At 66.6% G+C, this 91,118-nt stretch carries 88 protein-coding genes, 2 tRNA genes and 1 other RNA gene; 52 read left to right on the forward strand and 39 right to left on the reverse strand.

The genetic code is table 11. The features are described 5' to 3' along the window. Positions 1 to 107: 107 nt before the first annotated feature. Complete coding sequence (locus J4H85_RS05095) at positions 108 to 944, reverse strand: transporter substrate-binding domain-containing protein (protein WP_208237537.1); 837 nt, start codon at positions 942 to 944, stop codon at positions 108 to 110. Positions 945 to 1,238: 294 nt separating this feature from the next. Between J4H85_RS05095 and J4H85_RS05100 the strand changes: the two genes are divergently transcribed. The 4 genes from J4H85_RS05100 to J4H85_RS05115 all read left to right on the forward strand — a co-directional run bounded on the left by J4H85_RS05100 (position 1,239) and on the right by J4H85_RS05115 (position 5,716). Then, positions 1,239 to 1,796, forward strand: coding sequence for a LemA family protein (locus tag J4H85_RS05100; RefSeq protein WP_208237704.1), 558 nt, complete (start codon positions 1,239 to 1,241; stop codon positions 1,794 to 1,796). Positions 1,797 to 1,817: 21 nt separating this feature from the next. Further along, positions 1,818 to 2,687 (forward strand): M48 family metalloprotease, encoded by an 870-nt coding sequence (locus J4H85_RS05105; RefSeq protein ID WP_208237540.1) that lies wholly within the window; start codon positions 1,818 to 1,820, stop codon positions 2,685 to 2,687. Positions 2,688 to 2,690: 3 nt separating this feature from the next. After that, positions 2,691 to 4,184, forward strand: coding sequence for an MFS transporter (locus J4H85_RS05110; protein WP_208237542.1), 1,494 nt, complete (start codon positions 2,691 to 2,693; stop codon positions 4,182 to 4,184). A gap of 65 nt (positions 4,185 to 4,249) precedes the next feature. Beyond that, a complete protein-coding gene (locus J4H85_RS05115; RefSeq protein WP_208237544.1) occupies positions 4,250 to 5,716 on the forward strand; it encodes an aspartate ammonia-lyase in 1,467 nt (488 codons plus the stop codon). Between the two features lie 48 nt (positions 5,717 to 5,764). Here the strand turns inward: J4H85_RS05115 and J4H85_RS05120 are convergent, their stop codons facing one another. Further along, on the reverse strand, positions 5,765 to 6,631 hold the full coding sequence (locus J4H85_RS05120) for a fumarylacetoacetate hydrolase family protein (protein ID WP_208237547.1): 867 nt from the start codon (positions 6,629 to 6,631) through the stop codon (positions 5,765 to 5,767). 115 nt (positions 6,632 to 6,746) lie between these two features. On the opposite strand from J4H85_RS05120, the gene J4H85_RS05125 reads away from it, so the two are divergent. Then, the gene (locus J4H85_RS05125; protein ID WP_279592026.1) at positions 6,747 to 7,118 is read left to right on the forward strand and encodes an FKBP-type peptidyl-prolyl cis-trans isomerase; all 372 of its coding nucleotides are present in this window, start codon (positions 6,747 to 6,749) and stop codon (positions 7,116 to 7,118) included. A 162-nt stretch (positions 7,119 to 7,280) separates the two neighbouring features. Then, positions 7,281 to 8,750, forward strand: coding sequence for an NCS2 family permease (locus tag J4H85_RS05130; protein ID WP_208237549.1), 1,470 nt, complete (start codon positions 7,281 to 7,283; stop codon positions 8,748 to 8,750). A gap of 48 nt (positions 8,751 to 8,798) precedes the next feature. Here the strand turns inward: J4H85_RS05130 and J4H85_RS05135 are convergent, their stop codons facing one another. Together J4H85_RS05135 and J4H85_RS05140 are read right to left on the reverse strand one after the other, a co-directional pair. After that, positions 8,799 to 9,638 (reverse strand): inositol monophosphatase family protein, encoded by an 840-nt coding sequence (locus J4H85_RS05135; RefSeq protein ID WP_208237551.1) that lies wholly within the window; start codon positions 9,636 to 9,638, stop codon positions 8,799 to 8,801. Positions 9,639 to 9,659: 21 nt separating this feature from the next. After that, entirely contained in the window at positions 9,660 to 10,910 is a 1,251-nt protein-coding gene (locus J4H85_RS05140) for an ammonium transporter (protein WP_208237553.1), read from the reverse strand. A gap of 291 nt (positions 10,911 to 11,201) precedes the next feature. Between J4H85_RS05140 and rpsO the strand changes: the two genes are divergently transcribed. Next, positions 11,202 to 11,471: a 30S ribosomal protein S15 gene (gene rpsO / locus J4H85_RS05145; RefSeq protein WP_208237555.1), complete on the forward strand. Its 270-nt coding sequence runs from the start codon at positions 11,202 to 11,204 to the stop codon at positions 11,469 to 11,471. A gap of 141 nt (positions 11,472 to 11,612) precedes the next feature. Further along, positions 11,613 to 12,482 (forward strand): ABC transporter substrate-binding protein, encoded by an 870-nt coding sequence (locus tag J4H85_RS05150; RefSeq protein ID WP_208237557.1) that lies wholly within the window; start codon positions 11,613 to 11,615, stop codon positions 12,480 to 12,482. Here J4H85_RS05150 and mmuM read toward each other — a convergent pair. The 3 genes from mmuM to J4H85_RS05165 all read right to left on the reverse strand — a co-directional run bounded on the left by mmuM (position 12,463) and on the right by J4H85_RS05165 (position 15,326). Beyond that, positions 12,463 to 13,389: a homocysteine S-methyltransferase gene (gene mmuM / locus J4H85_RS05155; RefSeq protein ID WP_208237559.1), complete on the reverse strand. Its 927-nt coding sequence runs from the start codon at positions 13,387 to 13,389 to the stop codon at positions 12,463 to 12,465. The two genes, J4H85_RS05150 and mmuM, sit on opposite strands and share 20 nt — an antisense overlap. Positions 13,390 to 13,464: 75 nt before the next feature. After that, complete coding sequence (locus tag J4H85_RS05160) at positions 13,465 to 14,856, reverse strand: aspartate aminotransferase family protein (protein WP_208237561.1); 1,392 nt, start codon at positions 14,854 to 14,856, stop codon at positions 13,465 to 13,467. A 2-nt stretch (positions 14,857 to 14,858) separates the two neighbouring features. Beyond that, on the reverse strand, positions 14,859 to 15,326 hold the full coding sequence (locus J4H85_RS05165; protein WP_307863430.1) for an Lrp/AsnC family transcriptional regulator: 468 nt from the start codon (positions 15,324 to 15,326) through the stop codon (positions 14,859 to 14,861). A 329-nt stretch (positions 15,327 to 15,655) separates the two neighbouring features. On the opposite strand from J4H85_RS05165, the gene J4H85_RS05170 reads away from it, so the two are divergent. The 9 genes from J4H85_RS05170 to ssrA all read left to right on the forward strand — a co-directional run bounded on the left by J4H85_RS05170 (position 15,656) and on the right by ssrA (position 24,100). Beyond that, positions 15,656 to 16,864: an ABC transporter substrate-binding protein gene (locus tag J4H85_RS05170; RefSeq protein ID WP_208237565.1), complete on the forward strand. Its 1,209-nt coding sequence runs from the start codon at positions 15,656 to 15,658 to the stop codon at positions 16,862 to 16,864. A gap of 3 nt (positions 16,865 to 16,867) precedes the next feature. Next, entirely contained in the window at positions 16,868 to 18,049 is a 1,182-nt protein-coding gene (locus J4H85_RS05175; protein WP_208237567.1) for an ABC transporter ATP-binding protein, read from the forward strand. A gap of 4 nt (positions 18,050 to 18,053) precedes the next feature. Beyond that, a complete protein-coding gene (locus J4H85_RS05180; RefSeq protein WP_208237569.1) occupies positions 18,054 to 18,914 on the forward strand; it encodes an ABC transporter permease in 861 nt (286 codons plus the stop codon). Then, complete coding sequence (locus J4H85_RS05185) at positions 18,911 to 19,711, forward strand: ABC transporter permease (protein ID WP_208237571.1); 801 nt, start codon at positions 18,911 to 18,913, stop codon at positions 19,709 to 19,711. Before J4H85_RS05180 ends, J4H85_RS05185 begins: the two co-directional genes overlap by 4 nt. Positions 19,712 to 19,730: 19 nt before the next feature. Beyond that, entirely contained in the window at positions 19,731 to 20,849 is a 1,119-nt protein-coding gene (prfB, locus tag J4H85_RS05190; protein ID WP_208237573.1) for a peptide chain release factor 2, read from the forward strand. 66 nt (positions 20,850 to 20,915) lie between these two features. Continuing rightward, on the forward strand, positions 20,916 to 22,136 hold the full coding sequence (gene ftsE / locus J4H85_RS05195; protein ID WP_208237575.1) for a cell division ATP-binding protein FtsE: 1,221 nt from the start codon (positions 20,916 to 20,918) through the stop codon (positions 22,134 to 22,136). Next, entirely contained in the window at positions 22,133 to 23,047 is a 915-nt protein-coding gene (gene ftsX / locus J4H85_RS05200; RefSeq protein ID WP_208237577.1) for a permease-like cell division protein FtsX, read from the forward strand. Before ftsE ends, ftsX begins: the two co-directional genes overlap by 4 nt. 80 nt (positions 23,048 to 23,127) lie before the next feature. After that, entirely contained in the window at positions 23,128 to 23,604 is a 477-nt protein-coding gene (smpB, locus tag J4H85_RS05205) for an SsrA-binding protein SmpB (protein WP_208237579.1), read from the forward strand. 125 nt (positions 23,605 to 23,729) lie between these two features. Beyond that, positions 23,730 to 24,100: a transfer-messenger RNA gene (gene ssrA, locus J4H85_RS05210) on the forward strand. 53 nt (positions 24,101 to 24,153) lie between these two features. On the opposite strand, the gene J4H85_RS05215 is transcribed toward ssrA, so the two are convergent. Further along, entirely contained in the window at positions 24,154 to 24,558 is a 405-nt protein-coding gene (locus J4H85_RS05215; RefSeq protein WP_208237581.1) for a DUF3054 domain-containing protein, read from the reverse strand. A 103-nt stretch (positions 24,559 to 24,661) separates the two neighbouring features. Between J4H85_RS05215 and J4H85_RS05220 the strand changes: the two genes are divergently transcribed. Further along, complete coding sequence (locus J4H85_RS05220; protein WP_208237583.1) at positions 24,662 to 25,141, forward strand: MarR family winged helix-turn-helix transcriptional regulator; 480 nt, start codon at positions 24,662 to 24,664, stop codon at positions 25,139 to 25,141. 9 nt (positions 25,142 to 25,150) lie between these two features. Here the strand turns inward: J4H85_RS05220 and J4H85_RS05225 are convergent, their stop codons facing one another. The 5 genes from J4H85_RS05225 to J4H85_RS05245 all read right to left on the reverse strand — a co-directional run bounded on the left by J4H85_RS05225 (position 25,151) and on the right by J4H85_RS05245 (position 28,329). Then, positions 25,151 to 25,948 carry an inositol monophosphatase family protein gene (locus tag J4H85_RS05225; RefSeq protein ID WP_208237585.1) on the reverse strand — a complete coding sequence of 266 codons (798 nt, stop codon included), beginning with the start codon at positions 25,946 to 25,948 and terminating at the stop codon, positions 25,151 to 25,153. Between the two features lie 116 nt (positions 25,949 to 26,064). After that, positions 26,065 to 26,502 carry an Hsp20/alpha crystallin family protein gene (locus tag J4H85_RS05230; protein WP_208237587.1) on the reverse strand — a complete coding sequence of 146 codons (438 nt, stop codon included), beginning with the start codon at positions 26,500 to 26,502 and terminating at the stop codon, positions 26,065 to 26,067. 185 nt (positions 26,503 to 26,687) lie between these two features. After that, positions 26,688 to 26,760: transfer RNA gene (locus J4H85_RS05235), tRNA-Lys, on the reverse strand. A 74-nt stretch (positions 26,761 to 26,834) separates the two neighbouring features. Beyond that, positions 26,835 to 28,118 (reverse strand): Na+/H+ antiporter NhaA, encoded by a 1,284-nt coding sequence (gene nhaA / locus J4H85_RS05240; RefSeq protein ID WP_208237589.1) that lies wholly within the window; start codon positions 28,116 to 28,118, stop codon positions 26,835 to 26,837. A gap of 7 nt (positions 28,119 to 28,125) precedes the next feature. Then, positions 28,126 to 28,329: a hypothetical protein gene (locus J4H85_RS05245; protein WP_208237590.1), complete on the reverse strand. Its 204-nt coding sequence runs from the start codon at positions 28,327 to 28,329 to the stop codon at positions 28,126 to 28,128. A 143-nt stretch (positions 28,330 to 28,472) separates the two neighbouring features. Here J4H85_RS05245 and J4H85_RS05250 point away from each other — a divergent pair, with 143 nt between their 5' ends. From J4H85_RS05250 to J4H85_RS05280, 7 genes are all read left to right on the forward strand, one after another. After that, positions 28,473 to 28,706, forward strand: coding sequence for a hypothetical protein (locus J4H85_RS05250; protein WP_208237592.1), 234 nt, complete (start codon positions 28,473 to 28,475; stop codon positions 28,704 to 28,706). A 62-nt stretch (positions 28,707 to 28,768) separates the two neighbouring features. Continuing rightward, positions 28,769 to 30,460 carry a dihydroxy-acid dehydratase gene (gene ilvD / locus J4H85_RS05255; RefSeq protein WP_208237594.1) on the forward strand — a complete coding sequence of 564 codons (1,692 nt, stop codon included), beginning with the start codon at positions 28,769 to 28,771 and terminating at the stop codon, positions 30,458 to 30,460. Between the two features lie 38 nt (positions 30,461 to 30,498). After that, the gene (locus J4H85_RS05260; protein ID WP_208237596.1) at positions 30,499 to 32,304 is read left to right on the forward strand and encodes an acetolactate synthase large subunit; all 1,806 of its coding nucleotides are present in this window, start codon (positions 30,499 to 30,501) and stop codon (positions 32,302 to 32,304) included. Then, positions 32,301 to 32,810, forward strand: a complete 510-nt coding sequence (ilvN, locus tag J4H85_RS05265) for an acetolactate synthase small subunit (protein ID WP_208237598.1) — start codon at positions 32,301 to 32,303, stop codon at positions 32,808 to 32,810. The genes J4H85_RS05260 and ilvN overlap by 4 nt, the downstream gene beginning before the upstream one ends. An 80-nt stretch (positions 32,811 to 32,890) precedes the next feature. Next, positions 32,891 to 33,916, forward strand: a complete 1,026-nt coding sequence (gene ilvC, locus J4H85_RS05270) for a ketol-acid reductoisomerase (protein WP_208237600.1) — start codon at positions 32,891 to 32,893, stop codon at positions 33,914 to 33,916. A 145-nt stretch (positions 33,917 to 34,061) separates the two neighbouring features. After that, positions 34,062 to 34,400, forward strand: a complete 339-nt coding sequence (locus tag J4H85_RS05275) for a lycopene cyclase domain-containing protein (protein ID WP_208237601.1) — start codon at positions 34,062 to 34,064, stop codon at positions 34,398 to 34,400. Continuing rightward, positions 34,393 to 34,731: a lycopene cyclase domain-containing protein gene (locus tag J4H85_RS05280; protein ID WP_307863431.1), complete on the forward strand. Its 339-nt coding sequence runs from the start codon at positions 34,393 to 34,395 to the stop codon at positions 34,729 to 34,731. Before J4H85_RS05275 ends, J4H85_RS05280 begins: the two co-directional genes overlap by 8 nt. 27 nt (positions 34,732 to 34,758) lie before the next feature. Here J4H85_RS05280 and J4H85_RS05285 read toward each other — a convergent pair whose 3' ends face one another. Further along, positions 34,759 to 35,829: an LCP family protein gene (locus J4H85_RS05285; RefSeq protein ID WP_208237605.1), complete on the reverse strand. Its 1,071-nt coding sequence runs from the start codon at positions 35,827 to 35,829 to the stop codon at positions 34,759 to 34,761. A 159-nt stretch (positions 35,830 to 35,988) separates the two neighbouring features. Here J4H85_RS05285 and J4H85_RS05290 point away from each other — a divergent pair, with 159 nt between their 5' ends. Further along, on the forward strand, positions 35,989 to 37,527 hold the full coding sequence (locus J4H85_RS05290) for a protein adenylyltransferase SelO (protein WP_243893480.1): 1,539 nt from the start codon (positions 35,989 to 35,991) through the stop codon (positions 37,525 to 37,527). 36 nt (positions 37,528 to 37,563) lie between these two features. Here J4H85_RS05290 and J4H85_RS05295 read toward each other — a convergent pair whose 3' ends face one another. Further along, on the reverse strand, positions 37,564 to 38,577 hold the full coding sequence (locus J4H85_RS05295) for an aldo/keto reductase family protein (RefSeq protein WP_208237607.1): 1,014 nt from the start codon (positions 38,575 to 38,577) through the stop codon (positions 37,564 to 37,566). Positions 38,578 to 38,611: 34 nt separating this feature from the next. Further along, positions 38,612 to 39,250: an alpha-ketoglutarate-dependent dioxygenase AlkB family protein gene (locus J4H85_RS05300; protein ID WP_208237608.1), complete on the reverse strand. Its 639-nt coding sequence runs from the start codon at positions 39,248 to 39,250 to the stop codon at positions 38,612 to 38,614. A 111-nt stretch (positions 39,251 to 39,361) separates the two neighbouring features. Between J4H85_RS05300 and J4H85_RS05305 the strand changes: the two genes are divergently transcribed. Beyond that, positions 39,362 to 40,249, forward strand: a complete 888-nt coding sequence (locus J4H85_RS05305; RefSeq protein ID WP_208237610.1) for a hypothetical protein — start codon at positions 39,362 to 39,364, stop codon at positions 40,247 to 40,249. On the opposite strand, the gene J4H85_RS05310 is transcribed toward J4H85_RS05305, so the two are convergent. Beyond that, positions 40,246 to 41,505 carry a phospholipase D-like domain-containing protein gene (locus J4H85_RS05310; protein WP_208237612.1) on the reverse strand — a complete coding sequence of 420 codons (1,260 nt, stop codon included), beginning with the start codon at positions 41,503 to 41,505 and terminating at the stop codon, positions 40,246 to 40,248. The genes J4H85_RS05305 and J4H85_RS05310 overlap by 4 nt on opposite strands. A gap of 165 nt (positions 41,506 to 41,670) precedes the next feature. Between J4H85_RS05310 and hemA the strand changes: the two genes are divergently transcribed. Then, positions 41,671 to 42,960: a 5-aminolevulinate synthase gene (gene hemA, locus J4H85_RS05315; protein WP_208237614.1), complete on the forward strand. Its 1,290-nt coding sequence runs from the start codon at positions 41,671 to 41,673 to the stop codon at positions 42,958 to 42,960. A gap of 21 nt (positions 42,961 to 42,981) precedes the next feature. On the opposite strand, the gene J4H85_RS05320 is transcribed toward hemA, so the two are convergent. Beyond that, positions 42,982 to 43,707 (reverse strand): LmeA family phospholipid-binding protein, encoded by a 726-nt coding sequence (locus tag J4H85_RS05320; RefSeq protein WP_208237616.1) that lies wholly within the window; start codon positions 43,705 to 43,707, stop codon positions 42,982 to 42,984. Between the two features lie 93 nt (positions 43,708 to 43,800). Between J4H85_RS05320 and J4H85_RS05325 the strand changes: the two genes are divergently transcribed. The 3 genes from J4H85_RS05325 (at position 43,801) to J4H85_RS05335 (ending at position 46,061) form a co-directional block, all read left to right on the forward strand. After that, positions 43,801 to 45,228, forward strand: coding sequence for a sugar porter family MFS transporter (locus J4H85_RS05325; RefSeq protein WP_208237618.1), 1,428 nt, complete (start codon positions 43,801 to 43,803; stop codon positions 45,226 to 45,228). Between the two features lie 77 nt (positions 45,229 to 45,305). Next, the gene (locus J4H85_RS05330) at positions 45,306 to 45,626 is read left to right on the forward strand and encodes a DUF7882 family protein (protein ID WP_208237620.1); all 321 of its coding nucleotides are present in this window, start codon (positions 45,306 to 45,308) and stop codon (positions 45,624 to 45,626) included. 114 nt (positions 45,627 to 45,740) lie between these two features. Then, on the forward strand, positions 45,741 to 46,061 hold the full coding sequence (locus J4H85_RS05335) for a DUF7882 family protein (protein WP_208237622.1): 321 nt from the start codon (positions 45,741 to 45,743) through the stop codon (positions 46,059 to 46,061). On the opposite strand, the gene J4H85_RS05340 is transcribed toward J4H85_RS05335, so the two are convergent. After that, the gene (locus J4H85_RS05340; protein ID WP_208237624.1) at positions 46,055 to 46,609 is read right to left on the reverse strand and encodes an SRPBCC family protein; all 555 of its coding nucleotides are present in this window, start codon (positions 46,607 to 46,609) and stop codon (positions 46,055 to 46,057) included. The genes J4H85_RS05335 and J4H85_RS05340 overlap by 7 nt on opposite strands. A 142-nt stretch (positions 46,610 to 46,751) precedes the next feature. Next, positions 46,752 to 46,824, reverse strand: a tRNA-Lys gene (locus tag J4H85_RS05345). 157 nt (positions 46,825 to 46,981) lie between these two features. Here J4H85_RS05345 and J4H85_RS05350 point away from each other — a divergent pair. Both J4H85_RS05350 and J4H85_RS05355 read left to right on the forward strand, forming a co-directional pair. After that, on the forward strand, positions 46,982 to 47,611 hold the full coding sequence (locus J4H85_RS05350; protein WP_208237626.1) for a hypothetical protein: 630 nt from the start codon (positions 46,982 to 46,984) through the stop codon (positions 47,609 to 47,611). Positions 47,612 to 47,725: 114 nt separating this feature from the next. Continuing rightward, positions 47,726 to 49,066, forward strand: a complete 1,341-nt coding sequence (locus tag J4H85_RS05355) for an APC family permease (RefSeq protein ID WP_208237628.1) — start codon at positions 47,726 to 47,728, stop codon at positions 49,064 to 49,066. Between the two features lie 144 nt (positions 49,067 to 49,210). Here J4H85_RS05355 and pstB read toward each other — a convergent pair whose 3' ends face one another. From pstB to J4H85_RS05395, 8 genes are all read right to left on the reverse strand, one after another. Further along, a complete protein-coding gene (pstB, locus tag J4H85_RS05360; protein ID WP_208237629.1) occupies positions 49,211 to 49,990 on the reverse strand; it encodes a phosphate ABC transporter ATP-binding protein PstB in 780 nt (259 codons plus the stop codon). Between the two features lie 67 nt (positions 49,991 to 50,057). Next, positions 50,058 to 51,137: a phosphate ABC transporter permease PstA gene (gene pstA / locus J4H85_RS05365; protein WP_208237630.1), complete on the reverse strand. Its 1,080-nt coding sequence runs from the start codon at positions 51,135 to 51,137 to the stop codon at positions 50,058 to 50,060. A 29-nt stretch (positions 51,138 to 51,166) separates the two neighbouring features. After that, positions 51,167 to 52,120, reverse strand: a complete 954-nt coding sequence (gene pstC / locus J4H85_RS05370) for a phosphate ABC transporter permease subunit PstC (RefSeq protein WP_208237631.1) — start codon at positions 52,118 to 52,120, stop codon at positions 51,167 to 51,169. 41 nt (positions 52,121 to 52,161) lie between these two features. Further along, positions 52,162 to 53,253, reverse strand: a complete 1,092-nt coding sequence (gene pstS, locus J4H85_RS05375; protein WP_208237632.1) for a phosphate ABC transporter substrate-binding protein PstS — start codon at positions 53,251 to 53,253, stop codon at positions 52,162 to 52,164. Between the two features lie 141 nt (positions 53,254 to 53,394). Further along, a complete protein-coding gene (locus J4H85_RS05380) occupies positions 53,395 to 54,351 on the reverse strand; it encodes an NUDIX hydrolase (RefSeq protein ID WP_208237633.1) in 957 nt (318 codons plus the stop codon). Further along, a complete protein-coding gene (locus J4H85_RS05385) occupies positions 54,348 to 56,462 on the reverse strand; it encodes an RNA degradosome polyphosphate kinase (protein WP_208237634.1) in 2,115 nt (704 codons plus the stop codon). Before J4H85_RS05385 ends, J4H85_RS05380 begins: the two co-directional genes overlap by 4 nt. Next, positions 56,455 to 57,414, reverse strand: a complete 960-nt coding sequence (gene mshD, locus J4H85_RS05390) for a mycothiol synthase (RefSeq protein WP_208237636.1) — start codon at positions 57,412 to 57,414, stop codon at positions 56,455 to 56,457. The genes J4H85_RS05385 and mshD overlap by 8 nt, the downstream gene beginning before the upstream one ends. Then, complete coding sequence (locus tag J4H85_RS05395) at positions 57,414 to 58,148, reverse strand: winged helix-turn-helix transcriptional regulator (protein WP_307863433.1); 735 nt, start codon at positions 58,146 to 58,148, stop codon at positions 57,414 to 57,416. Before J4H85_RS05395 ends, mshD begins: the two co-directional genes overlap by 1 nt. 35 nt (positions 58,149 to 58,183) lie before the next feature. Between J4H85_RS05395 and J4H85_RS05400 the strand changes: the two genes are divergently transcribed. The 3 genes from J4H85_RS05400 (at position 58,184) to J4H85_RS05410 (ending at position 60,536) form a co-directional block, all read left to right on the forward strand. Continuing rightward, on the forward strand, positions 58,184 to 58,486 hold the full coding sequence (locus J4H85_RS05400; protein WP_307863434.1) for a hypothetical protein: 303 nt from the start codon (positions 58,184 to 58,186) through the stop codon (positions 58,484 to 58,486). 134 nt (positions 58,487 to 58,620) lie between these two features. Then, the gene (gene ygfZ / locus J4H85_RS05405; protein ID WP_208237638.1) at positions 58,621 to 59,757 is read left to right on the forward strand and encodes a CAF17-like 4Fe-4S cluster assembly/insertion protein YgfZ; all 1,137 of its coding nucleotides are present in this window, start codon (positions 58,621 to 58,623) and stop codon (positions 59,755 to 59,757) included. A 38-nt stretch (positions 59,758 to 59,795) separates the two neighbouring features. Beyond that, positions 59,796 to 60,536, forward strand: coding sequence for a phosphoglyceromutase (locus J4H85_RS05410; protein ID WP_208237640.1), 741 nt, complete (start codon positions 59,796 to 59,798; stop codon positions 60,534 to 60,536). Between the two features lie 53 nt (positions 60,537 to 60,589). Here J4H85_RS05410 and ispF read toward each other — a convergent pair whose 3' ends face one another. Genes ispF through J4H85_RS05420 form a run of 3 tightly spaced genes read right to left on the reverse strand, consistent with a single transcriptional unit; the run spans position 60,590 to position 62,322 of the window. Beyond that, entirely contained in the window at positions 60,590 to 61,057 is a 468-nt protein-coding gene (ispF, locus tag J4H85_RS14330; RefSeq protein ID WP_243893481.1) for a 2-C-methyl-D-erythritol 2,4-cyclodiphosphate synthase, read from the reverse strand. After that, a complete protein-coding gene (ispD, locus tag J4H85_RS14335) occupies positions 61,054 to 61,794 on the reverse strand; it encodes a 2-C-methyl-D-erythritol 4-phosphate cytidylyltransferase (protein WP_243893482.1) in 741 nt (246 codons plus the stop codon). The genes ispF and ispD overlap by 4 nt, the downstream gene beginning before the upstream one ends. Positions 61,795 to 61,836: 42 nt before the next feature. Further along, on the reverse strand, positions 61,837 to 62,322 hold the full coding sequence (locus J4H85_RS05420; protein ID WP_208237642.1) for a CarD family transcriptional regulator: 486 nt from the start codon (positions 62,320 to 62,322) through the stop codon (positions 61,837 to 61,839). Between the two features lie 160 nt (positions 62,323 to 62,482). On the opposite strand from J4H85_RS05420, the gene J4H85_RS05425 reads away from it, so the two are divergent. Beyond that, positions 62,483 to 63,106 carry a DNA modification methylase gene (locus J4H85_RS05425; protein ID WP_208237659.1) on the forward strand — a complete coding sequence of 208 codons (624 nt, stop codon included), beginning with the start codon at positions 62,483 to 62,485 and terminating at the stop codon, positions 63,104 to 63,106. Positions 63,107 to 63,135: 29 nt separating this feature from the next. Here J4H85_RS05425 and J4H85_RS05430 read toward each other — a convergent pair whose 3' ends face one another. Both J4H85_RS05430 and J4H85_RS05435 read right to left on the reverse strand, forming a co-directional pair. Further along, entirely contained in the window at positions 63,136 to 63,834 is a 699-nt protein-coding gene (locus tag J4H85_RS05430; RefSeq protein ID WP_208237661.1) for a response regulator, read from the reverse strand. Next, complete coding sequence (locus tag J4H85_RS05435; RefSeq protein WP_208237663.1) at positions 63,831 to 65,033, reverse strand: sensor histidine kinase; 1,203 nt, start codon at positions 65,031 to 65,033, stop codon at positions 63,831 to 63,833. The genes J4H85_RS05430 and J4H85_RS05435 overlap by 4 nt, the downstream gene beginning before the upstream one ends. A 152-nt stretch (positions 65,034 to 65,185) precedes the next feature. Between J4H85_RS05435 and phoU the strand changes: the two genes are divergently transcribed. The 3 genes from phoU to rlmB all read left to right on the forward strand — a co-directional run bounded on the left by phoU (position 65,186) and on the right by rlmB (position 68,349). Then, positions 65,186 to 65,827 (forward strand): phosphate signaling complex protein PhoU, encoded by a 642-nt coding sequence (gene phoU, locus J4H85_RS05440; protein ID WP_208237665.1) that lies wholly within the window; start codon positions 65,186 to 65,188, stop codon positions 65,825 to 65,827. Positions 65,828 to 65,896: 69 nt separating this feature from the next. Then, positions 65,897 to 67,351, forward strand: coding sequence for a cysteine--tRNA ligase (gene cysS / locus J4H85_RS05445; protein ID WP_208237667.1), 1,455 nt, complete (start codon positions 65,897 to 65,899; stop codon positions 67,349 to 67,351). Then, the gene (gene rlmB / locus J4H85_RS05450) at positions 67,348 to 68,349 is read left to right on the forward strand and encodes a 23S rRNA (guanosine(2251)-2'-O)-methyltransferase RlmB (protein WP_208237669.1); all 1,002 of its coding nucleotides are present in this window, start codon (positions 67,348 to 67,350) and stop codon (positions 68,347 to 68,349) included. Before cysS ends, rlmB begins: the two co-directional genes overlap by 4 nt. Before the next feature lie 8 nt (positions 68,350 to 68,357). Here the strand turns inward: rlmB and J4H85_RS13920 are convergent, their stop codons facing one another. Then, entirely contained in the window at positions 68,358 to 68,816 is a 459-nt protein-coding gene (locus J4H85_RS13920; protein WP_307863436.1) for an Rv3235 family protein, read from the reverse strand. A gap of 119 nt (positions 68,817 to 68,935) precedes the next feature. Here J4H85_RS13920 and J4H85_RS05460 point away from each other — a divergent pair, with 119 nt between their 5' ends. Beyond that, positions 68,936 to 70,462: a sensor histidine kinase gene (locus tag J4H85_RS05460; RefSeq protein WP_208237673.1), complete on the forward strand. Its 1,527-nt coding sequence runs from the start codon at positions 68,936 to 68,938 to the stop codon at positions 70,460 to 70,462. Positions 70,463 to 70,466: 4 nt separating this feature from the next. Here the strand turns inward: J4H85_RS05460 and J4H85_RS05465 are convergent, their stop codons facing one another. Continuing rightward, positions 70,467 to 70,796, reverse strand: coding sequence for a hypothetical protein (locus J4H85_RS05465; protein WP_208237675.1), 330 nt, complete (start codon positions 70,794 to 70,796; stop codon positions 70,467 to 70,469). Then, positions 70,793 to 72,244 carry a PspC domain-containing protein gene (locus J4H85_RS05470; protein WP_208237677.1) on the reverse strand — a complete coding sequence of 484 codons (1,452 nt, stop codon included), beginning with the start codon at positions 72,242 to 72,244 and terminating at the stop codon, positions 70,793 to 70,795. The genes J4H85_RS05465 and J4H85_RS05470 overlap by 4 nt, the downstream gene beginning before the upstream one ends. 114 nt (positions 72,245 to 72,358) lie before the next feature. Between J4H85_RS05470 and J4H85_RS05475 the strand changes: the two genes are divergently transcribed. Both J4H85_RS05475 and J4H85_RS05480 read left to right on the forward strand, forming a co-directional pair. Next, positions 72,359 to 73,642, forward strand: coding sequence for an ATP-binding protein (locus J4H85_RS05475; protein WP_208237679.1), 1,284 nt, complete (start codon positions 72,359 to 72,361; stop codon positions 73,640 to 73,642). Beyond that, on the forward strand, positions 73,639 to 74,310 hold the full coding sequence (locus J4H85_RS05480) for a LuxR C-terminal-related transcriptional regulator (RefSeq protein ID WP_208237681.1): 672 nt from the start codon (positions 73,639 to 73,641) through the stop codon (positions 74,308 to 74,310). Before J4H85_RS05475 ends, J4H85_RS05480 begins: the two co-directional genes overlap by 4 nt. Positions 74,311 to 74,334: 24 nt before the next feature. On the opposite strand, the gene J4H85_RS05485 is transcribed toward J4H85_RS05480, so the two are convergent. Next, positions 74,335 to 75,840: a dolichyl-phosphate-mannose--protein mannosyltransferase gene (locus tag J4H85_RS05485; RefSeq protein ID WP_307863438.1), complete on the reverse strand. Its 1,506-nt coding sequence runs from the start codon at positions 75,838 to 75,840 to the stop codon at positions 74,335 to 74,337. A 67-nt stretch (positions 75,841 to 75,907) separates the two neighbouring features. On the opposite strand from J4H85_RS05485, the gene J4H85_RS05490 reads away from it, so the two are divergent. The 4 genes from J4H85_RS05490 (at position 75,908) to J4H85_RS05505 (ending at position 82,980) form a co-directional block, all read left to right on the forward strand. Next, the gene (locus J4H85_RS05490) at positions 75,908 to 77,689 is read left to right on the forward strand and encodes a proline--tRNA ligase (protein WP_208237683.1); all 1,782 of its coding nucleotides are present in this window, start codon (positions 75,908 to 75,910) and stop codon (positions 77,687 to 77,689) included. Between the two features lie 202 nt (positions 77,690 to 77,891). Beyond that, the gene (locus tag J4H85_RS05495; protein WP_307863439.1) at positions 77,892 to 78,170 is read left to right on the forward strand and encodes a WXG100 family type VII secretion target; all 279 of its coding nucleotides are present in this window, start codon (positions 77,892 to 77,894) and stop codon (positions 78,168 to 78,170) included. Between the two features lie 9 nt (positions 78,171 to 78,179). Further along, positions 78,180 to 82,685 carry a type VII secretion EssC family protein gene (locus J4H85_RS05500; protein WP_208237687.1) on the forward strand — a complete coding sequence of 1,502 codons (4,506 nt, stop codon included), beginning with the start codon at positions 78,180 to 78,182 and terminating at the stop codon, positions 82,683 to 82,685. Continuing rightward, positions 82,660 to 82,980 (forward strand): hypothetical protein, encoded by a 321-nt coding sequence (locus J4H85_RS05505; RefSeq protein WP_208237689.1) that lies wholly within the window; start codon positions 82,660 to 82,662, stop codon positions 82,978 to 82,980. Before J4H85_RS05500 ends, J4H85_RS05505 begins: the two co-directional genes overlap by 26 nt. A 140-nt stretch (positions 82,981 to 83,120) precedes the next feature. Here the strand turns inward: J4H85_RS05505 and J4H85_RS05510 are convergent, their stop codons facing one another. Beyond that, complete coding sequence (locus tag J4H85_RS05510) at positions 83,121 to 83,288, reverse strand: hypothetical protein (RefSeq protein WP_208237691.1); 168 nt, start codon at positions 83,286 to 83,288, stop codon at positions 83,121 to 83,123. A gap of 141 nt (positions 83,289 to 83,429) precedes the next feature. Between J4H85_RS05510 and J4H85_RS14245 the strand changes: the two genes are divergently transcribed. Together J4H85_RS14245 and J4H85_RS05520 are read left to right on the forward strand one after the other, a co-directional pair. Further along, on the forward strand, positions 83,430 to 84,833 hold the full coding sequence (locus J4H85_RS14245; protein WP_208237693.1) for an alpha/beta hydrolase: 1,404 nt from the start codon (positions 83,430 to 83,432) through the stop codon (positions 84,831 to 84,833). 2 nt (positions 84,834 to 84,835) lie between these two features. Further along, complete coding sequence (locus tag J4H85_RS05520; protein ID WP_208237695.1) at positions 84,836 to 85,519, forward strand: hypothetical protein; 684 nt, start codon at positions 84,836 to 84,838, stop codon at positions 85,517 to 85,519. A 45-nt stretch (positions 85,520 to 85,564) separates the two neighbouring features. Here the strand turns inward: J4H85_RS05520 and J4H85_RS05525 are convergent, their stop codons facing one another. After that, the gene (locus tag J4H85_RS05525; protein ID WP_208237697.1) at positions 85,565 to 86,860 is read right to left on the reverse strand and encodes a GNAT family N-acetyltransferase; all 1,296 of its coding nucleotides are present in this window, start codon (positions 86,858 to 86,860) and stop codon (positions 85,565 to 85,567) included. Positions 86,861 to 86,955: 95 nt separating this feature from the next. Between J4H85_RS05525 and nusA the strand changes: the two genes are divergently transcribed. The 3 genes from nusA (at position 86,956) to infB (ending at position 91,042) form a co-directional block, all read left to right on the forward strand. Continuing rightward, complete coding sequence (nusA, locus tag J4H85_RS05530) at positions 86,956 to 87,954, forward strand: transcription termination factor NusA (protein ID WP_208237699.1); 999 nt, start codon at positions 86,956 to 86,958, stop codon at positions 87,952 to 87,954. 14 nt (positions 87,955 to 87,968) lie between these two features. Continuing rightward, complete coding sequence (locus tag J4H85_RS14340; RefSeq protein WP_208237701.1) at positions 87,969 to 88,220, forward strand: YlxR family protein; 252 nt, start codon at positions 87,969 to 87,971, stop codon at positions 88,218 to 88,220. A 74-nt stretch (positions 88,221 to 88,294) separates the two neighbouring features. Next, complete coding sequence (gene infB, locus J4H85_RS05540; RefSeq protein WP_208237703.1) at positions 88,295 to 91,042, forward strand: translation initiation factor IF-2; 2,748 nt, start codon at positions 88,295 to 88,297, stop codon at positions 91,040 to 91,042. The last annotated feature ends 76 nt before the right edge of the window (positions 91,043 to 91,118 follow it).

A 91,118-nucleotide genomic window follows, 5' to 3' on the forward strand; every position in this document is an offset into this window, starting at 1 on the left:
AGTCCGCCGCCCCCCCCGGGGGTGGGGGGGGGGGGGGGGGGGGGGGGGGGGGCGGGGGGGGGGGGGGGGGGGGGGGGGCCCCCCCCCCCCCCGACTGTGGAGTGCGGTTAGTTCTCGTCTGCCGATGCGGCGAGCTCGTCGAGCCACGGGGGCTGCTCGCCGAACCATTCCTCGTAGATCTCGGCGTAGGTGCCGTTCTCGATGAGGGTGGCGAGTGCGTCGTTCATCGCGGTCACGAGGTCTTCGTTCCCCTGCGAGACGGCGATGCCGTAGTCCTGAGCCTCGTAGAGGTCGCCGACGACCTTGAGGTCGGTGTCGGTGGTCTGAATGTAGTACTCGACGTTCGGCGCGTCGTACAGCAGTGCATCGGCGGATCCGCCTTCGACCGCGAGATACATCTGGTCGAGCTGCTCGAACGGGAGCGCCTCGGCGTCCGGCACGTTCTCGGCCAGGTAGTCGAGCGGCGCCGATCCGAGGCGCGAGGCCACGGTGAGTCCGCCGAGATCCTCAATGGCCTCCACCGAGTCGTTCGACTCGGGGACGGCGATGCGCGTGCCCGACTTGTAGTACGGATCGGTGAAGTCCACGGCGTTCTTGCGCTCGTCGGTGATGGTGATGCCGGCGATCGCGATGTCGAACGATCCGGTCTGCAGGCCGGGGATGATGCCGTCGAAGTTGGTGACCTCGAGGTTGACATCGAACCCGACCTCGTCGGCGATCGCGTTGACGATGTCCATGTCGAACCCGACGTGTTCACCGTCCTGCTCGAACTCGAAGGGGACGAACGAGCTGTCGGTGGCGACGGTGTAGCTGTCCTCGAGGTTGCCCGAGCCGCCGCCCTCGTCACCACCTCCGTCTCCGCCGGCGCAGCCGACGAGGCCGACGGCGAGAGTTGCTGTGGCGAGTGCGGCCACAGTGGTGGATCGGCGGGTGCGTGAGATCACAGGAAGAGCCTCTCTTCATTGGGGGGTCGTTGATCCCCAAGCTAGGGAGCGTGCGCAACGCCTGTCAAAGGCGGAGCCACTGAATTGCCGGTTCGATGGGCCCCCGAGGTGCGCGGTCGGCGAACCACTCCCGCGGTTTCACCGCGTTCGATCACTCACGGGGCGCGGAAAGTCACATTCCGATACCGATGGCTCGGGCATCCTCCCGAGTTCCGCCGAAATCATCAACCGGAGAACGGTCCCGCACAGCGAATTCGCCGGGCACGAGGCTAGGATCATCGCATGACTGGTTCCATGATCGCGCTTCTCATTGCGCTCGGCATCGTCGTCATTCTCGTCATCTACGTGTGGGCGACGTACAACTCGCTCGTGACGCTTCGCGTGCGCGTCGATGAGGCGTGGAGCGACATCACGGTGCAGCTGAAACGTCGAGCGGACTTGATTCCGACCCTCGTCGACACCGTGAAAGGATACGCCGCTCACGAGCGGGGAGTCTTCGAGTCGGTGACGTCCGCTCGAGCCGAGACCCTCTCCGCTCAAGGACCTGCCGAGGCGTCGGTGGCCGAGAACCACATGCAGGAGGCGCTGAAGAGCATCTTCGCCGTCGCCGAAGCGTACCCTCAGCTGCAGGCGAGCCAGAACTTCCTGCAGCTGCAGGGGGAGCTCGTGGACACCGAGAACAAGATCCAGGCATCGCGTCGCTTCTACAACGGTGGCGTCCGCGAGTTCAACACGAAGATTCAGGTGTTTCCGAACACGATCTTCGTGCGCGGTCTGGGGTTCAGAGAGCGAGACTTCTTCGAGGTCGAAGACGTGGCGTCCATCTCCGAGCCGCCCCGCATCCAATTCTGATCCCGCTGATAAGGAGGAGCGTTGTACCGGGCCATTCGGCGCAATAAGGTCAACAGTGTCCTGATCATCCTGTTCTTCCTGCTCATCGTCGGAGGGCTCGGATGGCTGGCGTCGGTGATCTACCAGTCTCCCGGCATCGTCATCGCGGTGGTCGCGATCTCGCTCGGGTACGCTCTCTTCCAGTACTTCGCGGCGGGCAAGCAAGCGATCTCGATGAGCGGCGCGCGGCGCATCGGCTCCGAGGATCACCCCCGCCTGTACCGCATCGTCGAAAACCTCTCGATCACCACGGGATCGCCGATGCCCGAGGTATACATCGTGGATGACCCCGCCCCGAACGCGTTCGCCACGGGTCGCGACCCCGAGCACGCGATGGTCGCGGCGACGACGGGATTGCTCGACATCATGACCGATGCCGAGCTCGAAGGAGTGATGGCCCACGAGCTCGGGCACGTCCGCAACTACGACATCCGCGTGAACATGATCGTCTACGGTCTGGTCGTCGCGGTCGGCATGATCGCCGACATGATGATGCGACTGGCGTTCTTCGGCCGCAACAACAACGGCAACCCCGTCATGCTCATCTTCGGGCTCGTGGCGATGATCGTGGCGCCCCTGCTCGCCACGATGGTCCAGCTCGCGGTTTCACGCCAGCGCGAGTACCTCGCAGATGCGACCGGCGCGCTCACCACCCGCCACCCGGAGGCCCTCGCGAGTGCACTGCACAAGCTCTCCGAGTACGGCAAGCCGATGCAGCGGCAGAACTCGAGCATGGCGCACCTCTGGATCGCCGACCCCCTGAAGCCGGGCCTCGTCCAGCGCCTCTTCGCGACGCACCCTCCGATCCCCGACCGCATTCGTCGACTGCTGGACAACGCAGACCGTTTCTGACCCATGTTCCGCTCCCTGAAGATCCGCAACTACCGCATCTGGTTCATGGGGGCCCTGCTCTCGAACATCGGTGCGTGGATGCAGGCGACCACGCAGAACTGGGTCGTGCTGACCGAGCTCACGTCGAACGATGCGGTCGCCGTCGGCACCACGATGGCGCTCCAGTTCGCACCGCAACTGCTTCTCGTGCCATTCAGCGGTGCGGTCGCCGACCGTTTCGATCGCAGACGCGTCCTGATGATCACGCAGACGCTGCTCATGCTGCTCGCGCTCGGGCTCGGCCTCCTGCTCATCTCGGGGCGCGCCGAGCTCTGGCACGTGTTCGGCTTCGCGCTCGCTCTCGGAGTCGTCAACGCGTTCGACACTCCGGCTCGCCAGGCCTTCGTGTCCGACCTCGTGGGACCGACGCAGCTGTCGAACGCCGTCGCCCTGAACTCCGCTTCCTTCAACTCGGCTCGGTTACTCGGCCCCGCCGTCGCCGGCGTGCTCATCGCCGTGGTCGGGTCGGGGTGGGTGTTCCTCATCAACGCGTTCTCGTTCCTCGCGGTCCTCACCGCGCTGGCGGCGATCCGGATCCCGCGCCGCACGATCGACGCCGCTGCCGCGGCGGAATCGCAGCTCACCCGGCTCGCCGCGGGATTCCGCTACGTGCGTCGCCGACACGACCTCGTCGTGATCTTCATCATGGTCTTCGTACTGGGGGCGTTCGGCATGAACTTCCCGGTCATGTCCTCCACCATGGCGGTCGAGTTCGGTCGAGGCGCTGGGGAGTACGGAGTGCTGTCATCCATCCTCGCGATCGGCTCGCTCACCGGTGCGCTGCTCTCCGCACGCAGACCGGCCGCGCGCATGCGCGTCGTCATCCTCTCCGCCGGAGGCTTCGGGTTGTCCTGCGCGATCGCCGCGGCGATGCCCACGTTCTGGACGTTCGCGGCGTCGCTCATGCTGCTGGGGTACTGCACCTCCACGCTGCTCACGACCGCGAACGGGTTCGTGCAGACCACCACCGACCCGCTCGTCCGGGGCCGCGTGCTCGCACTGTACTTCGCGGTGCTCATGGGAGGGACACCGCTCGGTGCTCCGATCGTCGGGGCGGCGGCGGATGCGCTCGGGGCGCGCTCGACGCTCTTCGTCGCAGCCGCGGCGGGACTGTTCGCCTGCGGCGTCGGGGTGGTGTGGTTGCTCACCGAACGCTCCTTGCGCCTGCGTATCGGACCGCGCGCCCGTGTCACCGTGACGCACGCAGGGCGGCCCCACGCTGGGCTCGATCCGGCGGAGCAGAGCGAAACGCTCACCGCGCCGCTCTCCGTCCTGCGACGCGGCCCCGAGCTCGTGATCCCCGCCGATTCCGCGCCGCAGGAGAGCCCCGCGGCGGCGGCGCTCACGGGAACCGTATCGCTCCCGGTCGAGGACGTTCCCGACGATCGCGGCGACGCTCCGCGGCGCCGCACCCGGGGCCCGGCGAAGGATCCCGAATCGCACGGGGGCGACGAGTAGGCTGGTCTGGTGCCTGCACGGCGGGAGGGCCGCTGTGCGCACTGAACCAGGAGTAACCGATATCCGTGAGTGATGCCCTGTCCGCCCAAACCCGCACCGAGACCGATTCGCTCGGGAGCCTCGAGATCCCGGCGAGTGCCTACTGGGGGGTGCACACCGCACGGGCGAACGAGAACTTCCCGATCGCTCGACGTCCGGTCTCCGTGTACCCCGACTTCGTGCGCGCGTTCGCGTGCGTGAAACAAGCCGCAGCCCGTGCCAACCATGAGATCGGGGCGCTCGATGAGCAGCGCGCGACCCTCATCGACCGCGCCTGCGAGGAGGTGCGCACCGGCATGCTCCACGACCAGTTCGTGGTCGGGGTGGTGCAGGGCGGCGCCGGTACCTCGACGAACATGAACGCGAACGAGGTCATCACGAACCGTGCGCTCGAGCTCGCGGGTCACCCGAAGGGTGATTACGGGTTCATCAACCCGAACGATCACACCAACATGAGTCAGTCGACGAACGACACCTACCCGACGGCGATCAAGATCGCGCTGGCGTTCTCGCTGCGCAGTCTGCTCGACGAACTGCAGCTGCTCTCGGACGCGTTCGCCGCGAAGGGTCGGGAGTTCGACCACATCATCAAGGTGGGCCGCACCCAGCTGCAGGATGCCGTGCCGATGACGCTCGGGCAGGAGTTCACCGCGTTTGCGGTGACACTGCGCGAAGACATCGAGCGGCTCGATGAAGCGGTCGCTCTCCTCGCCGAGGTGAACATGGGGGCCACGGCGATCGGCACGGGCATCAACGTGCCGCACGGCTACCGCGAGGCCGTTGTTCGCCAACTGCGCGAGAACACGGGCCTGCCGCTCGTCTCGGCCGGCAATCTCGTCGAGTCCACGAGCGATACCGGAGTCTTCATCACCTTCTCGGGTGCCCTGAAGCGGAGCGCGCTCAAGCTGTCGAAGATCTCGAACGATCTGCGTCTGCTCTCGTCGGGTCCGCAGGCGGGACTCGGTGAGATCAATCTGCCCGCCGTGCAGGCCGGTTCATCGATCATGCCGGGCAAGGTGAACCCGGTGATCCCCGAAGCCGTCTCACAGGTCGCCTATTCTGTCGCGGGGGCCGACGTGACGGTGTCGATGGCGGTTGAGGGCGGGCAGCTGCAGCTGAACGCATTCGAGCCGATCATCGCCCACTCGCTCTTCCAGTCGATCACCTGGCTCGAGCGCGCCTGCCGCACCCTGCGCGAGAACTGCGTCGACGGCATCACGGCGAACGAGGAGCGACTCGCCGACACGGTCGCGCGATCGGTCACCGTGATCACGGCGCTCGCGCCCGTTCTCGGCTACGCCGAAGCCGCAGCGCTGGCGAAGGAGGCGCTCCGCACCAATGAGCCGGTCGCCGACCTGGTGGTGGAACGCGGACTTCTGGGGGCCGCCGAGCTCGCGGAGCTGCTGCAGCCCGCGCGTCTCGCCGGGCTCACCCCGGAAGCGGGCGAGGTCGAGACGCTGGAGAAGCCGGTCGAGCGCCCCGAACAGTCCTGAATGCACCAGTGGGTCTCACCGGAACACCGGTGAGACCCACTGAGCGGTTCACGCCTCGACGCAGTGCGACGTGAGCGCGCCGATCTTCTCGATCGTCACCGTGACCTCGGTCCCCGGGGCGAGGAACAGCGGAGGAGTGCGCGACTTGCCGGCGCCGCCCGGGCTGCCCGTCGAGATGAGCGTGCCCGGCAGCAAAGTGAGCGACTGCGACAGCGATGCGATGAGCTGCGCGACCGAGCGGATCATGTACTCGGTCGTCGAGTCCTGCACGCGGAGATCGTCGACGTCCGTGGTGATCCGAAGTGCTTGCGGATCCGGGATCTCATCCGCGGTGACGACCACCGGCCCGACGGGGGTGAAACCGTCGAACGACTTGCAGCGCGACCACTGCGGCTCGGCGAACTGGATGTTGCGGGCGGTGATGTCGTTGATCGCGGTGTAGCCGAAAACATAGTCGAGCGCCTCGTCGACGGACACGTTCTTCGCCGGCTTGCCGATGATGACACCGAGCTCGCCCTCGTAGTCGACCTCTTCGCTCAGGTGGGTCGGCAGCGGCACCTCGGCACCGTGCGCGTTCAGCGAGTTCGGGAAGAGCGAGAACAGCACGGGACCCGAATCGTTGTCGAGACTCAGCTCACTGGCGTGCTCGTCGTAGTTGAGCCCGACCGCGAGCACGATCGGCGGGTCGACGACGGCCGGGGCCGCAGTGGTCTCTGTCATCGCGACTGCGTGGGCCCCGTCCGAGTCGGCAACGGCGGACCGCACCCGTTCGAGCTCCTCGGGACCCGCGGCGATGAGCTCCTGCAACGTCGCGGCCGCGCAGCCCAGACGGCTCACGGGCGTCGCGAATTCACCGTCGACGACGACGAGCTCGGGGTCGGTGGCGGGGGAGAGGCTCAGATGCGCGAATTTCACGTGTCCAGGGTATCCGATATCCCTCGGTGCCTTCCGCCCGCCTCTTCCCGGTGCGCGGGTTCCTCTGAGAGCGAAAGCCCGAGACTTCGCGGCACGACCGCGAGAGAATGCCCGTATGACTGACGCAGCACTGACCAAGCCCGAAATCGACTTCCCCGACGGCCCCCCGCCCGCCGAGATCGAGGTCATCGACCTCGTCGAGGGCGACGGCGATGCGGCAGAGCGCGGTTCGACCGTCGAGGTGCACTACCTCGGTGTCGACTACGAATCCGGTGAAGAGTTCGATTCGTCGTGGAGCCGCGGCGAGACGATTCGATTCCCCCTGCGGTCGCTCATCGAGGGGTGGCAGATCGGTATTCCGGGGATGCGGACGGGCGGGCGACGCAAGCTCATCGTTCCGCCGGCGCAGGCGTACGGCAACGCGGCGGGGCATCCGCTCGCCGGGAAGACGCTGATCTTCATCATCGACCTCGTGTCGGTCGGCTGACCGACATCTTCTGCACCAGCGGCGCCCGGCGGATCCTCGGATCTGCCGGGCGCCGCTCGTGCGAGTGGTAGCGTTTCTCTTCGGGCGTGCGCGTCGACGCGCGCCCGCGTGCGCGCCGGAGAGGCGGTGCTCGTTCGTGCAGGGAATGAGGTCGGGGAGAACGTGACAGCCACAGAGACGACGCAGCCGGGCGGGGCCGAGGCACCGAAGCACTCCGGGTTCCGCGGCGGTATCGACCGCTACTTCGGGATCACCCAGCGCGGTTCGACGTTCGGGCGCGAGGTGCGCGGCGGGCTGGTCACGTTCGTGACCATGGCCTACATCGTGGTGCTGAACCCCATCATTCTGACGAGCGGCGTCGACGTCGACGGCAACCAGCTCGCGTTCCCCGCGGTGAGCGCCGTGACCGCGTTGACCGCGGGCGTCATGACGATCTTGTTCGGCGTGGTCACCCGATTGCCGTTCGCCTTCGCGGCCGGACTCGGCATCAACGCCTTCCTGGCGTTCTCGGTCGTGGGTCAGGTCACCTGGCCCGAAGCGATGGCGCTCGTCGTCATCAACGGTTTGCTCATCGTGCTGCTTGCGGTGACCGGGTTGCGTCGCATGATCTTCGACGCGGTCCCCGTCGAGTTGAAGCTCGCGATCACCGTGGGCATCGGCCTGTTCATCGCCTTCATCGGCTTCGTCAATGCGGGCTTCGTGACGTCGACGGGTGAGGCGTCGCCACCCGTGGGTCTCGGCGTCGGGGGATCGGTCGGCAGCGTGCCCACCCTGATCTTCGTCGGCACGCTCGTCATCACGGGGGTGCTCGTGGCGAAGCAGATCCGCGGCGGACTGCTCATCGGGCTCGGCACCGGCACCGTGGTCGCGGTGATCGTGGAGGCCGTCTGGCACCTCGGTGCCGTGGCGGACGGCAATGCCGGCGGATGGAGTCTCACGGTTCCCACCCTGTCGGGTGCTCCGTTCGCCCTGCCCGACCTGAGTCTCATCGGCGCCGTCGACTTCGACTTCGGACGTGTCGGCATGGTCACCGTCGTCATGCTCGTCTTCACGCTGCTCTTCACCAACTTCTTCGACGCCATGGGCACGTTCACCGGCCTGTCGCGCGAGGCCGGGCTCGCCGACGAGCGCGGCAACTTCCCGCGCCTGAAGTCGGCGCTGGTCGTCGAGGGCGTCGGGGCCGTCGCCGGAGGCATGACGTCGGCGTCTTCGAACACGGTGTTCGTGGAGTCGGGTGCCGGTATCGGGGAGGGGGCCCGGACCGGGCTCGCGAACGTCGTCACCGGCCTCGTCTTCATCGCCGCGATGTTCCTCACCCCGCTCACGCAGGTCGTGCCGACGGAGGTGGCCGCTGCCGCCCTCGTCGTGGTGGGCGCGATGATGATGGCGCAGGTGAAGTACATCGACTTCTCGCAGTTCAATGTGCTGCTGCCCGTCTTCTTGACGGTGACGGTGATGCCGATGACCTATTCGATCGCGAACGGCATCGGTGCCGGCTTCGTCGCCTGGGTGCTCATCCACGCGCTCGGAGGGAAGGCCAAGCAGGTGCACTGGCTGCTGTGGGTCGTCGCGCTGGGCTTCGTCGTCTTCTTCGCGCGCGGCCCGATCGAGGCGGCGCTCGGCGTCGCGTAGATCGCGCGAGCGCGACGCCGGCCGCGCCGGCCGGTCGTGACGCCGCGTCTACGCGTCGGCGCCCGACAACCCGAGCGCCGCGTGGAGGCGCGACGCGAGATCCCCGTTCGCCGCGACCAGGTACGGTTCGCCAGGCGGCGTGGTCGCGTCCGCGCCGAGCAGTTCGGCACCGGCTTCGCGCGCGATGAGCGCTCCCGCGGCGTAGTCCCACGGCTGGAGCCCGCGCTCGTAGTACGCGTCGAGACGGCCGGCGGCGAGCAGGCACAGGTCGTACGAGGCAGCCCCGATGCGCCTGATGTCGCGGACCCTGGGGATCAGCTCCGAGACGATCCGCGCCTGTTCGGTACGCCGTTCGACGGTGTAGCCGAATCCGGTGGCCACGAGCGCCTGGGCGAGTTCGGTCTGCGCGGACACCCGGATCGGCGCGCCGTTCAGGCGAGCACCCCCTCCGGCGTGTGCCGAGAAGAGTTCATCGGTGCGCGGATTGCAGACCGCGCCGGCGATGGCGCGCCTGCCGTCCGCGAAGGCGTCGGGATCGGCGACCGTCGCCGCGACGCTCACGGCGTAGGCGGGAATGTTGTAGAGGTAGTTCACGGTGCCATCGATCGGATCGAGCACCCAGGTGATACCGCTCGCGCTCTCTCGCCCGGCGCCTTCCTCACCGAGAATTCCGTCTGCGGGCCGCTCGGCGATCAGCGCCTCGGTGAGCATGCGCTCCGCCGCCTGATCGGCGGCCGTCACGACGTCGACGTCGCTGGACTTCGTGGCAGCGACGTCGACCCCGCGCTCCCGCATCTCCAGGATCTCGGTCGCCACGTGCTGGGCGAGTCGGGATGCGAGTGATGCGAGTGCGGCGGGGTCGACGTCGGGGCGAGCGGCTGCGGTCATACTCCGAGCCTAGTCCCGTGATTACGGGGCGCTGACGAGGCGTCCCTCTTCTTCGCGCTGTTCGCGGAGCTCCTCGGCGGTCAGCGCGTACGCCTCTTCGCCGTGTGCGACCGGATCGATGCCGGCGTCCTCGACCGCTGCGGGGACGCGGAGACCCGTGATCGCCTTGACCGCGAACGCGATGAGCAGCGAGACCACGAAGGAGTAGATCATCACTCCGACTACCGAGATCGTCTGGACGAGGAGCAGGCCGGCGTCTCCGCCCATGAAGAGGCCGTCGTCGAAGGCGAAGAAGCCGAGGTAGACGGTACCGATGATGCCCGCGACCAGGTGCAGGCCGACGACGTCGAGCGAGTCGTCGTAACCGAGTCGGTACTTCCAGTCGATGGCGAACGCGCAAGCGCCGCCGGCGATGATGCCGAGCAGCAGCGCCCAGACCGGCGACAGGTTGGCCGCCGAGGGGGTGATCGCCACGAGACCGCCGATGGCGCCAGAGGCGGCGCCGACCACGCTGGGCTTGCGTCCCCGAATCGCATCGACGAGCAACCAGCCCACGATGCCGGCTGCGGGAGCGCCGATCGTGTTCACGAGGATCAGGCCCGCTTCACCCGCTTCGGTCGCTGCACCGGCGTTGAAGCCGATCCACCCGAACCAGAGCAGTGCGGCGCCGATCGTCACGAGGGGCAGGCTGTGGGGGCGGTGCGAACCCGGTGCGAAGCCGCGACGCTTCCCCGCGACGATCGCGAGAGCGAGAGCTGCGGCGCCCGCGTTGATGTGGATCGCGGTGCCTCCGGCGAGGTCGATGACTTCGGGAGTCCCGAGCATGTCGCCGAGCTGCATGACCCAGCCGCCACCCCAGACCCAGGAGACCACCGGGAAGTAGACGAGCGCCGCCCAGACGCCGGAGAAGAGGATCCAGGAGCCCAGTCCGACGCGATCGGCGATGGCGCCGGAGATCAGCGCCGTCGCGATCATCGCGAAGGTCACGCCGAACCCGATACCGATGAAGTCGGCCTGATCGGTGGCGACCAGTCCGAGATCCTTCATGGGGCTGCCGGCGAACCAGCCGGTCTCGCCCTCGGCGAAGTAGCTCATGCCGTATCCGAAGAGGATCCAGAGCATGCCGACCACGCCCATGGCGCTGATGCTGAAGAGCATCATGTTGACGACGGACCGCACGCGAACGAGTCCGCCGTAGAACAGCGCGAGGCCCGGGGTCATGATGAGGACGAGCGCGGTGCTCGCGAGCATCCAAACGTCTGTGGCTTCCATATGAGGCACCTTTCTCTCGGAGCACCGAGTGTGAACGTGGCATCAGTCTCCGATGGGTCTGTTTCGCGGGCGTGTCATCATCGTTTCCCTGCCGTAACCGTGCCGTAACCGTTTCGCGACGGGGTCGGGCGAGCGGACGCGGGGAGTCTGCACGACCCGTTCGGCATCGGATCCGCGCTGCGCAGACGAAAGGTGCTAAGATACTGAGGTTGCCGTCAGAACGGCCGCGGAGAAAGAGAGCACCAGCATCGGGCTGGTCGCGCCGCGCAACGACAGAAAGGGGACCGCCATATGGGACTGAATGCAGAGGTCAAGAAGGCGATCATCGATGAGTACGCGACCACCCCAGGTGACACCGGTTCCCCCGAGGTCCAGGTGGCGATGCTCACCCGCCGCATCACCGACCTGAACGAGCACCTGAAGGACCACAAGCACGATCACCACTCGCGCCGCGGTCTCCTGCTGCTCGTCGGCCAGCGTCGGCGTCTGCTCGGGTACCTGCAGAAGGTCGACATCGAGCGCTACCGCGCCCTCATCGGGCGTCTCGGACTGCGCCGCTAAGTCTGCTGCAGGGATCGGCGATACTCGCCTGAGACACTGCGAAGCGCCTCGCTCCTCCGGGAGCGGGGCGCTTCTGCGTTCAGTGCGTCACCGCGTGTCACACACGGGCTGCGAAGCTCCAGCGAACGCCAGAATGGACGAGTGAAGCGCCGACACCTTGCTCCTGCTGTCCTCGCTGCAGCGACCCTCGTGCTCACCGGTTGCGTCAACACCGACGTCGCTGGGGGAGACGCAGCGACGCCGGACGCGGCTCACGAGGCGCGCACCTGGAGTGAGATCGAAGCGTCCGGTGTGCTCAAGGTCGGCACGATCGTCGACTACCCGCCGAACGAGTTCAAGACCGATGACGGCGAACCGACAGGGTGGGCGGTCGACCTCGTCGCGGCGATTGCGAGTGAGCTCGGGCTCGAGGTGGAGTGGGAGGTCCTGCAGTTCGACAGCATTCTCCCGCGCATCGAGGGCGGAACCATCGATGTCGGGGTTGGCTCCTTCGGGGACACCCTGGAGCGGCAGGAGGCCGTCGACTTCGTGAATTACTCCGAGGCCGGCACGCTCTGGGCGGCGCAGCCGGGCAGCGACGTCGATCCCGACGCCGCCTGCGGCCTCACGATCGCGGTGATGGCGACAGGCACGCAGCACCTCATCGAACTGCCGGAGCGGGACGCCGCCTGCCGGGAGGCCGGCGAGCCCCCCATCGTGATCGAGCCCTACACCGGACAGCCCGAAGTGACGAACGCGGTGGTGCTCGGCAAGGCGGACGCGTTCTCCGCCGACTCGCCGGTGACGATCGACGCGGCGAGCCAGCTGGACGGGGAACTCGAGGTCGTTGGCGACCTCTTCGACACCGTTCCCTACGGCTTCCCCGTGGCGAAGGGCAGCGATCTCTCCCCGCGGCTCGCCGACGCGCTGCAGCGCCTTATCGACGACGGAACCTACCTCGAGATCCTCGAGCGCGGCAAGTCCGAGGGCGGCGCCATCGAGGCGGCGACGATCAACGCGGGGACGGAGTAGCCCAGCGCTCTACGCGGTCCGCGATTCGCTCGATGTCCTCGGTCGTGACCCGGCAGCATCCGCCGATGAGACGGACGCCGCGGTCGAGCCAGCCCTCGACGTAGGAGTCGATGGGGGCGGGATCGCCGAACCAGGAGCGGGTATCCGGATCCCATGTCTCTCCGGTGTTCGGGTAGGCGATCAGCGGCTTCGCGGTGCGCTCGCTGAGCGTTCGGATCGCCGCGTCGGCGTCGCGGAGCGACGCGCAGTTCACACCGACCGCGCGGATCTCCTTGGTGCGGTTCGCCCAGTCGGCGACGTCGGCGAGCGACGCGCCTGTGCGCAGGGCGCCGCCGGTGCCCACGGTCACGCTGAGCAGGGCGGTCGCACCCGAACCGGCGAGCTCGCGGCAGATCGCCTCGACCTCGACGAGTGCAGGGACCGTTTCGAAGAGCAGGGCGTCGGGGCCGGCCGCGGCGAGGACCTCGAGGCGGGGACGGTGCCATCGGCGAAGATCATCGACGTCGAGGTCGTAGTCGCCCGTGTACTCGGTGCCCTGACCGGGTGAGGCGCCGTAGGGGCCTATGGATGCCGCGACCCACGCCTGCTCGGGCGTCAAGCCGGCATCGCTGCGGGCCCGGCGAGCGATCTCCACGCTGGATCGGAGCAGCGCGTCGACCTCGTCGCGCTCGGCCCGCTCCGACGCGAAGCCCTCGTACGTGACCTGGTACGAGCAGGTCGTCGCGATGCGGGCGCCGGCGGCGAAGAAGTCCCGGTGCGCTGCCAGCACCTCATCGGGCCGATCGCGCAGCAGTTTCGCTGACCAGAGCGCGGAGACGACCGAGTTGCCGCGGGTTTCCAGGTGGGTGCCGAGGCCTCCGTCGAGGACGACGGGGCCTGCGGCGATGGCGTCGAGGATCGCTGGCATGCGCACCAGTCTAGAGAAAGCGGACGGCCCGCCCCACCGCAGTGGGACGGGCCGTCCGGGTGCTCGAGAATCCGCTCAGATCTTCGAGGACGCGTCCTTGAGGACGCTGCGGAGGATGCCGCCGATCTCCGCGAACTCCGACTCTCCGATCGTCAGCGGAGGAGCGAGCTGGATCACCGGGTCCCCACGGTCGTCGGCGCGGCAGTAGAGGCCGGCTTCCCACAACGCGGGCGAGAGGTAGTCGCGGAGCAGACGGTTCGACTCTTCGTCGTTGAACGTCTCCTTCGTCGCCTTGTCCTTCACGAGCTCGATGCCGAAGAAGTAGCCCTCACCGCGCACGTCGCCGACGATGTCGATGTCGAGCAGCTTCTCGAGCTCGGCCCGGAAGAGCGGGCTCTTCTCGCGTACGCGCTCGTTGAGGCCCTCCTCCTCGAAGATGTCGAGGTTCTCGAGCGCCGCGGCGGCGGCAGCGGGGTGACCGGCGAACGTGAAGCCGTGGTAGAAGGTGTTGTCCTCCGACTGGAACGGCTCCGACACGCGGTCGGCGACGATCATCGCGCCGAGCGGCACGTAACCCGACGTGATGCCCTTCGCCGAGGTGATGATATCGGGCTCGTAGCCGAGTGCCTTCGAAGCGAAGAAGTCGCCGACGCGACCGTAGGCGCAGATGACCTCGTCGCTGACGAGCAGCACGTCGTACTGGTCGCAGATCTCACGGACGCGCTTGAAGTAGCCGGGGGGAGGCGGGAAGCAGCCGCCGGAGTTCTGCACGGGCTCGAGGAACACGGCCGCGACCGTGTCGGGCCCTTCGAAGAGGATCGCCTCTTCGATGCGGTTCGCAGCCCACTGTCCGAAAGACTCGAGCTCGGTCGGAGCGCCCATTTCTTCGGCGCGGTAGAAGTTCGTGTTCGGCACGCGGTGACCACCGGGGGTGAGCGGCTCGTAGAACTTCTTCATGTCGGGGATGCCGGTGATCGCGAGGGCGCCCTGCGGGGTGCCGTGGTACGCGACCGAGCGGGAGATCACCTTGTGCTTCATGGGCTGGCCCTTGAGCTTCCAGAAGTGCTTGGCGAGTTTGAACGCCGACTCCACCGCTTCACCGCCGCCGGTGGTGAAGAAGACCTTGTTCATCTCGCCGGGAGCGTAGCTCGCGAGGCGCTCGGAGAGTTCGACGGCTGCAGGGTGCGCGTACGACCACAGCGGCATGAAGTCGAGCTGCTGCATCTGCTTCGCAGCGGCCTGAACGATGCGTTCGCGGCCGTGACCGGCGTTCACGACGAACAGGCCCGCGAGACCGTCGATGTACTCCTTGCCGGCGGCGTCGTAGATCTTGTGGCCCTCGGCGCGGGTGATGACGGGGATGCCGTCGTTCAGCACCTTGCGCGAGGTGAAGTGGGGCCAGAGGTGGCTCGACGCCTTCGCCTGCAGGGCGGCGGTGTCGAATGCCGCAGTCGGATCGTAGGACATGGTTATCGTGTTCCCCAGTCGTATCGTTGTTTTTTGAGTTGGAGGTAGACGAACGTCTCGGTGGAGGCGACGCCCTCGATGGCGCGGATCTTGCGGTTGAGCAGTTCGATGAGATCATCGTCGTCCTCGCACACCACTTCCGCCATGATGTCGAACGAACCGGCGCTGAGCACCACGTAGTCCACTTCGGGCATCTCGGCGAGTTGATCCGCGACGGCGCGGGTGTCCCCGCTGGCGCGAATGCCGAGCATCGCCTGGCGACTGAACCCGAGTCTCATCGGGTCCGTCACCGCGACGATCTGCATGACGCCACCGTCCGTGAGCTTCTGCACGCGCTGGCGCACGGCAGCTTCACTGAGACCCACCGCCTTGCCGATCTCGGCGTACGAACGACGGCCATCGGTTTGCAACTGCTCGATGATGGCCTTCGACGTCGAGTCGAGGTTGGGTTGAGTCCGTTTCGCGCTCACGCTGATGATTCTGTCATTCGGAACGAGAAAAAGCAAAGGATTTCGTCGTCGAAGCGTTCTTTCGGTGCGCATATTCTCAGCTGTGGGATCGTCGAGAGATGTCTTGCGGCATGTGCCGCGCCTCGGCGGATCGATCCTGGACGAGAGCGGGGAGCACCCCGGAATCCGTTGTATCGTCTCATCGCGACCGATGAAATCGTCACTTTCGGCCGAAGAAGCGACTTCTTTGATGAAGTTTCTGTTTCAAGCGCGCGTTCGATGTGGCGCTGGGGGTGACGATATGTCATTCTCTGAACGTCCACATGTGGAGATCACGAGGGAGTGTGCTCATGGCCAGACGTATGCCCGAAGACCCGATGGTGCGCAAGCTCATCGGCATGATGAACGGTGCGCAGTTCAATCGCAGGTCGCTGCTGCGCGGTGCGCTGCTCACCGGGGCAGGGGTGGGTGCCGCGACGCTCTCCGCCTGCGCGAGCGGCGGCGGCACGGGCGGAGATGGGTCCGCGGGCAGCATCGTCTGGGGCAACTGGACCTACTACCTCGATTACGATGCGGATACGGGCAGTTGGGCCTCGCTGGACGCGTTCATGGCGGACACCAATATCGACGTGAACTACATCGAGGACATCGACGACAACAACACCTTCTTCGGCAAGATCAAGGATCAGCTCGCGCTCGGCCAGTTCACCGGGTACGACACGATCACGTTGACGGACTGGATGAACGCGCGCCTCCTCGAGGCCGAGGAGATCCAGGAGTTCGATCACGCCAACATCCCGAACCTCTCGAACCTCCTGACTTCGCTCGTTGACAGTCTCGACGTCGATCCCGGCCGGAAGTTCACCATCCCGTGGCAGGCCCCTGCTTCGGGCTTCGTCTGGAACACCGAGGCTGTCCCCGACGGCATCAAGACGCTCGACGACTTCCTGAAACCCGAACTCAAGGGCAAGGTGGGCGTGCTCTCCGAGATGCGCGACACCATGGGCATCATCATGTCGGCGCAGGGCGTCGATATCGCGGGCGAGTGGGGCGACGCGGAGTTCGACGCCGCACTGGCCTGGCTCGACGACGGCATCAAGAGCGGCCAGATCTCGCAGGTGAAAGGCAACTCCTACACGCAGGATCTTGAGACCGACACCACGCTTGCCGCCATCGCCTGGACCGGCGACATCGCGGCACTGAACTTCGAGCAGGGTGATCGCTGGACGCTCGAGGTGCCCGAGTCCGGCGGCGTGATCGCTGCGGACTCCTTCACGGTGCCGAACGGCACGAGCGCAGAGAACAAGGCCCTCGTGGAAGAAATGATCAACTACTACTACCAGCCCGAGGTCGCGGCGCAGGTCGCCGACTACGTGCAGTTCATCACGCCGGTCCAGGGCGCGCGCGAAGCCATGGAAAGCGTCAATCCCGATCAGGTGGACAACCCGCTCATCTTCCCTGATGACGAGATGAACTCCCGCCTGCACGGCTTCCGTACGCTGACCCCGCAGGAGGACAACCAGTTCACCTCGGCGTTCCAGTCCGTCCTGGGGCTGTAGGCCATGGTCGACGCGCAGAAGTTCGCGGAGGCGGGTGCTGATCTGAGGCTCGCCGGCATTCGCAAGGAATACCCGGGGTTCACGGCGATCGATGGCGTGGATCTCACCATTCCCGCCGGATCCTTCTTCGCCCTGCTCGGTCCGTCAGGGTGCGGCAAGACGACGACGCTCCGCCTGGTCGCCGGTCTCGAGGAGGCTTCGGCCGGTCAGATCCTGATCGGCGGCAACGATGTCACGCACCTGAAGCCGCATCGTCGGCCCGTCAACACCGTGTTCCAGTCGTACGCGCTCTTCCCGCATATGACGGTGCTCGAGAACGTCGCCTTCGGTCTGCGTCGGCGTCGAGTCGGGGATCCGCTGGCGAAGGCGCATGAGGCGCTGAAATTGGTCGAGCTCGATCACGTGTCCGATCGCAAGCCCGCGCAGCTCTCCGGTGGACAGCAGCAGCGCGTAGCCCTGGCCCGGGCGGTCGTCAACCGGCCGGCGCTCCTGCTGCTCGATGAGCCGCTGGGCGCTCTCGACTTGAAGCTGCGTCGCCAGATGCAGCATGAACTCAAGGACATTCAGCAGTCCGTCGGGCTGACGTTCCTGCACGTCACGCACGATCAGGAGGAGGCGATGACGATGGCCGACACGGTCGCCGTCATGAATCGGGGACGCATCGAACAGATGGGCGCGCCGGAGGCGCTGTACGAGCTGCCGCGCACGGTCTTCGTCGCGAGCTTCCTGGGCCAGTCCAACCTGTTCCGAGTGTCCGTCACCGGTGAGAACGAGAATGCGATCCACACCGACCTGGGCGGCCAGCGCATCACCGTGGCGAAGTCGCGCACCGAACGGACGAGCGGAGAGATCACGGTCGGCGTGCGGCCGGAGAAGCTGCGGCTGCACCACTCCGAGCCCCAGCCTCAGGCCGGCGTGAACGTGCTGGGCCCCGGACGCATCACCGATGCCGCCTTCATCGGTGTGAGCACGCAGTACACCGTCGAATCGCCGGTGCTCGGATCGGTGCAGGTCTTCGCGCAGAACGTGGAGGCCGGGCCGACAGCGTCCGCAGGTCAGGACGTGTGGGTGAGCTGGCTCGCCGAGCACACGTTCGGTCTCGCAGACGACCAGCTCGATCCCGGTGCGCTGACGACCGAATTCTCGACGCAGGTGATCGCCGCTCAGGGCGAGACGGTGGCATAGCGCCATGGCGTTCGCAGCATTCGCCTCGACCGACACCGAGGTCAGTCAGGCGCCGCGCAAGCGGCCCTGGATCGCGCTCGCGCTGCTCGCTCCGGGCATCGCCTACATGCTCCTGTTCTTTCTCGCCCCGTTCATCCAATTGGTCATCACATCGGTGCAGACCGCAGCCGACACCGGCGGCATCGGGGAGTACGTGCAGGCGTTCCAGATCGCGAACTACGCGACGGCGGTATCCGAGTACTGGCCCCAGATTCTGCGGTCCTTCGCGTACGCCCTCATCGCCACCTTCGTGGGTCTGCTCATCAGCTATCCGCTCGCGTACCTCATCGGCGTCACCATGCGGCCGTTCCCCATCGCGCAGGGGGTGCTGCTGATCCTCGTCATCGCGCCGTTCTTCATCAGCTTCCTGCTGCGTGCGCTGGCCTGGAAGCAGATTCTGCCCGCGCAGATGATCGGCACGGATGCGGCGGTCATCTTCGGCCTGATCTACAACTTCATCCCCTTCATGGTGCTGCCGATGTTCTCGTCCTTGCAGTCGCTCGATCTGAAGCTCGTCGAAGCGGGTTCAGACCTGTACGCGTCGCCGGTGGCCACGTTCTTCAGGGTGACGCTGCCGCTGTCGATGCCAGGCGTCGTATCGGGGACTCTCCTGAGCTTCATCCCGATGTCGGGCGACTACATCAATGCCTCTCGCGAGTTCTTCGGGTCGACGAGCACGACCATGATCGGCAACGTCATCGAGGCGAGTTTCCTGCAGACCCAGAACTATCCGATGGCGGCCTCGCTGTCGGTGATCCTGATGGCCACCATTCTCATCCTCGTCGCCACCTACGTGCGCCGCAGCGGAGCGAAGGATCTCCTGTGAATCGATTCAGTCTCGGCAAGCTCTTCGTTCCCGTGGTCGCCGCGATCACGCTCATCTACCTGCTCCTGCCGATCGGGCACGTCATCCTCTTCTCCTTCAACGACGCGGGCCGCAACAACATCACCTGGCGCGGGTTCACCCTGGACAACTGGTCGAACCCCTGCGGGGCGCCGGCCGTCTGCGAGGCGTTCGGCAACAGCATTCTCATCGGCACGGTCGCCACGATCGCCGCCACCGTGATGGGCACCGCGATCGCGATCGCTCTGGTTCGATACCGGTTCAAGTTCAGGTCCACGATCAGCCTGCTCCTCTTCACCCCGATGGCGACCCCCGAGGTCGTGCTGGGTGCAGGACTCGCCGCGCAGTTCCTGCTCGCCGGCGTGGAGAAGGGCCTCGGCACGATCATCATCGCGCACACGATGTTCTGCATCTCGTACGTCGTGGTCGCGGTGAAGGCGCGCGTGGCGAGCCTCAGTCCCGCGATCGAGGAGGCCGGGCGGGATCTCTACGCTTCACCGGCGCAAGTGTTCTGGCGCATCACCCTGCCGATGCTCACCCCGGGCATCATCGGTGCCGCGCTCTTGAGCTTTGCGCTGTCGTTCGACGACTTCATCATCACGAACTTCAACGCGGGCACTGAGAACACGTTCCCGAAGTTCATCTACACGTCAGCGTTGCGCGGGGTCCCAGCGCAGGCGAACGTGCTCGCGGCCATGGTGTTCATCGGTGCGCTCGTGCTCGTGATCGTCGTGCAGATGACCCGGATCTCGCGGCAGAAGCGTCTCGCCCAAGCGTAGCGAGTAAGCTGGGCCCATCATGCTCGATCTCGATTTCAGCGCCCGTATCCGCGCCCTCCGCACCACGTTCGACGACATCGCGGCCGTTCTCGACCTCCCGCGTCTGGAGTCCGAGATCGCCGACCTGGAGACCCAGGCCTCCGCGCCCGATCTCTGGGACGACCCCGATGCCGCTCAGCGCGTCACCAGTGGCCTGAGCCATCGGCAGGCGCGCTTGCGGCGCGTACGCGGCGTCGAGCAGCGCCTCGACGACCTCGAGGTGCTCGTCGAGCTCGCGACCGAGGCTGAGGACGCGGACGCGGCAGCCGAGGCGGCGACCGAACTCGCAGACCTCGAGAAGACCGTGCAGGACCTTGAGGTGCAGACGATGCTCTCGGGGGAGTACGACGAACGCGCCGCAGTGGTGACGATCCGCTCGGGCGCGGGCGGCGACGACGCGACAGACTTCGCCGAGATGCTGCTCCGCATGTATCTCCGGTGGGCCGAGAAGCAGGGCTACACCTCCAAGGTGCTCGACACGTCGTACGCCGAAGGTGCGGGCATCAAGTCGGCGACGTTCGAGATCGACGCGCCGTACGCGTTTGGCACGCTCTCGGTCGAGGCCGGCACGCACCGACTCGCTCGCATCAGTCCGTTCGGGTCGGCCGACAAGCGCCAGACAAGCTTCGCCGGTGTCGAGGTGATCCCGCTGCTCGAGGAGGCGACCGAGGTCGACGTGCCCGAAACGGATCTGCGCATCGACGTGTACCGCTCCTCGGGGCCCGGCGGCCAGTCGGTGAACACGACCGACTCGGCCGTGCGCATCACCCACTTGCCGACCGGCCTCGTCGTCTCCATGCAGAACGAGAAGAGCCAGATCCAGAACCGTGCCGCCGCCATGCGGGTGCTGCAGACGCGCCTGTTGCTGCTGCAACGCGAAGAAGAAGCGGCCAAGAAGAAGGAGCTCGCCGGCAGCATCACGGCGAGCTGGGGCGATCAGATCCGCTCGTACTTCCTCTACGGTCAGCAGCTCGTGAAAGATCTGCGCACGGGGCACGAGTCCACGCAGCCCGACTCGGTCTTCGACGGCGAGATCGACGGGTTCATCGCCGCAGGCATCAAATGGCGTTCGCTGGAGCAGGCGTCCGCAGAAAGCTGAGAGCCTGACGAGTGCCTGCGCGTCGCGGGTGCTCCCGGAATCGTCGAGCGTAAGGTTGGGTTCGTCATGATCCTCTTCGAGAACGTCACCAAGCAGTACCGAGGTACGCAGCGCCCTGCGCTCGACTCGATCGACCTTAAGATCGACCGCGGCGAGTTCGTCTTCATCGTCGGTGCCTCGGGGTCGGGCAAGTCGAGCTGCCTGCAGCTGATTCTGCGGCAGGAGCAGCCGTCGTCCGGCAACATTCACGTTCTCGGGCAAGATCTTGGTCGGATCTCCTCGCGCAAAGTGCCGTACTTCCGCCGCAACCTCGGCATGGTCTTCCAAGACTTCCGGCTCCTCACCGACAAGACGGTCTACGAGAACGTCGCGTTCTCGCTGCAGGTCATCGGCAAGTCGCGCGGGTTCATCCAGGAGGCGGTGCCCGACACTCTCGAGATGGTCGGTCTCGGCAACAAGTCCAAGCGGTACCCGCACGAGCTCTCCGGCGGCGAGCAGCAGCGCGTCGCCATCGCACGTGCGATCGTGAATAAGCCGGCGATCCTGATGGCCGACGAACCGACCGGTAACCTCGACCCGGCGACCAGCCTCGGCATCATGCAGCTGCTCCGGGCGATCAACGCCTCCGGCACGACCGTCGTCATGGCGACCCACGAGGCGACCTTCGTCGACATCATGCAGCAGCGCGTCGTCGAGCTCTCGCAGGGCATCGTCGTTCGCGACGAGATCGGCGGAGGTTACGGCGAGACGGCGTCGATCCCGGTCACCGAGCTGCCTGCTGTGAGTGCACAGGTGCTCCGGACGAGCGAGGAAGTCGTGCGCGCCGCGCTCGCTCCCGAGTTCGGCGGAGAAGCGACCGCCGCGAGCGGTCGAATCGGACGCAGCGACGCGGGCGCCTCCGGTGTCGCTCCGCCCGGCGCCGTGCCGGTTGAGATCCCAGGATCCTCGGACGCCGTCGTGGAGACGGTCGATGACGCATCTGAGGTTTCCGATGCCGGCGGCATCGGAGAGGACCCCGCAACCGTGGCTGACGATGCCAGGTACCGGGCACCCCACGCGACGCCGCCTGAGACCGAGGCCGGTTGGACACCGGCGGAGGCCCCGGCGGAAGATGACGACGACCTCACTGTCGTCGCGGGGCAGCGGCGGGATGACCGCATCCCTGCGTTCCTCGAGCCCGGCGAAGACATCGACCCCGTCAAACTCGCGTCCGAGGGTGGGGTTGCCTCGAGGCTGGGGCTCTCGAGAGACGAAGACGACGATACGGATGTGGGGCCGGTTCGATGAGGGTAGGGCTCGTACTCGGAGAAGTCTGGAACGGACTCCGCCGCAACCTCTCGGTGGTGATCTCCGTCATCCTCGTCACGTTCGTCTCGTTGACGTTCGTGGGAACTGCGATTCTCATGCAGCTGCAGGTGCAGCAGATGAAGACCTTCTGGTATGACCGTGCTCAAGTCGCCGTCTACCTCTGCACGGAGTTCGACCAGAGTGCGACGTGCTCGGGCGAAGACGTCTCGGAGGAGCAGATCGCGGCGGTCGAGGATGCGCTCAACTCCGATGTGCTCGCGCCCTACATCGACGACTACTTCTTCGTCGATCACGAACAGGCCTACGAAGAGTTCACCGAGCAGTTCGCGGGCAACCCGATCGTCGATATCACCCGGGCCGAGCAGCTCAATCAGACGTACTGGCTGAAGCTCGACGATCCGTCCGAGTCGGCGATTATTCAAGAGACCTTCGCGGGTATTCCGGGCGTGCAGAGCGTCTCCGATCAGCGCAGCCTGCTCGATCGCATCTTCCTCTTCCTCGGCGTCGCGAGTTACACTGCGGTCACCATCGCCGGGCTGATGCTCGTCGCCGCCATGCTGCTCATCTCCACGACGATCCGGCTCTCGGCTTTCTCCCGCCGTCGCGAGATCGGCATCATGCGCCTCGTCGGCGCGTCGAACCGGTTCATCCAGACGCCGTTCGTGCTGGAGGGGGTGATCGCCGCCCTCGTGGGTGCGGTCCTTGCCGGCGCGGCCTCGGTGGGCATCGTGAAGTTCTTCGTGCAAGACTTCCTCGTCGCGGAAGTGCCCTTCACGAGTTACATCACGGTCGAGCAATCGCTTGTGGTACCGCCGATACTCGTGCTCGTGGGTGTGGTGCTCTCGGGGATCGCCGCGAAGATCGCCATCACCCGCTACCTCCGCGTGTAGCGCCCAACGCCCATCAGGGGCGCTGACCGACTCGAACCGGTAAGCTGGTGCTTTGGCGAACCCGCGAGAGGATGTGAGCGATGCCCAAGGAGAGCGGCGAGAAGCTGGTCGCCTCGAACAAGAAGGCGAGGCACGACTACCTCATTCTCGACACCTACGAGGCCGGCATGGTCCTCACGGGCAGCGAGGTGAAGTCGTTGCGCATGGGGCGCGCGTCGCTCGTCGACGGCTACGTCTTCTTCGAACGCGGTGAGGCCTGGCTGGATGCCGCGTACATCCCCGAGTATCTGAACGGGTCGTGGACGAACCACGCGCCCAGGCGCAAGCGCAAGCTTCTGCTCCACCGCCAGCAGATCGACAAGCTCTATCAGAAGACACGCGAGGGCGGTCTGACGGTGGTGCCGTTGCGCCTCTACTTCCTCGACGGGCGTGCCAAGGTCGAGATCGCGCTGGCTCGGGGCAAGAAGGAATACGACAAGCGGCAGACGCTTCGCGAGCGTCAGGACACCCGCGAGGCCGAGCGCGCTATGCGTCAGCGCAACCGGCTCGGGGAGTAGCCGTGGAGGGTGCCCGAGCCGTGCCGCGGTGATCGACACGGCCAGAACCGGCGTGGTATCCTGAAAGGCCGGCTCAGCCGGTGTCACATTGACAACTCCACAGTGCGTGATGTCACTCCTCTCTCGGGGCCGATCGGTTTCGACACGTCGATTTGAGACCGTGAGAAGCGGGTCGAGGACGCGAAGTTATCTCGTTAACGCCCTTCGCAAACCATAGGTGCCAACGCAAAGCGCACCGACTTCGCTCTCGCTGCCTAAGCACGAGACCGAGTCCGTCAGGCCGGGTTCGCCTCCACCCCGGTTCCTGGCGTCATTCAGGAGGCTTGCTGATGTGTCGCGCCTCAGGGCACATCGGGACTCTGCGTGAGGCTGGGCCCGTCGTCCGAGGTGTTCGTGACAACGGACGGGGCCGAGTAGAACGCCTGCACGAACTACACCCGTAGAAGGCACGGAATCATCGAAGTGGACCGGGGTTCGATTCCCCGCGGCTCCACCGAGACGCATCGGTCAGATGCGTCGGAGCGACGTCACGCACTGTGCGAGTGCCCCTCAGTCCGCGCGCGGCTCGCGATCCAGGCGACGCGTGAGAGCCGCAATTCCGCGCCAGCCGGCGAGTCCGATCAGCAGCGAGACGGTTGCGACGATGACGAAAGGCAGCGCGATGCCGCTGCCCGTGAGGGCGCGCAGGCCCATGCCGACGACGAGCGATGTCGCCCACACCGGCAGGCCCGTGCGCACCAAAGCCCAGGGGCGCTTCCATGCGCGTACCAGCGTCCATCCCACCGCTGCACCCACCAGAAACGGCCAGGCCGTCTGGAGCGTGCCGAGCACCGTCAGTTCTTCCGCGTGCGCACTGCGACCGATCCATGCGAAGAGCAGGATCACGACGATGTCGAGCGTCGCGGCGACGACGGTCGCGCGTCGCGAGAGCGGGAGAGAGGAGTGAGTCTGCATGAACCCATTGTATGAATCCTCCACACTCGGAGGTGACTCGAAGCGTTCACATAGACTATCTTCGCGATAGTGAGGACCGTCCGTGTCTTTGGGGAAGGAAACGATGGCGGAACCGGAATGGCTCAATGATGAGGAGCGACGCGCATGGCTTCGCCTGGTGAGTCTCAATGTGCTCCTGCCGAGCGCTCTTGAGGCGCAGCTCAAGCGCGACGCCGGAGTCACGCTGTTCGACTACCACGTGCTGGCGATGCTCTCCGACGCCGCGGATCACACACGGCTCATGAGCGACCTCGCGCTCTTCACCAATGCGTCGCTCTCCCGACTCTCCCACGTCGTCACGCGACTGGTGCGTCAAGGCTGGGTGCGGCGCGAGGCCCACCCGGGAGATGGGCGGGCGACGAATGTCGTGCTGACGGAGGCGGGGCAGCGGCACCTCGACCGACACGCGCCTGAGCACGTTGCGGAGGTCCGCAGACTCGTCTTCGACGCACTCGATCCCGGCGAGGTCGGTGCGTTCGCGGATCAGGTCGGACGGATCCTCGACGCGATCGATCCCGACGGACGTCACCAGCGAGAAGCGTAGCCCCTCGATTCAGTCCGCGCGGCGGCGCTCGCGAAGTTGGGCGATCACGGCGTCGTGCAGTCGCCCGTTCGTCGCGAGCGAGCTTCCGTTCCACGCGGTCTCCGCGCCGTCGACGTCGGTGAAGCGGCCACCGGCTTCGCGGACGATCGGGGCGATTGCGGCGAGATCGTAGGGCTTCACATCGAACTCGGCGACGATATCGACGAGCCCTTCCGCGAGCAGCATGTACGACCACATGTCGCCGTAGGCGCGATCCCGCCACACTGCTCGCGACAGTCCGATCAGCGGCTCGAGATACCCGGCCTGATCCCACTGCTCGATGCTCTGAAAGCTGAGCGAGGCGTGCTCGAGGTCGCGCACATGTGAGACCCGCAGGCGTCGGGGCTCCGCGGACGACGCCTGGGCCCACGCGCCATTGCCAGCAGACGCCCACCATCGGGCGCCGAACGCCGGAGCGGACACCACCCCGACCGTGGCGGACCCATCGACCTCGAGAGCGATGAGCGTCGCCCAGTTGGGGACCCCGCGGAGAAAGTTCGCCGTGCCGTCGATCGGGTCGATGATCCAACGGCGGGACCCCCGTTCGGATCGTCCGGATTCTTCGCCGAAGAAGCTGTCCCCTGGCAGTTCCTGCTCGATGACCTCGCGAAGCGCGCGCTCCACCGCGGTATCCGCGTCGGTGACATACGAACGGTCGGGTTTGGTGTCGACGTGCAGGTCAGCCGCCTGGAAGCGGGGGAGTGAGATCGAATCCGCGAGGTCCGCGAGGCGTCGGGCGAACTCGAGGTCGGTGGATGACTGGGTCATAGTTCCACCCTATCCGTGCCGCGCAGGCTACTGCCGCGCACGGAACGGGTCGCTTCTCGCGGTCCTCTCGGAAGAGGCGCGAGAAGCGACCCGTGTTCGCGGGGTCCGGCGGGCTCTTACGCGGTGATCGTGCGCGATTCCGCCGGGGCGCTATCGCTCGGAGTCTCCACCTCGATCTTCCGGGGCTTCGCCCGTTCGCTGATCGGGATGATGACGCTCAGCACGCCGTTCTCGTACGACGCCGAGATTTGGGCCGTGTCGACGCCCTCGCCGATGCTGAACTGGCGAAGGTAGCTGCCCTCCGCACGCTCGCGGGTGAGCCACTTGACACCATCGGCCGAGGCCGCCGAGCGCTGCGCGCGAATGGTGAGGAGCTGACCGTCGACATCGACATCGACGGACCCCGGGTCGACGCCAGGCAGGTCGGCCGACAGCACGTATCGCTGCTGGTCACGGTACAGGTCGACCGGCATGACGCGCGGGGCCGAGCGGGACTGGAGCAGTCCGCCCGTGAGGCGATCCAGCTCGCTGAAAGGATCAAAAGACATCGCCATAATGAATCAATCTCCCTCCGATTTCGTCAACTTGAGTCCCTTTCGCTCAAGTTGCAAACAGATTACCTGCGGTCACCCGGAAATTCGCTCGGAGGTGTCCGGGAGCGTGCTTGAAAGGCGCCGAAAAATCTCTGAGCGCGCGGGCAATGCAAAAGGCCCCCACTCGTGAGAGTGAGGGCCTGCGGTACACCCCCCGGGACTTGAACCCGGAACCCGCTGATTAAGAGTCAGCTGCTCTGCCAATTGAGCTAGAGGTGCTCGCTGCGACCGGCGCAACAGAACTAATTTAGCATGGCCCGCGACACTGCTCAAATCGTGGTGTTCCGAGCGTGTCAGTGGGTTCGCGGGAGTCGTTTGGCGGCGCGCGCCTCGCTGGGCCTGACCAGGAAACAGGCGGACACTGCGATGGCGATGAGCGATCCGACCATGACGGCCAGTCGCGCCATATCCGCGTGCTCAGGGTCGGTGAAACTGAGGTCGGTGACGAGGAGCGACACGGTGAAGCCGACGCCCGCGAGTGCGCCGACCCCGACCAGTTTCTTCCACTGCACCGACGCGTCGAGCTCGGCTCGCGTGAACTTCGTGACCAGCCAGGTGGTCACGGTGATTCCGATGGGCTTGCCGAGGACCAGTCCGGCCATGACACCGAGCGCGACCGGATCGAACGGGAAGCCCGAGGTGGATCCGACTGCCACTCCCGCGGCGAAGAACGCGAACAGCGGAACGGCGACTCCGGTCGAGAGCGGACGGAAACGACGCTCGAAGATCTCCGCGAGATCGGTGTCGCGCTTGCCGCGCACGGGGATGAGGAACGCCAGAACGACTCCGGCGATCGTCGCGTGGATGCCCGACGCGTGGAACAGGCCCCACGCGACGACGCCCAGCGGGAGCATGATCGCCCAGGGGGCGATCCCCGAGCGCGCGAGCCGATGCGGGAAACGGTGTCCGATGATCGCGAACGCAGCGATGGGGATCGCGGACAGCCCCAAGGCCGCGAGATTGAGTCCGTCGGTGTAGAAGATGGCGATGATCGTGATCGCGATGAGGTCGTCCACCACGGCGAGCGTCAGGAGGAACATGCGCAGCGCCATGGGGATGCCCGGCGCGAGCAGGCCGAGAACGGCGACGGCGAAGGCGATATCGGTCGCCGTGGGGATCGCCCATCCGTGCGCTGTCTCCGTGCCGGCGTTCACAGCGGTGTAGATCAGTGCCGGAACCGCGACGCCGCCGAACGCCGCCGCGACGGGCACGACGGCGGTGGAGAAGCGACTCAGGGCGCCACCGACGAACTCGCGTTTGAGCTCGAGTCCGACCATGAAGAAGAAGATCGCGAGCAGCCCATCAGCCGTCCACTCTCCGATGGAGAGGTGCAGATGCAGTGCCTCGGGCCCGACCGTGAACTCCTTGATCGAGAAGTAGGCGTCGGAGAGGGGACTGTTCGCGGCGATGAAGCCGAGCGCGGCCGCGGCCATGATAATCACGCCGCCGACGAGCTCGGCGCGGAGCACGCGGCTCACGCGCGCGACCTCGCGCCGATTGACGTATGAAATCACCCTGATCGGGTGACTGCGCGTGCTCGGAGCGCCCGGCTCATGCAGGGGAGATGTTTCGGTCATGCGTGGATTACTGGTTCAGCTCCTCGAAGACCCGATCCTCTTCCTCTTTCGCTACACCCGCGACTGAGAGCGCGAACCCGCCGATCCAGATGCCCCAGACGATCAATCGCCGCCAGTCCGCGGGCATGTTCTTCGTACGTTTGATGACGCCGAGCACACTGATGGCCGACCCGATCACGCCGGGGTTGGTCACGTACCTGCCTATGGACATGTGTCCTCCCAAAAACGTCGCTGGTCCTCGCGGTCGCGAGCGATACGGAACCAGCCTACTCGGTGCGGTACGCTGGGAAGCGATTCGCGCGCTGACCTTGCGCGCAGGCGTGCAGGTCGAACCGCGTGGGAGGAAGAGTCGGAATGGCGAAGCAGAACGAGGCACTGTTCGAAGAGAGCTCGCAGGGAGCGGTCGGTGTGTCGACGGCGATCGGGTTCATCGTCTCGATGGTGTTGATGCTCGGCGGGTTCGTTCTGATGAGCTACGCCTTCACCGCTGACCCGGCGGCCGGGCTCTGGGAGTTCGTCGGCGGATTGGCCGCGGTGTTCGTTGGCTTCATGATCCCCTTCAGCTACCGGATCAAGCCGGGCAAGTAGCCCGCGGTTTCGCGGGTGGATCGATGCCCGTCTGGTTGACCAGGCGGGTCTAGACTGGTCGCATGTCTGAGATCGATATCAAGCCGCGCAGTCGCGACGTCACCGACGGAATCGAGAAAGCCGCGGCCCGAGGCATGCTTCGGGCCGTCGGCATGGGCGACGAGGATTGGGATAAGCCCCAGATCGGCATCGCGAGCTCGTGGAACGAGATCACGCCGTGCAACCTGAGTCTCGATCGACTCGCGCAGGGCGCCAAGGAAGGCGTGCACGCGGGCGGCGGGTACCCCCTCCAGTTCGGTACCATCTCCGTCTCGGACGGCATCTCGATGGGCCACGAGGGCATGCACTTCTCGCTCGTGTCGCGCGAGGTCATCGCCGACTCGGTGGAGACCGTGATGATGGCTGAGCGCCTCGACGGTTCGATCCTGCTCGCGGGCTGCGACAAGTCGCTCCCCGGCATGCTGATGGCAGCCGCTCGGCTCGACCTCGCCTCGGTGTTCCTGTACGCCGGATCGATCGCTCCGGGTTGGGTGAAGCTCGAGGACGGTACCGAGAAGCAGGTGACCATTATCGACGCGTTCGAAGCGGTCGGTGCCTGCAAGGCCGGAACGATGAGCGAGGAAGACCTGAAGCGCGTGGAGTGCGCGATCGCACCGGGCGAGGGCGCTTGCGGCGGCATGTTCACCGCCAACACGATGGCCTGCGTCGCCGAGGCGCTCGGCATGAGTCTGCCGGGTTCGGCTGCACCCCCGAGCGCCGACCGTCGTCGCGATTACTTCGCTCACCGCTCGGGCGAGGCGGTCGTTCGTATGCTCGAACGCGGCATTTCGTCCCGCGACATCTTGACGAAGAAAGCGTTCGAGAACGCCATCGCCGTGGCGATGGTGCTCGGCGGTTCGACGAATGCGGTGCTCCACCTGCTCGCCATCGCACGCGAAGCCGAAGTCGAGCTCACGCTCGACGACTTCACCCGGATCGGGCAGCAGGTGCCTCACCTCGCCGACATGAAGCCGTTCGGTCAGTACGTCGCGCAGGATTTCGATCGTGTCGGCGGCATGCCGGTGATCATGAAGGCCCTGCTCGATGCCGGTCTCCTGCACGGCGACGTGCTCACCGTCACCGGCAAGACGATGGCCGAGAACCTCGCCGACGTGACGACACCGCTCGACGGCAAAGTGATCCGCACGCTCGATGACCCGCTGCACGAGAACGGCGGGCTCACGATCCTGTCCGGTTCGCTCGCTCCGGAGGGCGCGGTCGTGAAGACGGCGGGCTTCGACGCCGAGGTGTTCGAGGGCCCCGCGCGCGTGTTCGAGCGGGAGCGCGCGGCCATGGATGCGCTGTCCGAGGGCAAGATCGGCAAGGGTGACGTCGTCGTGATCCGGTATGAGGGACCGAAGGGCGGGCCAGGCATGCGCGAGATGCTCGCGATCACCGGCGCGATCAAGGGCGCGGGGCTCGGTAAAGATGTACTACTATTGACGGACGGACGATTCTCAGGCGGCACAACCGGCCTGTGCATCGGCCATATTGCGCCGGAGGCGTCGGACGGTGGTCCGATCGCACTCCTCCGCGACGGGGACCTGATTCGGGTCGACATCGCCGCACGAACGCTCGACCTCCAGGTGGATCCCGCCGAGCTCGAGGCCCGCAGAGCAGACTGGGCTCCGCTTCCCCCGCGTTACACGCGCGGCGTTCTGGCCAAGTACACGCAGCTCGTTCACTCCGCATCCGAGGGTGCGATCACGGGTTGAACGCGCGCTCGCGCACACCGTCACACAGAAAGCATGAGATGAACTCGGATACGAGTACGACCGCAGCAGATCCCCGTGCCGCTGCTCCCCGCGGCGAGCAGATGAGCGGTGCGCAGGCCGTCTTGCGCAGCCTGGAGCTGCTCGGGGTCACCGATGTCTTCGGCTTGCCCGGAGGTGCGGTCCTGCCGCTCTACGACACCATCATGAACGCACCCATGCCGCGGCACATCCTCGTGCGCCATGAGCAGGGAGCGGGGCACGCGGCCGAGGGTTACGCCGCGGCTTCGGGACGCGTCGGTGTGTGCATCGCGACCTCGGGCCCCGGTGCGACGAACCTCGTCACGGCGATCGCCGACGCCTACATGGATTCCGTGCCGCTGCTCGCGATCACCGGGCAGGTGTTCTCGCACCTGATGGGTACGGACGCGTTCCAGGAAGCGGACATCGTCGGCATCACGATGCCGATCACGAAGCACTCGTTCCTGGTGAAGCGCGCGGAGGACATCCCGAGCACGCTCGCGGCCGCGTATCATCTCGCGGCGAGCGGTCGGCCGGGGCCCGTCCTCGTCGACATCACGAAGGACGCCCAGGAGGGTCTCTTCGACTTCGAGTGGGATCCGCGCGTGGACCTGCCCGGGTACCGCCCCATCACGAAGGCGAACAGCAAGCAGATCCAGGCGGCGGCCGAGCTCATCGCTCAAGCGGACCGGCCGGTCTTCTACGTGGGGGGCGGCGTCGTTCGCGCGGAAGCGTCCACCGAGCTCCTGCGGCTCGCCGAACAGGTGGGCGCACCGGTCGTCACGACGCTCATGGCGCGCGGCGTCTTCCCCGATGCCCACGAGCAGAACCTCGGCATGCCTGGCATGCACGGCACCGTTCCCGCGGTCCTCGCCCTCCAGGAGGCCGACCTCCTCATCACGCTGGGCGCACGGTTCGATGATCGGGTCACCGGGAAGGCCGCGCAGTTCGCTCCGGACGCGAAGGTGATCCACGCCGACATCGATCCCGCGGAGATCGGCAAGATCCGCGCCGCGGACGTGCCGATCGTGGGCGACGCGCGCGAGGTGATCGCCGATCTCGTCGCCGCGATCAGCACGCTGCAGCGCGACCGTGAGTTCGCCGACCTCACGGTGTGGTGGAATCGTCTGAACGGTCTGCGCGCCAAGTTCCCGCTCGGGTACGAACCGACGAGCGATGGTCTGCTCTCGCCGCAGCACGTGATCCAGCGCATCGGCGAGCTGACGGGCCCCGAGGGGGTCTTCGCCTCCGGCGTCGGACAGCACCAGATGTGGGCGGCGCAGTTCATCGCGTATCAGCGCCCGAACGCCTGGCTGAACTCCGGCGGTGCCGGCACCATGGGGTACTCGGTCCCCGCCGCGATGGGTGCGAAGGTCGCCGAGCCCGAGCGCGCCGTCTGGGCGATCGACGGCGACGGGTGCTTCCAGATGACGAATCAGGAGCTCGCAACCTGCGTCGTGAACAACATCCCGATCAAGGTCGCGATCATCAACAACTCGTCGCTCGGCATGGTACGCCAGTGGCAGACGCTGATCTACGAGGGCCGCTACTCGAACACGGACCTGAACACGGGTCACGGTTCCTCGCGGGTTCCCGACTTCGTGAAGCTCGGCGAAGCGTACGGCTGCCTCTCGATTCGCGTCGAGCACGAGGACCAGGTCGACGACGCCATCAGGCTCGCGCTTGAGACGAACGATCGCCCGGTGGTCATCGACTTCGTCGTGAGCGCCGACGCGATGGTGTGGCCGATGGTACGCCAGGGCACGTCGAACAGCGACGTGCAGTACGCCCGAGAACACAGCCCCGAATGGGAGGAGGAAGCATGAGCCGCCACGTTCTGAGCCTCCTCGTCGAGGACAAGCCCGGTCTGCTGACCCGAGTCGCCGGCCTCTTCGCGCGGCGCGGCTTCAATATCGATTCCCTCGCGGTGGGGCCGACCGAGATCCCGGGCCTGTCGCGCATCACGGTGGTCGTCGATCAGGATCAGGTGCTTCTCGAACAGGTGACGAAGCAGCTCAACAAGCTGGTCAACGTCATCAAGATCGTGGAGCTCGAGCCGCAGTCCTCGGTGCAGCGCGAGCACATGCTGATCAAGGTGCGGGTCGACAACCACACCCGCTCGCAAGTGCTCGAAGCGGTCAACCTGTTCCGGGCGCGTGTGGTCGACGTCGTCACCGACGCCCTCGTCATCGAGGTCACCGGCGACACGGGCAAGGTCGACGCATTCCTGAAGGTGCTCGAACCGTTCGGGATCAAGGAGATCGCGCAGTCCGGCCTCATCGCCGTCGGACGCGGCCCGAAGTCGATCACCGAACGCGTCTTCAAGAACTAGTCTCACGGCCAGATCGGGCCCCGCACACCTGCGCCCTTCGTGGCGCGCCTCACTACTCACGACAATAGAAGGAGAATCCCATGGCAGAGATCTACTACGACAGCGACGCCGACCTGTCGGTCATCCAGAGCAAGAAGGTCGCGGTCGTCGGGTACGGCTCGCAGGGACACGCGCACGCCGGCAACCTCCGGGATTCGGGCGTCGATGTCGTCGTCGCCCTGCGCGAGGGGTCGAAGTCGACCGCGAAGGCCGAGGAGGCCGGCTTCACCGTGAAGTCGGTCGCCGACGCGACACAGTGGGCCGACCTCATCATGATTCTCGCTCCGGATCAGAGCCAGCGGTCGATCTTCCAGGACGAAATCAAGCCGAACCTGACCGAGGGCAAGACCATCGCCTTCGCGCACGGATTCAACATCCGCTTCGGTCTCATCGAGGCTCCCGAAGGCGTCGACGTGATCCTCGTCGCACCGAAAGCCCCGGGCCACACCGTGCGCCGCGAGTTCGTCGCCGGTCGCGGTATCCCCGACATCATCGCCGTCGAGGTCGACGCCTCCGGCACCGCCTGGAACACCGCGAAGGCCTACGCCAAGGCCATCGGCGGCACTCGTGCGGGCGTCATCAAGACCACCTTCACCGAGGAGACCGAGTCCGACCTCTTCGGCGAGCAGGCTGTGCTCTGCGGTGGAACGTCGCAGCTCGTGCAGTACGGGTTCGAGGTGCTCACCGAGGCCGGGTACCAGCCGGAGATCGCCTACTTCGAGGTGCTGCACGAGCTGAAGCTCATCGTCGACCTCATGTGGGAGGGCGGCATCGCCAAGCAGCGCTGGTCCGTATCGGACACCGCCGAGTACGGCGACTACGTCTCGGGACCCCGGGTCATCGACGCCTCGGTCAAGGAGAACATGAAGGCGGTACTCGCCGACATTCAGTCGGGCGCGTTCGCCAAGCGCTTCATCGACGACCAGGACAACGGCGCTCAGGAGTTCCAGGAGCTGCGGGCCAAGGCCGAGTCGCACCCCATCGAGAAGACCGGTGCCGAGCTGCGCAAGCTCTTCGCATGGCAGCAGCAGGACGACGACTACGTCGACGGCAGCGCCGCGCGCTGATCGTCGCGCTGACGGGTTTCGTCGAGAACGCCCCCGAGCTCAGGCTCGGGGGCGTTCTGCGTGCCGGGGGGTTCGGTCGGGACGGCCGTGGGATAGTGAAGAGCCCGGGTGGTCCGGGGGCGGGGAAGCGGACGGAGACTGTGCGGTGCATCTGATCTATCTCGGGGCGCTGCTGGTGGCGTTCGCCGGCATGGCGACCATCGATGTGCGTCACCGCCTCTTCCTCACGCGGGACCCGAAGCGGGCGATCGTCACCGTACTCGTCGGCTTCGTCGTTCTGCTCATCGTCGATGTCGTCGCGATTCTCTGCGGTCTCTTCATCATCGGCGCGTCGCCGTTCATGACCGGCATCACCATCGCCCCGCACATGCCCATCGAGGAGCCGCTCTTCCTGCTCTTCCTGAGCTACCTCACGATGGTGCTGGTCGCGCTCGTGGAGCGCGTGCAAGATGTGTTGCAGGATCGGAGCCGCGCGCGTGCCTGATGGATCTGCGACCTACTTCTGGATCGCCTGCGCGATGCTCGGGGCGAGTCTTGCCTTCCGCGTCTGGATCGACGCGCGCGCGCATCGACGCGGCGAACGCGTTCGGGTGCTTCCCACCGTGGTCGCCGCGACGGTGCTCGTGGTGCTCACGGTGGTGTTCGACAACGTCATGATTCTCGCCGATTTGTTCCAGTTCGACCACGACCAGCTGATCGGCATCTACCTCGGCGTCGCGCCGATCGAGGACCTCAGCTACCCCCTGTGCACGGCGATCCTGCTTCCCGCCGTGTGGAGGGTGCAGCGCAAGGGCCGCGTCCCCTCATCGGTGTGAAGAGACGCGGCCACTGAGGCGACGCGATTACTCCTGCGCCGCGGCGTACTCGTCGAGAGTTCCGTCTGCGAATGCCGTACGGACATTCTCGAGTTCCGTTTCATCGGGGATCACGATCGACTGCCCGTCCGCCGAGGTGCCCGTTCCATTGGTCGGGCTCGTGAAGAACGAGATGTCGTTCGACCGGATGCTGCGCATATCGATGCCGAGCATGACGGTGCGGTTCAGATTCAGACCTTCATCGAGGATGAGGTAGGGCTTGAGCGATTCGAAGACCGAGGTCACTCGGTCCACGCTGCCGAGCGTTTCCGAGCTGAGCAACTGGCCGAACAGCGCTTGCAAGTAGACCTGCTGGTTCCGTACGCGCTGGTAGTCGCCGTCTGAGAACGCGTACCGTTCGCGAACGTACGACAGCGCCTGATCGCCGTCGAGGGTGATCTCGCCCTCGGCGAAGGTGAAGTCGCCACCACCGTTCTGCGCGGTGTACTCGATCGGGTTGTCGATGGTCACGCCGCCGACCGCGTCGGTGAGTCCCTTGAACGAGTCGAAATCGATGAGCGCCACATGATCGATACGGGCGCCGATGAAGTTCTCGACGGAGTTGACGGCGAGCGGCAAGCCTCCATAGGCGACCGCCGCGTTGATCTTGGCCTCGCCATGGCCCTCGATGTTCACCCAGTTGTCGCGCATGATCGACATCACCGTGATCGAATCGTCCTCTGGCGAGATCTGCGCGACCATGATCGCATCGCTCCGGAAGTCGCCGAGGTCCTCGATCGTGGCGCCCGGGTCGGTCGTCTCGCGCGAGTCGGAGCCCAGCAGCAGAATGTTGATCGGTGCGTCGTCGCCGGTGGCCTCAGCCGGCCGCTGCCACTCGGGATCCTGCTCGATCGAGACCCGGTCGACTTCGTTGTAGGTACTCGCGAGCAGTGCATATCCGATGCCGACGACGAGACCGAGGAGCACCAGGAGCACGGTGATGAGGATGAGGACGCGCTTCAGACCGCGACGGCGCTTCGAGCGCCGGGGGGCCGGCTCGGGGTCAGGGGTTCCATCGTCCGCGAAAAGGCGATTGAGCGCGCTGTTGGACTGGTTCACGTGTCTGCTCCCGGGATTCGAACGTGCTGGTGCTGCGAGTCGGTGCGAGGGCGGACGCGCATCGTATTCCGTCCAGGATACCCGGCAGTCGCTGCGTAAAGGTTCGTGCGTCGCCCCAGGCTGAGGACGCACGGAGCCTGGAGCCGTATCCTCGTGTCCATGCAGGGAGAGCGAGCGATGGATCAGCAGGAGACGGTCGGCGGAATCGAGTGCTCGAGCGTGTTCGCCGACGCCTTTCCGGAGCTCGCCGTGCCCTGGCAGTCCGCGCGGCCGGAGCTTCCGGCTCCCCTCGTCGTGAACGACGCCGTCGCTCGTGACCTCGCGCTCGACCCGCGGTGGCTCCGCTCGGAGACCGGCGTGCGCGCGCTGCTCGCCAACGAGGTGGACGCGTCGGCGCGGCCGGTCGCGCAGGCGTACGCCGGTCACCAGTTCGGCAACTACTCGTCTCGGCTCGGCGACGGCCGTGCGCTGCTGCTCGGCGAGCGGCGCAACCAGGCGGGGGAGCTTCGCGACATCCACCTCAAGGGATCGGGGCCGACCCCGTTCGCGCGCAGCGACGGATTCGCCGCGACCGGTCCGATGCTGCGCGAGTACGTGCTCGGCGAAGCCATGGCCGCACTCGGGATCCCGACGACGCGCGCACTCGCGGTCATCGACACCGGGCGGCGCGTTCGCCGCGACGCGGAGTTGCTCCCGGGTGCCGTGCTCGTCCGGGTCGCCAGCAGCCATATGCGCGTCGGAACGTTCCAGTACGCGCGATCCCTCCGGAATGACGAGCTGCTCGCACGCCTCGTGCAGGTCGCCCTCGAACGGCACTACCCCGATCGAGCGAGCGCCGAATCGCCGGCACTCGCCCTGCTGGACGGGGTCATCGAGGCGCAAGCCGAGCTCGTGGCGCAGTGGATGCTGGTCGGGTTCATCCACGGCGTCATGAACACCGACAACGTCTCGATCGCGGGGGAGACCATCGACTACGGCCCCTGCGCGTTCATGGACGCGTTCGAACCGACGACCGTGTACAGCTCGATCGACCATCAGGGCCGATACGCCTACGGGAACCAGCCGGGGATCACCCAGTGGAATCTCGCGCGATTCGCGGAGGCGCTGCTGCCGTTGCTGGACGACGACGAGGCGCGGGCCATCGAGCTCGCCGAGGACCGTATCGGTCGGTTCGCCGCCCAGTACGAATCCGCGTGGCTCGCGGGCATGCGAAAGAAGCTCGGCATCACCGGCGCAAGCACCGACGCGGATACGACGGCGCGGGATGTCGAGCTCGCGCAGACGATGCTGCAGGACCTGCGCGACCACCGGGTGGACTACACGAGTTTCTTCCGCGCACTGGCCGATGCAGCCCGCGGCGACGCTGATCCGATCAGCGAGCTCTTCGCTCGATCCTCAGACCAGGGGACCGCACCGCGTGTCGATCCCGCGTCGTCGTCGTGGCCGCGGCCGTGGACTGAGGCGTGGCTCGCGCTCGGGCCCGAAGCGGAGCGCATGGATCGCGTGAATCCCGTCTACGTGCCGCGCAACCACATCGTCGAAGCCGCACTCGACGCGGCGACCGCCGGCGACCTCGCGCCGCTCACGCACCTCGTCGACGTGCTCCGCGCGCCATTCGACGTGCGGCCGGAGCACGAGTCGTTCGCGCACCAGGCTCCGAAGGGATCCTGGATCGGCGCCACATTCTGCGGCACCTGAGATGCACCGGAGTCGGACGTCGCGGAGTGACCGGCGTCAGACCAGCCGACGCTCCGGCGAAGACGATTCGGTCTGCTCAGGGTCGCGCTCGACGACACCCGTGAGCGCATCATCGATCGCCTGCAGCAGGTCGGCTTCCAGTGTGATGCCCGACGCCTTGACGGTGTCGCCGAGCTGCTCCGGGCGCGACGCCCCGACGAGCGCGGCCGAGACGTTCGGGTTCTGCAGCACCCAGGCGATGCCCATCTGCGGCATCGTGAGACCGGCCTGCTCGGCGAGGGGCTGCAACCGCTGCACGGCCGTCAGCACCTCGTCGCGCATGAACCGCTGATCCACGTTGTCCCGGCTCTTCTCGTTCGCCGCTCGCGACCCTTCCGGAAGCGCCTCGCCCGCGCGGTACTTGCCGGTGAGCACGCCCTGCGCGAGCGGCGACCAGACGACCTGCGAGATCCCGAGCTCCTGCGACGTGGGGACGACACGGTCTTCGATGACGCGCCACAGCGCGGAGTACTGCGGCTGGTTCGACACGAGCTGGATGCCGAGGTCCTGTGCCAACCCGTGCCCGGCACGCAGCTGGTCGGCGGTCCACTCGGAGACGCCGATGTAGAGCACCTTGCCCAGTCGCACGAGGTCGGCGAACGCCTGGAACGTCTCCTCGAGGGGCGTCTCATGATCGAAACGGTGCGCCTGATAGACATCGATGTACTCGGTGCCGAGGCGACGCAGCGACCCATCGACGGAGTCGCGGATGTGCTTCCGGCTGAGACCCGTGTTGTTCGGGCCTTTGGCCCCGGTCGGGAAGTAGACCTTGGTCATGAGTTCGAGCGTGTCCCTGCGCTGCCCCTTCAACGCCTCACCGAGTACCGCCTCGGCTCGCGTGTTGGCGTACACGTCTGCGGTGTCGAACGTGGTGATCCCGTGCTCGAGCGCCGCGTGGACGGTCGCGATCGCCGCGTCGTCCTCCACCTGCGAGCCGTGCGTCACCCAGTTGCCGTAGGTGATCTCAGAGACCTTGAATCCGCTGTTGCCGAGGTACCGATACGCGACCATGACGCCCACCCTACTCCGGGGTGCCGGGGGTGGATCAAGAGAGACCGGTGACACGCATCGTAATGTTCACCCGCCCGTGCTCGAGTCCGCACCCCGTCGGAGCGGTCCCGGCGTGCGTCCGCTGCACCCCGTGAAACGCGAACCGCGACGGTCCGCCGAAGACGAAGAGGTCTCCGGAGGCGAGCTCGACGTCGGAGTACGGCCGGTTGCGATGCTCCGTGTTGCCGAACCGGAATGTGCAGGTATCACCGATCGACAGGGAGACGACGGGGGCGTCGGAGCGCTCGTCCTTATCCTGATGCATGCCCATGCGCGCCTGCTCGTCGTAGTAGTTCACGAGCGCCGTGTCGGGAGTGTACGCGTCGCCGGCACGCGGATCGTCCGTCGCCTCGACGAGGGCCTGCCTGCCGAGCTCACCGAGCCAGTCCGGAAAGTCGAGCACGCGACGGCCGTTCACGTCGACGGCCTCGCGCGTGTACTGATAGGGACGCCAGTGCCACCCCAGACACACCGTCTTGACCGACATCTCGTGTCCGCGCACGCGAGCGGCGCGGATCGGCACCGGACCGTCCGCCCAGGCGGCGAACTGGCCGATGATCCAGCGCTGCTGCTCGAGCGACAGCCAGCCGGGCACATGGTGAGCGCCGTCCGGGAGTTCAGGCGGGAGCAGCATGCCACCACACTAACCCGCGCGGCGACCGACGCCGTCGGAACGCCCCGGGCCCGGCTGAAGGGACAGCACTGGACTCAGGAGCAGACAGGTTCGTGCCCCTATCGTTGAGACATGCGGCACGGAGCTCGAAAGCGTCTCGACTTCCGGCGACTGCTCGCCCGCGTCGACTGGAAGCGCGTGCTCTGGGGGGCCGGCGGAGGATGCGTCGCGCTGCTGCTCGCGGCATCGGGTCTCGCGCTCGTCGCGTCCCCGGCTCAGACGCCGAACGTGCCGGATCGCTTCGATCCGGGCATCATCATCGCCGACGAACTCTTCTACGACGGCGACGCCATGACGGCAGAGGAGGTCGAGGGGTTCCTCGACGAGCGCGTACCCGATGCTGCGCGGCAGAGCTTGCGGAACTTCACCGAGGACACCGAGTCGAGACCCGCGGACGACTACTGCGACGGGTACGCGGGTGCCGATGACGAATCGGCCGCGGACATCATCGCCCGAGTGGGGGAGTCGTGCGACATCAGTCAGCGGGCCCTCCTCGTGATCCTGCAGAAGGAGACGGCACTCGTCGGCCTGCGGACTCCGGAGGACTGGCGATACGACCGCGCCATGGGATACGCCTGCCCCGATAGCGGACCGAACCGCTCGGCGAACTGCGACGAGGACTTCTACGGGTTCGCGAATCAGCTGTACTGGGGTGCACGCCAGTACCAGGTCTACCGCGCGCACCCCGAAGACTTCAACTACCGTCCGTTCGAGATGAACACGATCCAGTTCCACCCCGACCGCGACCGGTGCGGAACGTCAGACGTGTACGTCATGAACTGGGCCACCGCGGGCCTCTACAATTACACGCCGTATCAGCCGAACCGCTCCGCGCTCGCCGCCGGGCAGGGTGAGGGCGATGCGTGTGCGACGTACGGCAACCGCAACTTCTACGATCTGTACAAGGCGTGGTTCGGCGATCCGCACGTCGCGCGCGAGGCGGATCCGGCGCAGCGCTAGAAGAGCGGACGGAAGGGGAGCAGCGCCGCCTCAGCGACTTTCGTCGCGGTGCTCCGACCTTCCCAGTGCGGCGGCTCGAGCACTTCGCAGTGCTCGGAGTCCGCAGCGTAGATGCGCTCCATCTCACGTGCGAAATCCTGATCCACGATCTCGACGTTCGTCTCGTAGTTGAATGTGAGCGAGAGGCGGTCGATGTTCGCGGTGCCGACTGTCGACCATTCCCCATCGATGGTCGCCGTCTTCGCGTGGATCATGCTCGCCGCATAGAGGAGGAGCGTGATCTTCGAGGAGAGGAGCTGGCCGTAGAACCCCCGGGTCACCCAGTCGGCGAGAATGTGGTTCGACTCCTTCGGAACCATGAGGCGCACGTCGACGCCCCGCTCCGCAGCGAGACTGAGGGCGCGGACGATCTGCTGATCCGGCACGAAGTACGGGGTCGTGATCCAGACGCGGTGCTGGGCGCGCTCGATGGCGTCGAGGTACATCTGCCGGATGGGGTACACCAATTGCACGGGCAGGTTCGCCGCGACGTGCACGGGAGAGGCCCACGTGTCCGGAGCGATCCACGGGATGGCTTCGTCCGTGTTGCAGCGCTCGTTCCACACCCGGGCAACCGAGTTGCGGAGCCCCCAGACCGCCGGCCCGATCTCGCGAATGTGCGTGTCGCGCCACTCACGCGCGTAGAGGGCGCCGATGTTGTAACCGCCGACGAAACCGATCCGATCGTCAACGATGAGCACCTTGGAGTGGTTCAACCCGGTGTAGCGCAGCGGTGCTTTCCAGATCTTACGGCGGAATACCGGAAGCCGGTGCACGAAGACTCGATCGGAGAGCTGACGGTAGAACGACTGAGGAACGACGAGATTCGCGAAGCCGTCGTACATGAGGTGGACCCGGACCCCGCGCTCAGCTGCGTGGTTGAACGCATCGATGAAGCGCTGGCCGACCGCATCGTTCTTCCAGATGTAGGTCTCCATGATGACCGAGTGCTCGGCGGCGTCGATCGCCGCGATCATGTCGTCGTAGAGTGCTCCGCCGTCGGTGTAGATCCGGATCGACGACTCGGCGACGTCCGCTTCGAACGTTCCGGGCTGCGGCGCATCGCGCTTCACGCGCCCCCGCCGTTCGAGATGGTCGACCGTGATGGCGGGCGCCGCAGCCAGTGCTGAGCCGACGGCTCCGACCGCGGAGGCGATGACGCCGTACTTCAGGATCGTTCGCAGTGGTCGCCGTCGGTATTCCTGTCGCGCACGCATCCCCCAACTGTAGCGCGCGTCAGTGTCGCGAAAATGTGCGGTTGCGCCGTGCGACACGAGCCAACCTGGGTATGGACGCATTGCAGCTCTCAGGAAGGCGAACTACCGTAGATCAGATGAATGCCCGCGACCGCGCGGGCATGCACCCGACCTCACGGAAGCAGGATGTACCAGAGCATCTTCGAAGACGCCATCGCTGACCTGAAGAGCACGGGTCAGTACCGCACCTTCACCCATATCAACCGTCTCGCCGACCAGCACCCTCAGGCGCTCATGTTCGGGCCGGGTGCAGACGGTGGCTCGTCCGCCGCGAGCGATGACGCATCCGCGACGACATCGTCGTCTGACGCTCACGAGATCACGGTGTGGTGCAGCAACGACTACCTGGGCATGTCGACGCACCCGGATGTGATCGGAGCAATGGTCGCCACGGCTCAGCGGTACGGAGCCGGCGCTGGCGGTTCGCGGAACATCGGCGGCACCTCCGACCTGCACCGCGATCTCGAGCAGTTGCTCGCCGATTGGCACGGCAAGGAAGCGGGACTGAGCTTCCCGTCCGGCTACAGTGCCAACGACGCGACGCTCCAGTGCCTCGTGCGCCTGATCCCCGACCTCGTCATCTTCAGCGACGAGCTGAATCATGCCTCGATCATCAGCGGTATCCGCGCCTCGCGCGCCGAGAAGCGCATCTTCCGTCACAACGACGCCGGGCATCTGGAAGAGCTCCTGTCCGAGTACCCGGCGGAGCGCCCGAAGATCGTCGTGTTCGAGTCCGTCTACTCGATGGACGGTGATGTCGCGCCGATCGCGGAGATCGTCGAGATCTCCGAGCGCTTCGGCGCGCTCACCTACATCGACGAGGTCCACGCCGTCGGCATGTACGGGCCGGGAGGGTCCGGCGTCGCCGCCGAGGTCGGGATGCATGATCGGATCGATATCATCCAGGGCACGCTCGCGAAGGGCGTCGGGGTATCGGGCGGGTACATCACGGGTCGTCGTGCGCTCGTCGATGCGGTCCGCTCATTCGCCCCCGGGTTCATCTTCACGACCGCGCAGGCCCCCGGCGTGGTCGCTGCGGCGATGGCGAGCATCGCGCACCTCCGGAACTCCGACGCGGAGCGGCACGCTCAGCGCGAGGCCGTCGCGCGCATGCGCCTCGAGCTCGAGCGCGTCGGTATCGCGGTGAACCCCGATACCACGACGCACATCCTGCCGATTCACGTGGGCGACTCGGCGCTCTGCCGCCAGGCGGCCGATCGGTTGCTCACCGTTCACGGTCACTACCTCCAGCCCATCAATGCCCCGTCGGTGCCGCGCGGGACCGAGCGATTCCGGATCAACCCGACGCCGAACCACTCCGTCGAACAGATGGAGCGGCTTGCCGGCGCGCTCCGGGAGGTCTTCGACCACTTCGGGCTGCCGCACGGCGCAGCACCCGTGCTGCGCGCCGCGTAGACCCGGGCATCGTCCGGCCGGTTACGCGCAGCTGCCGCGGAACCGGTCCTGAGGGTTCGAGATGAGTCCCTCCGAGAGCGCGCCCTCGAGGGTGATCCCGCCGTCGGGCGAGACCCCCATCCCGGTGAGCGTGATCCCGCGAGGCAGCCGATCCGCAATGCAGACGGTCCTCGGCGCCGAGAGCTCGGTCAGCACGGATTCGGGGATCAGACCGCCGCCTTCGACGACGAGGTCGGACGGTGCGACGACGATCCGACCCGCGTCCACCGCGAAGTCGAAGGTGCCCTCGAACGGCAGCGCGATTTCCGGGGTGTCGAGGGTGCCGCCCGCGAACACGCGACCCTCGCGCATCTCCGCCCACTCGATGGTCCCGGCCGTCATGAGGCGCATGGCGGGTTCGAGTTGCTCGGGGGCGATGGTGAACGTCGCGGTGCCGTTGCGCAGTGGACCGATCAGCGGGAAGAGCGGCACCGAGTCCATGTGCATCTCGGTGCGTGCCGTCACGTCACCGTCGAGCGGCACGTCCTCCGCCTCGATGGAGACGTCCCCGATGCGCCATCGCAGGGCGTTGAGTGCGGCGGAGCCGCCCATCGCGACATCGACGCGGCTCTCCTGCGCCACGCGAAGCGGCACCCGGACACCGCCCTCGATGACGGAGGGCATGAAGGCACGGAGAGCGAACTCGGCGAGTGCGCCGAGTATGGCGATCACGATGAGTGTGATGGCGAGGCGCTTGAGAAACGTCATCCCGATCGACCTTATCCGCGGCGGGTGCAACGGTTCCAGCGGTGATCGCAGTCGTCGCCGCTTCGTGATCAACCTGTGAGATAGGGTGCAGGCATGGCATCAGAACAGCGCGGTTCGGCGCCCGGTACCGTGCCCACCCCGCCGATCACCCGAGTCGTGCTGATCGCTGCAGCCGCGGCGATGGGCGGGTTCCTGTTCGGATTCGACACGGCAGTGATCAACGGTGCGGTCGGTGCGGTCGGCGAGTGGAGCGGTGCCGGTTCGGTGCTGCTCGGTTTCTCGGTGGCGAGTGCACTCATCGGCTGCGCGGTCGGCGCGTGGTTCGCCGGGGGTGTTGCGGCGAAGCTCGGGCGGATCCGGGTGATGCAGATCGCCGCGATCCTCTTCTTCGTGACGTCGCTCGCGTGCGGGCTCGCATGGGACATCTGGTCGCTGACGTTCTTCCGATTCGCCGGCGGCCTGGCGGTGGGGGCTGCGAGCGTGATCGCCCCCGCCTACATCGCCGAAGTCTCCCCGGCACCGGTGCGCGGCCGGCTCGGGTCGCTCCAGCAGTTGGCGATCGTGCTCGGCATCTTTGTCTCCTTGCTGAGCAACTACGCGCTCGCCCAGGCCGCGGGTGGCGCGGCGAACGAGCTGTGGTTCGGGCTGGATGCCTGGCGCTGGATGTTCATCGCCGAGTGCGTGCCGGCGGTCATCTACGGGCTGCTGGCCTCGATGATTCCGGAATCACCGCGCTTCCTGGTCGGCAAAGGTCGCGACGACGAAGCCGAGCGCGTGCTCGAGCACTACGTCGGCGGGACGCCGACGGAGAAGATCACCGAAATCCGATCCACGCTCTCCGATGAGCGGACGCAGTCCATCGCGGTGCTCCGCGGGGTTCGTTTCGGGCTGATCCCGATCGTCTGGGTGGGGATCCTGCTGTCGCTCTTCCAGCAGTTGGTCGGCATCAACGTCATCTTTTACTACTCGACCATGCTCTGGGAGGCCGTCGGGTTCGACGAGTCGGATGCCCTGCTCACGAGCGTCATCACTTCGATCGTGAACATCACGACGACGATCGTTGCGATTCTGCTCGTCGACAAGGTGGGTCGGAAGCCGCTGCTCCTCATCGGATCGGCGGGCATGCTGGTCACGCTCGGCACGATGGCGGGGATCTTCGGAACGGCGCCGACCGAGATGGTCGGCGGTGAGGTCCAGCCGGTGCTCTCGGACACGGCCGGGATCGTCGCCGTGCTCGCGGCGAACCTCTACGTCGTCTTCTTCGGCGTGAGCTGGGGGCCGGTGGTCTGGGTGCTGCTCGGCGAGATGTTCTCGAACCGCGTGCGCGCCTACGCGATCTCTGTCGCCGCCGCGGCCCAGTGGATCGCCAATTTCACGGTGTCCCTCACGTTCCCGGCGCTGGCAGACGCGGGACTCGGGCTCGCCTACGGGCTCTATGCGACGATGGCGGCGGTGTCCCTGTTCTTCGTCTGGAAGTTCGTGCGCGAGACGAAGGGACGCGAGCTCGAATCGATGGAGTAGGCGAGAAGCGCCCTCCGCGACGCGCCCGAGGACCCGTCGAATAGGAGAATGTGCGGCCGCCTCGATAGACCTATGAGGTGGGTTTTCTCATCTATGGTCATCATGAGCACGAATTCGAAGACCGGTTGCTCGCGCACATCAAGACGGCTTCAGGGGTGAAGCTGCGCAAGCATGAGCCGTTCTTCCTGAATTGGACGAAGTCCGCCAAGGACGGCTCGGGACGTATGGCGATTTGGATCACGCCGTACATTCCCCTCTCGTTCCGCTTCGCAGGCGGCCGGCAGCCCGCGCTGAACTCCACCTGGGTGCGGGTGCTCGAGGAACTCGCGGACACGCCGTTCGGCATGCGCGTGCTGAGCGAGGATGATGCCGAGAAGTACGCCCGGGAGCACTTCTGATCTCCTCGCTCGGCTCCCCTCGGACGACCCGGAGCCTCGCTCGGTGCCTCTGCGCGTCGTCACCGATTCGTGACCACCTGTAGCCAAATGGGACCTCTCGTGGGACCGTGAGGTATGGGACATCTCATCTACGGCGATCACGATCACGATTTCGAGGATCGACTGCTCGCGCACCTGAAGACCGCCATCGGTCAGAAGCTGCGTCGCCAGGAGCCGTTCTTCTTGAACTGGAACAAGTCGCTGAAAGAGGGTGACGGACGCATGGCGATCTGGGTGTCGCCCTATGTTCCGTTGACCGTGCGCTACTCAGGCAGCAGGCAACCCGAGATCAACCCGGTGTGGGTGCGCGTGCTCGAAGACACCGCCAGTCAGCCATACGGCATGCGCGTCATGTCAGAGGAGCAGGCGGAGCGCTACGCGCACGAGCACTACTGAACCGGTGACGTCGCACCCCCGGTGAGCGCCGTCCCGGCGACATCGGGGGCGTCGTCGACGTGCGGCCTCGCCGCGGGAGCCGTGTAGTCCGTCGATAGCCCGATCAAACGGGGCGCGGGCTGGCCTAGCGACCCGTTCTGCATCATCTGGGCGAAGATGTCGAGATCGGCACCGACGCGGGCGTCGCACGTGAGCGACCGCGGCGCGACCGGAGACGCGAGAAGGCGGTGGTCCCACTCCATGGAGAGGGTCACGCGCGTCCGACTCTCCCCGAGCGTTGCGAAGGCCACGGAACCGACGTGCACGCGCGGCCCGAGACTGCGCCAGGTGAGCAGGCGCTGCGGCACCCGCTCGACGATGACGGCGTCGAAGTCCCGCTCCTGGCCCGCGAACGCGACTCGCCAGTGCAGCACCGTGCTGCTCAACTGCGCGACCTCCACGGCCGCATCGATGAACAACGGATACGTCTCGAAGCGCGTCCACTGCTGGAAGACGTCGTATATGGGCAGGTCGATGTCCACATCTGCGGACCCTGTGTCTTTCGGCATCGTCTCAGTCCTTTGATGTCGGTGATAGTCCCGAGGCTACGTGCGTCGAGACCAGGAGTCACTATGGTTGACACCGACGGGAAGCGTCTGATCGTCGGGAAGCACGCCGAATGGCGCCTGCATCCGACACGATGCGAGAGAGTGGGCCCGGCGGGGCTCGAACCCGCGACCCGCGGATTAAAAGTCCGATGCTCTGCCAACTGAGCTACAGGCCCGTAGAAGATCCTATCGGACGGAAGCTCGCGGTGCGCGCATCGCGAGTTCCGGTGCTCATTCTATCCGTCTTCCCTGATTCTCCGGGCGGTGTGCCCGCTGTCGACGGGGCGTAGACTCGCCGGGTCAGCGCAGGTGTCACGCCCGGAGAGGAGTCGCATGTCCCGAGAGCATGCCAGACCGATTCTGCAGCCCACCGAAGATTTCGACTGGATCATCGGGTCCGACGAGCCGGGCGCCGCTCATCGTCTCGCGCACGAGACCTCGTGGGCGCTGCTCGATCGGGTGCGGAGCGTCGCGGACCCCGAGGTCGTCGACCGGGTGGTCGGCATCGCGACGCAGGAGGGGATCGATGACATCGCCGAGCTCTGGTCCCACGCCGATGCGCGCTCCCTGGCCGGGGTGCTCTGGCGTCTGTACCTGCTGCGCCAGGTGGCCGCGGTGAATCCGGCGGCGATCGCCGATCTCTTCTCTCGAGGCCTCGAGGCGGCCGTCACGATCGACCCGGTGGTGGCGGGGGCGGCCGAACCGGTCACCCCGGACTCGATGGTGGACCTCTGCACCACGATCCTGCGGGGGGTGTACGCCGGCGACCTCACGGCGGCACTCAATCGAGCCGCGAGTTACTGCCGGCTCATGTCGCTCGGCGCCGCCGCCCTCGCGGACGACCGCGACGCTCACGATGACGCGCACGCAGCCGAACTCACGCAGCGTTCACTCCGTTACTCGGCGTTCGCCGAAGAACTGCACGCGGCGGCCGTCCGCTGGCGCGACGGTACCCTCGACTGAACCCGGCTCCACCACGATCGGGGTGTTCAGGGCACAACCTGCCGGATCATATGGGGCCGGACGCCTCGAGTCCAGGGGATCGGGCATCCGTTCGACATCGGCCACGATAGTGGGATGTCTGATGATCCACCGAAACTGCGCCGTGCGATTACGGGAGGCATGCTCTTCGCCTTCATCCTCGGCGATGTGCTGGGAGCCGGCGTCTACGCGCTCATGGGGGTGCTCGCCGGAGAGGTCGGCGGGCTCCTCTGGGCACCGCTCCTCCTCGCGATGCTGCTCGCCCTGCTGACCGCCGGGTCGTATGCCGAGCTCGTGACGAAGTATCCGAAGGCCGGGGGAGCGGCCGTGTTCGCGGAGCGCGCGTTCCGCAGCCGCATCGTCTCGTTCCTCGTGGGCTTCAGCATGCTCGCCGCAGGGGTGGTGAGTGCGGCCGGCCTCGCCATCGCGTTCGCGGGCGACTACCTGCGCGCGTTCCTCCCGGTGCCGCCGCTCACCGCAGCCCTCGTCTTCCTGCTCGTCGTGGCGGCGCTCAACGCGCGCGGCATTCGCGAATCCATGGGCGCGAACATCGTGATGACGATCATCGAGGTCAGCGGCCTCGTGCTCGTGGTGGCGGTCGTGGGCATCTTCCTCACGGGGGGCGGAGGCGAGCCTGCACGGGTGCTCGAGTCTCCGGAGGGATCGGGAGTGCCGTTCGCGGTCCTCGGCGGCGCCATCATCGCCTATTACTCCTTCGTCGGCTTCGAGACCTCTGCCAACGTCATCGAAGAGGTCAAGGACCCGACCCGGACGTACCCGCGCGCCCTCTTCGGCTCGCTCATCGCAGCCGGCGTCGTCTACGTTCTGGTCGGCCTCGCGAGCGCAGTCGCGCTGCCTGCCGCCGACCTGCAGGAGTCGAGCGGACCGCTCCTTGCGGTCGTCGAGGCCACCGGGGTCGGGATCCCCTCCTGGCTGTTCAGCCTCATCGCTCTGATCGCGGTCGCGAACGGCGCGCTGCTCACCATGATCATGGCGAGCCGGCTCACCTACGGCATGTCCGAGCAGGGGCTCCTGCCCTCGGTGCTCGGCAAGGTGCTGCCGGGTCGGCGGACGCCGTGGGTCGCGATCCTGGCAACGACGCTCGTCGCGATGCTGCTCACCCTGGTGGGCGACCTGGCCACGCTCGCCGAGACGGTCGTCCTGCTGCTGCTCTTCGTCTTCTTGAGCGCCAACGTCTCGGTGCTCGTGCTGCGACGCGACCGTGTGGAGCACCGGCATTTCCGGGTGTGGACATTCGTTCCGGTCCTCGGGATCGGCTCGTGCATCCTGCTCCTGACGCAGCAGAGCGGCACCGTCTGGCTCTTCGGCGCGGTGCTGCTCGTGATCGGCCTGGCCCTGTTCGGGTTGGCGCAGTGGGCGCGCTCACGAGCCGCGAAGCGGGAGCTGCGGCCGGCCGCGCCCGGGCGCGCGGAGTGACTGGCGGACCCCCGGGGGTGCTGCGTTACACTGTTGCGTGCCGGGCCGCAGTAACCCCGGGCTCCAATTTTTGCCGCTTCGAGCGGCCTTCCGCCGAGAGGCGTTTCTGCGGCTCGGTCTCTTCCGACGCCGGGTGTTTCGGGCCTACCCGAAGCGGCCCGAGACGTAGTCCTCGGTCGCCTTCACGGAGGGTGCGGAGAAGATCTTGCGGGTGTCCCCGTACTCGATGAGCTTGCCCGGCTTTCCGGTGCCAGCGATGTTGAAGAATGCGGTGCGATCGGAGACGCGTGAGGCCTGCTGCATGTTGTGGGTGACGATCACGATCGTGTACTGCTGCTTCAGCTCGTCGATGAGATCCTCGATCGCGAGCGTCGAGATGGGGTCGAGCGCCGAGCACGGCTCGTCCATGAGGAGGACGTCGGGGGAGACCGCGATGGCGCGCGCGATGCACAGACGCTGCTGCTGACCGCCCGACAGGCCCGATCCGGGCTTGTCGAGGCGGTCCTTGACCTCGTTCCACAGGTTCGCACCCGACAGCGATCGTTCGACGAGGTCATCGGCGTCGGACTTGGAGATCGAACGGTTGTTGAGGCGCACTCCGGCGAGCACGTTCTCTCGGATCGACATGGTCGGGAACGGGTTCGGGCGCTGGAACACCATGCCGATCTGACGGCGTACGAGCACCGGATCGACACCCGGGCCGTAGAGGTTCTCACCGTCGAGCAGCACGGACCCCTCGACGCGTGCGCCGGGGATCACTTCGTGCATCCGGTTCAGTGTTCGGAGGAACGTCGACTTGCCGCAGCCGGACGGACCGATGAAGGCCGTGACACTGCGCGGCTCGACATCGATGGTCACGTCTTCGACGGCGAGGAACTTCGAGTAGTAGACGTTGAGGTCTGAGACTTCGATGCGCTTCGACATGTGGCTGGGGTTCCTTCGGAGTTCGGTGTCGGTGTACGTGGGTGGTGCAGGCTCGCCTCCCGCGAATCTACCTGCGCGAGGTAGGGGAGAACCAGCGGGCGATGAGTCGGGCCAGCAGGTTCAGCAGCATGACGATCAGGATGAGTGCGAGCGCGGCGGCCCACGCGCGCTCGAGGAACGCCCACCCCGGATTGCCCTGGTTCGCGAACTGGGTGTAGACGTACACGGGGAGCGACTGCATGCGATCGTTGAAGAGGTTGTAGTTCATCGAGGCGGTGAAGCCCGCAGTGATGAGGAGTGGCGCGGTCTCGCCGATGACGCGGGCGATTGCAAGCATGACACCGGTGGTGATGCCGGCGATCGATGTGGGCAGGACCACCTTCACGATGGTGCGCCACTTGGGCACACCCAGGGCGTACGAAGCCTCGCGCAACTCGTTCGGCACGAGACGCAGCATTTCCTCGCTCGAGCGCACGACCACGGGGATCATCAGCACGGAGAGGGCGACCGCTCCGATGATGCCCATGCGCACCCCCGGTCCGAGGATGAGTGCGAAGGCGGCGTACGCGAAGAGGCCTGCGACGATCGAGGGGATCCCCGTCATGACGTCGACGAAGAATGTGATGGCGCGCGCGAGTCGGCCGCGGCCGTACTCGACGAGGTAGATTGATGTCAGCAGCCCGAGCGGCACGGAGATGACGGTGGCCGCGAGCGTGATCATCAGGGTGCCGACCATGGCGTGCAGGGCGCCGCCGCCCTCGCCGGTGACGTTCCGCATCGAGTAGGCGAAGAACTCGGGATCGAAACGAGCGAGACCGTTGCCGACGACGGTGATCGCGACGGAGACGAGCGGCACCATCGCGAGCAGGAATGCTCCGGTGACGAGGCCCGTGATGAAACGGTCGACGGCCTGGCGGCGGCCCTCGACGGAGGCAGAGATGCCGGTGATCACCGCGAGCGACAGGATCGCCGCGACGACGGCGGTGCCGACGATGCTGAACGCGGATCCCGATGCCGCAGCGAGCAACGCGAACAGTGCGATCGACGCCGCGATGCTGGCGACGAGCACGACCCACGGGACCGGGCGCGGGAGGCGGTTGCCGGCGAGCGTGGACCCGGCTGAGACCGGACGGGTGATGATGGCCATGTGGGGGTTCCCTCGTGGTCGGCGGTGCGTCAGTCGGCGGCGTTGAACTCGGCGCGGCGGCTGATGATCCAGCGGGCGAGCGCGTTCACGAGCAGGGTGACGACGAACAGAATCAGACCGGTCGCGATGAGTACGTTGACGTTCTCCCCGTAGGCTTCGGGGAAGGAGAGCGCGATGTTCGCGGCGATGGTGGACGGGTTCTGCGAGGTGAGCAGGTTGAGCGTCACCACGCCCGTCGCGGAGAGGACCATGGCGACCGCCATCGTCTCACCGAGCGCGCGGCCGAGGCCGAGCATGGCCGCAGAGACGATCCCCGCACGGCCGAAGGGAAGCACGGCGAGCCGGATCATCTCCCACCGGGTGGCACCCAGCGCCAGCGCGGCTTCCTCGTGGAGCCCCGGAGCCTGCAGGAAGACCTCGCGGCAGATCGCGGTCATGATCGGCAGGATCATGACCGCGAGCACGATCGCGGCGGTGAGGATCGTGCGGCCGGTGCCCGATGCCGTGCCGCCGAAGAGCGGGAACCAGCCCGCGTTCGCGTTCAGCCACTCGTAGATCGGTTGCACCGCGGGCGCGAGCACACCGATGCCCCAGAGGCCGTACACCACGCTCGGCACTGCCGCGAGCAGGTCCACGATGTAGCCGAGCAGCTGGGACAGCTTGCGGGGGGCGTAGTGCGAGATGAAGAGTGCGATACCGATCGAGATCGGCAGCGCGATGATCAGCGCGAGGGTGGCCGCCCATACCGTGCCGAACACGAGCGGTCCGACATAGGCCCAGAAGTTCGACGTGAGGAGTGAGGCGCTCTCATTCGTGGCGAAGAATGCTGGCACGCTCTGCACGATCAAGAAGATCGCGACGGCGGCGAGCGTGACGAGAATCATACTGCCCGCGAACACCGCCGACCGCGAGAAGACGCGGTCCCCGATGCTGAGGACCGGCTTCCCGGCGGTGGCGGTGGTCGCGGCGGTGGCGGTGGTCACGTGGGCGGCTCCTGCGTGGTTGATGCTCGAGAGAGCGGGGTTCAGCTGATCGCGTCGATCGCGGGCTGGATGCTCTCGCGGAGCGTGTCCGAGATCGGTGCGCTGCCGGCGGCCTCGGCGGCGTCCTGCTGGCCCTGATCGCTGACGATGTAATCGAAGTAGGCCTGCGTCAGCTCGGCGTTGGCCGGATCCTCGTACTGCTCGCAGCCGATGAGGTAGCTCACGAGCACGATCGGGTAGACGCCGTCCTCGGTACTCGTGCGGTCGAGCTCGATCGCGAGATCGTGCTCGGTGCGTCCCTCGGCGAACTCCGAAGCGTCGACCACCGCAGCCGCAGCCTCGGGGGTGTACGCGACGTACTCGTCGCCGACCTTGATCTCCACGGTGCTGAGGTCGCCGGCGCGCGACGCGTCGGCGTAGCCGATCGTACCGACGCCGTTGCTGACTGCCTCGACGACGCCCGAGGTGCCCTGCGCACCTTCGCCGCCGAATGCGCTCGGCCAGCTCTCGATCGATCCCTCGGTCCAGTCATCGGGTGCCGCTTCGGCGAGGTAGTCGGTGAAGTTGCCGGTGGTGCCCGACTCGTCCGAGCGGTGGACGGCCGAAATGGTCTGATCGGGGAGCGTCGCATCGGCGTTCTGGTCGGCGATGGCCGGATCGTTCCAGTTGGTGATTTCGCCCGAGAAGATCTTGGCCACCGTCGGGGCGTCGAGCTGGAGCGAGTCCACACCCTCGACGTTGAAGATCAGTGCGATCGGCGAGATGTACGCGGGGAACTCCACGAGACCGGAGTCGGCGGCGCAGGCGTCGAACGGCCCGGCCTCGATCTCCTCGAGCTCGAACGCCCGATCCGAACCGGCGAAGGCGTTCGCGCCCTGCTGGAACGTCTCGCGCCCTGCGCCCGAACCGGTCGGGTCGTAGTTGACGGTGACATCGGGGTTCGCGGTCTGGAAGGCAGCGCCCCACGCCTCCTGCGCGGAACCCTGCGACGATGCGCCGGAGCCGGTCAGTGCGCCGGAGAGCTGTGAATCGGATGCTTCACCGGATCCGCCCTCGTTCGCGGCGCACGACGTCAGTGCGAGAGCGGCGATGCCGCCGACGAGCAGGGTCTTGACCAGGGGGGAAACCTTCACGGGTACCTATCCTTTAAATGCTGGTGACTCAGACTGTGGCGGTTCGCCACAGGCACCAGGTTAGGGAGCGGAGGTGACGCGCGGGGCAGCAGCAAGTGAACAGCGGGTGAACACCCGACACCGCGACGGTGCCGGTCGACGTCAGTGCTTGAGCGGATAGGTTTCGACGCTCAGGATCCCAGCCCCGGGCCGTCGTCGCGAGAGATGGAACACGGAGAAGCCGGCGGGCGGCAACGAGGTGGCCTCGTCGAGATAGGCGCCTGGCACGCTCCCGGTGGCGAGGACGAGCTCGCGCGCGATGTCGGGCAGTACGGGTCGATGGCTGCACACGAGCGCAGATTTTCCGCGCTTCACGATCTTCGCGATGAGCTTCCGCATCCCCTCGAGTTCACCGGTGTCCCACGTGTCCTGGCTCAGAGCGTCCGTGCCGCGCACGCGCCGGTCGAGGTGCGCCGCGAGTGGTGACACGGTACTCACACAGCGTGTCGCCGTGGACGTGTGGATGCGCTTCGGCGCGAATGCGGCCAGCATGGGCACGAGCGTTTCCGCCTGCGCTGATCCGGTTGTCGTCAACGGACGCAGACGGTCTTCGGGATACTCGGGACTTCGGCCGATCGCTTTCGCATGGCGGAGCAGCGTCACCGAGAAGGTGTCGAGAAGATCATGGTCGACGAGTCGCCCGAATACGGCGTAGAGGTCGCGATCCGCAGCGTAGCTGAGGCGCTTCGGCACCTCGTTCCACGGTACCCATTCGAGGGCCTGCACTTCGCTATTGGGTGCGAACGTCGAGGCCAATGCGATCTGGGGTGTGACCTCCGCCGCCCAGTACTGCACGGTCTTGGTGGCGCCCCCGCGAACGGTGTAACTGATGGTTCCGAGGCTCATGCCGAGTGAGACGGAGAGTCCGGTCTCCTCACGGGTTTCACGGATTGCCGCCGCCTGCATGCTCTCGCCCGGGTCGAGTTTTCCCTTCGGAAAGGAGATGTCGCGCTGCTTGGTGCGGTGGATGAGGAGCACCATCAGACGATCCTGACCTCCGTCGTCGGCGGGCACGCGTCGCCAGCACACGGTCCCGGCCGCGAAGATGGCAGCGCTCATCGACTGCCACGCGGACGAGCCTCAGCACGATCCGCGAAGACGAGATCCTGCAACGCGGGGAGGATACGTCCCTCGTCATCGCGTTCGCGCCGCTGCCAGGTGCCGTCCTCGAGCAGATGCCAGGCCGATACGTCGTCGCTGAACGCGAGATCCCACAATCGCTCGATGCGCGAGAGGTGGTCGCGTTCGGCGAGCCGCACGAGCACCTCGATGCGACGATTCAAGTTGCGATGCATGAGATCGGCCGAGCCGATGTACACCTCGGGATCGCCGTCGTTCTCGAACGAGTAGATGCGCGAGTGCTCCAGGTATCGTCCGAGGATCGATCGCGCGCGGATGTTCTCGGACAATCCGGGCACTCCCGCGCGTATCGCGCAGATACCGCGCACCCAGACATCCACCGGCACGCCCACCTGACTCGCGCGGTAGAGCGCGTCGATGATGCCCTCGTCGACCATCGAGTTGGCTTTGAACTTAATACCGCTCGGACGTCCGGCTTTCGCGTGTTCGGCTTCGCGCTCGATGCGTTCGAGCAGACCCTCGCGCAGTCGCTGGGGCGCAACGAGCAGACGGTCGTACTGCGTCTCGATCGCGTATCCCGAGAGCACGTTGAAGAGCTTGGTGACATCTCGTCCCACCTCGGCGGAGGTCGTGAAGAGCCCCATGTCCTCGTAGATCCTGCTCGTCTTCGGGTTGTAGTTGCCGGTGCCGATGTGGCAGTAGTGGGTCAGGCGCCCGCCTTCGTCGCGGATCACCTGCACGAGCTTGCAGTGCGTCTTGAGCCCGACGAGACCGTACACGACGTGGACGCCGGCCTGCTCGAGCTTGCGCGCCCACGTGATGTTCGCCTCTTCGTCGAAGCGGGCCTTGATCTCCACGAGCGCGAGCACCTGTTTGCCGGCTTCCGCCGCTTTGATGAGCGCCGCGACGATCGGACTGTCGCCCGAGGTGCGATAGAGCGTCTGCTTGATGGCGAGGACGTCGGGGTCCGTCGCCGCTTGCTCGACGAAGGCCTGCACACTCGTCGAGAAGGACTCGTACGGATGGTGCACCAGCACCTCGCGGCGGGCGATCGCGCGGAACGTGTCCGGCCGTTCGCTCGGAGAGTTCGGGCGGAACGGGGGAGCCGTCACCGGGACGTGCGGCTGGAACCTGAGATCGCTGCGATCGAGTCGCGTCAGCGCGAAGAGCCCGTTGAGATCGAGCGGTGCCGGAAGCGTGTAGACCTGCTGCTCATCGATGTCGAACTCGCGCACCAGCAACTCGAGCGTCGTCTCATCCATATCGTCGGAGATCTCGAGTCGGATCGGCGGACCGAAGCGCCGACGGAGCAGCTCTTTCTCGAGCGCCTGGATCAGGTTCTCGGTCTCGTCCTCCTCGATCTCGACATCTTCATTGCGCGTCACGCGGAAGACGTGGTGGTCGATGACTTCCATGCCGGGGAAGAGGCCGTCGAGCTGATTCGCGATAAGATCCTCGAGCGCGATGAACCGCACATCGTCGACGGACTCCCGGCGATCGACGCGGATGTACCGCGGAATCATCTGAGGGACTTTGAGTCGCGCGAACTCGACCTTGTCCGTGCGGGGGTTGCGGACCCGGATCGACAGGTTCAGCGCGCGCCCGGAGATATAGGGGAACGGGTGCGCCGGATCGACGGCGAGCGGCATGAGGATCGGATAGATGTGTCGTTCGTAGTACTCCGTCAGCACGTGACGATCGGCGGCATCGAGCGTTGACCAGTCGGCGATATGCACGCCGGCCTCGCCGAGTGCCGGACGTACCTGCTCGGCGAAGCACTTGGCGTGGCGGAGCTGCAGTTGATGAGCGGTGCGATTGATGTCGGCGAGCACATCCGTCGGAGCACGTCCCACGTTCGTCGGTACCGCGAGGCCCGTCACGATGCGACGCTTCAATCCGGCGACGCGCACCATGAAGAACTCGTCCAGGTTCGACGCGAAGATGGCGAGGAAGTTGGCGCGCTCGAGGAGCGGCACCTCGGGGTCCTCAGCGAGTTCGAGCACGCGCTGGTTGAACGCGAGCCAGCTGAGCTCGCGATCGATGTAGCGGTCCCCCGGAAGCTCCTCGATGGCTCGCGTCGCTTCACTCATGGCGTCCCCTCTCTTGCATCCACTGCCGACTGCGTTGATCTACCGTGAACCCGCTGCGCTCGTACAATCGCACGGCGCGCTCGTTGTCACCATCGACATACAGGCTGATCCGATCAGGGTCATGCTCCGCCATGCGTCGCAGTGCGCGGTCGAGCAGGATCCTCCCGAGTCCGGCCCCCGCCTCATCGGGATGCACCCCGAGTGCATAGAGCTCGCACTCGGTGCCCCCCAGCTCCGTCTGCGAGGCCTGAGTCGTCACCGTTTTCACCCACGCGAATGCTGCCGGTCGCTCGGCGCCCGATCCGCGGGTATCGAATGCGAGCAGCAAGTCTTCCGCGTCGAACCACTCCTCACGGGTGAGCGCCGCGAAATCGTCGAGCGTCATGGCCCCCTGCTCGGGGTGCCCCGAGAATGCGGCGGCGTTGACTGCCACCCACGCGGCCGCCTCGACCGCGCTGCCCGACGTGTGCGGGGTGATGCTGAGCCAAGCGGGTGCGTCCACGGGATCGCCGTGGGGGAGGAGTGCTGGTTCGAGCGTCATCCGCAGTAGTTCGCGCACCGGAGTGAATCCGGCGCGCGCAAGCAGGGCGTCCGCGGCCGGGTTGATGCCGTGCGACCAAGCTTTCACCGGGGGGCCCGTGCGCGCGAGGAGCTCGGTGAGTGCGGCGGTGCCGATGCCGCGTCCTCGCACCTCGGGGTGGACGACCAGGTCGAGCTCGCCTTCACCGGCGATCCCGATCGCCACGGGGCCGGACGAATCGGCATCATCACCAACTGCGGCGAATCTGGCGACCAGCCGTCGCCCCTGCGCGGCGGCGACGAGCGCCTGGTCCGAGACGGGCGACCTGCTGTCGTGCAGCTCGGCGGCGCGCACGATCATCCGCACCTGATCCATCGCTGCCTCGTCGGTCGCGTCGTGGCCAGGGCCGGTGAATTCGGCTGCGATTCGCATTACTGCTCACCCTCTCCGTTGGAATCCGACACTGCGTCGCGGGCGCGCGCGAACCCGTAGCCCACACCGCGCACGGTGCTGATGAGTGCCTCGTGGTCTCCGAGCTTCGCCCGCAATCGACGCACATGAACGTCGACGGTCCGTGTTCCGCCGAAATAGTCGGTTCCCCACACCTCGCTGAGCAGCTGCTCGCGGGTGAAGACGCGCCCAGGATTCGCCGCGAGGTAGTGCAGCAACTCGAACTCCTTGTAGGTCAGATCGAGCGTGCGTCGTTGCACGCGCGCCGTGAAGTTGGCCTCGTCGATCGTGACTCCGGCCGTTGTGATGACATTCGGTCGATCGGGAACCGATGATTCCATGATCGACAGGAGGCGGAGGCGGGTGTCGACTTCGGCCGGATTCGCAGTCGGCAACAGGAACTCGTTGATGCCCCATTCAGGGGTCAGCGCCGCGAGCGCCGTTTCGGCGATCACGAGGACGGTCGCGACGCGTCCCGTCTCACGCAGGCTCATGCACGCGGCCCGCGCGCGCCGCGGGTCGAGGCTGCCGTCGATCAGCACAGCATCGAACCGCGAGCATGCCGAGGCGCTGACACGCACCGAGAGCGGTGACGTGCTGACTTCGTGAGCCAAGAGGCCCAGTGCCGGAAGACTGTCGGCTGGATCCCGGTCGGTGAGGCAGAGCAGACGCACCAGGGTTCCTCCCTTCGCTGCACGGCCCGGCTGGCCGTTCACCAGTCTAGCGGGGGTCGGTGTGTGAGAATGAGACCGTGACCGAGTCGCCCGCCCCAGATGCGCCCGAGATGCCCGACGTGCAATCGTGGCATGTGCCGCGCATGATCGTCGCGTGGCTCGTCGCGGCCGTCGTCGGGGTGCTCGTCACCGTCCTGGTCTCCGACGATGCCCGGTTCGCCTGGCTCGCTCTCGCCGTCGGACTCAGCACTCTCGTGACGTTCGGGCTGCAGCTCGGGACCGCTCAGCAGGCGGGGTTCATCACGCGAACATCGTTCAGCGTCGCGGGCTCCGTGGTGATCATCGCCGTCATCGACGTCGTCGGCCTGCTGGTACGATAAGGGCATGCTCGCACTGGAACTGTTCTACCTCGGACTGCTTGGACTCGCCGGTATCGGCATCGCGTGGGTCTCGGGTGCAGTGCTGGTGAAGCTCTTCAAGGGTCAGGAATAGAGCGTCGGAGAACGCTGATCCGATGGTGAGCCCGCTTCTGTCACTTCCTGCCGCGATCGCCGCCGATGGCCTCGAGGTCGCGGCTCATTACGGTTCGCCGCTGCCCGAACAGCGGGCGCTCGAGTCCGGTAACGCCATTCTCGACCTCAGTCACCGGGGAATCATCACCGTCGGCGGTGACGATCGACTGCGCTGGCTCCACTCGATGACGAGTCAAGACCTCGTGTCGCTCCGGCCGGGTGAGAGCGCCGAGACGTTGCTTCTGGACCCGAATGGGCGCATCGAGCATGCGATACGGATCGTCGATGATGGCGAACGCGCATGGCTGCTGGTGGACGAAGGATCCGCTGGGCCGCTTGCAGAGTTCCTCCTTCGCATGCGTTTCGCGATGCGCGTCGAGGTGAACGATGTCAGCGATCAGTACGCGGCGATGCTCGCCTTCGACGGTGGAACCGCCGTGCCGGTGCTTCGCGCCGCAGACTCGGTGATCGAGTGGCACGATCCCTGGGCCGCCGTCCAACGGGGCGGAACGCAGTACGCCATCGGTGAGCACCCCGGGTCCGCCTGGTCCGCAACGCAGAGTGTTCTGCCTCGCTCAGTGCTCCCGCGGCTCGCGGGGCGCATCGTAAACGGGGACACGCAGGCGGCGGGCCTCTTGGCCCTCGATGCACTTGAGATTCGAGCGTGGCGTCCGAGTCTGACGGGCGACGCAGACGACCGTGCGATCCCGAACGAATTCGATTGGCTCCGGACTGCCGTGCACCTGAACAAGGGGTGCTACCGCGGCCAGGAGACGGTAGCCAAAGTGCACAACATCGGCCACCCGCCGCGGAGGCTGGCGCTGCTCCACCTCGATGGTGCGGCGGGCGAGTTGCCGATCTCGGGCGCGCTCGTCTACCGCTCAGGGGAGTCGGGCGAGGAGAAGCCGCGTCCGGTCGGACGCATCACCCGCGCAGCCCGCCATTACGAGTGGGGCGGGATCGCGCTCGCGCTGCTCAAGCGCGCGTTGCCTGCCGATGCACTGCTCGAGGTGCGCGGAGGCGAGACCGGCGCGGATCCCGATTCGCGCACGGGAGAGACCATTGCGGCGAGCCAAGAGGCCATCGTGCCGACCGACGCCGGGGCGACGCGCGACCTCCCGAAGCTCAAGCGACTCTGAGTCCTCCCGACCGCTGGCGCGTCCAGTAGTCTGGGTGCATGAGCAACACGCTGATTCTGCTGCGCCACGGACAGAGCGACTGGAACGAGAAGAACCTCTTCACCGGTTGGGTGGACGTACGACTCACCGAGCGAGGGCGGTCCGAGGCTTCGGCGGCGGGCGCGCTGCTGGCCGACTCGGGTGCGCTGCCCGATGTGCTGCACACCTCGGTGCTCAGTCGCGCGATCCAGACCGCGGATCTGGCACTCGAGGCGGCGGACCGCCTGTGGATTCCGGTGCAGCGTTCGTGGCGGCTGAACGAGCGCCACTACGGTGCGCTGCAGGGTCTCGACAAGGCCGAGACGCTCGAGAAGTACGGCGAAGACCAGTTCATGGAGTGGCGTCGCTCGTTCGACACGCCGCCGCCGCCGCTCGACGACGACAGCGAGTTCTCGCAGGTCGGCGATCCGCGTTACGTGGGCATTGACGGTGACATTCCGCGCACCGAGTGCCTGAAAGACGTGATCGACCGCATGATCCCGTATTGGGAGCAGTCGATCGTGCCCGACCTCGACGCCGGTAAGACCGTGCTCGTCACGGCGCACGGCAACTCCCTCCGCGCTCTCGTGAAGCACCTCGAGGGCATCTCCGACACAGACATCGCCGGGCTCAACATTCCGACCGGCATGCCGCTGGTCTACGACATCGAGTCGGGAGGCTCGGCGAGCGGGCCCGGACGGTACCTCGATCCCGAGGCCGCAGAAGCCGGCGCTGCCGCGGTGGCCGCTCAGGGACGCTGACCCCGCGCATGACGAGTGGCGGACCCTCGGTCACCGAGGATCCGTTGCCGCGATCAGCGGCGCTCGACCAGGGCGGTCGCGATCGCGGCGATCCCCTCACCGCGACCGGTCAGCCCGAGCCCGTCGGTCGTCGTCGCCGAGAGGCTGACGGGAGCGCCGACGAGTGCGGTGAGCAGTCGCTGAGCCTCACCTCGTCGAGGTGAGAAACGCGGCCGATTGCCGAGAATCTGCACGGACACGTTCACCGGGCGCCATCCGTGCTCATCGAGCCGGGAAACCGCGGTGCGGACGAAGCCGGTGCTGGCGGCGTCGAGGGTATCGGCACGATCCACACCGACGAGCTCTCCGATGTCTCCGAGTGAGACGGCAGAGAGGAGCGCGTCCACGATGGCGTGACACACCGCGTCGCCATCGCTGTGACCGGAGAGGCCTCGCTCGCCCGGCCAGTGCAGCCCGGCGAGGTGCAGTGGAGAGGCGTCATCGAATGCGTGGACGTCGCACCCCGTCCCGACGCGGATCATGCGGACCCCAGGAGGGACTCGAGCAGCGCCCGATCGAACGCGGTGGTGAGCTTGTGAGCGCGGGACTCGCCGTCCACGATGGTGACGACATCGCCGGCGCGCTGCACGACCTCGGCGTCGTCGGTCGGAGCCGCGTTCACGTCATCCTCGAGGAGCGCGGCGCGCTCGTGGGCCGTCGCCAGCAGTGCTCTCGGGAACCCCTGCGGGGTCTGCACCGCCACGAGGGCGGCACGGTCGACGGTCTCTTGAACGGTTCCCTGAGCGTCGACCCGCTTCAGCGTGTCGGCCACGGGAAGCGCGGGCACCACCGGCCCGCGCGTGCGGTGCACTGCGGCGATGACGCGTTCGAAAAGCTCCGTCGAGGCGAGCGGGCGCGCGGCGTCGTGTACGAGGACGGTACTCACCGAGTCGTGCAGCGCGGCGAGACCGAATCTCACCGATTCGTGCCGCTCGCGCCCGCCGGACACGACGGAGACCCGCCAGAGGGGATGCGCGGCAGTCAGGCCGTGAGACAGCATGAGTGCCTCAGGAGCACGCTCCCGAGGCACCACGAGCACCAGTTGACCGCTGTGCGGCAACGAGACGATCGTGTCGATGCAGTGCTCGAGTAGCGTCCGCTCGCCGATCGTCACAAAAGCCTTCGGCGTCTCGGCGCCCAGGCGCTCGCCACGGCCGCCGGCCACGAGCACGATCCCGAGATCGGGCAGCGGGTGCGGCGCATTCGCTGAACTCGTCATGCTGCTCAGCTTAGCGTCGCGCACCCCAGGCGGGGCGGGGTGTCAGGAGGCCAGAACCTCATCGAGCATCTCGGACGCCTTGTCCTCATCGGTCTTCTCGGCGAGCGCGAGCTCGGAAACGAGAATCTGACGTGCCTTCGCGAGCATCCGCTTCTCTCCAGCGGAGAGCGAGCGCACCTCTTGATCGCGACGCCACAGGTCGCGGACGACCTCGGACACCTTGATCACGTCGCCCGACGCCAGCTTCTCCAGGTTCGCCTTGTATCGGCGCGACCAGTTGGTCGGCTCTTCGGTGAACGGCGCACGCAGCACCTCGAACACCTGCTCCAGGCCGTCCTTGTCAATGACGTCGCGCACGCCCACCAGGTCGCAGTTCTCAGCGGGAACCTCGATCGTCAGATCGCCCTGGTTCACCTGCAGCTTCAGGAAGAGCTTCTCCTCCCCGCCGAGTTTGCGGGTCCTGGTTTCAATGATCTTCGCAGCGCCGTGGTGGGGGTAGACGACGGTCTCTCCGACCTCAAATTGCATCGAGTGGCTCCTTATTCAATCCAACCCCTAGAATACCACAGGATCTCAAGGGACTTAGGTGTACCTAAGCTGCGACCGGGAAGCGTCAGCGGATAAGATGGATTCAAACTGTCATGGGGATCTCCCGTGAATCACCGCAAGAACCGCTCGGAGGACCACCTTGAAGCTTCGGACCGTCTCGGCCATCGTTCTCGCCGCCGGCCTGACCGTGGGGGCTTCGGGCTGCAGCCTCATCGCCCCCGTGGCGACGTCGATCCCCTACGCGCCCAGCGACGGCATCGACGTGACCGTTGGTGGAGCCGACGTCCGCAACATGATGCTGATCGCGGACGAGTCGGGTGAGAACTTCAACGTCGTCTTCACCGGAGTGAATACCGGTTCGGAGGACATCGAGCTGACGGTGAACATGGAGCACGGCGGATCGGGCTTCGCCTCGGCAGAGTTCACCCTCGAGCCGGGAACGACACTGTTCGGCGACCCCGAGGGTGAGATGGAGCCCACGCTCGTGCCGCTCGACGACGTGCAGCCCGGTGAGACCGTCGCGGCCTTCTTCCAGGTCGCCGGCGAAGACGAGGTCGAGCACAACATCCCGGTGCTCGACGGCACCCTGCAGGAGTACCGCGACTTCGTCATCGATGGGTCCGGCTCCGCGGACGCGACCGAGGGAGATTCGGCGTCGGAGGGCGTCACCGGAGTCGACCCCGAGTCCGAGGGCGAAGCGGACTCCGAGACCGGTTCGGGCAATGCGACCGGCACCGGAAGCGGCACCGCGGCCGCGGATTAACCTCAGGCCGCCGCGCGTGCGCGCACCGTTCAGTTGAAGCGGTAGCCGACGCCTCGAACGGTCGACAGGATGCGCGGTGATCTTGGGTCGGTCTCGATCCGAGATCGGATGCGCTTGACGTGCACGTCGAGCGTCTTCGTATCGCCGTAGTAGTCGCTGCCCCAGATGAGATCGATGAGCTGACCGCGGGTCAGCACGCGACCCGAGTTGCGCATCAGCAGTTCGAGCAGCTGGAACTCGCGGAGCGGCATCGCGACCTCTTCGCCTCGGACACGGACGGTGTGACGCTCCGTATCGAGGCGGACCTCGAGTTCATCGAGCACACCGTCAGGATCGTCGGACACCTCCTCGGCGCCGGCCGTAGCCGCGCTCCTCCGGAGTGCCGCCCTGACGCGCGCGAGAAGTTCGCGCGTCGAATACGGCTTCGTGACGTAATCATCGGCCCCGAGCTCGAGACCGACGACGATATCGACTTCGCTGTCTTTCGCGGTCAGCATGATGATCGGGATCTGCGACGATGCGCGAATGGTACGGCACACCTCCGTTCCCGGGAGGCCGGGAAGCATGAGATCGAGCAGAACGAGGTCGTACGCAGTCGCGTCGAAGAGCGCGACGGCGTCGGGGCCGGTCGCCGCTACGGTGATGTCGAACCCCTCGCGCTCGAGCAGAAAGGCGAGCGGACCCGAGATGGACTCTTCGTCCTCGACGAGCAGGATTCGTTGCGTCATGCGGTGCTCCGTGTGGGTTCTGCCGGTTCGACGGCCTTCTTGATCTTCTTCTTCGCGCGTTTCTTCGCGCGCTGCGGGTCTTCGTCGATGAGGGGAAACGTCAGACTGAAGCTGGACCCCACCCCCGGTTGAGACCAGACGTCCACGTCGCCGCCGTGGGCACGCATGGTGTGGCGCGCGATACTGAGCCCGAGACCGGTACCGCCGCCCTCGCGACTGCGCGATTCGTCGAGACGATAGAACCGCTCGAAGATGCGCGGGAGGTGCTCGGGGGGAATGCCAGCGCCCTGGTCGGTGATCGTGACCACCATCTGCTTGCTGGTGATCTCCATGCCGACCCCGACGCGTCCGCCATCCGGAGAGTGCTGAATCGCGTTGCTCAGGAGGTTCGCGACCGCGACCGAGAGCGACGAGGGTTTGCCCTGGATCACGGGCTCGCGCTCGGGAGAGCGGGGCTCCGTGACGATCAGGTCGACACTGCTGGCGGTCGCATACCCCCGATGCGCCTCGACCTCGATACGCACGAGCTCGCGCAGATCGACGCGCTCCCGGTCTTCGGGCTTCAACGTCGACTGTGCCTCCGACAGATGAATGATGTCGCGCGACAGGTCTCCGAGTCGCTTCGACTCCTTCATCAGTGAGGTCGCGAACTTTCGCACGGTCGGAGGCTGATCCGCGGCCTCCTTCACCGCTTCAGCGAGCAGACCGATCGCGGCGATCGGTGTCTTGAGTTCGTGACTCACGTTCGCGATGAAGTCGCGGCGCATTGCGTTCACGCGCTGCTCTTCCCCCAGATCTTCGGCGAGCACGACGAGGAAGCGCTGCTGCAGCTTGATGATGTGGATACGCACCGTGTTCGACGGATCCTCGGGGTCGGGCTCGCGGGTATCCGCGATGCCCGTCGACATGACCTGGCGGGCGCGCCGCAAGAACTCGGGTTCGCGCAGCTCTTCACCGCTGACCTGACGTTCGTCACGGGCAGCAGGGTTCACGTAGACGGGGCTCAACGATGCGTCGAGAATCACCGCGAACGTGTCGAACTCATGCAGGATGGTCACCGCAGCGTCGGGCAATTCCGGTCTCATCATCCGAGCACGGCGCCTCCCCGCAGACCGGGCCGCGAGAATCGTCGCCGTGATGAGCGCCCCGACGGCCGCACCGAGTCCGACTGACGCGAGCACGAGAATGGTCGGGGACATGTCTTCATCGTAGAGTGGACTCCCGGCGCCGCACGACGTGTTCAGCAACTGTTCACCTCTGCTCCGGTCGGCGTTCACCGCCGCGGGTCACACTGGAAGCACTGTGGCTGCAGCCGTCGGCCCCCAGTCCGTCAGTCCGAGAAGGGAAACGCATGCGCGAAGTGTTCCAGCAGTCGTTGCGCGAGGTGCAGGATCGCCTCGTCGAGATCGCCGAGTTGGTCGAGGAGTCGATCCAGAAGGCGACCACGGCGTTCTCGCACTCCGACGTGGCGCTCGCCGAACAGGTGATCGACGGAGATGAGGAGGTGGAGCGTCGAGTCGCTTCACTCGACGATCTCTCCATCGACATTCTCGCGCGCCAGCAGCCCGTCGCCTCCGACCTTCGTCTGATGGTGGGAGCGCTGCGCATGAGCGCATCGCTCGAGCGCATGTCGGATCTCGCGGGGCACATCGCGCAGCTCGCCCGTTACCGGTACCCGGAGAGCGCTGTGCCGAGCGGTCTTACCGACATCTTCCTGCGCATGGGCGAGGTCGACGTGGTCATGGCGGGCAAGCTCGTGGAGTTGCTGCGCACGCAGGAGCCGCGCACGATCGCCGAGATCCGGGATCTCGATGACGACCTCGATGAGTTGCACGCACGCGTGTTCGAGAAAGTGTTGAGCAACAAGCTCTCCGACAACCCGACCGGTGTCGTCGACGCAACGCTCGCCAGCCGGTACCACGAGCGCTTCGGCGACCACGCCGTCGACATCGCCAAGTACGTCGAGTACTTCCTCGGCGGCGAACTCCGCTGACGAGCTGCGGATCGGTCCGAGGCGAACGGTCGAGCCGCCCCTCGGGCGGCGACCAGTAGGGTAGAGGCTGTGAATCAGCGCATCTACGACTCGAAGCGTCAGGAACTCCTCGACCTCGACCCGGTGACCCCGGGCGAGGTGGGCCTGTACGTCTGCGGGCCGACGGTGCAGTCCGCTCCTCACATCGGGCATCTGCGCAGCGCCCTCGTCTACGATCAGATCCGCCGCTGGCTCGGGGCCAGTGGATACCGTGTCACCCTGATCCGCAACGTCACCGACATCGATGACAAGATCCTCGATGGGGCGCGTGCCGCGGCGGACGCGGGAGCCCCCGAGGAGTGGTGGGCGCTCGCGTATCGGGTGGAGCGCGACTTCACCGCGGCGTACGATGCGATCGGCGTGCTCCCGCCCACGTACGAGCCGCGCGCGACGGCGAACATCCAGGAGATGATCGATCTCATCGGTCAGCTCATCGATCGCGGTCATGCCTATGTCGCCGAGGACGGGTCGGGGAGCGTCTACTTCGATACCCGGAGCTGGCCGGAGTATGGTGCGCTGACTCACCAGAGCTTGGATCAGATGGAGGACGCGGCGGACAGCGAACCGGTCGGCAAACGCGATCCTCGTGATTTCGCGCTCTGGAAGGCGCATCGCGAGCACGAGCCGGTGACCGCGTCGTGGGCGTCGCCGTGGGGACGGGGTCGACCTGGCTGGCACATCGAGTGCTCGGCGATGTCGACACGGTATCTCGGCGACGAGTTCGACATTCATGGAGGCGGGCTCGACCTCCGCTTTCCGCACCACGAGAACGAGCTCGCCCAGTCGAATGCGGCGGGTCACCCGTTCGCGCGTCTCTGGATTCACAACGGCCTCGTGAACACCGGTGGGCAGAAGATGTCGAAGTCGCTCGGCAACTCCCTGTTCGCGAGTGATCTGCTCGCGCAGGCCCGACCCATCGCGCTGCGGTACTTTCTCGGATCGGCGCACTACCGTTCAACGCTCGAATTCAGCGAGGAGTCGCTCGCCGAAGCGGAGACGGCGCTCTCGCGCATCGAGGGGTTCGTATCGCGGGTGGAACGGGCCGCGGGCGACGATGCGGGGTTCCCTGCTCTGAACGGCACTGCGTCGGTGGCGGATCTGCCCGAAGCGTTCGTCTCGGCGATGCACGATGATTTCGGTGTGCCGCAGGCCCTCGGCGTGCTGCACCAGACCGTCCGCGCCGGCAACACGGCCCTCGACGACGGTGATCTCGATGCGAGCATCGCCGCCGCAGCGCAGGTCGCCGCGATGCTCGACGTCTTCGGAGTCGACGGTCGAGCCGACCAGTGGTCGGCCGGCGCCTCCGCGAATGATGATCGCCCTGCCGCCGTGCTGGACGCGCTGATCGGCGGACTTCTCGCTGACCGCGCCTCCGCGAGAGCGGCAAAAGACTTCGCCTTGAGCGACACCATTCGCGATCGCTTGCAGCATGCGGGCGTCGCCCTGGAAGACAGTCCGACCGGAACTCGCTGGAGTGTGACATGAATACGAAGAAGGGGCGCCCAGGCGCCGTACGTAAGAAGAGCCGCGGGAAGGCCGTCGGCTCCGGCGGTCAGGGCCGGCAGGCGCTCGAGGGCAAGAAACCGACGCCGAAGGCTGAGGACCGCCCGTACCATCCCGCGGGCAAGGCCAAGGCCGCGCGCGAGCGCTACGATGCGGCGCGCCAGCGGCACGGTGGCGGCAAGGACTCGGGAGAGCGACGGGGTCGGGCCCCGCAGCAGACTGACGACTCCGAGCTCGTGACCGGCCGGAACGCGGTGCTCGAGGCCTTGCGCACGAAGTCGCCCGCAACGACGCTCTATATCGCCGCCAAGGTGGAGATGGATGATCGATTCCGGGAGATCTTGAGTCTCGCGGTGAAGTCGAATCTGCCGGTGCTCGAGGTGATGCGTCCTGAGCTGGACCGCATGGTGTCGCGCGATACCGTGCACCAGGGTGTTGCGCTGAAGGTGCCGCCGTACGAGTACGCGCACCCGATTGATCTGCTGGAGAAGGTGGTCGATCGCCATCAGACCCCGCTCTTCGTCGCGCTCGACGGCGTCACGGATCCTCGCAATCTCGGGGCGATCATTCGATCCGTCGCGGCGTTCGGCGGGCAGGGCGTCATCGTTCCGCAGCGACGCGCTGCGCCGGTGAACTCGGCCGCGTGGCGGACCTCCGCCGGGGCAGCGGCGCGGATCCCGGTGGCGATGGCGGGCAATCTCACGCAGACGCTGAAGGACATGAAGAAGCAGGGCGTCTTCGTGGTGGGTCTCGATGGCGACGGCGATGTTCCGCTGCCTGGCCTCGATCTCGCCGACCGTCCGCTCGTGCTCGTGATCGGCAGCGAGGGCAAGGGTCTCTCGCGACTCGTAGCCGAGCACTGCGATGCGCTGGTCTCGATCCCGATCACGGGGGCGGCCGAATCGCTCAACGCGAGTGTGGCGGCGAGTGTCACCCTGTACGAGGTCGCGAAGCTGCGCGGGGAGTCCCGTCGGGGCTGACCCCCGCATCACAGGACTCCCATGACTTCGGCGCGCCAGCGTCCGTGGGCGAGTTCGAGACGCATGGCGACAGCGATGGCGCGACGACCGACGTAGACGGTGACGCTCGCCTCGACGGCCCCGGGCCTGGGCTCCGAGGTGAACACCGAACCGGGATGCGGAACCATGCGGCGGTGATCACGGTGCACCGCTCGCCGCTCAGCGCGAAGTTGGCGTTGGAAGAACAGTTGCTCCGCAGCAGATGCTGAAAGGCGACTGCGCAATTGGGTGAACGGCCGGCTCCCGTCCAGAACTTCGACCGCGTGAACCGCGAGGGCGGCGATGAAGGCCCGAGGCGGGGGAGGGATGTCCGGAGGGCTGTTCGGAGCGGTCGCAGTGCGTGAGGCGAGGGGAGGGTGTCCGGGCACGACGGGCGCTCCTGTTCCAATGGGTGCATCGAAGCGGCGCTCTCCCCTGGGATGCCCCACCTGTTGGCCGCGTCTCGTGATTCCACCTTAGAAAACGGTGGGCGAGGCGTGTCAACGGCGATCATTCCCTGTGCGCGGATGCGCAGGTGACACGATCATCGGAGGGTAGGCTGACTTCCGTGTCGACACTGCGAAAACTTGCCGAGAAATACTCCAGCCTGGGGCAGGAGGAGATCGACTGGCTCGAGCTGCTCATGTTCGATTGGCCGCTGCTCGCCGATCTCGCTCTGGGCGATGTCGTGCTGTGGGCTCCCACGCCCGACGGCACGTATCTCGCAGTCGCGCACAGCAGACCGGCCGGTTCGGTCACGATGTTCTACCGCGACATCCTGGGCGAGTACCTGCGTCCGGACTGGCAGGATCTCGTGGATGAGGCGCTGCAGACGCGCGAACCCGTGAACTCGACGGCACCCGCCTGGTACGAAGAGAATCCGATGCGTCTGACGGCCTATTCGGTCGCACGACGCGATAGCGACGGGCATCCGTCGCAGCCGTTCGCGGTGATCACGCTGCACACCAGCGTCTCGGACGCGAGGAACGCCTCTCGCATCGGAGCGGCGTTCCGGGAGTGCGCTCTCGACATCTTCACGATGATCCAGCACGGCGACTTCCCATCACCCGGCACGAGTCGCGGACGCGAGCGGGGGGCGCCGCGTGCGGCGGACGGCCTGGTGCGCGTCGACCCCGAAGGTCTCGTGCACTTCGCGAGCCCGAACACGCAGTCCACCTTCAACCTGCTCGGGTACCGCGACGAGCTCGAGGGGGAGAGCTTCCCGGAAGCGGTCGCAGAGATCGTCCGCGGTCAGTTCGATACGAACGAGAGCCTGCCCCTGATCGCCCAGGGGAAGATCGCGAAGCGTGCCGACCTCGAAGCGCTGGGTCGCACCGTGACCCTCCGTTCGATCCCGGTCATCCGCGACGGGCACCGTGCCGGCGGCATCGTGCTGACCCGCGACGTGACCGAGATCCGTCAGCAGGCGCAGGAACTCATCACGAAGGACGCCACGATCCGGGAGATCCATCACCGGGTGAAGAACAACCTGCAGACGGTCGCGTCGCTGCTCCGCGTGCAGGCGCGCCGCGCTCGCGCGGAGGAGGCGAAGCAGGTGCTGGGTCAGGCGATGCGACGCGTCGCCGCGATCGCCGTCGTGCACGACACGCTGTCGACCGGCCTCTCCCAGATCGTCGACTTCGACGTGGTCTTCGATCGAGTCGTCGGTCTGGCGGCCGAGGTCGCGAGCCTGCACGGCACCACGGTGCACCCCCGCAAGGAAGGCACGTTCGGTGAGCTCCCCTCGGAGTACGCGACGCCGCTTGCGCTCGCCCTCACCGAGGTGGTGACGAACGCCGTCGAGCACGGATTGGCCGGTCGCGAAGGCGAAGTGTTCGTCCGCGCGAATCGCGACGACCGCCGACTTTCCGTCGAGGTCGTGGATACCGGGACCGGACTGCCTGGCGGAACTGTCGGCGATGGCCTCGGCACGCAGATCGTGCGGACACTGATCGAGGGCGAACTCGGGGGCACCATCACGTGGAGTCCTGATGCCGCCGGCGGCACGCGGGTGGAGATCGAGATTCCACTGCACTGGATCAACACGCAGACGCGCCCGATCCCGCGACTCGAGAACGACGAGTCGCGGAACTGAGGCGTCAGCGACGACCGCGCAGGATGACGGCCACCGCGACCACGAGGAGCAATGCGCCGAGTCCGAGGATCACGCCCGTGATCCAAACGCCGGGGTCCACGGTGCCGGGAGCGACCGTCTGCTGCAGCACGCCGGCGCAGAAGGCCAGAACGAGTACACCCCAGACGATGGTGCCGGTGCTGGCACCTGAGCGTTTCCCAGGCGCCAGCGGCGCTTCCGGAGTCTGAGGTTCGGCGGTCGGAGGTGCGGCGCCCGATCCAGATTCAGCGGCCAGCGGCGTCGTGGGCGACGCGGGGCTCGCGGGCTCCGGAGGTTCGAGGGGGGTGGTATTCATCGCTGCGCCTCCTCAGGTGCGAGTGCGGTGGTGGGGGCGGCGGCCATCGCGAAGTCGACGGGGTCGTCGGAGACACGGGCGTTGCCGAATGCGAGCCTGATGGTGACGTGGACCGCCTCATCGGTCTGCGACTGCTGCGCGGTGCGGCCGCTGGTCTCCGCGGTGATCGTGCGGTGCTGCAGCACTCCCGAGCTCTCGCGACCGTCGGCGGCGGTACCGCGTTCGGTGATGTTCCCCGCGAGCAGGCGAACGTCGACGATCGTGGGGCGATCCTCGGGGAGCACCACGCGTGCCTGTCCGGCGAGCAGCCAGATCTCGGTGTCGAACGACCCGGATCCGGAATTGAGGTCGGAGAGGTCGATCGTCGCGTCACCCGCGATCATCGTGACGCCGGGATCGCTGCCATCGGACACCGTGACGGTGCGGTCGCCGAACGGCTGGAAGGCGGAGCCGGCCGGGAATACCGCGGCGAACAGCAGTGCGATCACGCCGCACCACGACAGGAAGACGATGATCCCGCCGTCTTTGCCCCGTGCGCCGGCGATGATGAGGGAGAGCCCGAGCACGGCGAGCGCGACGATGCCGCCAATGACGAAGGCGCTTCGGACGGTGCCCGCACCGTCCGCGAGCGGGAACGTGACCCAGTCGCCGAGGATCGCGGCCGCAGCGGCCCCGCCGGCGAGCAGCGCCAACGCCAGCGTCAGGAGGACGTGCCCGGCGCCGAGCCGCCTCGCCCGGTGTCTCGCGGTGCTCTCCGCGCTCACCCGCTCGCTCCACTCCGCGGCTCGTCGTCCGACGTCTTCGCCCCACTCACCGGCGCGCTGGCTCACCTGCTCGCTCCACGGCCCCCAGTCGCGCCCTGAACCGGAACCTGGATCGGTCTCGGGCGTTTCCGCAGCACGGGGCTGCCGAGCCGGTGAGCCTCGTCCGCGGGAGACGCACCAGACCGCGAGCCAGATCCCTCCACCCACGATCGCGGTCCACCACAGCACGGCGAACAGGGCGGAGATCCAGTCGGGCATGCCCCAGACGTCCCAGAGCGCGAGACCGCCGAACGGAAGTCCGGCGATGCGGAGGAGGACCGGGAGTACGATGATCGCCGCGAGCACGACGGCGGTGGTCAGTACCCCGGTCGACGCTCGCCCCCGGATGATGTCCTCCACGTGGATCCGGCCGGTGTGATCCGGTAGCAGGAGCCACCCGAGCACGTAGAGCAGGATCCCCGGACCGCCGAGGACGGCGAGCACCACGAAGATGCCGCGCACGATCAGCGGATCGATGTCGATCTTCGCGGCGATGCCGGCTGCGACGCCCGTGAGCCAGCGATCCTCGGAACGTGCGAGTCCCAGGCCGCGGATCCAACCGAAGAACCCGTCGGCCGGTCGTTCGGAACGGCCCGCCTGCGGTTCGGGGGGAGTCTGCTCTCCCGTGGAGTGTGGTGCGTTCATGCTCTCGAGTCTCCTCCGCTCCTCCGAGTGACGCCATCGGGGTTCCCCCTGACCGAACCCTGATTCCATGCCGGGAACGATGCGGGTCGCGCGTCGGGGTGCTTGGATGAGAGTGTGAACAGAGCTCCCCTCCGGCGTCCGCGCCACGATCGCGTCATCGCGGGCGTCGGCGCGGGGCTTGCGGAGCACCTCGGGTGGGAAGCGGTGCAGGTGCGCATCGTGCTCGCGGCACTGACGCTGCTCGGGGGCGCCGGAGCTCTGCTGTACGCGTGGCTGTGGGCGACCGTCCCGGAGAACGGGGAGACCGACGGCGTCGTACCGCTGCGACGCGCGTTCACCCGCCCGGACGGTCAGGCGCCGGCCCGGAGTGCCGATCCCGCATCAGCCGCCCCCCGCGACCGCGTTCGCGGGCCCCAGCGCCGCATCCCGGTCGCCGAGATCATGCTCGGTCTCGGCCTGCTCGCGGTCGGGATCGCGCTCGTGCTCATGCGTCTCGACGTCGACGTGCGTCTCGACCTCATCCTGCCCACGTTCGCGATCTGCGTCGGCGTCGGTCTCGCCTGGTGGCAGATCGCGGATCGGGCGAGACCCGACCGCAGTGTCGTGCCGCGGGTCCTCGCCGCGCTCGCGCTGGTCGCGGTCGGTGTCCTGATGTTCTTCGTCACAGCCCGTCAGCCCAATGCGTGGACGGTGATCGCTGCGGCGCTGTCCGTGCTGCTCGGGGTCGCGCTCGCCGTCGCCCCCTGGCTCCTCCGACTGAACCGAGAGCTCATCGCCGAGCGGGCCGGGCGGGCACGGGAGGCCGAGCGCTCGGAGATCGCCGCTCATCTCCACGATTCGGTGCTGCAGACGCTCGCGCTGATCCAGCAGCGTTCGGAAGCCGGGAGCGACATCGACCGTCTCGCGCGCAGTCAGGAGCGTCAGCTGAGGCAGTGGCTCTTCCAAACCGCTGACGGCGCACCCGGGCGCGACCGGGACGCCGTCGACGTCGAGGTCGCCGCCCACGCCGCAGCGCTCGAGGCGGAGCACGCCGTGCGGTTCGAAGTGGTCGCCGTGGGCGTCGCGCCGGGTGTGGAGGCCCCGGAACCTCTCGTCGCGGCTGCCAGGGAAGCCATGCTCAATGCCGCACGGCACGCCGGAGGGACGGTGACCGTCTACCTCGAGGTCGCCGGCGACCGGATCACGATCGATATCACCGACCGGGGGCCTGGAGTCGATCTGCAAGCGCTCCCGGAGGGCAGAATGGGTATTCGCGAATCGATCCTCGGACGTATGGATCGCGCCGGAGGATCGGCGCGGATCGTGCCCGGGCCCGGGGGATCGGGCACCTCTGTGAGACTGGCTGCACCTCGCTCAGGGGCGCCGAGCACCCCGCATCACGAAACGGAGACCCCGTGAACACGCGAGCACACCCGATCCGCGTCGTGATCGTCGACGACCACCAGATCTTTCGGGCCGGCCTCCGCTCGGACCTCGGAGCCGAACTCGATGTCTGCGCCGAGGCCGCCACTGTCGACGAGGCCGTCGCCGCGATCACGGATGCAGCACCCGATGTCGTGCTCCTTGACGTCCACCTTCCAGGCGGCGCCGGGGGAGGGGGCGCTGAGGTGATCCGGAGCCTGACAGGGGTGATCGATCCGGCCCGGACGCGGTTCCTCGCACTGAGCGTTTCGGACGCGGCGGACGATGTCGTCTCGGTGATCCGGGCCGGCGCACGCGGATATCTGACAAAGGCGTCGACCGGTGCGGAGGTGACGGAAGCAGTCGTTCGCGTGACGGCTGGCGACGCGGTGTTCTCGCCGCGTCTCGCGGGGTTCGTGCTCGACGCATTCGGCGCGGGGATCGGTGAGACGGCCGCGGTCGACGACGAACTCGATCGACTCTCGGCGCGCGAGCAGGAGGTCATGCGCATGATCGCCCGTGGATACGCCTACAAGGAGGTCGCAGCCGAGTTGTTCCTGTCGGTGAAGACGGTGGAGACCCACGTGTCGAAGGTGCTCCGCAAGCTGCAGCTCTCCAACCGCCACGAACTCACGGCCTGGGCGCTGTCTCGACGACTGCTCTGAGCGACCGGACGCGACGGCGACGCGTCACACCCAGTCGGGCAACCAGAGGTGCAGATGCCAGAACGCGGTGCTCACCGGCATACCCGTCCAGAGCGGGAAGAAGAAGCAGGACACCGCGACGGCGACGCACGCGAAGATGCCGACGGCGATCCTGCGCCCGAGAAGCGCGCCGCGATCGTCGGCGAATCGGAACAGACGATGGCCCGCCGCGTCCGGTGCCCGCACGAGTTCAGCGAGCACGAGCGCGAGGGCGAGCGCCGCGAACGGTGTGAGCACGACGGCGTAGAACTGGAACACCGCTGACCGAGAGACCGTGAGTACCCAGGGCAGCCACCCGGAGAGATACGCGACGACGATGAACGCCGCGGCTCCGACCAGCGGGTTCGCGACCAGGCCGCCACCCCGTCGCCGCGCAGCGCGCGTCACCGCCATCCCCACCGCGATCACCAGGATGACGAGCGCGAGCAGTCCACCCCACGTCACGAGCAGATTCGGAAGCGGCGAGACCACGGACACCCAATCCGCTGCATCGGAACCGGGCTCCGCCCCCGGAGCGGGAACGGAGGAGCGGTGCATCGCTGTCGGAACGAGCCCGAGAGGCCAGGTCCACGGCGACGAGTCGTAAGGGTGCGGTGCCGACAGCGTTCGATGCCACTCGAGCATCTCGACGTGGTATCGCCACAATGCCCCCCACCACGAGGAAGCGCTGTCGCGCGCATGGCCGCCCGAGGTGAGGATCCACCCGGTCCACGACGCGACATACGTCGTGAGTGCGACTATGAGTGCTCCGATGCCGGTGACGAACGTCCGCGCTGCAGCACCGAGCCACGGGCGACGGGACCCGGTGCGACGCGACACGAGCACGTCGCTCACCGCGATGAAGACGAAGAAGAACACCAACGGATAGATCCCTGACCACTTGATCGCCGAAGCCGCGCCGAAGCACGCCGCGCCCCCGATGAGCCACGGCCGCATCCACCATGAGCGCGTCCGATCCCGCAGATGGTCGTGCCAGAGGCACAGCGCACCCCCCACGATCGCGCAGGCGAGCAACCCATCGAGCAGTCCAACGCGCGACAGTGTCACGTGGACGCCATCGATCGCGAGCAACAGGCCGGCGAGGCAGGTGGTGACGAGGCTGCGGCTCATGCTCCAGGCGAGACGCATGGTGAGCGCGACCGTGAGCACACCGGCGAGCGCAACGGCCGATCGCCATCCCCACCCGGTGTCGGCGCCGAATATCAGGATCCCGAGCCCGATGAGCCATTTGCCGAGCGGCGGGTGCACCGCGTTGGCAGCGGACTCCGAGAACTCCGTCGCCCGTCCGCCCGCCAGGCTCGGCTCGCGGTCGGGCCACACCGTCGGGTACCCGTGCGCCAACTGGCTGATGGCGTCGCGCACGTAATATACCTCGTCGAAGACCAGGGTATCGGGGCGCCCCAGCGCCCAGAACCGGAGGATCAGCGCGACCGCGAGCACCGCCACCGGGCCCAGCCAGCGCCGGCGAAGCAGGGTTGAAACGACGGTCACCCGACCAGCTTACGAGCCTGCGACGCACGACCATCGAGTCCGGTCGCAACGGACTACGATGGGAGCCGTGCTTACTCGTCTCAGCAACTACTTCTTGAAGACCCTCCGCGAGGATCCCGCCGACGCCGAGGTGCCCAGCCACAAGCTGCTGGTGCGCGCGGGGTACCTGCGTCGACAGGCGCCAGGGGTGTTCGGCTGGATGCCGCTCGGGCTCAGAGTGAAGGAGAAGATCGAGCGTGTCGTGCGCGACGAGATGCTCGCGGCCGGAGCGCACGAAGTGCACTTCCCGCCGCTTCTGCCCCGCGAACCCTACGAGATCTCGGGACGGTGGGAGGAGTACGGCGACGCGCTCTTCCGTCTGCAGGACCGGCACGGCGCCGACTACCTGCTCGCTCCGACCCACGAAGAGGTCTTCACGCTCATGGTGAAGGACATCGTGAGCTCCTACAAGGAGCTGCCGCTCACCCTCTTCCAGATTCAGGACAAGTACCGCGATGAGGCTCGTCCTCGGGCCGGTCTGCTCCGCGGCCGCGAGTTCACCATGAAGGACGCGTACTCGTTCGATGCGTCCGACGAGGGGCTCGCGCAGAGCTACCAGCGTCAGCGCGACGCGTACGAACGCATCTTCCAGAAGCTCGGACTCGAATACGTCATCGTCTCCGCCGACGCCGGAGCGATGGGCGGTTCGAAGAGCGAGGAGTTCCTGCTCCCGACGCCGATCGGGGAGGACACGTTCGTGCGTTCGGCCGGTGGGTACGCCGCGAACGTCGAGGCGTACGTCTCGACCGCTCCCGAACCGCAGCCGTTCGACGGTCAGCCGGCAGCGCACGTCTTCGACTCGCCCGACACCCCGACCATCGATACCCTGGTGGCGCACACCAACCGGGCGCTGCCGCGCGAGGGCGGCCGCGCGTGGACGGCTGCGGACACGCTGAAGTGCCTCGTGTTCGCCGTCACGGACCTGGACGGCGCACGCGAACTCGTGGTCGTCGCGATTCCGGGCGACCGGGACGCCGATATGAAGCGCGTCGAGGTCGCGTTCCCGAATCACGAGGTCGAGTCGGCGACCCCTGCGGACTTCGCTCAGCACCCCGGCCTCGTCAAGGGATACATCGGCCCGACGCTCATCGGGGCCGACGGATCCGCGACGCAGGTGCTCGGCGAGGCCGGATCCACCGGGATCCGCCTGCTGCTCGACCCCCGCATCGCCGAGGGCACGGCGTGGGTGACGGGCGCGAACGCCGACGAGCAGCACGTCGCATTCCTCGTCGCCGGACGCGACTTCGTCGGAGACGGCATCGTGGATGTCGCGTCGGTGCGCGACGGAGACCCTGCTCCGGACGGGTCCGGTCCGATCGAGACCGCCCGGGGCATGGAGATCGGCCACGTCTTCCAGCTCGGTCGCAAGTACGCTGAAGCGCTCGGTCTCAAGGTGCTCGACGAGAACGGCAAGCTCGTCACCGTCACGATGGGGTCGTACGGCATCGGTGTCACGCGGATCATGGCGATCCTCGCCGAGCTGAACCACGACGATCGCGGACTCATCTGGCCGCGTGAGGTCGCCCCGTTCGACGTGCATGTCGTCGCGACCGGGAAGGATCCCGCGATCCATGAGGCGGCGGAAACCCTCGTCGCGCAGCTCGAGAACGCGGGCATCGACGTCCTGTTCGACGATCGGCCGAAGGTGTCGCCCGGTGTGAAGTTCGGCGACGCCGAACTGCTGGGTGTGCCGCGCGTCGTCGTCGTGGGGCGCGATGCGTCCGATGGTGTCGCCGAGGTCCGTGATCGGGCCGCAGGCACGCAGGACAAGATCGCGCTGACCGACGTTGCCGGGTGGCTCGCGCGGTAAACCTGTTCGTTTCTCTTCGTCCCCAGGCTGCGCCAGAATCCCTTCACACTGCAGCCTGGGGATTACTATTCCGACGTTTCCTGTTTCGATAAGCTCAGACGTGTTCGGCCTTCCGGTCGGGCAAGGCCAGGGCGGCCGACGCGAACTGGGGAGTTCTTCGCGGCATCTTCGAAGTACTGGAGTCGGAATGTCGAATATTCGAGTGAGCTACGCAGAGATCGAGGCGGCGGCGTCACGCTTAGGAGCGGGGCGCGACGAGATCATCGAGAAGTTGAACCATCTGCAGGCACTCATCGGCGAACTCGTGTCTTCGGGGTTCGTGACCGATCTCGCATCGGTGCGGTTCACGGAGTCGTACACGCAATACACGCAGTCCGCGCAGCAGACGGCGCAGCACTTGACCGATATTCAAACGTTTCTGCAGCAGACGGCGAACGCCATGCGTGACATGGACGCCGAGATCGCGGCACGCATCGCATAGGCCGGCGTCATGCATCTGCGATTGAGGGTGCTCGGCGAGCACGCCTCCTCGGACGACGTCGTCATCTCGTGCGCACCCAGCGTGTCGGTGAGCGAGGTCGCGCGCGCCCTCCAGCTTCGCTGCGACCGGCGGGCTTGGCAGGACCGGTCCGCTGTTACGCACCGCGGCCCGGTGACGCTCGTCGGCCGCCCGGTAGACGGGAACGATGCGCATGTCATCGATCCGGGTGCTGCACTCGAGTCGTCCGGCGTCCAATCGGGGTGGGAGGTGCGCATCCTCCACGAGTTCGACGCCGCCGCGCGGCTTCCGCGCAGCACACCGATCGTCGGAACCGTTGAAGTGCTCGACGGAGTGGAGCGGGGGCATCGCTTCAGCCTCATCGCCGGGGCGAACCGCGTCGGGCGAGGGGCGCACAACCGTGTGCGAATCGGTGACCGCAGTGTGTCGCGCACGCACTGCGTGATCGATCTGCGCGACCGTGCGGTGATACGCGACCTTGCGTCCGTGAACGGAATCGCGGCGGACGGGGTGCGGTGCCAGTCGGTCGCGCTTCCCGCACCCGGTGCCCGTGTCGTTCAGATCGGTGATATCAGTCTGCGCGTGCGGGTCGATGGCACATGGTCCCGGTCTCATCGGGTGCCGAAGGTGGGTGCCCCTGCAGGGCAGGTCTCCTACACCCCTCCACCCCGAGTGATTGCGACGTTCGCCCCAGCCGAACATTTGCTTCCACGGCCGCCGGAGCACACAGCGTCTTCGCGTGCACCGCTCGTCACGATGCTCGCCCCGGCCGTTCTGGGGATCGCCATGTGGCTGGTGACCGGATCTGCGACGAGCCTCGTCTTCGCGGTGCTGTCACCCCTCCTCGCGGGGTCCGTTTGGATGGTCGAACGGCTGAGAGGACGCACGCAGACGCGGCGAGGTGAGGCCGAGTTTCAACGAACACTCGCGCGTGAGCGACGGGTGCTCACCAACGCTCGTGAACGGGAGATCGATGCGAGGAGTGCCGAAGCCCCGTCGACTCGAGAAATCGTCCACGCGGCACGGCACCGGACCCGAGTGCTGTGGACGAGACGGACGGAGCACGGAGCCTTCCTTTCGGTGCGGTTCGGTACCGGCCGGTCGACAAGCCGCACGACGTGCACGGTGCCGGAGGGCGGGCCGCAGACGCAGCATGATCAGCTTCAGAGCCTCGCGGACGACTTCGCGAGCGTCGAGTGCGTGCCGATCGTCGAGCGTTTGTCGAGTGCCGGATCGATCGCCGTCTGCGGTCCGGAGGAAACGATGTCCGGCATCGCCCGCGCACTCGTCCTGCAACTCATCGGACTGCATGCTCCCTCCGATATGCGGGTGGTCTGTTTCGCGGACGCAGCTCGCGCATCGCAATGGGCATGGCTGGGGTGGGCGCCCCACGTCGATATGACGGCCGGTCCGCTCATGACACCTCACCTCGCCGACACCGATGACGACGCTGCGGCACTCGTCGCCGCACTCGAGTGCGAAGTCGAGCGGCGTGCGGGGAACACGGCACCCGCGGCTCCGACGGCACGTTTCGCGCCGGAGTCGGATGCGGGGGATGTTCCGGGTGTCGTCGTCGGCGGGGCCGGCACCCGTCCCACCATCGTGGTGCTCGTGCTGAGCGAAGTCCATGTCGCACGCGCACGACTCATCCGCCTCGCAGAATACGGACCAGAGTTCGGAGTGCACCTGGTCTGGTGCGCGGAGAGCAGTGCTGCCGTCCCCGCGGCGTGCCGCACCTATGTCGAGTGCGACACCGAGTCCTGCCGCGTGGGCTCGGTCCGGGCCGGGCTGACCACCCCTCTGGAACGCGCCGAATCGGTTGATATTGAGACTGCCGAGCTCACCGCTCGGCGAATGGCACCGCTCAATGCCGCTGACATTCTTCGCGAGACGCGGAACGAGCTCGCAGACACCGTCGCTCTCCGGGATCTGCACGAAGTCGATCTCACCGCTGGATCCGATGCGATACTGCGCGGATGGAGAGCCACAGGCTCAGTGCGCGCAGACTGGAGCCAGGGGAGTCGACGTGTGCCTGCCCCGCTCGCCGCAACCCTCGGTCAAGGGACTGACGGCCCGTTGCGCATCGATCTTCGCGCAGACGGGCCGCATGCCCTGGTCGGTGGCACGACGGGGTCGGGCAAATCCGACTTCCTGCAGACGTGGGTCATCAGTCTGGCGGCGAGTCTGAGTCCCGAGCAAGTGACGTTCCTGCTGTTCGATTTCAAGGGGGGCGCAGCGTTCGCGGACTGCGCCCTGCTGCCGCACACCGTCGGAATGGTCACGGACCTCTCGAGCCACCTCGCCGACCGGGTGCTGAAATCGTTGCGAGCCGAACTGCGTTATCGAGAAGGATTGCTCGTCGAGGCAGGTGCGAAGGATCTCTTGACGCTCGAGCGTGCCTCCGATGTCACGGCGCCGCCCGCTCTCGTCATCGTGATCGACGAGTTCGCGACGGTCGCGAACGAGGTACCCGAGTTCATCGATGGCATCGTCGACATCGCACAGCGCGGTCGGTCGCTCGGACTCCACCTCATCATGGCCACGCAGCGCCCCGCCGGGGTGATCACCGAGAATGTGCGCGCCAACACCCGTATTCGCATCGCCCTGAGAATGGCCGACGACCGCGAGAGCCGGGACGTCATCGAGTCACCGGTCGCCTCGCGAATCTCCGTGACGACACCGGGGCGAGCCACTGTTCGCCTCGGAAGAGATGCGCCCGTACAGTTCCAGACCGGACATCTGGGAGCAGTCGCGCAGTCGAGCGAGACCGAATCCGAAATCCACGTTGCCCGACTGGGATTCTCGAGTCGTCCGCTCTTCAACGATGCATCTGCAACCACCCCCGCGCCGGGGGAGCATCGGACGACCGACCTGCAGCGCGTGGTGCACGCCGTTCGTGCAGCGGCCGCGGATGCCAAAGTGCGTCACGCACGACGACCCTGGCTGGAACCGCTCCCCGCGGAACTCTCGATGGATACGCTTCACGCGCGAATCTCTCGTGACGCCGAGCGAGGAGTGCCGGTCGGTCTCGTGGACGTTCCCGAGGAGCAAAGCCAGTCGGCCCTCACGCTGGACCTGTGCGCCGTGGGGCACGTCGCGATTCTCGGGGCGAGCGGAACGGGTAAGACCAGCGCTCTGGTCACCAGCGCCTGCGAGCTGAGTCGATCGTCAACGACCTCTCGACCGATTGAGATCTATGGGATCGATGCGACCGGCGGCTCCTTACATGGTCTCGAGGTGTTGCCGTCTGTCGGCGCTATTGCTTCGTCGTCCGACCTCGAACTCGTCTCGCGGATCCTCGAGCGACTCTGTCGAGTACTGAACGAGCCTCCGATCGGACATGTGCGCGCCGTGCTGCTGATCGATGGTTTCGCCGCGTTTCGTGAGGCATCGGCATCCTCCGCGGTCCCCGCACCATTGGACCTCCCATTCGCCGAGATCCTCTCACGCGGGCGTGCCGCGGGGGTACATGTCATCCTCACCACTGATCGGCCGGGGGCGATCCCGGCCGCGTTCGCCGCGAGCATCCAGAGACGTTTCGTCCTGCGCCTGGTGAGTGAGAGCGATAGTGCGCTGCTCGGTCTGAGTACCGATGCGATGACCGTAGCCCCGCCCGGTCGAGGAATCATCGCCGGTTCGCAGGAGGAGTTCCAGTTCGCCTCGCTCGCCCCTCAATCTGGTCACGAGGCGCTCTTCCGGTCCGTGGCTCATCGCGCGGCAGAACTCGAGCGCGCGGGGGTACCGCGGGCGACTCGGCTGCACAACGCGCCGCGATGCATCGCCCTCGGTGCGCTCCCAGTGACCCATGCCGGGGGACCGGTCATCGGTATCGAGACCACCGCGATAACGCCGGTGAGCATGCCGACAGCAGGACTCGCACTCATCGTGGGACCGCCCGCGTCAGGAGTGACGACGACTCTCGACACGTGCGTGCGCGCGTGGGTTCGCTGGTGCCGCGAACACGGCACGACAGCGGATACCGTGCTGCTCACGTTCGGCCGGTCGGCACTGCGGGACTCGTGCCAGTGGACACGGTGTGCAATGGGCGAGCAACAGATCGGAGACCTCGTGGAAGAACTCCTGACCGACGTGAGCGGGGCAGATGCCGACCGGGCATCAGAGACTCTGCGCTCGCGACGATTGATCGTGGTCGAGCGGGCGATGGATTGCGACGATGATCGGGTGCTCGCACGCCTCGCGCTGCTCGCGCGACGAGTCAAGCGGTCCGGCGCGTTGATACTCATTGAGAGCGACCCGAACGCACTCCCGCACCCGCTGTCCGCTGCGGTACGACACCCGAGGTGGGGAATCTCCTTGAAACCGGATCCGCTCGACGGGAGTGGTCCGTTCCGCGAGTCCTTTCCGCGTCGCATCCGTCGGGAGGAGCCGGTAGGGCGCGGGCTGTTGATCCACGCAGGCAGTGTGGTGGGCGTGCAGGTCGCGCTCGCCGTTGACACGACGAGAGGTGATCATGAGCGAGCAGCTTGTCATTCATGAGGGTCATTCGAGGGCAGCGGCCACGTTCCTGACCCGAGCTGCGGAGCACCTGAGTACACGGCAGGAGATTCCTGCGCTCGCCGCCGACACCCTGTTGGTCGGCGCAGGGGAACACATCGCGGATTTCATGCGGGCGCTGGAGTCCGCGCGATCCGCCGTCGCGGTGGCCGGTGGCAGTGCGGCACGAATCGTCGCGGCGTCGCTCCAGAACTCGGACAGCATCGATCTTTCGATCTCGCGCGCGCTCGGGCCCGGGTTCGCAAGAGGCGATGAGTTCGGCGGGGACCAGCGATGAGCGTACTGCCCACCCCATCGGAAGTGTTGCCAGAACCCTCGCCGATCGTGGGAAGCGCCGAGACGTTCTCCGCTGCAGCGAAATTCGCGGAGGCCATGCGCGCTCGCTTTCTAGATGCGGGACGAGAATTCACTTCAGCGTCAGCAGCGCTCGACCGGCAGGAGTCGAGACATACGGCCGCTACCTCGCGTCGCCTCCGTGACACCGTCATCTCGGGATGCGAACTCGCCGGCGTCTCGGCGGACGACGGCGGTCATGCTCTCGGGCGGCACGCCGACGAGGTCACTCGAATACATCGTGAGGCTCATGCGGTGGTGTCCGGAGTGGATGAGGCGCTGACGCATTTGGCTGCCGCTGCCGAGACGCTGAGTGAAATCGCTTCGGAACTCGGGTGTTCGATTGCGCTCTCTTGGCGCGAGCGGGCTCCGGTTGCCCCTCCGGCGAGCGCCGTGCCGAGTGCACGCGCGGAAGCTGCCGGGGCACGGGCCTTCCTCATCGAAGCGGATCGCTTCGGAGTGCTCGACTCACGATGGAGAGTTGCGGCAGGAGTCTGGAACGATGCGGTGGAGTCCATCGAGGCGTCTGTCCGGCGTTGGCGGCGACTCGTCGATGAACGGACGCAGGCGGAGCATGCGCTGATCGGGCGCCTCGATCGCACGTCACTCGGTGCGCTCATCCGCAACATCGAGTCTCCGGTCGGGCAGGAGAACGCGGTCTCCTCGGTCGTGGCCGGGTACACGAGTGCTCGCACGGTCGCGGGGAGCGACAGCTTCGAGGCTCTCCTCGAGGGCACGCTAGCGCCGGGCGCTGCTGCCCGTGTTTGGAACGAAGTGGTGGTCGGGATGTCTCCGAGCGAGGTGGATGATCTTATCGTCGAGTACTCCTGTGAGCTCGCGAGCATCGATGGCATTCCCTTCTGGGTGATGAACCGGGCGGCGAGAGCGGTGCTCGACTGGGCACTCGAGAACGGTCTCGGCGAGCGTCGACGTCGCATGAGGCTCGCAGAGGTCGCGGCACGAATGGGGTTCACGCCGGGTGAGGTCGACATGCGCGAGTTCCGTGACGAACTCGCTGGGATTCGACGTGACGTGCGGCAGGCCGAACGTTCAGGTACGGGTGAGGTGCAACTGCTGGCGCTCGGGCGTCACGACGGGGTGGTGACGGCGGCAGTGTCCTTCGGCGATCTCGACCGCGCCTCTCGGATCGGCATGCTGGTGTCAGGGATGAAATCGGACGTGGGGGGCATCGACGACTCGTTCAAAGCGTTCGCGCGTATCCGGGAGCGCAATCCCGACGTGGGGATGGTCACCTGGGTGGGTTATCGATCGCCTGAAGTCTGGGAGGAACCTTTCCAAGCTCGCGCCGAGGCCGGACGTCTGACGCTCGCTTCGTTTCTCGACGGGCTCAGTGCGACGAGAAGAGACGATCCGCCGAGCCGCACCGTGGTCGTCGGTCACTCCTACGGGTCGAACACCGCTGCGGAAGCCCTGAAGCTCACGAGGGAGCCGGTCGACGCGTTCTTCACGATGGGGTCGGCGGGATTGAAGCCGGGTACGTCTGCTGAGCAGCTGCACGCTCGCGAACTTTACGCGACGCTTGCCGCAAAGGATCGAATCGCTCCGGTCGGCGTCAGCCTCCATCTCTCTGAGCCTGGTCCTCGCGTCGACCCGCGCCAGTTAGACGGGGTGCGTGTGCTCTCTGCAGAGGAGAGCGGGTGGGGAAGAGGTGTGACGAGTCACTTCCTGAATCCGGGCCAGGACTCAAGTGCGGATCGTGCAGTCGGATATCTGGATCCGAGATCCACCGTGGTCCATCAACTCAGCGCGATCTTAGGTGATGACGACAAGGAATGAATATGCATGTACTTTCTCAAATGCTGAAATGTACTCTTCTCTTCGCGATCTCCTGTTTGCTTGGTGGATGTGCATTGATGAGTGATGCGGATGGAGAAACGTTGAACGACTCTCGACGATTGACCGGTGAAGAACGCTATGAGCGCGCCAGCGAACGATATGCCCACTTCAATGAACTTGTGGCGAGAGAACAAAAGGCGATCGACACGGGGGAGTGGGCCCTCTCTGGCATCCGAATCCAGGTGTACCCGCTCGATGGTGCAGGGATGGACCGCACCATCCGAGGTATGACTCGCGAGAACAGCTACTGTTTCGAGGCGACTCGCACACTTCCCACGGATTCGAAGATCTCTCACGTGTTGAAGGTGACGGGAGAACGGTGGCGGGCACGCGGTTGGACCGTCGAGGACGTCCGAAGCAGTGTGGACGGTAGCTCCCGGGTTACAGCGACCACCGAAGCCGGTGCTTGGTTTGCGCTTGAAGAAACGAAAAACGGTGCACAACTTGCTGCATACACGCCGCCCTACTGGGGCACGTACATGGAGCTCGCCGACGACGTTCACGAGCGGTACGAAGCCGAGAAGGCACGAGGTGAGCATGCTCGGTTCGATATCGATGAAGACGAGCGGCTGCTCTTGCTTCCCGGAGACTACCGCCCGTTCCCGCGTTGGGACGCCGTCGACTGACGTGCCCGCACGAGCACGATACGCCTGTTCGCGTAAAGACGGCGCTCAATACCCGATGCTCAACTGCGGTGCACGCCAACTGTGGAACGCGTTCGCCAGTGCGGCGATCGCGACATCCGACCCGCGCACACGACCCGCGTCCGCCAACGCACGCACCGAAACACCGCCGAGGAACAACGACGAAAGCTCGACGATACCCAAAGCGACGCGAGGCTCACCCGACCCCTCGTCAGCGCCGACGCTCACCGAGCCGGACGCATCCACCTGCAGCAACCAAGCACCCGAGCCATAGCCCAAACGATCGTCGACTTCGAGCACCACCGAAACCGGGGCGGCGTACGCTCGAGCCGACAACGCCGCCGGCACGTCGAGAATCCGCAGCCATTCGAAGTCGCGCGACTCTGCAGTCACCGCACGAGTATCCAGGACCAGCCAGGGCAGCGGGTCATCAACAGGGCGATGATCCGCCGTCACCTGATCGACAAGGTCGTACTGCACCGCGAAACGCCACAGCGCCGCCTCCGCCTCTCGGCTCGCCGCCGCAAGCAGACGAACATCGAGTCGGACCGGCCCGCTATCAGGCTCGAACACGCGATACGCCATCGCGCCTCGCACCTGCCCCTCCGCATCGACGTAGCGCACACCACGGACGTGCTTGCCGTCCTCTTCGCCGGCAGCGATCCCGGCAAACTCCCGCCACCGTTCAGACCAACCCCGCACATCTCCCGGGCGTTCCCAGCGGCCCTCCTCGTGCACCTCGCCGAGATGCACCGCGAGTTCCTCGCGGTCGATGAACTCGATGCGTCCATCCGTCTCAGGGCCGACCCAACCAGCGCGACGCGTGTCGACGGTAAAACGGACTGCGGTCGTCGCGATCCCGAACCCGTATCTGCCGTAGATGGTCGCCTCCGACGCCGTCAACCCGGCAACGGCGAGCCCGGCATCAGAAGCATCTCGCAACTCCCGTTCCAGCATGCTTCGAGCGATGCCGCGTCGACGGTGCGTCGGAGCCACCGTCACCGCTGAGATGGCCCACATCGGGACGCTGCCACCCGGAGTGGACATCTCAGTGATCCAAGAGCCGACCGTCGCGACCGGAACTTCCGGGTGGAGCAGTGACGCATCGAAGACCGCAATGTGACGACGACCCTCCACCGCAGCGCGCTGAGCGGAGAGTTCAGCATCTGTTGGCTCACCCATGAGGAACCCGCGTGCGCCCGCTCGAGACACCGCATCGATGCCGGCATGATCGTCATCGGCGATGACGCGATACTCGAGGGCGTCGGGTGCGGCATGCGCGGACTGGCGGTCGTGTGACGGGCGAGCGGGAGTCTGGGGCATACCTTCAGCCTAGGCGGAATGACTCGGCAACGTGCGGTATCCTGGGGGATTGACCCGTGAACCGTGCGGGCCGGACATGTGAATAGGAGGGCACCGTGAAGATCGATCTCGCGATGCTGCGTGGACTTGAGCGCGAAAAGGAGATTCCTTTCGAGGAACTCGCCGAAATCATCGAGCAGGCCATCCACTCCGCGTACCTGAAGCATCAGGAGAACCAGAACCGTACCGTTCCGAACGAGCGAGATGTGCGCGTGACACTCGACCGCAAGAACGGCGAGATCTCGGTCTTCGTGCCCGAGCTCGACGACGAAGGCCGTGTCATCGGAGAGGCCCAGCTGACGACCGACGAGTTCGGTCGTGTCGCTTCGGCCGCTGCCAAGCAGGTCATCAACCAGCGCCTCCGAGACCTGTCCGACGACGCTGTCCTCGGTGTCTTCAAGGACAAAGAGGGCAAAATCGTCTCCGGCATCGTCCACCAGGGTCCGAACCCTCGCATGGTGCACGTCGATCTCGGGGAGATCGAGGCGATCCTGCCCCCTGAAGAGCAGATTCCCGGTGAGGACTACTCGCACGGCACTCGGTTGCGTGTCTACGTGACGAGCGTCTCAAAGGGCACGAAGGGACCCCAGGTGACGGTGTCGCGCACGCACCCAGGTCTCGTTCGCCGCCTCTTCGAGCTCGAAGTGCCCGAATTGACGTCCGGGGCCGTCGAGATCGTCGCCCTCGCTCGCGAGGCCGGCCACCGCAGCAAGGTGGCCGTTCGTGCCAAGGAGTCCGGAATCAACGCGAAGGGCACCTGCATCGGTGAGATGGGGCGCCGTGTGCGTGCGGTGATGTCGGAGCTCGGCGAGGAGAAGATCGACATCGTCGATTACTCATCGACGCTCCCGGTGTTCGTCGCGAACGCGTTGTCGCCGGCGAAGGTGACCGACGTCTTCATGCTGAACGAGTCGCTCAAGCAGGTGCGTGCGCTGGTGCCCGACTTCCAGCTCTCCCTCGCCATCGGCAAGGAGGGCCAGAACGCTCGCCTCGCGGCGAAGCTCACGGGCGCGAAGATCGACATCCAGCCAGATTCAATCATGGAGTCCGACTGACTGCTAAGATAGTCATGCTTCGAACCTGTGTTGCGTGTCGCGAGCGCGCGTCACGAGAGGATCTGCTCCGAGTTGTCGAGCACCGAGGTCAGCTCATAGCTGACGAGCGGGCCGTGCATCCCGGTCGCGGGTCTTGGGTCCATCCGACTCCACAGTGTTTGACGTTGGCGATGTCGCGCGGGTCTTTCGCGCGCGCATTGCGCGTGTCGAGCAAGCTCGACACGGTCCCACTAGAGAACAGGCTGAAATCACTCATGGATAACTAATGAGCGGCTCAAAATGAGGTCCGTCCGATAATTTTGGTTCTCGCCTGTCTGGCGTGAACCCAGACAGGAGAAAAGTGGCAAACCCACGCGTACACGAGATCGCTTCGGAGATCGGTGTCGACAGCAAGGTCGTTCTGGCCAAGCTGAAAGATATGGGCGAGTTCGTCAAGGCGAGTTCGTCAGCGGTCGCACCCCCGGTTGCCCGGAAGGTGAAGGCCGCACTCGAGGCTGATGGCGTCACCCAGAGCGGCGACGCCCAGTCGTCCGGTGCTGCTGAGAAGAAGAGCAGCGCTCCGAAGCCCGGCCCGAAGCCCCCGGCGAAGTCGGCGAAGCCGGCCGCTGAGACGGGCGAGGCGAAGCCGTCCTCGCCCCCGAGCCCCGGAAGCACCGCTCCGAACCCCGGAGGCACCCCGCCGAAGAGCGGATCCTCCGCCCCGAACCCTGGAGGCACCGCTCCCAAGTCGAGCGGCTCCGCCCCGAACCCGGGGTCGGAGGCGCCGAAGCCCGGTGGTTCCGCACCGAAGCCCGGTGCGGCCAAGCCCGGAGCACCCAAGCCTTCCGGTCCGCGTCCGGGCAACAACCCGTTCGCGTCGAGCCAGGGCATGGGCATCCCGCGTCCGCCGAAGCCGGGCAACAACCCGTTCAGCGCGCAGCAGGGTAGCCGCAGCGGCAGCCGACCGAATCCCGGCAACATTCCGCGTCCCGCTCCCCGCCCACAGGGTGCGGGTGCCGGTCGTCCGGGTGGACCCGGTCGCCCCGGTGGCGGCGGTCGTCCAGGTGGTGGCGGCGGCGCACGGCCCGGTGCCGGTGCCGGTGCGGGCGGTGGCTTCGGAGCCCCGCGTCCGGGCGGCGGTTTCGCCGGTCGCGGCCGTGGAGGCCGTGGTGCCGGTACGGCCGGTGCATTCGGTCGTGGCGGCTCGAAGAGCAAGGCACGCAAGTCGAAGCGGGCGAAGCGGGCAGAATTCGAGATGCGGGAGGCCCCGTCGCTCGGCGGCGTGAGCATCCCCCGCGGCACGGGTGATACCCCGGTTCGACTGCGGCGCGGCGCATCGCTCGCCGACTTCGCCGAGAAGATCGATACGACGGCCTCGAACCTGGTCACGGTGCTGTTCCACCTGGGTGAGATGGCGACCGCGACCGAGTCGCTCGACGAGGGCACCTTCCAGGTGCTGGGCGAGGAACTGGGCTACAAGATCCAGATCGTTTCGCCGGAGGACGAGGATCGCGAGCTCCTCGAAGGCTTCGACATCGACATCGAGTCGGAGCTCGAGGAGGAGAGCGATGAGCAGCTGCAGCAGCGGCCGCCCGTCGTCACCGTCATGGGCCACGTCGACCACGGTAAGACGCGCTTGCTCGACGCCGTGCGCAAGGCCAATGTGGGTGGCGGTGAGGCCGGCGGTATTACGCAGCACATCGGCGCCTACCAGGTGCACACCGAGCACGAGGGCAAGGATCGCGCCCTGACCTTCATCGACACCCCGGGTCACGAGGCGTTCACCGCCATGCGTGCTCGTGGTGCACAGGTGACGGACATCGCGATCCTGGTCGTCGCGGCGGATGACGGCATCATGCCGCAGACCATCGAGGCGTTGAACCACGCGCAGTCGGCCGGCGTGCCGATCGTCGTCGCGGTCAACAAGATCGATAAGGAAGGCGCGAACCCGCAGAAGGTCCGTCAGCAGCTGACCGAGTACAACCTGGTCGCTGAGGAGTACGGCGGCGACGTGATGTTCGTCGACGTCTCCGCACGGAACGACGTGGGTATCACCGAGCTGCTCGACGCGGTGCTCCTGACTGCCGATGCGGGTCTGGATCTGCGTGCGAACCCCGATAAGGATGCCCGCGGTGTCGCGATCGAGGCTCGCCTCGACAAGGGTCGCGGTTCGGTTGCTACCGTGCTCATCCAGTCGGGTACGCTGCGCGTCGGCGACGCGATCGTCACTGGAACGGCGTACGGTCGTGTCCGCGCGATGATCGACGAGAACGGCGAGTCCGTGTCCGAGGCGGTGCCGTCGCGCCCCGTCCTCGTGCAGGGCCTGTCGAGTGTGCCGCGCGCGGGTGACAACTTCATCGTCACCCCCGATGACCGCACCGCCCGCCAGATCGCTGAGAAGCGCGAGGCAGCGGAGCGCAACGCCCAGCTCGCCAAGGCGCGCAAGCGGATCAGCCTCGAGGACTTCACGAAGGCCCTCGAGGACGGCAAGGTCGAGTCCCTCAACCTCATCATCAAGGGAGACGTGTCCGGTGCTGTGGAGGCACTGGAGGAGTCGCTCATGAAGATCGAGGTCGACGATTCGGTCCAGCTCCGGATCCTGCACCGCGGCGTCGGCGCGATCACTGCCAGCGACATCGACCTGGCCACGATCGACAACGCCATCGTGCTCGGCTTCAACGTCCGTCCCGACGTCAAGGCGCGCGAGCGCGCGGCTCGCGAGGGCATCGACATCCGGTTCTACAACGTCATCTACAACGCACTCGACGACATTGAGAGCTCGCTCAAGGGCATGCTCAAGCCCGAGTACGAAGAGGTGCAGTCCGGTGTGGCCGAGATCCGTGAGGTGTTCCGCTCCTCGAAGTTCGGCAACATCGCCGGCGTCATCGTCCGCAATGGAACGATCACGCGCAACGCGAAGGCCCGCGTCATCCGCGAGGGTGTCGTGCTCGCGGACGGCCTGGCCATCGAGTCGCTGCGTCGCTTCAAGGACGACGTGACCGAGGTCAAGACCGACTTCGAAGCCGGTATCGGGCTCGGCAAGTTCAACGATATTCAGATCGGTGACGAGATCGAGACCACCGAGATGGTGGAGAAGCCCCGGGCCTGACCCGCGGCACGAGAAAGGGCCGGGTTGGAGTGGTGTGCAAATGCCACCCGCCCAGGAAGGATTACGGGGGTGTTTT

The organism is Leucobacter tardus (genome assembly GCF_017583045.1).
Classification (GTDB): domain Bacteria; phylum Actinomycetota; class Actinomycetes; order Actinomycetales; family Microbacteriaceae; genus Leucobacter; species Leucobacter tardus.

Coding starts and splice junctions, on each gene's coding strand:
- rpsO (WP_208237555.1), top strand. CDS start 11,202: ATGGGACTGAATGCAGAGGTCAAGAAGGCGATCATCGATGAGTACGCG.
- J4H85_RS05385 (WP_208237634.1), bottom strand. CDS start 56,462: ATGAGTGAAGCGACGCGAGCCATCGAGGAGCTTCCGGGGGACCGCTAC.
- J4H85_RS05300 (WP_208237608.1), bottom strand. CDS start 39,250: ATGCTGCTCCCGCCTGAACTCCCGGACGGCGCTCACCATGTGCCCGGC.
- J4H85_RS05125 (WP_279592026.1), top strand. CDS start 6,747: ATGACTGACGCAGCACTGACCAAGCCCGAAATCGACTTCCCCGACGGC.
- ispF (WP_243893481.1), bottom strand. CDS start 61,057: ATGATCCGCGTCGGGACGGGGTGCGACGTCCACGCATTCGATGACGCC.
- J4H85_RS05220 (WP_208237583.1), top strand. CDS start 24,662: ATGGCGGAACCGGAATGGCTCAATGATGAGGAGCGACGCGCATGGCTT.
- rlmB (WP_208237669.1), top strand. CDS start 67,348: ATGAATACGAAGAAGGGGCGCCCAGGCGCCGTACGTAAGAAGAGCCGC.
- ispD (WP_243893482.1), bottom strand. CDS start 61,794: ATGACGAGTTCAGCGAATGCGCCGCACCCGCTGCCCGATCTCGGGATC.
- J4H85_RS05320 (WP_208237616.1), bottom strand. CDS start 43,707: ATGACGTTTCTCAAGCGCCTCGCCATCACACTCATCGTGATCGCCATA.
- J4H85_RS05170 (WP_208237565.1), top strand. CDS start 15,656: ATGGCCAGACGTATGCCCGAAGACCCGATGGTGCGCAAGCTCATCGGC.
- ilvN (WP_208237598.1), top strand. CDS start 32,301: ATGAGCCGCCACGTTCTGAGCCTCCTCGTCGAGGACAAGCCCGGTCTG.
- J4H85_RS05290 (WP_243893480.1), top strand. CDS start 35,989: ATGCAGGGAGAGCGAGCGATGGATCAGCAGGAGACGGTCGGCGGAATC.
- prfB (WP_208237573.1), top strand. CDS start 19,731: ATGCTCGATCTCGATTTCAGCGCCCGTATCCGCGCCCTCCGCACCACG.
- smpB (WP_208237579.1), top strand. CDS start 23,128: ATGCCCAAGGAGAGCGGCGAGAAGCTGGTCGCCTCGAACAAGAAGGCG.
- J4H85_RS05470 (WP_208237677.1), bottom strand. CDS start 72,244: ATGAACGCACCACACTCCACGGGAGAGCAGACTCCCCCCGAACCGCAG.
- J4H85_RS05295 (WP_208237607.1), bottom strand. CDS start 38,577: ATGGTCGCGTATCGGTACCTCGGCAACAGCGGATTCAAGGTCTCTGAG.
- J4H85_RS05160 (WP_208237561.1), bottom strand. CDS start 14,856: ATGTCCTACGATCCGACTGCGGCATTCGACACCGCCGCCCTGCAGGCG.
- J4H85_RS05180 (WP_208237569.1), top strand. CDS start 18,054: ATGGCGTTCGCAGCATTCGCCTCGACCGACACCGAGGTCAGTCAGGCG.
- hemA (WP_208237614.1), top strand. CDS start 41,671: ATGTACCAGAGCATCTTCGAAGACGCCATCGCTGACCTGAAGAGCACG.
- J4H85_RS05305 (WP_208237610.1), top strand. CDS start 39,362: ATGCGGCACGGAGCTCGAAAGCGTCTCGACTTCCGGCGACTGCTCGCC.
- J4H85_RS05430 (WP_208237661.1), bottom strand. CDS start 63,834: ATGACGCAACGAATCCTGCTCGTCGAGGACGAAGAGTCCATCTCGGGT.
- J4H85_RS05215 (WP_208237581.1), bottom strand. CDS start 24,558: ATGCAGACTCACTCCTCTCTCCCGCTCTCGCGACGCGCGACCGTCGTC.
- J4H85_RS05135 (WP_208237551.1), bottom strand. CDS start 9,638: ATGACCGCAGCCGCTCGCCCCGACGTCGACCCCGCCGCACTCGCATCA.
- J4H85_RS05380 (WP_208237633.1), bottom strand. CDS start 54,351: ATGAGCGCTGCCATCTTCGCGGCCGGGACCGTGTGCTGGCGACGCGTG.
- J4H85_RS05325 (WP_208237618.1), top strand. CDS start 43,801: ATGGCATCAGAACAGCGCGGTTCGGCGCCCGGTACCGTGCCCACCCCG.
- J4H85_RS05465 (WP_208237675.1), bottom strand. CDS start 70,796: ATGAATACCACCCCCCTCGAACCTCCGGAGCCCGCGAGCCCCGCGTCG.
- J4H85_RS05110 (WP_208237542.1), top strand. CDS start 2,691: ATGTTCCGCTCCCTGAAGATCCGCAACTACCGCATCTGGTTCATGGGG.
- J4H85_RS05335 (WP_208237622.1), top strand. CDS start 45,741: ATGGGACATCTCATCTACGGCGATCACGATCACGATTTCGAGGATCGA.
- phoU (WP_208237665.1), top strand. CDS start 65,186: ATGCGCGAAGTGTTCCAGCAGTCGTTGCGCGAGGTGCAGGATCGCCTC.
- J4H85_RS05350 (WP_208237626.1), top strand. CDS start 46,982: ATGTCCCGAGAGCATGCCAGACCGATTCTGCAGCCCACCGAAGATTTC.
- J4H85_RS05175 (WP_208237567.1), top strand. CDS start 16,868: ATGGTCGACGCGCAGAAGTTCGCGGAGGCGGGTGCTGATCTGAGGCTC.
- ftsX (WP_208237577.1), top strand. CDS start 22,133: ATGAGGGTAGGGCTCGTACTCGGAGAAGTCTGGAACGGACTCCGCCGC.
- ilvD (WP_208237594.1), top strand. CDS start 28,769: ATGTCTGAGATCGATATCAAGCCGCGCAGTCGCGACGTCACCGACGGA.
- mshD (WP_208237636.1), bottom strand. CDS start 57,414: ATGCGAATCGCAGCCGAATTCACCGGCCCTGGCCACGACGCGACCGAC.
- J4H85_RS05140 (WP_208237553.1), bottom strand. CDS start 10,910: ATGGAAGCCACAGACGTTTGGATGCTCGCGAGCACCGCGCTCGTCCTC.
- pstB (WP_208237629.1), bottom strand. CDS start 49,990: ATGTCGAAGCGCATCGAAGTCTCAGACCTCAACGTCTACTACTCGAAG.
- nhaA (WP_208237589.1), bottom strand. CDS start 28,118: ATGACCGAAACATCTCCCCTGCATGAGCCGGGCGCTCCGAGCACGCGC.
- ftsE (WP_208237575.1), top strand. CDS start 20,916: ATGATCCTCTTCGAGAACGTCACCAAGCAGTACCGAGGTACGCAGCGC.
- J4H85_RS05355 (WP_208237628.1), top strand. CDS start 47,726: ATGTCTGATGATCCACCGAAACTGCGCCGTGCGATTACGGGAGGCATG.
- J4H85_RS14340 (WP_208237701.1), top strand. CDS start 87,969: ATGCTTCGAACCTGTGTTGCGTGTCGCGAGCGCGCGTCACGAGAGGAT.
- J4H85_RS05510 (WP_208237691.1), bottom strand. CDS start 83,288: ATGAGCCTCACGATGTATTCGAGTGACCTCGTCGGCGTGCCGCCCGAG.
- J4H85_RS05250 (WP_208237592.1), top strand. CDS start 28,473: ATGGCGAAGCAGAACGAGGCACTGTTCGAAGAGAGCTCGCAGGGAGCG.
- J4H85_RS05420 (WP_208237642.1), bottom strand. CDS start 62,322: ATGCAATTTGAGGTCGGAGAGACCGTCGTCTACCCCCACCACGGCGCT.
- ygfZ (WP_208237638.1), top strand. CDS start 58,621: ATGGTGAGCCCGCTTCTGTCACTTCCTGCCGCGATCGCCGCCGATGGC.
- pstA (WP_208237630.1), bottom strand. CDS start 51,137: ATGGCCATCATCACCCGTCCGGTCTCAGCCGGGTCCACGCTCGCCGGC.
- J4H85_RS05505 (WP_208237689.1), top strand. CDS start 82,660: ATGAGCGAGCAGCTTGTCATTCATGAGGGTCATTCGAGGGCAGCGGCC.
- J4H85_RS05435 (WP_208237663.1), bottom strand. CDS start 65,033: ATGTCCCCGACCATTCTCGTGCTCGCGTCAGTCGGACTCGGTGCGGCC.
- J4H85_RS05340 (WP_208237624.1), bottom strand. CDS start 46,609: ATGCCGAAAGACACAGGGTCCGCAGATGTGGACATCGACCTGCCCATA.
- J4H85_RS05230 (WP_208237587.1), bottom strand. CDS start 26,502: ATGGCGATGTCTTTTGATCCTTTCAGCGAGCTGGATCGCCTCACGGGC.
- J4H85_RS05410 (WP_208237640.1), top strand. CDS start 59,796: ATGAGCAACACGCTGATTCTGCTGCGCCACGGACAGAGCGACTGGAAC.
- J4H85_RS05260 (WP_208237596.1), top strand. CDS start 30,499: ATGAACTCGGATACGAGTACGACCGCAGCAGATCCCCGTGCCGCTGCT.
- J4H85_RS05245 (WP_208237590.1), bottom strand. CDS start 28,329: ATGTCCATAGGCAGGTACGTGACCAACCCCGGCGTGATCGGGTCGGCC.
- J4H85_RS05500 (WP_208237687.1), top strand. CDS start 78,180: ATGCATCTGCGATTGAGGGTGCTCGGCGAGCACGCCTCCTCGGACGAC.
- ilvC (WP_208237600.1), top strand. CDS start 32,891: ATGGCAGAGATCTACTACGACAGCGACGCCGACCTGTCGGTCATCCAG.
- J4H85_RS05525 (WP_208237697.1), bottom strand. CDS start 86,860: ATGCCCCAGACTCCCGCTCGCCCGTCACACGACCGCCAGTCCGCGCAT.
- J4H85_RS05520 (WP_208237695.1), top strand. CDS start 84,836: ATGCATGTACTTTCTCAAATGCTGAAATGTACTCTTCTCTTCGCGATC.
- J4H85_RS05225 (WP_208237585.1), bottom strand. CDS start 25,948: ATGACCCAGTCATCCACCGACCTCGAGTTCGCCCGACGCCTCGCGGAC.
- J4H85_RS05100 (WP_208237704.1), top strand. CDS start 1,239: ATGATCGCGCTTCTCATTGCGCTCGGCATCGTCGTCATTCTCGTCATC.
- J4H85_RS05310 (WP_208237612.1), bottom strand. CDS start 41,505: ATGCGTGCGCGACAGGAATACCGACGGCGACCACTGCGAACGATCCTG.
- mmuM (WP_208237559.1), bottom strand. CDS start 13,389: ATGCCAGCGATCCTCGACGCCATCGCCGCAGGCCCCGTCGTCCTCGAC.